This window comes from Thioalkalivibrio sp. ALE10 (assembly GCF_000381385.1).
Lineage (GTDB): Bacteria > Pseudomonadota > Gammaproteobacteria > Ectothiorhodospirales > Ectothiorhodospiraceae > Thioalkalivibrio.
In genome coordinates this window covers 1-113,854 of the sequence record NZ_KB906454.1, presented here as the reverse complement: position 1 = coordinate 113,854, position 113,854 = coordinate 1, and the positions used below count along the sequence as shown (strand labels likewise).

Sequence of the window (113,854 nt, the reverse complement as noted above, 5' to 3'; positions counted from 1 at the left end):
CGCCCACCAGCATCAGCGGTGCGACCTCGCCGGCGGCCCGCGCCACCGCGAGGATCAGGCCGGTCATCATGGCCGGCGCGGACAGCGGCACGATCAGACGCCACAGGGTCTCGGCCTTGGTGGCGCCCAGCGACAGGGAACCGTGGCGTACGCTGCTGCCGATCCGCGTCAGGCCCTCCTCGGTAGAGACGATCACCACCGGCAGGGTCAGCAGGGCGAGCGTCAGCGATGCCCAGATGATCGCCGGCGAGCCGAACGTGGGCGAGGGCAGGGCATCCTGGAAGAAGATCTGGTCGATGTTGCCGCCGATCAGGTACACGAAGAAGCCCAGGCCGAACACCCCGAACACGATCGACGGTACCCCGGCCAGGTTGTTCACCGAGATGCGGATGATGCGCACCAGCGGGCCCTGTTTCGCGTATTCGCGCAGGTAGATCGCGGCGAGCACGCCGAACGGGGTCACCACGATCGACATCAGGATCACCATCAGCACGGTGCCGAAGATCGCCGGCAGGATGCCGCCCTCGGTATTCGCCTCGCGCGGGAAGCCGGTCATGAAGTCCCAGAAGCTGCCGACGTAGTGGCGCAGCTTGGCGGCCGTGCTCATGTCGTTCGGCCACCAGGCGTTCACGATCTGCGACAGTGCGATGGTGGTGCGCTGGCCATCGGCGGTCTCCAGCACGATGGCGTAGCGGGCGACTTCTTCGCGCAGGGCGTTGCGTTCGGATTCCAGCTCGGCGTATTGGGCGTCCAGGGCCGCCTGTTCCTCGTCGAGTTCCTGGTGGCGCTGCGCGCGTTGTTCCTCCGTCAGCGAGGTATCCCGCTCGAGGCCGCGACGGTCGAGCCGCACCCGTTCCATCTGATGGTTGACCTGACCGATCTCGACCCGCTCGATGCGTTCGAGCTGCTGCACCAGATCGCGGGTCTCCCGGATGCGTTGTTCGAAGGCGGTGCGTGCCGCTTCGCCTTCGGCCACGGTCTCGCCGTCCTCGCGGTATTCCCGGATGAAGCCGAAGAAGTCACCCCATTGCAGGCGTTCCAGCACCACGGCGTCGCGCGGGGTGCGGCGTTCGGACATCGCGTCTTCGAGATACCACCGGAAGTCGCGTGAATCCAGGTCGCGGTTGCCGCGCTTGATCAGGTGGCGCACGACAATTTCCTGACCCTCCGGCACCTGAAAGCCGGCTTCCCGCGCGGCCTGGGCGGTCATGGTCTCCGAACGTGCGAGCTCGCCCATCACGCCCCGGGGCTCACTGTCAGCCGCGGGCTGGTATTCGAACTCGATGACCTCGGACGGCCAGAAGAACGACAGGCCATTCACCGCGATCATGGTGATCAGCCCGAAGACCATCACCAGGGAGGCGGCGATTGCCCCGGCATTCAGCCAGATCCACGGGGTGCCGGACTGGAACCAGTGTTTCATCGTTGTTCCTTACAGGGTGCTGTATTTGTTCCGCAGGCGCTGGCGCACGATCTCGGCGATGGTGTTCACCGTGAAGGTGAGGGCGAACAGGACCAGCGCGGCCAGGAACAGGATGCGGTAATGGGTGCCGCCCACCGCGGTCTCGGGCATCTCCACCGCGATGTTCGCGGAGAGCGTGCGCATGCCCTCGAAGATGTTGAAGTTGACCACCGGCGAGTTGCCGGTCGCCATCAGCACGATCATGGTCTCGCCGACGGCGCGGCCGAAGCCGATCATCACCGCCGAGAAGATCCCCGGGCTGGCGGTCAGCAGCACCACGCGCACCACCGTCTGCCAGGGGGTGGCGCCCAGTGCGAGCGAGCCCTGGGTCAGGTGCTTGGGCACGTTGAATACCGCATCCTCGGAGATCGAGTAGATGGTCGGGATTACCGCGAAACCCATCGCGATGCCGATCACCAGGGCGTTACGCTGGTCGTAGGTGTAGCCGGCGTCGGTCAGCCACTGGCGGGCATCCCCGTTGAACATCCAGATTTCCAGATGCGGGCTGATGAACACCGCGAACCAGCCCACCAGCAGGATCACCGGGATCAGGATCGCGGCTTCCCAGCCTGCGGGGATCGCACGGCGTACGCCCTCCGGCAGGACCCGCGTCCAGACGAAGGCCATCACCAGCATGGCCAGCGGGAGCAGGATCAGGATGCTGGCTACCGCGGGCAGATTGGCCTCGATGAACGGGGCCAGCCACAGGCCCGCCAGAAAGCCCAGGATGACGGTCGGCAGGGCCTCCATCAGTTCGATGCTGGGCTTGGTCAGGCTGCGCATGCGGCTCGACATGAAATATGCGCTGTAGATCGCCCCCATGATGGCCAGCGGGGTGGCGAACAGCATGGCGTAGAAGGCGGCCTTGACCGTGCCGAGGGTCAGCGGCACCAGCGAGAACTTGGGTTCGAATTCGTCGGTGGCGGATGACGACTGCCACACGTAGTCGCCGCCGGAACGGCCCTCGTACCAGACCTTTTGCCACAGCACGTGGAAGGAGACTTCCGGGTGCGGGTTGGACAGGTCGTTCACGAACCAGGTCTCGGCATCGTCGATCGCGATCAGCATCCGATTGCGCGGGTCGATGTACGCGCGGTAGAGGGGACGGTCGCTGATCGTCTGCTGGAGCAGGGTGCGCTGCGAGGTCGGGTAATGGACCGCCAGGGCGCCGGAGGCGTCGGTGGTGGCGAACCCCTTGCGGATGTATTCCGGCTGGGTGTTGGTGACCGCATCGGCATGTTGCGGGAAGTCGCGGACGCGGGTGATGCGGTTCACGTTGTCTTCGTCGCGCACCAGCATGTACTGGGCGACCGAGCCATCCGAGCCCCCGACCACGACGGAAACCGTCCCCAGGATGTATTCCAGCGAGGTGACCCTGGCATCGTCCCCGCGCACCACGCGCTTGCTGTCAACGAGCCGGGCGTTGCGCGGGGTGCTGATGTCGAAGAAATGCAGCCGGCCCCGGTCGTCGCCCACCATCAGGTTGCGCCCGGTGATGTCGACCAGGATGCGGGTTGGCGTCGCGCCCTCGGGCAGGGAGGGCAGGTCGTGGGCCGAACGGGTGACCTCGGTCTCGCCGGTCATCATCGAGGTGCGTTCCTCGAAGTTGACCAGCCGCAGCTCGCCGTCCTCGGTGGCTGCGGCCACCCGCACGCCGCTGGAACCTCGCTGGATGCCGACCACGTCGATGGCCCGGCCCTCGGAATCCACGTCCAGCAGCGCCGAATCCTCGTCTCCCAGGGGGTACACCAGGCCCGGATCGTATTCGCGACCCTGCGGCGTGAAGCGTTCGTTGTATTCGTATTCGATGGCCAGCACCTGGCCGTTGTCCAGGCCGGCCGCAACCAGGCGCGTGCGCGGTTCGGCCATGCTGAAACTGGTGACTTGTACGTCATCCGGTATCGGCAGCGGCTGTTCGCGTACCACCTCGCCGCTGTACGGGCGGAAGAAGACCGCCCGACGGTCTTCGGTCAGACGCACGGCCATTTCGCGATGCCGGTTCACCGCCAGGTGGATGGTCCCGGTGTCGGCCCCGCCGGGCGCATCGTAGGCCGCGCGTTCCTCCAGCGAGGCGCCCTGGAACATCGGCAGGGTTTCGCTCAGGAGGTAGACGAACATCAGGGTCAGGGCGCCGATCACGGCCAGACCGAAGAATCCGATCAGGTAGCGGGCCGAGGTGTCCTTGGCGCGGCGCCAGCGCTGGAAGCGGTCGAGAGTGGTGTTCGCGATGGTGCCGGGCATTCGGTTCCCCTGAAATATCGACGGGCGCGTGACGGTCATTGGCAGGGATCCTAAGGGCGGGTTGTGACAGTCCGATGACACTGCGGTGACAGGCATTTGAACGCGCAGCGGCTCGTGCTCAGGGGCATAAACGAAAAAGGCCCGGACATTGTCCGGGCCCTGATGCCTCCCCATTGCGGGAGGTGCACCGGTTATTCGAGGCCGAGGGCCTCGCGCTGGCGCTTGGCGACCGTCTCGGGCAGCGGGACGAAGCCGTCACGCACGACCACCTCCTGTCCTTCCTGCGACAGCACCATCTTCAGGAACTCGGCCTGGCGCGGGGCGAGGCCGTCTTCCGGGTGGTTGTTGACCGCGACGTAGAGGAAGCGCGACAGGGGGTAGTCGCCGGAAGCGGCGTTCTCGGCAGTCGGCTCGTACAGGGCATCCTCGCTCTCGCCGAGGGCGATGGCGCGGACACCGGAGGTGTTGTAGCCGATGCCGGAGTAGCCGATGCCGTTGAGGGACTCGGCGACACCCTGGACGACCGAGGCGGAACCCGGCTGTTCGTTCACGGCATTCTTGAAGTCACCGTCGCACAGGGCGTGCTGGCGGAAGTACCCGTAGGTGCCGGAGACCGCGTTACGCCCGTAGATGGTGATGTCGCGGTTGGCCCAGGAGCCTTCCAGGCCGAGCTGGCCCCAGCGGTTGATGTCCTCGGCACCGCCGCAGCGGCGGGTGGACGAGAACGCCGCGTCCACCTGTTCGATCGACATCCCCTCGATCGGATTGTCGCGGTTCACGAACACGGCGATGGAGTCGATGGCCACCGGCACCAGGGTCATCTCGTAGCCGTGCCGCTCTTCGAACGAGGCCTGCTCGCTGTCGCGCGGCTGGCGGGACATCGGGCCGAAGTCGGCGGTGCCCTCGGTCAGGGCGGGCGGGGCGGTGGAGGTGCCGGCACCCTGGATCTGGATGTTCACGTTGGGGTAGAAGTCCTGGAACTCCTCGGCCCACAGCGCCATCAGGTTGTTCAGGGTGTCCGAGCCTTCGCTGGACAGGTTGCCGGAGATGCCGCTGACGGTCTGGTAGGCCGGCAGGTCCGGGTCAACATCGGCCATCGCCGGTGTGACGGCAAGGGCGGCGGCCGCGGCGGCGGCCAGAACGGTACGCTTGAACAGCATGGGTCACTCCCTCGTGCTTGCTTGACGGTGCGTCGGACCGGTGGGTCCTTGATGCCGGATTATCGGGAGCCATGCTTGCAGTTTGGTGACGGCAACGTGACAGAAGCATGACAGGGGGCTGTAACGGGATTGTCATCGGCGCTCCATACAGTGCACCCATGAAAGCTGATCGTCCCCTTCGCGTCTGGCCCCTGGCCGCCCGTGTCCTGGTTCGTCCGGGACCGGTGCTGCGCTCGCTCGCCGCTCACGGTCCGCTGCCTTCGTGGCAGGCCGTGTTCCTGCGTTTCTCTCTGCCCCTGGTGCTCACCAGCGTCATCCTCAGTCAATGGCTTTACGGGCTGATGCCACCCGCGCTGCCCCCGGAGTCCGTTCCGGATCCGGTGGGGTTCGGCGTCTACAGCGTGCTGGCCATGACGGTGGGGGTCGCGGGGCTGACCCTGTCGGCTCACTATCTGGTGGAGCTGTTCCAGGGGCCGGCGGGTCCCGAGCGGGCCGCCATGGCCGTGACCCTGGGGCTGGTCCCGGCATGGCTGGGCAACGTGGTCGCGGCGTTCCCCTGGCCCTGGGGCAACGGCCTCGCGCTGGCCCTGATCCTGTACAGCCTTGCGCTGCTGTATGTGGCTCTGCGTGAACTGCTGGGACTGAAACGCGGCAACCGGATCGGCCTGTGGGCGGCCACGCTGTTCTCCGGGGCGTTCATCACGCTGGTCTTTGGCTGGGCGTTGATGGACCTGATTCCCGGGGCCGCCCCGGAACTGCGTCTCGGCACGACCTGGTTGATCTGAATTCAATTTTCGCAGCGCCGCACCGTATGCGGCGGGAAATGGCAACTGAAGCGGCTGCCGACGCCGAGTTCGCTGTCGATCTGCAGCTGTCCCTGGTGGCGCAGCAGCACATGCTTGACGATGGCCAGACCCAGGCCGGTGCCGCCGCGATCCTGGCTGCGGGCATCGTCCACGCGGTAAAAACGCTCGGTCAGCCTCTCCAGATGGTGGCTGGCGATGCCGGGACCGTTGTCGTCCACGGCGAGAGTGGCGCCGCCGTCGTCGGTTGCGGACCAGCTCAGGGTGACCCGGGTGCCTGCCGGGGTGTACTTGATCGCATTGAACAGCAGGTTGGCGAAGGCCGATCGCAACTCGGTCTCGGTGCCGAGGATCTCCAGATCGGGCTCGGCATCCAGTGCCAGGTGGTGGCCGCGGTCGCCGGACAGCAGTTCGGCCTCGTCGATCAGGCTGCGCAGCATCTTGGTCGGGTTGAACCAGGTCTGCTCGCCCTGTTCCGAGCCGGTCTCCAGGCGCGAGAGCATCAGCAGGTCGTCCACCAGCAGTTTCATGCGCTCCGACTGTTCGCGCAGCAGGCGTACCGAGTCCATCAGTTCCGGCTGGTCGACCAGTTCGTCCTCGAGGGTTTCGGCCACGCCGTAGAGCACGGTCAGCGGGGTGCGCAGTTCATGGGACACGTTGGCGATGAAATCCCGGCGCATCACCTCCAGACGGTGCAGGTGCGTGGTGTCGCGCGCCAGCAGCAGGTACTGGTGCTCGCCGTAGGGCACCAGACGAATCTCCAGCCGCCGGTTCGCATCCAGCGGCGACGGCATGTTGAGGCTCTCCTGCGGCGGACTGGCGGGGTCCATGAAACGCAGGAAATCCGGATGGCGCACCAGGTGGGTAATGCGGCGGCCCTCGTCGGCCGGCCATTCCAGATCCAGCAGGCGCGCGGCGGTGGGGTTCGCCCATTCGATCCGGTGCTCGGGGTTGAGGACCACCACCGCGTCGGGAAGGGCGCTGGCCGAGTCGCGGTAGCGTTCCAGCGTGCGCCGCAGGCCGGCCACCCGGCGCAGTCGCCGCTGGCGGCGCTGGTGCAGGTTGGTGAAGATCTCGCCCCATATGCCGCGGGCATCCGGGGGCTCGCTGCGGCCGCCGCGACGGGCCCAGTTTTCCAGGCGGTAGAGCTGCAGGAGGTTCCAGCCCAGCGCGGCGGTCAGCAGGCCCGTCGCGGTGATCCACGGGTAGCCGAGGGCCCACCCGGTGCCGAGAATGATCAGGCCGGCGAGCAGGTTGCGGGCAATAACCCGTGGCCAGGGGTTGAAGGGGGGCTGCAAGGGGCGGGTCCGGTCAGGGCTGGTCGGAGAAACGGTAACCGGAGCCCCGCACTGTCTGCACCAGGTCGTCGTGTCCGGTTTCGGCCAGGGCCTTGCGCAGGCGACGGATATGCACATCCACGGTGCGTTCCTCCACGTAGACGTTGGTGCCCCAGACCTTGTCCAGCAGCTGCTCGCGGGTGAAGACCCGGTCGGGGTGGGTCATGAAGAAATGCAGCAGATTGTATTCGGTGGGGCCCAGACTGACCGGTTGCCCGTTGCCGCTGACCCGGTGCGAGACCGGATCGAGCGCCAGACCGCGGACCTCCACCGGCTCCTCCGAGCTGGTGGGCGTGGTGCGCCGGAGCACGGCCTTGATCCGCGCCACCAGCTCGCGCGGCGAAAACGGTTTGACGATGTAGTCATCGGCGCCGACGTCCAGCCCGCGGACGCGGTCTTCCTCCTCGCCGCGCGCGGTCAGCATGATCACCGGAATGTCCTTGGTGACGGGGCTGGCCTTGAGTTCCCGGGCCCAGTCGAGCCCGCTGATGTCCGGCAGCATCCAGTCCAGCAGGACCAGATCGGGCGGGTCCTGGAGCAGGTCGGTGCGCGCGCTGCGGACGTCGCCTGCCTCGCGCAGATCGTAGCCGGCCCGGTTGAGGGGCAGGCGGAGCATCTCGCGAATGGCGAGGTCATCCTCCACAAGCAGGATCGAAACAGCCATGTCGGCCTCCGGTTGCGTGATGACCGCATTGCATAACAGGCGTGTTACAGACGTGTGAACACGGCATCATGCGACGGGAATCCTGCTCGCCGTCATTGGCGCCCGTCCTCGCCGTGAGTGGCGGTGATGCGCGCGCGCATGCGGCGCAGGGCATACCACACCCCGCCGACCACCACCGGGACGGTGGCACCGATGGCGATGTTGACCGGGATCGGGAGCGTGCCGGCTTCGTCCATCCCGCGCAGGAAATAGGCCAGCAGGCTGGTCAGATAATAGGAGATCACCACCACCGACAGTCCTTCGACGGTCTCCTGCAGGCGCAGCTGCAGATGGGCGCGCCGGTTCATGGAGCGCAGCAGGTCGCGGTTCTGGTTTTCCACGGCGACGTCCACCCGGGTGCGCAGCATGGAGGTGGTCCGGTGAATCCGGGTCGCGAGGTTGTTGAGCCGTTCGTCCTGCGAGCGGCAGGTGCGCATGGCCGGGTCCAGACGGCGGCCGAGGTATTCGCACAGGGTCTGCAGACCCGGGATACGCACCGGGCGCAGTTCCTCGGCGCGCTTGTCCACCATGGAGGCATAGGCGCGTGCGGCGTGGAAGCGGGTCGCCGTGTGGCTGCCCATGCGCTCGACATCGGCGGCCAGATCGGACAGCGCGGCCAGCAGCCGCTGTTCGCGGTCGGTGCCGCCGAAGCGATCGGAGATGCCGGCCATCTCGTCGTTGATGTCGTTGAGGCGGCCCTCCAGTTCGTTGAGCTCGGGCATCAGCTCGCGGGCCAGCGGCAGGGCGAGCAGGGCCATGAGGCGATAGGTCTCCAGCTCGAGCACGCGCTGCACCAGGCGCCCGGCCTGACGGGGTGACAGGTCCACGTCGCGGACCAGGAAACGCTCGAAGCCGTCCTCGCGCACCCGGAAATCGGTGAACACCCGGCCGTCGCCGCCGGACACGCCGTTGCCGGCGAACGAGTAGGGCGCGAACAGCTCGCCCAGGTCCTGCATGCTGCGCACCGGGGCCTCGCGCGGCTCCAGCTCCAGGTGGATGGCGGCAATGGTCTCTCCCGGCAGGCCGGTCAGCCAGTCGATGGGCACCCGATGGATGGCGGGATGGGTAAACGGTTCCTGGCGGGGTTCGTTCACCACGAAGAACGCCCAGGTGGAGAATTCGTTGTGGCGTTCCCAGCGCAGGCGGAACTCGTCCAGGTCCACGGCCACGAAGTTCTCGCCGTTCAGCGGGGGCTCGATTCCGTACCGCCGGCACAGGTCGGCCACACATTCGCGTTCCCGGTCGATGGCTTCGCGCGGGCTCAGCAGGGTCAGCCAGGACACCCGCGCCGGCGGCTCCAGCGGTTCGTAAAAACGGGTATGGACCTCTTCCTGGATGGACTCGCGCAGGGGGTGGTTGCCGGGCAGCAGCGGGTTGGTTTGCATGTCAGTAGCCGGGTGATGGTTCGGAGTCGGGATCGGGTCGGGGTGGACGTTCAGCTACCGCGTCCCCGTCGGCGCGGCCGCAGACTGTGCCACAGGACCACCGCCATATCGCGCGCGCCCAGGCGGGGGCGGGCGAAGGCATCGTTCTCCTGGCGCAGGCGCCAGAGCACGCGCGCGCCGCCATTGACGATGGCACGGATCTCGAGACCGAGCCGCCCGCGCAGGGTTCCGCCCAGGGGGGCGCCGGCGCGCAGCAGGCGGTCGGCGCGGGCGTACTGGAACTGCATCAGGTTCTGCAGGGGCAGGGTGTTGAGCCGCTCGCGCAGCATCACCTCGGTCACGCCGTAGCGGGCCATCTCGTCCTGCGGGAGATAGATGCGGTCGTTCTCGCGGATGTCCTGGTGCAGGTCCTGATAGAAGTTGATCAGCTGGAGCGCGGTGCAGATGGCATCTGACTGGCCCAGCATGGCGTCGTCGGGGTCGCCCTGCAGGTGCAGGATCAGCCGGCCGACGGGGTTGGCCGAACGCCGGCAGTATTCCATGACCTCGCCGATGTCCGCATAGCGGGTCTTTTCCAGGTCCTGGATGAACGCGTCCGCGAGGTCGACGAAGGGTTCAACGGGCAGGTCGAAGCGCTTCTTCGCATCCGCGAGCGCGATCCATTCGGGGGTGCTCTCCGCGGCCGGGTCGTCCAGCGCGCGGACGTGCTCCTGCATCGCCTGCAGATCGGCGCGGCGGGCCTCGACCGGGCGCGAATCCTCGTCGGCGAGGTCGTCGGCGTCGCGCGCATAGCAGTAGATCGCGGCCACCGGGTCGCGCAGCTTGCGTGGCAGCAGGCGCGAGGCGACGGGAAAGTTCTCGTAGTGCGACCGGGCACGCTGGCGGCAATGCCGATAGGCAGCGGCGATGTCGGGGCGGGCCATGTCAGCTCCAGTCGGGGGTCTTGGTGCACCCATTATGCCGGTTTTGTCCTGTGTGGGAGGCCGGCCCTCCGGCCGATCGGACGGGCGGCGGGCGATCGTCGAGGGGCTCGGCTCCTGCAAGGCGGGGCCCGTGACTCAGCCGGCTGCGCGGGTGAACGTCTCGCGCCAGCCCCAGAAGTCGCCGGGCTGGTGCAGGACACCGTCGGCGCCCCAGCCATCGGGATCCTGACCGGCATCGATATAGCCCCAGGCGGCGATGAGAGTGCTCATGCCGGCGGCACGGCCGGCGGCGATGTCGCGCTCGGCATCGCCCCAGTAGCAGTGGCGCGCGGGCTCGAGCCCGGTCTGGCGGGCGGCCAGCCACATGGGATCGGGGTCCGGCTTGCGCCGATTGAGGCTGTCGCCGCAGACGATCGCGCTCATGCGCGGGGCGAGGCCCAGGGCCTCCAGCAGCGGTTCGGTCAGCCACGCGGGCTTGTTGGTGACCACGCCCCAGTGCCAGCCGCGCGCCTCGATCTCGTTCAGCAGGACATCCATGCCGGGGAACAGCCCGGTCGCGATGCACAGGTCGCGCGCATAGATCTCCAGATAGCGCTTCTTCAGGGCCTCGGTCCGGTCTTCCGGCGCGTCGGGGAAGGCCAGGGTGACCAGGGCATGCGAGCCGTGTGATACATGGTTGCGCACGGCATCGAAGGGCAGGGGCGCGCGGTCGTTCTCGGCCAGCAGCCGGTTGAGCGCGGCGTGCATGTCGGGTGCGGTGTCGAGGAGGGTCCCGTCCAGATCGAACAGGACCGCGCCCGGTTCGTGGCTCATGCGCGAGCGGCCATCAGGTAGTTGACGTCGGTGTTCGGAGTCAGACGGTAGCGCCCGGACAGCGGCGACCAGGTGAGCCCGGTCAGATCGGCCACCCCCACCTGATGCCGGCGCAGCTGCGCGGCCAGTTCCGAGGGCCGGATGAAACGACCGTACTCGTGGGTGCCGGCCGGCAGCAGGCGCATCAGGTATTCGGCGCCCACGATGGCCTCGGCAAACGCGCGCGGCGTGCGGTTGATGGTGGAGAGGAAGATCCAGCCGCCGGGCCGGACCAGCCGGCACAGGGCGTCGATCACGTTCTCCGGGTCCGGCACGTGTTCCAGCATTTCCAGGCAGGTCACCACGTCGTATTCGCCCGGGTGTTTTTCCGCGTGCTCCTCGGCCGTTACGTGCAGGTAGCGCACGGAAACACCGCTGTCGTGGGCGTGCTCGCGCGCGACTTCCAGGTGTTCGGCTCCGGCGTCCAGTCCGGTGACCTCGGCGCCGCGCACGGCCATCGCTTCGGACAGGATCCCGGCGCCACAGCCGACATCCAGCACCTTCTTGCCGGCCAGGTCGGCGTGGCCGTCGATCCATTCCAGGCGCAGGGGGTTGATCGCGTGGAGGGTGGCGAAGGCCCCGTTGGGGTCCCACCATTCGTGCGCGCGATCCGTGAATTTGTGGATCTCGGCCGGATCGACGTTGGAGTGCGTCTGGGTCATGGGCAGTTCAGCTCTCGCAGGCTTGCAGGGTCTCGGCCACGCGGCCCTGCCACCGAACGGCGCTGGCGTGGATGGCCTCAAGGTCCAGCGTAAGCAGTTCGCGGTCGGCGAGCAACGCCCGGCCGTCGACCCACACGTCGCGCACGGCCTCGCGGGTGGCGGCATAGACGATGCGTGCGTGCGGATCGTGTTCGGGCTGCAGCTCCGGGGAGGTCAGGTCGAGGCTGATCAGATCGGCGCGCTTGCCCGCTTCCAGCGAGCCGATCTCGTGGTCCAGCCCCAGGGCGCGAGCGCTGCCCAGGGTCGCCATCTCCAGCACACGCTCGGCCGGCAGCGCGGCCGCATCGCCGCTCACGCCCTTGGCCAGCAGGGCCGCGGTGCGCATCTCGCCGATCATGTCGAGGTCGTTGTTGGAGGCGGTCCCGTCGGTGCCCAGCGCGAGGTTGATCCCGGCCTCGTCCAGGCGCGCCACCGGGCAGAAGCCGGACGCCAGCTTGAGGTTGGATTCCGGACAGTGCGTGATCGACACCGGCCGGTTCTCCAGCAGGGCCAGGTCTTCGTCGCTGACCTGGGTCATGTGCACCGCCATGAACGGCTGGTCCAGCAGGCCCAGGCGAGCGAGGCGGGCCAGCGGGCGTTCACCGCCATTGCTCACCGCCTCTTCCACCTCGCCGGCGGTCTCGTGCACGTGGGTGTGCACCGGCACGCCCAGCTCGCGGGCGCGCTCGCCCACCCGCTGCATGCTCTCGTCGCCCACGGTGTAGGGCGCGTGGGGGGCGACGGTGAAGCGGATGCGGGAGTGATCGCCCCAGGTGTCCACGACCTCGCGCCCGCGCTGGAAGTATTCGTCCGGGGTCTGCGCCCAGGGGGTGGGGAAATCGAACACCGTCAGGCCCATCACCCCGCGGATCCCGCTGGCATCCACCGCGGCGGCCGCGTCCCCCACGAACAGATACATGTCGGAGAAGCAGGTGGTGCCGCCGCGCAGCATCTCCGCGGCAGCCAGACGGGTGCCGTCGTAGACGAACTCCGGCGAAAGCAGCCGGCCTTCCACCGGCCATACGTAGCGCTTCAGCCACTCCATCAGCGGCTGGTCGCTGCCGATGCCGCGCAACAGAGTCATCCCGGCGTGGGTGTGGGCGTTCACCAGCCCCGGCATCAGGGCGTGCCCCTCGCGATGTTCGTGGCGGGCCTCGGGATGCTCGGCGAGGGCCTGCTCGCGTGGCTTGACGGTCAGGATGGCACCGTCGCGAATGACTACCGCATGGTCTTCCAGGACGGCCCCCCGTGGAACCACGGGCAGCACCCAGGAGGCGCTCAGGATCAGCGTGGCTGCTTCGGACATCGGTACTCCGAGGTGACGGTTTGAAGATCGGGTTTCGGAATCCGCGCATGGTAAGCAAACGCGGACCAATGTACACGTTCGCGGCCCGGCCGACGGACCGCTCCGATACCCGGAAAGGATGGGGCCGGAACTGTGGAACATGCCCGCACCGAGCTGTATCCTTGCGGCCTTCAGAGATCGCCAAACCCGGGTGCAGTTGCCAATGATCGCAGCAGGAAGCTGGAAAACCGCGGTGCCTCTCGTGGTCGCCGTCGCCCTGTCGGGCTGCGGGTTCGCGCCGGGTGGTTTCATTCAGGAGCGCGCCGAGAGCGAACCACTGCACGACATGGTGGAGGTGAAGCCGATCACCCGCGGTCTGGTTCGTCAGGAGGCCGAGGATCCCGTCCAGCCGGATCTGGAACAGGCACGCGAGGAGCTCGAGGCGGATGACACGCGGTACGACTACCGGATCGGTCGCGGCGACGTGCTCAGCATCATCGTTTATGACCATCCCGAACTGACGATCCCGGCCGGTTCGGAACGCTCGGCGGCCGAATCCGGCAATACGGTGCATTCCGACGGGACCATCTTCTATCCGTTCGTCGGACGCGTGGAGGTCGAGGGCCGAACGGTAGCCGAAGTGCGGGACATCCTTGCGGAAGAGCTCGCCGCGGTCATCAATGATCCGCAGGTAGAAGTGCTGGTGGCGGATTACCGCTCGCAGCAGGTGCACGTGACCGGCGAGGTGCGTGAACCGGGGCGCCAGCCGGTGACCAACGTTCCGCTGACGGTGCTGGACGCGATCAATGATGCCGGTGGCCTGACCGAGGAGGCGAACTGGCACAACGTACGTCTGACACGCGATGGTGAAGAAGTGCCACTGTCGATGTACGCGATGCTGAGCGAGGGCGATCTGTCCGAGAACCGCGTGCTCCGGGATGGCGACGTGCTGCACGTGCCGGACACGACCGACCAGAAGGCGTATGTGCTGGGCGAGGTGGGCGAACCGCGCAGTATCCCGATGGGACGCGGACGGATCTCGCTGACCGACGCACTTACCGATTCCGGTGGCTTCAACGAGGCGACGGCGGATGCCAGCGGCATCTTTGTGGTCCGTCAGGCGCCGCCGGACAGTGACCTGCTGGCGACGGTTTACCAGCTGGATGCCCGGGATGCCACGGCGCTGGTGCTGGGGACGGAGTTCGAGCTCGAACCCATGGATATCGTCTATGTGACGACGACTCCCCTGGGGCGCTGGAACCGTGTGATCAATCAGTTGCTTCCGACTGTTAACGCTGTTTATCGTGCCTCCCGGGCCACGCGCGACGTGCGCGAGCTGCGCGACGACTTCTGAGCGGGCAGGGTGGAACGGATGTTTGAACGGATCCTGGTGGTATGTACGGGCAACATCTGTCGCAGTCCGGTGGCCGAGGCGATGCTGCGCCGGCATGCCCCGGAGCGCAACATTGGTTCGGCCGGTCTCGGCGCGCTGGTAGGCGAGGGTGTCGCGCCGCAGGCCCGGGCACTGGCGGAGGCCGATGGCCTGGACGTGTCCGGTCACCAGGCCCGGCAACTGACCACCGGCATGCTCGAGCAATCCGATCTGGTGCTGGTGATGAGTGACGGGCAGCGTCAGGCGATCGGCCGCAACCACCCCCGTGCCCTGGGCAAGACCATGCGTTTCGGTCACTGGCTGGATGACGGCCACGGGCGCGATATCCCCGATCCCTATGGCAAGAGCGACGAGGCATTTCGGGAAGTGCACGCGCTGCTGACCGAAGCCGCACAGAGCTGGGCGGAGCGACTGGGCTGATCTCCCGGCCGCGCCACGACAGGAACAGGTAACCGATGACGCAGACCCCCGCTTCCCCGCCGCCGGCGGATGACGAGATCGACCTTGGCCGGCTGTTCGGACTGCTGCTCGATCACAAGTGGTGGATCGTCGGCATTACGTTCCTGTTCATGCTGGGCGGTGGGGCGTATGCGACCCTCTCGACGCCGGTTTACCAGGCGGATGCGCTGGTCCAGGTGGAGGATACCGGCGGTGTCAGTGCGCCACTGAACGACATGCGCGAGATGCTGGGGCGCGAGCCGCGTGCGTCGGCGGAGCTGGAGATCCTGCGTTCGCGCATGGTGCTGGGTCAGGCGGTGGATCGCGAGCGCCTGGACCTGATCGTGCGTCCGGTGCGCCTGCCGGTGATCGGAGATTTTCTGGTCCGCCAGGACTGGGACCGGAGCCGGGCCGCCATGTTGGGCGGAGTCGCCGAGCGCTATGCGTGGTCCGGAGAATCGCTGACGGTGGGCGACCTGCGGGTCACGCCCGCGATGGAGGGGGAAACCCTGACACTGCAGGTCACCGGCGAGGATCGGTTCCGCCTGGCCCACGACGATCGGGTCCTGGGAGAAGGCCGAACCGGGGAGGAGGCGAGCTTCCTCGACGGGCAGGTCATCCTGTTTGTGGAGGACATCTCGGCCGGGGCCGGGGCCCGCTTCGAACTCCAGCGCCGCGCTCGGCTGGCCGCGATACGCGATCTGCGCAACCGTTTCCAGGCCACGGAACAGGGCAATGAGAGTGGCGTCTTCAGCCTGACGTTCACCCACACCGATTCGGAACAGGCTCGCGGCGCCCTGAACGCGATCAGTGACATCTATCGCCGACAGAACGTCGAACGTCAGGCCGCGGAGGCGGAACAGAGCCTGGAGTTCCTGGAAGAGCAGGTGCCCCAGGTACGGGCACGGCTGCGGGAAGCGGAAGACGCCCTGAACGAGTATCAGGTGGAGCAGGAAAGCGTCGACATGTCGATGGAGACGCAGGCGGTCCTCGACCGGCTGGTGGACCTGGAGCGCCAGATCACCGAGCTGGAATTCGAGGAGGCGGAGATCTCCCGTCGGTACACGCAGAACCATCCGACCTACGTCACCCTGCTGGAAAAGCGCGAGCAACTGGAGAACGAACGTCGGGAGCTGCAGCAGGAGATCGGGGGCCTGCCGGAGACCCAGCAGCAAGTACTCCGCCTGCAACGCGATGTCGAAGTGAACCAGGAAGTCTATGTCCAGCTGCTCAACCGCATGCAGGAGATGGACATCACGCGAGCCAGCACGGTGGGGAATGTCCGCATCCTGGACGATGCCGCAGTTCTGCCGTCACCGGTGGAGCCACAGCGCGGGCTGATCGTGGCGCTGGCCACGGTCCTCGGCGGCATGCTTTCGGTGGCGCTGGTGCTGCTGCGCGGGATGCTCAACCGGGGCGTTGAATCACAGGAGCAGATCGAGGAACTGGATCTACCGGTCTATGCGACCGTACCGCTGTCGGACGTGCAGCAGAAACTCGTCAAGCGGCTGCGGCGGCGGCGTGATCTGAAAAGCGGGCGTCGACGCGGGGCCACCGGGGAAGAAGGGGTCGTAACGGGGGTGCTGGCCTCGTATTCCCCGACGGACGGGGCCATTGAGGCGCTGCGTGGTCTGCGCAGCAGCCTGCATTTCGCGATGCTCGAGGCGGCGGACAATCGGCTGGTGATCACGGGTCCCAGCCCGGGTGTTGGCAAGAGTTTCATCTCGGTGAACCTGGCGGCGGTGTGTGCCCAGGCGGGCCAGAAGGTCCTGGTGGTCGACGCCGACATGCGCAAGGGACACGTCCACCATGCATTCGGCGAGGCCAGCGCGGGCGGGCTGTCCGATCTGTTGTCGGAGAAGCTGACGCCGGGAGAAGCCATCCGTCAGACCGATATCGAGGGCCTGGACTACATGGCCCGGGGGTCGGCGCCCCCGAATCCCGCCGAGCTGCTGATGAACGAGCGTTTTACCCGGTTCCTCGACCAGGCGAGCGAGCAGTACGACCTGGTGCTGATCGATACGCCGCCGATCCTCGCGGTGACGGATGCCTCCGTGGTGGCGCGCCACTGCTCGACCACCCTCATGGTGGTGCGTTTCCAGCTCAATCCGCCGCGCGAGATCGAGGCGGCCCGGCGTCGTCTGGAGAGTGCGGGGGTGGAAACGCGGGGCGCGATCCTGAACTCCATGGAAGCCACCGCCACTGCCAGTTACGGCTACGGTTACTACCACTACTCGTACAAGTAGCGGAACTCCCGGTTCACCCGGCGGGACGGTATTCGGGAACGATCTCCCGCAGACGTGCGCGGGTCGCCGCGGCATCCATCGCCTGGTCGGCGCGTTCCAGAGCCTCCAGCGCCTCGTTCAGGGCATCGGCGAGTGCCCGGTCTTCGCGGGCCTGCATGATGCGGGGGTGTCGCGTGCTCTCCACGTTGTCGCCAATGAGCAGTTCTTCGTAGAGCTTTTCGCCCGGGCGCAGCCCGGTGAACTGGATCGCCACGCCGTCGGGCGGGTCGCCGTTGTCGTCCCGGACCTGGCGGCCGTGCAGGCGGATCATGCGTCGGGCGAGATCCTGGATTCGTACGGGCTCGCCCATGTCCAGAACAAAGACCTCACCGCCGCCGGCCATGGTGCCGGCCTGGATCACCAGCTCGGCGGCCTCCGGGATGGACATGAAGTAGCGCGTGATCTCGGGGTGGGTCACCGTGACGGGGCCGCCCTCCCGGATCTGGCGATGGAACAGGGGCACGACGGAACCAGATGATCCGAGGACGTTGCCAAAGCGCACCATGGAAAACACGGTAGCCGGGGTGCCGGCTGCCCGGTCCTGCAGGATCATTTCCGCCAGCCGCTTGCTCGCGCCCATGACGTTGGTGGGGCGCACGGCCTTGTCGGTACTGATGAGGATGAATCGTTCCACGCCGGCCGCTATCGCGGCGTCGGCCAGCACCCGCGTTCCGAGGACATTGTTGCGCACTCCCTCGACGGCATTCTCCTCGACGATGGGTACGTGCTTGTAGGCGGCCGCATGGTAAAGGGTCTGGATTCGGTGGCGGGCGAGGACGGATTCCACCCGCCGGGGCAGGGTGACCGACCCCAGAACGGCGTGGATCGGGCAGTCCACGCCGAGCTCGTCGCGCAGGGCCTGCATTTCCTGTTCGATACGGTAGAGCGCGAATTCGTTGCGTTCGAACAGGACGAGTTCGGCCGGTCCCTGGCGGAGGATGCGCCGGCACAGCTCCGAGCCGATGGAGCCGCCGGCACCGGTGACCATTACGCGGCGATCCACAATGCTGCATTGCAGCAGGTCCGGCTGAGGCGGCACCGGGTCGCGTCCCAGGAGATCCGCCACGTCGATATCTTCGAGCTGGTCCAGGCGGGCCTGGCCGGAGACGACGGCCTCCATGGAGGGTACCGACTGCACGTGCAGGGGATAGGGTTCCAGGCGCTCCAGGATGGCCTTGCGCGCCGAGCGCGAGGCCGAAGGAACGGCCAGCAGGATGCGCCGGATGCCGTACTGGTGCATCAGCGTGCCGATCAGCCGCGGGGGGTGGACCCGAACGCCGTTGATCGCCTGCCCCTGCAGGGCCGGGTTGTCGTCGATGAAGGCGACGATGCGGAACTGCCCGGTGGTACCGAGGCCGGCCGCGAGCTGCATCCCGGCGGCACCGGCGCCATAGACCAGTACGGGTTCCGCGTGGCGGCGCAGTTCGTTCACGTTCTGGTACCAGCTGCGCACGAGAAAACGGCTGCCGCCCACGTAGATGAAGGCCAGGAGGGCGAAGGCCACCGGGACCAGGCGAGGGAAGTCGTCCAGCCGCCCAATCGCCGCAGCCGCCCAGAGGAATCCGGCGAGCAGGACGACCCCGGTGGCCACGGACCATACCGCGCGGGTGCCCATGAAACGAACCACGGCACGGTAGAGGCCCAGCCGGGCGAAGATGAACACACCGACCACCGGCAGCAGGGGAAACAGCCACCAGGCATTGATCAGGGCTTCGGGCAGGGGTTCGGCCAGCCGGAGGGCGAAGGCCGTCCACAGGGCGAGCGGGAGCATGACCACATCGGCCGCGACCATCAGCCAGCGCTTGGTTCGGCGCGGCAGGTTGACGAGGGAGCCCAGCCAGCGGGTGCGGTGGTCGCCCGGTTGATCCTTGGGGTTGCCCATTCTTCCCTGGTCCCGGCGCGGGGTGCGCGCCTTACGCGGAGCCGATGTAAAAAAAGGGCCGCGAGGGCCCTTTTTTGCCGAATTCCGGCGTTGCCCCCTCTGCGGGCGCCGGAATACCCCCTGAAATCTGGCGGAGAGGGAGGGATTACTCGCCACGCTGTGGCTCGCCCTCCGGGCCATCGCCTGCGGCGATGTTCGGGTGCCGCGGTGCGGCACCCGTCGAACCCGGTTTGCTCGATTCCTCGGGTTCGAAATCCCTCGTCCGACCGGGATTTACATGGAACCAGGGGCCCGGTTGCCCCTGGTTCAAGAATCTGGCGGAGAGGGAGGGATTCGAACCCTCGATACGGGGTTACCGTATACACACTTTCCAGGCGTGCGCCTTCGACCGCTCGGCCACCTCTCCGTAAGCTGCGAAAGGTTAAACGACATCGGCGCCTTGTGCAATCGACGAAACCGCGCGCTCCCGAAGGGAGGCCCCCGCCGGAGTGTGCCGGCATTACTCGTTGATCTGCATCACGAACTCGCCATGTGTGGACGCTACACTTGAGCTGTCCGCTTTCTGCGGTGGTGGTCGCCGGCAGGGTCTCTGCCCCGGGCCGGGCACCGTTGAGTGGTGTATGTCGCGTGTTGGCCCCTTCAGGACGAAGGGGCCTTTTTTGTGTCCCCTTCCTGTGTGGGCGTTTTGCGACGCAGGCGGCGTTCCGCGTCACGCTGTAGCTATGGTCGGTGTCCGGACGGAATAACGGATGTCGGGCCGACGTCTTTTGGTTCACCAGGGCGTCTGTCGGCGCGATCCGGCAGACGGCTTTCTTCATTCAGGTCCTAACACTCAGGAGTGGTATATGAACCTCACGCGGAGGGAATTCCTCGAAGTCATGGTGGCCGCCAGCGCGGCCGGCCTCGCCACCAATGCCTGGGCGGGCGAGAGCATCGACTGGCAGCGCGCGCCGTCGGATTTCTACGACATTTCTCCGTTCGGGAACGTGTCTCTGCTGCACTACACCGACTGCCACGCGCAGCTGCGCCCGGTCTATTTCCGTGAGCCGGACGTGAACATTGGCGTGGGGGACATGCAGGGCAAGCCGCCGGTGCTGGCCGGCGAGGCGCTGCTTGACCACTTCGGGGTCGAAAAGGGCACACCCGAGGCCCATGCGCTGACCTTCCTCGATTTCGCCGAGGCGGCCGAGAAATACGGTCGGGTCGGCGGCTTCTCGCATCTGTCGACGCTGGTGAAGCGCCTGCGTGCGGACCGGCCGAACTCCCTCCTGCTGGACGGTGGCGACACCTGGCAGGGTTCGGCGACCTCGCTGTGGACTGGCGGGCAGGACATGGTCGACGCGCAGAAGCTGCTGGGCGTGGACGTGATGACCGGTCACTGGGAGTTCACCTTCGGTGACGAGCGCGTCAAGGAAGTCATCGAGAACGACTTCAAGCCCAACGGCATCGACTTCGTCGCGCAGAACGTCGAGGATCGCGACTGGGGTGACCGGATCTTCGAGCCCTACACCATCCGCGAGATGAACGGCGTCCCGGTGGCCGTGATCGGGCAGGCCTTCCCGTATACCTCGGTGGCCAATCCGGATTACATGTTCCCGGAATGGTCGTTCGGCATCCGTGACGACAAGATGCAGCAGATGATCGACGAGGTGCGTCAGAAGGGCGCGAAGGTCGTGGCGATCCTGTCGCACAACGGCATGGTGACGGACATCGAAATGGCCCGCCGGCTGCGTGACGTCGACGTGATCATGGGCGGCCACACTCACGACGCGATCCCGGGTGCGCTGGAGATCGAGAACGCCGCGGGCGAGCGCACGCTGGTGACCAACGCCGGTTCCAACGGCAAGTTCCTGGGTGTGCTGGACCTGGATGTGAACGACAGCGGCATCAAGGACTACCGCTTCAAGATGCTGCCGGTGTTCGCCAACATGCTGGACGCGGATCCGGAGATGGAGGCGCACATCGAAGAGGTGCGCAAGCCGTTCGAGGACCAGCTGCGGGAAGAACTGGCGGTGACCGACGACGTCCTCTACCGCCGCGGCAACTTCAACGGTACCTTCGACGAGGTCATCGTCCAGGCGATGATGGAAGAGATGGACGCCGAAGTCGCGCTGTCGCCGGGTTTCCGCTGGGGCGTGAGCGTGCTGCCGGGCCAGCCGATTACTTTCGAAGAGCTGATGACCCAGACCGCAACGACGTACTCCGAGACCACGCGCAACGAGATGACCGGCGCGGATCTCAAGCACGCGATGGAAGACGTGGCCAACTCGATCTTCAACGAAGATCCGTATCGTCATCGAGGCGGCGACATGGTGCGCACCGGCGGTATCCGCTACACCATTGACCCGCACAAGCCGATGGGCGAGCGCATCACCGACATGGAGATCAATGGCGAACCCATGGATCCGGAGCGGCGCTATGTGGTGGCAGGCTGGGCCGACGTGCATCAGCCGCATGACACGCCCCCGGTCTGGGAAGTGGTGGGTAACTGGCTGCGCAACCAGGATACGGTCAACGTGGGCGAGCCCTACCTGCCGAAGCTGAAGAACGTGGAGGGTGATCCCGGCCTGGCTCGCTAAGGCCGCCAGTTGCTCCGGATCCTTGTGATCCGGAGCCGGATCGTGAAGGGCCGTCCCGCGAGGGGCGGCCCTTTTTGTTGCCCCCGAGAGGCCCCGAGTGAAGGAGGGATCCCGGAAAGGCTCCCGGGGTGGTTTCTCGGGGTACCCTTGATGGGAGCGTGCTTGCACGCGAACAACGCGGGGTGTTGATTGGCGCCGCGATTCGCGGCCGGGGCCGCTCCACAGGGCGCCGCAGGCGCGCGGAATTACTTGGGGAGGATCATGGAAGAACTGCTTTTTTATTGCCGGGCAGGATTCGAAAAGGACCTGGCCGGCGAGCTGGCCGCGGAAGCCGCGCGCGAAGGCCTGGCCGTCTATCCACGGTTCGTTGAAGGGACGGCCTTCGTCCGCTTGTTATCGGCCGATGGCGATCCGGCACCGCTGCGCGACGCCTTTCCCCTGGATGAGCGGATCTTCGCGCGCCAGCGCCTCCCGGCGCTGCATCCGCTGGAGGGCCTGTCACGCAAAGACCGGGTGAGCCCGGTCGTGGAACGGATTCGCGCGAGTGGCTGGTCGTTCGAGGCCATCTGGCACGAGACACCGGATACCAACGAGGGCAAGGAGCTTCGACGCCTGGGAAAGGCACTGGAGCGCCCGCTGGATTCGGCACTGCGCAAGGCCGGCGCGCTGCGCGGGCAGGGCGAGGCGCAGGGTCGTCGTCTGCATTGTTTCTGGACGGCCGGCGACCGTGTGCAGCTGGGTCTGGCCGCGCCGGAGAGCAGCAGCGACCGTCCGGGGGGCATCCTGCGGCTGAAGGCCCCGCGCGCAGCGCCCAGCCGTTCCGCACTGAAACTCGAGGAAGCCTGGTTCCACTTCCTGACTCCCGAGGAGCGCGAACAGCGACTGGCGGAGGGCATGACGGCGGTGGATCTGGGGGCGGCGCCGGGGGGCTGGACCTGGCAGCTGGTGCGGCACGGCCTGCATGTCCAGGCCGTGGATAACGGGCCGATGGATGCCGACCTGATGGCCGGGGGCCAGGTGGAGCATATCCGCGAGGATGCGTTCACCTGGATGCCCCCGCGTCCGGTGCACTGGCTGGTGTGCGACATCGTGGACCGGCCGGGACGGGTGAGCGAGCGAATCGGGGACTGGCTGGAGGCGGGCTGGGCCGAAGAGGCGATCTTCAACCTCAAGCTGCCGATGAAAAAGCGCTACGAGACCGTGCGCGAATGTCTTGATCGACTGGAGGGCCGGCTGGTCGGGTACGGATTTCGCCTGCGCGCGCGCCAGCTGTATCACGATCGCGAGGAAATCACCGTGCACGCCCGTCCGGCGCGCGGCGCGGCCGGCTGGTGAAAAACGGGCTATTCGCCCTGCACGGTCACCGTGAGCCGCCGGTCATGGCCGGCATAACGGTGTTCCCACAGGAAAATGCCCTGCCAGGTGCCCAGCGCGGGCCGCCCGCCGGTCACGGGTACGGTCAGGTCATTGTGGGTCAGCATGGCCCGGGCATGGGCGGCCATGTCGTCGTCGCCTTCCATGTCGTGGCGGTAGGCGGGGTCGCCGTCCGGCGCCAGCCGGGCCAGGATCGTTTCCAGATCGCGCCGGACGTCCGGGTCGGCGTTCTCGGTGATCAGCAGCGAGGCACTGGTGTGGTGCTGGAAGACGTGGCAGGTGCCGGTGGTGATGCCCGAGCGATGGATGATGTCGCGCACGGCATCGGTGACGGCGATGCTGCCGCGGCCCCGCGTGGTGATCGTCAGATCTTCCTGGTAAACGCTCATAAGCAACAAAAAAGGCGCCCTCAGGCGCCTGATTTTCTTCAGAATGTGGTGGAGGCGGCGGGAATCGAACCCGCGTCCGCAGGCCCTCCGCCCTCGGCTCTACATGCTTATCCTGTCTTTGCGTTTAACCAGCCGCTACCCGACAGGCAGGGAAGACGTCTGGCGATCCCGGTTCAGTTTTAACGGATCCGCGCCGGGCACGCTTCACCGCGAGCTTGTGAGAGTCGACGCCCGATACTGGACGCACAAGCACGGCTCCAGTCGGACGGCACCCTACCGGGTTTTAAGCGGCGAGTGCGTAGTTGTCGTCGTTGGCAACTATTTTTTTGCAGTGATTTTTACGAGGCTCACTACATCCTCGGCATGCACCTCAGGTTTCGCGACCCGCGTCGAATCCAGGTCGCCCCCTTTGCAACTACTGGGACAGGGTACCGCAGTCGGAGTTCCCGTGCACCTCCGACATTCTCCCGGAGGTGGCGGTGCTCCGGTACAATGCGCGGCTCGAAACAGGTCCAACCACGGCACACCGGGTGAAGATGATGCGGGTTTTTGAAGGCGGCACGGCGGTTTCCTCCTTTCGACTGCGGACGCTGGAAACGGCGGTGGAGGAGCGCACCGGGGTGCCGGTCCGTCTGGCGGCGCGTCATCTGTATTTCGTGCAGTTGCACCGCCGGCTCCATGCGGGCGAGGAGAAGCGTCTGGCTGCGCTGCTGGACGAAGGCGAGGCCTGGTCCGCTCCGGCATTCGAGCCGGTGCGCGAACCCGTGGTGATCCCGCGCCCGGGCACCATCAGCGCCTGGTCATCCAAGGCCACCGAGATTGCCCGTCATGCGGGGCTGGAATCCGCCGTGGAGCGGATCGAACGGGGTACCCACTGGTACGTGGGTGGTGAGCTTCCGCAGGGGCTGAACCTTGTGGACATGGCTGCGCCGCTGTTCGACCGCATGACCGAGGCGGTCATCGAGGATCCCGCGGACGCGGGCGCCCTGTTCCGCGCGGAGACGCCGCGTTCGCTGCAACGGGTGGGCCTGGAGCCGGATGCCCGGAGCGCGCTGGCGCGCGCCAACGGGGAGCTGGGGCTGGCGCTGTCGGAAGAGGAGATCGATTACCTGGCCGAAGGCTATCGAGCGCTGGGGCGGGCCCCGACCGATGCCGAGCTGATGATGTTCGCACAGGCGAACTCCGAACACTGCCGGCACAAGATCTTCAACGCCCGCTGGGTGGTGGATGGCGAGGAGCAGGACCGTACGCTGTTCGGGATGATCCGCGAGACCCATCGGCTCCATCCGGACGGGGTGCTGTCCGCCTACAGCGACAATGCCTCGGTGATCGAAGGCCACCGGGGGGTGCGGCTGATGCCCGGGCCCGATGGCGAGTACCGTCGCGAGGACCTGGATCTTCCGGTGCTGATGAAGGTGGAAACCCACAACCATCCGACCGCGATCTCGCCGTGGCCGGGGGCGGCCACCGGCTCCGGTGGCGAGATCCGGGACGAGGGCGCCACCGGGCGTGGATCGAAGCCCAAGGCCGGGCTGACCGGTTTCACCGTGTCCAACCTGCGCATTCCGGCGCATCCGCAGCCCTGGGAGCGGGATTTCGGACGGCCCGATCGGATCGAGAGCGCGCTGAACATCATGCTGGAGGGGCCGATCGGCGCCGCGGCCTTCAACAACGAATTCGGACGACCGGCGCTGTGCGGGTATTTCCGCACGCTGGAGTCCGCGTTGCCGCAACCGGACGGTGGAGAGGTCCTGTACGGTTACCACAAGCCCGTGATGCTGGCCGGCGGCGTGGGATCGATGCGCGCCGAGCACGTGCACAAGGGCGAGGTGCCCGCACAGACGCCGATCGTGGTGCTGGGCGGTCCCGCCATGCTGATCGGACTGGGCGGTGGGGCCGCGTCGTCGATGGCCAGCGGCTCGAGCAGCGAGGCCCTGGATTATGCCTCGGTGCAGCGTGGCAACCCCGAGATCCAGCGGCGCTGCCAGGAGGTGATCGATCGCTGCACCGCGCTGGGCCAGGGCAACCCCATCCGTTCCATCCACGACGTCGGGGCCGGCGGACTGTCCAATGCGATCCCGGAGATCCTGGATGATGCCGGGCGCGGCGGGCACATGGAACTGCGCGAAGTGCCCACCGCCGAGCCGGGCCTGTCGCCGATGGAGCTGTGGTGCAACGAGGCGCAGGAGCGCTACGTGCTGGCGGTGGACGCCGCGGCCCTGGAGACCTTCCGCGCGATCTGCGAGCGCGAGCGCGCGCCGTTCGCGGTGGTCGGGCAGGCGACCGATGACGGCCACCTGCGAGTGGATGACCGGCTGTTCAACGAGCCGGCGGTGGACATGCCGATGGGCATGCTGCTGGGCGCCACACCGAAGATGACGCGCGAGGACGCGCGCCGGGCCGCGCCGGTCACGACGCTGGAGACGGCCGGCACGGATCTGGCCGAGGCGCTGGAGCGAGTGCTCAATCTGCCGGCGGTGGCCGCCAAGCACTTCCTGATCAGCATCGGTGACCGTTCGGTGGGCGGCCTGGTGGCGCGGGATCCCATGGTCGGCCCCTGGCAGGTGCCGGTGGCGGACTGCGCCGTGACGCTGACCGACTTCGACGGGTATACCGGCGAGGCCATGGCCATGGGTGAACGTTCGCCGGTGGCGATCCTCTCCGGGCCGGCCTCCGGACGCATGGCGATCGGCGAGGTGGTGACCAACCTGGCCGCCGCGGACATCGATGGCACCCGGGCGATTCGCCTGTCGGCGAACTGGATGGCCGCTGCGGGGGTGCCGGGCGAGGAGGCCGGCCTGTTCGATACCGTCCGGGCGGTCGCCGAGGATCTGTGCCCGCAGCTCGGCATCAGCATCCCGGTAGGCAAGGATTCGCTGTCGATGCGCACGGTCTGGCAGGACGCCGACGGTCACGAGCGCCACATGCATGCGCCGGTGACCCTGGTGGTGTCGGGTTTTGCCCCGGTGGCGGATGCGCGCCGGACCCTGACCCCGGAGCCGGATGCCCGCGAGGGGGGCAGCCTGTGGTTCGTCGATCTGGCAGCCGGCCAGATGCGTCTGGGCGGCTCGGCCCTGGCGCAGACGGCGGGCGGCATCGGTGAAGTGCCCCCGGATGTTGAAGATCCGGCGGCGTTGCGCGCATTCGTGGACGCGGTCGGCCACCTGCGCCGCGAGGGGCTGCTGTGTGCCTACCACGACCGCTCGGACGGAGGCCTGATCACGACCCTGCTGGAGATGGGCTTTGCCGGGCGTCTCGGCCTGGACATCGACGTGCCGGCGGGGATGGACCCGGCTGCCTGGCTGTTCAACGAGGAACTGGGGGCGGTCCTGCAGGTGCGGGCCGGGGCGGAGGAGGCCCTGCGCGAGACGATGCAACAGGCCGGTCTCGGCGCGCATCTGCACGAGGTGGCCCGTCTGCGCAGAGACGAGACGGTCACGGTCGCGCAGGCCGGGCGGAACCTGCTGGAGTCGACGCGCGCAGGGCTCCAGCGCCAGTGGCAGGCGACCACCCGACACATGCAGCGGTTGCGCGACAATCCCGAATGCGCCGACGAGGAATACGCACGCATCGACGCCGATGACGGACTTACCGAACGCCTGCATTTCGATCCGTCGGAAGATATCGCGGCGCCGTTCATCGCCAGCGGGGCGCGGCCACGCGTGGCGATCCTGCGCGAGCAGGGGATCAACGGTCAGCTCGAGATGGCGGCGGCCTTCGAGCGCGCCGGTTTCCAGCCGGTGGACGTGCACATGACGGACCTGCTCGAGGGCCGGCGGGATCTGGCCGACATGCAGGGCCTGGCGGCCTGCGGCGGGTTTTCCTACGGTGACGTGCTGGGCGCCGGCGGGGGCTGGGCCCGCACGATTCTCAATCACGAAGGGCTGCGCACGCAGTTTGCGTCCTTTTTCGAGCGCAACGATACCTTCAGTCTCGGCGTGTGCAATGGCTGCCAGATGCTGTCGCGGCTGGCGCCGCTGATCCCGGGGGCCGGGCACTGGCCCCGCTTCGTGCGCAATCGTTCGGAACAGTTCGAGGCGCGCCTGTCGCTGGTACGGGTGGAGCCGGGGCCGTCGGTGCTGCTGGACGGGATGGGGGGCTCGGTGCTGCCGGTGGTGGTGTCGCACGGAGAAGGGCGCGTGGAATATCCCGGCGAGGCCCCGGTGTACGATCAGGCGGCGCTGCGCTACGTGGAGGCCGACGACTCCCCGGCCGAGGCCTACCCGGCCAACCCCAACGGTTCGCCGCGCGGGGCGACCGCCTTTACCAGCGAGGATGGCCGCGCGACCATCATGATGCCGCATCCCGAACGGGTGTTCCGCACCGTGCAGCACAGCTGGCACCCCGCGGAGTGGGGCGAGGACGGTCCGTGGATGCGTCTGTTCCGCAACGCCCGGGCATTCGTTGGCTGACCGACGGCCGCACAGGGGGAAATAATGAGCGAACAGGACTGGAGCGACTGGCTGGGGGAGACCCTGACAGTGAACACATCGCTGGCGGTGGGTCCGACCAGCCGTCCGCTCACCCACGGCGAACTGGCCGAGCGTCTGGTGGACGGTATCGAACTGTTCGAGGCCGGCGGTGGACGCAACCACGCGGCCCACGGGTCGGCGGACGAGACTACCCAGGAACTGCAGCGGCTGGAACGCAAGCTGGACCTGCTGGTGCATCTGCTGGCCGAATCGCTGGAGCCCGAACGCCCGTCGGTCCGGCCGGTCGTCATCAGCCGTGGCGGGATCGTGCTGCCGGAGGGCACGCTGCCCGAAGATGCCGATCGTCTGGCGTTGTATTTGAGCGACTTTCTGCCTCAGCCCCTGGTGCTGGGTGTCGAACCCCCGACACGTCGTAACGAGGCCCAGTTGATCCGCTGGACCCCGCATGATGACCGCATGCACGACGCCCTGGGGCGGTGGATTTTCCGTCTGCATCGACGCGACGTCGCGGAGAAACGACAGAAAGTTGACGGGGGCGGGTGATCGCTATAATACTGTGATCGGCTTCACGTATGAGGCCACTCATACCCTGACCGGAGCCCTCACGGCATGGCGACACCCGAGGAAGACGACACCGGCCTTCACATCGCCCTGGGTGGCGAGCCCGATGCCGCCCGCGACACGCGGGCCGTTCTGGCCTCCATGGGGTGCGAGGCCGAGACGCGCATCGACGCGAACGGACTCACCGATGGCCCTCGCGAACCTGCCGCCATCTGGTTGTGCGGCCCGGCATCCACGGTCGCGGCCCAGGCGGATGCCGCACCCGACAGCCTGCCAGTGGTGGCCCAGCCGACCGACGGCGGCAAGGTTGAGCACCAGGCCGTGGACTGGGTGGTGGAACACCCGGTGTCGGTTTCCCGGGTGACCCAGATCCTGCAGTGGTTGCGGTTCGGCGGTCAGCGCGTGCATGACGACGTACCCGGGCTGGTCGGTCGGTCACCATCCGACCATGGTCGGGGTCAAGCGGCTGGTGGCGCAGGTTGCGCGAACCGATGCCACCGCGCTTATCCTGGGCGAGACCGGTTCCGGCAAGGAGGTGGTCGCCCGGGCCATCCATGATGCCTCGGATCGCGCCGACAAGCCGTTCGTCGCGGTCAACTGCGGCGCGATTCCCCCGGATCTGCTGGAAAGCGAGCTTTTCGGTCACGAGAAGGGTGCGTTCACCGGGGCCTTCACCGCGCGCACCGGACGCTTCGAGCTGGCGCAGGACGGCACGCTGTTCCTCGACGAAATCGGGGACATGCCCCTGCCCATGCAGGTCAAGCTGCTGCGGGTGCTGCAGGAACGGGTGTTCGAACGCGTGGGCTCGAACAAGTCGATCACCACCCACGCGCGCATCATTGCGGCGACCCATCGCAACCTCGACGAAGCCGTGGCGGAGGGGAATTTCCGTCAGGACCTGTTCTTCCGCCTCAACGTCTTCCCCATTGAACTGCCGCCGTTGCGCGAACGCGCCAGTGACATTCCGCAGCTGATCACGGCGCTGGAGGAGCGGCTGCGCGAACAGGGGGGCAGCCCCGCGCACCTGACGCCGGCGGTGGTGGCTCACCTGGAACGTCTGGACTGGACCGGCAACATCCGCGAACTGGGCAATCTGCTGGAACAGCTGTCCATCATGTACCCCGATCTGCCGGTGGACCTGGGGCAGCTGCCGCCGCGCGTGCGTCCGGAAGGGGTGGAGGATCGCAGCGGTGCGGCGGCCGAACCGGGCGGGGCATCGGCCGGGTCGTCGGCATCGGCCACCGGCCCGAACATGCCGGGACCGGATGGCCTGCCACCGGAAGGCGTCGATCTGCGCGATTATCTCAACGACCTGGAACGCTCGATGATCGAAGCGGCGCTGGCCGATACCGGTCATGTGGTGGCGCGGGCCGCGCGGCGGCTCGGCATGCGGCGGACGACGCTGGTTGAGCGCATGCGCAAGTTCGGGCTGGGACGGGATTCTGACGGCTGAGCCTCCGTGGCAAGGCCTTGCCGCTGTCGAGATCCCGACGAAAACCGGCAACCTTGTTTTCAGGTCCCTGAATAAAAGGGATTTATTCATAGTGGCACACTAACTGCTTGAGGCAGTCCGAATCCCATCGACAGGACTGCACCGATGCCTCGAGCGACCCTTCTTCTGGTCAATGCCGACGCCGCCCTGCGTGAACGCGTGGTGCAGGTGCTGGCCACCATCCCGCGGGTTCGCCTCCAGGACTGCAGCGAAGGGGAGCTCGAACGCTCTCTGGAAGCGCAGCGCCCCGAGGTCGTCCTGGTCGCCCATCCCGCGACCGCCGCGCTGCGTGACCGGATCCCGGCACGGTTGCCGGTCGCGGTGATCAGTCCGGATGCGACCCATGACAACGAGATCGCCGCCATGCGCGCCGGCGTGGATGCCCATTTCGGCCTCCCGGACATGGCGGCGCCGCTGGCGCAGTGGCTGCGCGATCAGCTCCCCGGCCCCGGCCCCGGCACCCGGGCCCGGATCCCGGAAATGGTGGCGCACAGCGAGCGCATGCGTTCGCTGGATGCCTTTGCCGAACGGATCGCGCAAACCGCTGCGACGGTCTTCATTACGGGCGAGTCGGGGGTCGGCAAGGAGGTGCTGGCGCGGCAGATCCATGCGCGCTCGGCCCGTGCGCAGGGGCCGTTCGAGGCGATCAACTGCGCCGCTCTGCCCGAGGCCATGCTGGAGGCCCTGCTGTTCGGGCACGCGAAGGGGGCCTTTACCGGCGCGATCGAGGCGCGGCCGGGCAAGTTCGTACAGGCGGACGGTGGCACGCTGCTGCTGGATGAGGTGACGGAAATCCCCGTGCATCTGCAGCCCAAGCTGCTGCGTGTGCTGCAGGAACGGGAAGTGGAACCGCTGGGCGGCCGGCGCACCCGTCCGGTCGACGTGCGGGTGATCGCAACCTCCAATCGTGATTTGCGCGAGGCGGTGGCCGAGGGGGTGCTCCGCGAGGACCTGTATTACCGCCTGAGCGTGTTCCCGGTGCGGATCCCGCCGCTGCGCGAGCGGCCGGAGGACATTCCGTCGCTGGCGCGGGCGCTGCTGACCCGTGCCAGCCAGGGCCGGCTCGTGGAACTGGCACCGGAGGCCGAATCGCGGCTGATGGGGCATGACTGGCCCGGGAATGCCCGCGAGCTGGCCAACGTGATGGAGCGGGCGGCCACCCTGGCCGGCGAGCGCAGCGACGGGCGGGTCACCGCCGAGTCCATCTGGCTGGATGCCGACATGCTGGAGCATGGCGAAGGTGTCAGTGCGGCTGGCGCTCCTTCCGTTCCGGCGGCTTCGGATGACGACATCCCGTCGGCCCCTCTGCTGGAACAGACCCTGCAGACCCAGGAAAGCCGGGTGATCCTCAACGTGCTGCGAGAAGCGGGAGGGCGCCGCAAGGAGGCCGCGGAACGGCTGGGAATCAGCCCGCGCACCCTGCGCTACAAGCTCGCCCGACTGCGCGAATCGGGCATCCATGTCCCCCGCACCGGAGTGGTCTGAGAACTGGCCCGGCATTTGCTTGGGATTGGGTTCAGCGGGGGCGAGGCACCGTCGTCCCGTGTGGAAGCCGGAGGTAACGCATGAGTGAAATGCAGATCCAGAACGTGTTGCAGCAGATGCGGCAGCTCTCGGAAAGCGGGAGCGTCGAGGCTCCTGCGTCCGGAGGCGGAACCGGTCAGGCCGGCGGCGCCGACTTCCAGAACGTCCTGCGTGACTCGCTGCGCGACGTGAACGAGGTGCAGCAGGAAGCGACCGATCTGCAGACCCGTTTTGAACTGGGTGATGAAAACGTGTCCCTGCCGCAGGTGATGGTAGCGATGAACAAGTCCAGCCTGGCGTTCGAGGCCACCAATCAGGTGCGCAACCGCCTGCTGGATGCCTATCAGGAAATCATGCGGATGCAGGTGTAGGCCTGTAATCCCTCCGGAGAGACGTGATCATGGCCGCAGCACAGCAAAGTCTGCCCGCCGTCGTCAGCGGCGGCATCAAGGATTTCGGCACCATGCCGGCTGGCCGACAGCTGGCCCTGATCGGCATGCTGGCCGGCGCGCTGGCCGTGATCGCGGGGATCGTTTTCTGGGCGACGAGTCCCACCTTCGTCCCGCTGTATTCGTCGCTCGAGCAGGACGAGGCCGCGGAGGTGGTGACCGCGCTGGACGGGGCCGGCATCCGCTACCGCATTGATACGAATACCGGTCAGATCAAGGTGCCGCGCGGCGATGTGGGTGAAGCCCGCCTGCATCTGGCCGGTGAAGGGCTGCCGCGCTCCGGGGATGTCGGCTTCGAGCTCCTGCAGGAGGACACCGGGATCGGCACCAGCCGGATGATGGAAAGCGCGCGCCATCGCCGGGCGATGGAAGGCGAGCTGGGCCGTACCGTCTCCTCGCTGGACGCGGTCGAGCGTGCCCGCGTGCACATCGCCGAAGGACAGGATTCGGTCTTCGTGCGTGAACGCACGCCGGCGACCGCCTCGGTCACCGTGCACCTGCACGGGGGCCGCTCCCTGAGCGAATCGCAGGTCCGGGCCATCGTCCACATGGTGGCCTCCAGTACCTCGGACCTGTCGCCCGAAAACGTGACCGTGGTCGACCAGCAGGGCCGGTTGCTGACCGAGGACGGGATGGAAGAGGGCGGCATACGCAGCAGTGGCGACCGTCTGTCGTTCCAGGGTCAGGTGGAGCGCCGTTATGCCGAGGCGATCCGGGACCTGCTGTCGCCGCTCGTGGGCGGCGACCGCGTGCGGGTCCAGGTATCGGCGGACATCGATTTTTCGGAAATCGAACGTACCGAAGAACTCTACGACCCCGACACCATCGCGCTGCGCTCGGAGCAGATCTCCGAGGATATCCGCGGGGACGCGGGCGAAGGACCGATGGGCGTGCCGGGCGCGCTGACCAATCAGCCGCCTGCCGGGGGTGCCGTGGGCGAAGAAGAAGGCGAAGGTGCCGAGAACGCGGAGAACGGGGCGACCGGTGAACGTTCGGGCTCGGCGACGCGCAATTACGAAGTCGACCGGCGCATCGCTCACATCCGCGAAATGCCCGGCGGCGTCGAGCGTTTGTCGACCGCCGTGGTGGTCGATTTCCGCGAGGAAGTGGGCGAGGATGGAGAGGTCCAGCGCGTCGCACGAGACGCCGAGGAGATCGAGCGTCTGGAGAACCTGGTCCGCCAGGCAGTGGGCTTCAGCGAGCAGCGCGGGGATTCGATCAACGTGGTCAGTGCTCCGTTCGAGGCGCCGGTGGAAGAAGAAATCGTCGAGGAAGAACGCCCGTTCTGGACGCAGGCCTGGTTCATGGAGCTGGCCAGGCTCATCGGGGCGCTGCTGCTGGCCCTGATCATCCTGCTGACCGTGATCCGTCCGGCCCTGAAACATCTGATGAGCGGTGCAACCGCGCGCCCGGCACAGCAGCCGCAGGCGGAATCGGACGAGAATCTGGCTCTGACCGACCAGAGCGGGGAATCCGCGGCCGGTGGTGGCGGTCCCAGCGGTGAGGGCTCTGCGGTGGCTTCGCTGACCGGGCCGGAAGAGGATCAGCAGGAAATGGACCTCGAAGCCGTGCGGGGCATGGTGAAGGAAGATCCCAAGCGTGTGGCGCAGGTAATGAAGACCTGGTTGAACGAAGATGGCCGATAGCAAGAAGTCCAAACTGGATGGCGCGGAACGCGCGGCCGTGTTCATGATGAGCCTCGGCGAGGATTCCGCCGCCGAGGTCATGCGCCACATGGGACCGAAGGAAGTCCAGAAGATCGGGGCGGCCATGGCCAACATGGAGCGCATCTCGCGTTCCGACGTGAACGCGGTGCTGGAGGACTTCTCCGGACATGTGCGCGAGCAGACCGCCCTGGGTATCGGTGCCGACGATTACGTGCGCAGCGTGTTGCAGAACGCGCTGGGCGAGGACAAGGCCGAAGGCCTGATCGATCGCATCCTGCTGGGACGCAATTCCAAGGGCATCGATGCGCTGAAGTGGCTGGACCCGCGCGCGATCGCCGACATGCTGCGCAACGAGCACCCGCAGATCGTGGCGATCGTGATGTCGCATCTGGATGCCGACCAGGCCGCCGAGACCCTGAGCTACCTGCCCAAGCGGGTGCAGTCCGACGTGGTGATGCGCATCGCGACCCTGGACGGGGTCCAGCCCTCCGCGCTGCAGGAGCTGGATGACATCCTCGACCGTCAGCTTTCCGGCAACAACACGGCCAAGACCTCGATGGTCGGCGGGGTCAAGACCGCCGCGGACATCATGAACCTGATGGACGGGTCGCGCGAGGCGGAGATCATGGATACGGTCAGCGAGATGGACCAGGACCTGGCCGGGCGTATCGAAGAGCTGATGTTCGTCTTCGACAATCTGATCGACGTCGACGACCGCGGGATCCAGACCCTGCTGCGGGAGGTGTCCACCGAATCCCTAGTGCTGGCGATGAAGGGTGCCGACGACGACCTGAAGGACAAGATCTTCAGCAACATGTCCAAGCGCGCCGCCGAAATGCTGCGCGAGGACCTGGAGGCCAAGGGTCCGGTGCGGGTCTCCGAGGTCGAAGGGGCGCAGAAGGAGATCCTGCAGGTCGCTCGCCGCCTGGCGGAGAACGGTGAGATCGTGCTCGGCGGCAAGGGCGGGGAGCAGATGCTGTGAGCGTGCACGACGCCGGGTCCGCCAGTGCGGCCTCCCTGTGGGAGCCGCCGGAGTTCGACGAGAACGGCAACGAGCCGGAACAGCGGCGCCTGCCCACCGCCGCCGAGATCGAGGCGATCGAGGAAGAGGCGCGCCAGAACGGTTTCGAGCGGGGCTACGCCGAGGGCCATGAACTGGGCAAACAGGAGGCCGAAAAGGCGGCGCGGGCGCGCGAGGAAAAGAAGCTGCGCGAGGCCGTGGCGGCCCTGGAGTCGGTGGGCCAGGGCCTCAGTGATCCACTCGCCGAGGCTGCCGATGCCCTGGAACCGGAACTGCTGTCGTTGGTGACCGCGCTGGCGCGCCAGGTGATCCGGGTGGAGCTGCAGACCCGACCGGAGATCATCCGCGAGGTGCTGGACGAGGCGATGCGGCAGTTGCCGGGGCGCAACCGCAGCGTGCGGGTGCATCTGCATCCCGAGGATCAGGCCCTGGTGGAGCAATGGGGGTCCGCGCAGGCGGGCGAGATCACCTGGATCCCGGACCCGGAACTGGCGCGCGGAGGCTGTCGGGTCGAGGCGGGTGCGTCCGAAGTGGATGCCAGTCTGGAGCGTCGCCTGCGGCAGGCCGTGGAGGCCATCTGGGACGGCCACGCGAGCGTGCCGGACACGGATCCGGAGCCGCGCGAGCCGGTCACGACGTCGGCGCATGACGGGGCGGGTACGGAGAAGCGAAAGGAACCCGGGGACGATGCGTCGACCCGTGATGAGGAGGATCCGGCATGACCGCCAGTATTCGCGATGCCCATACACGTCAGCGAGACGGGCTCACCGCGGGCCTGCGCGAACGCCTGGAGCAGTCGCGCGGGCGGGTCGAACGGGTGGCGGCCCCGCAGTCGCAGGGGATCCTGTCGCGCGTGACCGGTCTGACCCTCGAGGCCGAGGGCCTGCGCCTGCCGCTGGGCGGCCGCGCCCTGATCCATGGCGAACGCGGCGAAACCGTGCCCGCCGAGGTCGTCGGATTCCAGAACGACCGGACGTTCCTGATGCCGGAGGAGGCGGCCGCCGGGCTGGTGCCCGGGGCCCGCATCGAGCCGGTGGACACCCAGCGTTCGATCCCGGTGGGCAATGGCCTGCTGGGGCGGGTGATCGACGCCCGTGGCGAGCCTCTGGACGGCCTCGGGCCGATCCGCACGCATGATCGTGCCACGCTCAACGGACAGCCGATCAACCCGCTGTCGCGCGCCCCGGTGCGCGAGCCTCTGGACACCGGCGTACGCGCGATCAACGCCCTGCTGTCGGTCGGGCGCGGCCAGCGGCTGGGCCTGTTCGCCGGTTCCGGCGTGGGCAAGAGCGTGCTGCTGGGGATGATGACCCGCCACACCAGCGCCGACGTGATCGTGGTCGGGCTGATCGGTGAACGCGGGCGCGAGGTCAACGATTTCATCCACGAGATCCTCGACGAGGAATCCCGCCGGCGTACGGTGGTGGTGGCGGTGCCGGCGGATCAGTCGCCGCTGCTGCGCCAGCACGGGGCCTGGGTGGCGACCACGGTGGCGGAACAGTTCCGCGATCAGGGGCTGAACGTGCTGCTGCTGATGGACTCGCTGACCCGCTTCGCCCAGGGCGCGCGCGAGATCGCGATGGCCATCGGCGAGCCGCCGGCCTCCAAGGGCTATGCGGCCTCGGTGTTCGCGCGCCTGCCGCAGCTGGTGGAGCGTGCCGGCAATGGCGACGTGGGCGGGGGCTCGATCACCGGATTCTATACGGTGCTGGCCGAGGGAGATGATCCGAACGATCCGATCGTGGACGCCGCGCGGGCGATCCTTGACGGGCATGTGGTGCTCTCGCGCGAGATCGCCGAGACCGGTCGCTACCCGGCCATCGATGTCGGTGCATCGATCTCGCGCGTGATGAGTGCGCTGACGACGCCCGAACACGAGAAAGCGGCACGGCGGTTCCGTGATCTGGCCGCCACCTATCAGCGCAACCGTGACCTGATCTCGGTGGGGGCCTACCGCAAGGGTGCCGATCCACACCTCGACCAGGCCGTGGCGATGCATGACCGGCTGGAGCAGTTCCTGGCGCAGGGCACGACCGAGGCGGTGGATTTTGCCACCGCGCGGGATCAGCTGATCGCACTCACCGGGGGCGGGGCATGAATCCGCAGCGCATCGAACGGCTGTTGCGTATCCGCCAGATCGGCGAGACCGAGGCGACTCGCGAACTGGGCGAACGCATCGCTCAGCTGAACGCCGCCGAGGCCCAGCGCGAGCAGCTGGAAACCTTCCAGCAGGAATACCTGGCGGCCTCCATGCCGCAGGACCCCAACACCCTCAAGTGGCTGGCCGGCATGCGGCAGAAGCTGCGCGAGGCGCTGGAACAGCAGGCCCTGCGCATCCAGGCGGCCGAAAGCCAGGTGGAGACGGCGCGCGAACAATGGCTGGAACACCATCGCGACTGCATGTCGCTGGAAAAGCTGCTGGAACGCACGCGAGCCGAAGACCAGCGTCATCAGGCCCGGCGGCAGCAGGTGGAACAGGACATGTGGGCGACCCGCCAGGCCTTCGCACGGGAACCGGAATCCGGCGAACGCACGGTGAACTGGCAGGAATCTTGAAAGGTATGGATACGCAGACCCCGCAGGGGCAGACGCGCGCGGTGCGCGCAACAGGCGAGGACGGGACATGATCGCAGCACAGGCATCGGGACAGGGGCTGGGAGCGCTGGCACAGCTGCTCGACGGCGGCGAGGGCATGGATCGGCTCAAGGAATTGAAAGACAAGGGAAAAGGCGGGGAAGACGGTTTCCTGAAGGCACTCCGCCCGCAGCTGGAAGCGATGCTGGGCGCGCTCGGGGTGGATGATTCCGAGCTGGCCGAGCTGGATCTGGAAGGACTGATCCAGCGGTTCCAGGATCTCCTGCAAGGGCAGGATCTGACCGCTGTGGACGGCATGCAATTGCCGCCCGGCTGGCTGACCGGCGAGGAAGGTGACGGAGAGATCGACGACCGCGAGCTGCGCAGTCTGCTGGAAGACGGGCCCGGGTCCGGAGCGGCGGGCGACGGCATCCCGGTTTCCCTGATGCGCCTGTTCCTGCAGGCCGGTCCGGAAGGGCAGAACCCGGGGTCGCGGCTGCAGGAACTGGCTCCCGGGGCGCTGACCGGCGGTGGCTCGCGTGAAGGGACCACCGAGGTCCTGGCCCAGTGGCTGACGCAGGCCTCGGAATCGGCGCGCAGCGGCCGTGAGAATGCCCAGGCACTGGCCCAGCCGGCAGCCCAGGCCTCCGATGCCGAGGGTGCGCGGGGCGGCGGGATGCGGCTGGATCTGACCCGCCTGCTGCAGACTTCGGGCGATCGCCAGCTTGCGGAGCAGATCCAGATGATGGCGCAGGCCCGCGGCGGGCGCACCGAGATGAAACTGCATCCGCCTCAGCTGGGGGTCCTGGATGTGCGGGTCAGCATGGAGGGGGACCGTGCCAGTGTACAGTTCTTCAGTACCAACCCCGTGACCCGTGAGGTGCTGGAAGCGGCAATGCCGCGCCTGCGTGACAGTCTCGCCGACAGCGGGCTCGAACTTGCCGATGCCTCGGTTTCGGATGAACCGCCGGACGATTCCGCGGATACCGAGATGGCCGGCGACGGTTACGGGAGCGGGGATGAACCCGGCGTCGCCACGGGTGCGGAGGGCGAAGAGAGCGACGACGAAGAAGGTCCCGTCGCCCCCGGCAGCACCCTTTCCTTCCTCAACCGGCGGGTGGACCTGTTTGCCTGAGGTCCGTTCCGGCAGGCCGGCCGCCAGAATCTCGACTTCTCCATCGATGGAGCGTCCGGTTCGTTGACGCATACGCCGGGCGCTCGATCCTCCGGATAACGCACCACACCCCCTCAGATGGATTCAACTCCCTGTTTATAAAACAGTAATGATTCATGGCACCGCGCTTGCTTGGGTTCCGGCAGCGAATCCACGCAATGCGGGTGTGTCATGGCGGAGAAGGAAGTCGAACTGGAGAACAAGGGGGGCGGCGGCAGGAAATGGATGATCATCATCCTCCTGGTCGTTGCGGTTCTGCTCGCCGGCGGCGGGGGCGCGGCCGCCTGGTACCTGCTGTCGCAGGACGCTGACGAAACGGCGGAAGATCTGCCGCCCGAGCGCCACTATTCGTCGCTCGATCCCATGACGGTGAACATCGATGCCCCGGGAAGCGTGCAGTTCCTGCGCGTGCAGATCGGTCTGGTGTCCACCGACCCGGCGGTGCTGGAAGCCGTGGAGGATCACCTGCCCGTAGTCCGCAACGACATCCTCGGCATCCTCTCGGATCAGGAATATACCGAGCTGAACACGCGGGAAGGCAAGGAAGCGCTGGCGGAGGAGCTGACGGCCACTGTCCGTGCGATCCTGGAGTCGCGCGAAGCGCCCTCCGATCTGGAGCGCGTGGTGTTCACCGAACTGGTCATGCAGTAAGGCCGCGTCATGGCACAGCAAACCGACATCCTGAGCCAGGACGAGATCGACGCGCTGCTGCACGGCGTCGATTCCGGCGACGTCGAGACCGAGGAGGAAGAGTTTCCCCACGACGGTCAGGCGCGCGAGTTCAATTTCGCCACCCAGGATCGCATCGTGCGCGGGCGCATGCCCACGCTCGAGATGATCAACGAGCGTTTTGCGCGGCATCTGCGCGTGCGGCTGTTCAACATGCTGCGGCGTTCGGCCGAGATCTCGGTCAGCGGCACCCGGCTGACCAAGTTTTCCGAGTACATGCACTCCCTGTTCGTGCCCACCAGCCTGAACCTGGTACGCGCGCATCCGCTGCATGGCACCGGACTGTTCGTGTTCGACCCCAAGCTGGTGTTCATCCTGGTGGACAACTTCTTCGGCGGCGACGGGCGCTTCTATACCCGCATCGAGGGCCGTGACTTCACCCCGATGGAGATGCGGGTGGTGCACAGCATCCTCGAGGGCGCGTTCGAGGACATGACCAAGGCCTGGGAGCCGGTCATGGACATCGACTTCGAGTTTCTCAACTCCGAGGTCAACCCCCAGTTCGCGAACATCGTGAGCCCCACCGAGATCGTTGTGATCAACGAATTCCACATCGAGCTGGATGGGGGCGGCGGCAATCTCCACGTGACCCTGCCCTATTCGATGATCGAACCGATCCGCGAGCAGCTGGATACCGGTATCCAGTCGGATCGCTCCGATGTCGATCAGCGCTGGATGAACGCCCTGCGGGAAGAGGTTCAGGACGCGGACGTGGAGATCTCCTCGGTGCTCACCGAGGCGGAGGTCACCGTGCAGGAGCTGCTGGACATCAAGCCGGGCGACATCATTCCGGTGGACATCCCCGAAGAAGTCACTCTGAAGGTCGAGGACATCCCGCTGCTGCGCGGCAAGTTCGGGGTTTCGAATGGCCAGAACGCGATCAAGATCGCCGGTCGCGTACAACGATAGGCAAGAGGACAGGACGATGGCAGACGACGACAAGCGTCCGGATCAGAAAACCGAACAGGGCGACGGCGAGGAGTCGGTGGATCAGGATGCCCTGGCCGATGAATGGGCTGCGGCCCTGGCGGAGCAGGATGACAGCTCCGGGGGCGAGGCGGAGGACCCCGACGCGCTGCTGGCCCAGGCGCAGTCCAATTCGCACGAGAGCGATGCGGCCAACGCCGCCTCCACTGGCACCGGCGGCCGCAGCAAGGCGGCTGCCGGGGGCGAGCGGGAACGCAAGCACAAGCCGGATCCGAATGCGCAGCCGCTGGAACCGGATGAACTCACCGATTCCGGGGGCGGCGAAGAAGAAGACGTGAATCTGGACATGGTGCTGGACGTGCCGGTGACCATCTCCATGGAGATCGGCCGCACCCGCATCCCGATTCGTAATCTGCTCCAGCTCAACCAGGGTTCGGTGGTGGAACTGGAACGCCTGGCCGGGGAGCCGCTGGACGTGCTGGTCAACGGGACCCTGATCGCGCACGGCGAGGTCGTGGTGGTGAACGAGAAATTCGGGATCCGCCTGACCGACGTGATCAGCCCCAGCGAACGCATCCGGAAGCTGAAATAGTCATGTGCTCGCGTGTTCTTTCCGGATCGCTCTGGCTGCTGGCGCTGCTGCCGGCCGGCGCCCTGGCCGACGAGGACGGCGGCGCAATGAACGCCGCGGCCTACCTGACGCAGCTGATTGGCGGGCTGATGATCGTGATCGTGGCGATCGTGGTGCTGGCCTGGGTGCTCCGGCGCACCCAGGGGAGCGTGGGCCACGGTCGGCAGATGATCGATGTCCAGTCGGTCCGCTCGGTGGGTGCCCGTGAACGGCTGATGCTGGTTCGCGTGGGTGATGAACAGGTGCTGATCGGCGTGGCGCCCTCGGGGATCCGGACGCTGCACACCATGGAGACGCCGGTCGAGGTGCCCGCCGGCGGCGAAGGCCCCGATTTTTCCGGCGTGCTCAAACGCGCGGTACGTTCGCGCCGCGCCGGCGGGGGAGGTCAGGAGTCGTGAGTCTGCGGAGCTATTTCCCCTGGCTGCTGCTGGGGCTGTGGCTGCTGCCCGGCCTGGCCGGCGCTCAGGTGGGGCAGGGCATCGAGGCGGTGACCATCACCACGGACGAGGACGGCGGGGAGACCTGGTCGGTGACCCTGCAGATCCTCGTGCTGATGACGCTGCTGACCCTGCTGCCGGCGGCCCTGATCATGATGACTGCCTTCACCCGGATCCTGATCGTGCTGGCGATCCTGCGCCAGGGCCTGGGCACGTCCCAGACACCGTCCAACCAGATCCTGATCGGGCTGGCGTTCTTTCTCACGCTGTTCGTGATGGCGCCGGTGTTCGAAGAGATCCACGAGGTGGCGGTGGAGCCCTACCTGGCCGAGGAGATCGGCACCGAAGAGGCCCTGGAAACGGGTATCCAGCCGCTGCGGGGTTTCATGCTGGAGCAGACCCGCGAAAGCGATCTGCGCATGTTCGCGGAGATCAACGGCATCGACGGCTTCGAGGATCCGGACGACATCCCGCTGTCGCTGCTGGTGCCGTCGTTCGTGACCAGTGAGCTGAAGACGGCGTTCCAGATCGGCTTCCTGATCCTGATCCCGTTCCTGATCATCGATCTGGTGGTGGCCTCGGTGCTGATGTCGATGGGCATGGTGATGCTGTCGCCGCTGATCATCTCGCTGCCGTTCAAGGTGATGCTGTTCGTGCTGGTGGACGGCTGGGCCCTGCTGATGAACACGCTGGCAACCAGCTTTTTTGTTTAGGAGAGGCGGATGACACCCGAAACGGTCGTGGATATCGGGCGCGAGACGCTGATGGTGGTGGTCCTGCTGGCGGCGCCGCCGCTGCTGACGGCGCTGGCCGTGGGCCTGGCGATCGGCATGCTGCAGGCGGCGACCCAGATCCAGGAAATGACCCTGTCGTTCATTCCCAAGCTGCTGGCGATGTTCGCCGCGCTGCTGATCAGCGGACACTGGATGCTGTCGCTGGTGATCGAGTTCACCGAGCGCCTGTACGAGAACGCGCCGGGGATGGTGGGCTAGGGGGCCTCGTGGAGATCAGCACCGACCAGATGCTGGTGTGGGTGGCCGCCGTGATGTGGCCACTGGCCCGGATTGGCGCGATGCTGGTGGTCATGCCGATCTTCGGCGGCGACCAGCTGAACGCGCGCATGCGCATGGGCCTGGCGCTGGTGCTGGCGGTGGTGGTGGCGATGCAGGAGCCCGCCCTGCCCGAGGTGGACCCGATCAGCCTCGAAGGGGCGATCGTGACCCTGCATCAGGTCCTGATCGGCCTGACCATGGGTTTCATCCTGCAGCTGGTGTTCTCCGCAATGACGCAGGCGGGGGAGGTAGTGGCCCTGTCGATGGGGCTGGGCTTCGCCTCGGTCATGGATCCGGCGCAGGGCGTTCAGGTACCGGTGATCTCCACGGTTTTCGTGACCATGGCGACCCTGATCTTTCTCGCCCTGAACGGCCATCTGATCCTGTTCGAAATGCTGCTGGCGAGCTTCGAGACCATGCCGGTTGCGCCGTCCGGACTGGATGCGGAGGCCTTCATGCAGGTGGCGCTGTTCGGCCAGACGATGTTTGCCGGGGCGGTGCTGGTGGCGCTGCCCGCAGTCGCCTCGCTGCTGGTGGTGAACATCTCCATGGGAGTGATCACGCGGGCCTCCCCTCAGCTCAACATCTTCGCCGTCGGGTTCCCGATGATGATCCTGATGGGCTTCGTCCTCCTGCTGCTGATCCTGCCCGGGCTGCCCGAGCGCGTGGGCGAGCTGGCCATGGAAGGTTTCGGACTGATGCAGGTCCTGCTGGGGTTCTGACATGGCCGAGAACGAGAACGGACAGGAAAAAACCGAAGAGCCGACCGAGAAACGGCTCCGTGAGGCGCGCGAGAAGGGCCAGGTCCCGCGCTCGCGGGAGCTGTCGACCTTTCTGGTGCTGATCACCGCCGGTATCTTCATGCTGTTTTTCGGCCCGACCCTGGGCGGACAGCTGGCCAACCAGACCCGGGCCCGTCTGGACTTCGAGCCGGAGCTGGCCCATGACCCGGATCTGTTGCTGCCCTATCTGGCGGATCAGATCTTCCAGACGCTGATGGCGCTGCTGCCGCTGTTCGGGATCCTGATGGTGGCGGCCGTGATGGCGCCCATCCTGATCGGCGGCGCCAATTTCTCCTGGCAGGCGGCGGCGCCCAAGGCGTCGAAGCTGAACCCGATCAAGGGCCTGCAGCGGATCTTTTCCTGGCAGGGGCTGATGGAGTTCGGCAAGACCCTCGCCAAGTTCACGCTGGTTGGCACGGTCGCGATGCTGACCCTGTGGACCTTCTCCGACCGTCTCCTGGGACTGGGCTACGAGCCACTGCACCAGGGCGTGTCGCATGCGGCCCAGATCGCGCTCGGCACCTTCATCGCGGTGTCGGCGGCGCTGATCATCGTCGCGGCGATCGACGCGCCGTTCCAGATGTGGAATCACCAGAAGCAGCTGCGGATGACGCGGCAGGAGCTCAAGGACGAGTACAAGGAGACCGACGGCAAGCCCGAGGTCAAGCAGAAGATCCGCCAGCAACAGCAGGAAATGGCCCAGCGCCGGATGATGGAAGAGGTGCCGAAGGCCGACGTGGTGATCACCAACCCCACGCACTATGCCGTGGCGATCGTCTACGAGGCCTCGAAGATGTCGGCGCCGAAGGTGGTGGCCAAGGGCGTCGACGAGGTCGCGGCGAATATCCGCGAGATCGCCGACGAGCACGACATCATTCGGGTCGAGGCACCGAAGGTGGCGCGCGCACTGTATTACACCACCGACCTGGACCGCGAGATTCCCGACGGCCTGTTCGTGGCCGTGGCGCGCATCCTCGCCTACGTGTATCAGCTCAAGCGGGCCGACCAGGGCGTGGACATGCCGGACGACCTGCCGGTGCCGGACGAATATCTCGATCCCCATCAGGGACGCCACGGCCGGCGCCGGGAGGATGACGCATGAGCTTCCTCGATCGCCTGAGCGGCATGGGCCGCTGGGGGCTGGGCGCCCCGCTGCTGCTGATCGCGATGCTGTCGATGATGGTGCTGCCGCTGCCGCCGGTGGCGCTGGACGTGCTGTTCACCTTCAACATCGCGCTGTCGCTGGTGGTGATCATGGTCGCGGTGTACACCCCGCGGCCGCTGGAATTCGCGGTGTTTCCCACGGTACTGCTGGTGGCCACGCTCCTGCGTCTGGCGCTGAACATCGCCTCCACCCGGGTGATCCTGCTGGAAGGGCACACCGGGACGGACGCGGCCGGGCAGGTCATCCAGGCCTTCGGCGATTTCGTGGTCGGCGGCAACTACGCGGTTGGCCTGGTGGTGTTCGCGATCCTGATCATCATCAACTTCGTGGTGGTGACCAAGGGGGCGGGGCGCGTGTCGGAGGTCAGCGCCCGCTTTACCCTGGATTCGATGCCGGGCAAGCAGATGGCGATCGACGCCGACCTCAATGCCGGGCTTCTGACTCAGGAAGAGGCGCGCCGGCGGCGTGACGAGATCGCCCAGGAGGCCGATTTCTACGGTTCCATGGACGGGGCCTCGAAGTTCGTGCGCGGCGACGCCATCGCCGGGATCCTGATCCTGTTCGTGAACATCATCGGCGGACTGACCATCGGCGCCCTGCAGCACGGGATGTCGATCGGCGATGCCGCCACCAACTATGTGTTGCTGACCATTGGCGACGGGCTGGTCGCGCAGATCCCGTCGCTGGTGCTGTCCTCGGCCACGGCCATCATCGTGACGCGGGTGTCCACCACTCAGGACATGGGCCAGCAGGTGGTCGGGCAGATGTTCTCCAACCCGCGCGTGATGTACGTGGTCGGCGGGGTGATCGCATCGCTGGGCATGGTGCCGGGGATGCCCAATGCGGTGTTCCTCGGCCTGGCCTCGCTGGCCGCCGGGGGTGGCTATCTGATGTCGCGCCAGCGTCGCGAGGAGGCGGCCGAGGTGGAGCGTCTGCCGGAGGCCGAGCAGGAACCCTCGCCGGAGAACCGCGAGCTGTCCTGGGAAGACGTGCCGCCGGTGGACTTGGTGTCGCTGGAGGTCGGCTACCGCCTGATCCCGCTGGTGGACCGGACCCAGGACGGGCAGCTGATGGGGCGGATCAAGGGCGTGCGCCGCAAGCTGTCGCAGGAGCTGGGCTTCCTGCTGCAGCCGGTGCATATCCGCGACAACCTCGAACTGAGTCCGAACACCTACCGCATCTCTCTGCTGGGCGTCACCGTCGCCGAGGCGGAGGTGTTCCCGGACAAGGAGCTGGCGATCAATCCGGGCGAGGTCTTCGGCGAGGTGCCGGGCACGCCGACCAAGGATCCGACGTTCAACCTGGATGCCCTGTGGATCGACCCCGAGAACCGCGAACAGGCGCAGGGGGCCGGCTACACCGTGGTGGACGTCTCCACGGTGATCGCCACCCATCTGTCGCAGGTGTTCCGCGAGAACGCCCACCGGCTGATCGGCCACGAGGAGGCCCAGCACCTGCTGGACCAGCTGGCGCAGCGTTCGCCCAAGCTGGTGGAAAACCTGGTGCCGAAGACGCTGTCGCTGAGCGTGATCCTGAAGGTGCTGCAGAACCTGCTGGCCGAACAGGTCTCCATCCGCGATCTGCGCACGATCGCCGAAACCCTGGCAGAGGAGGGTGCCAAGAGTCAGGATCCCGGCACTTTGACCGCCGCAGTGCGGGTCGCGCTGTCGCGCTCCATCGTCCAGGACCTGGTGGGACCGGAGGAGGAGCTGCCCCTGATCGCCCTCGACCCCTCGTTGGAACAGCTTTTGCATAAGTCTCTGCAGGGCAGCAATGGCGACACCGTCGGACTGGAGCCGGGCCTGGCCGAACGCCTGCAACGATCGGTGGGCGAGGCCGCCCAGCGTCAGGAGGCGGCGGGACAGCCGGCGGTGCTGGTGGTGGCCCCGGAAATCCGCTCCTGGATCGCCGGATGGCTGCGGGGCGCGGTGCGCAACCTGACCGTGCTCGCGTTCACCGAGATCCCGGACAACCGGCGGATCCGGGTGGTGGCCACGGTGGGACAGGATGAAGCAGACAAGAAGTCGGCGTGATGTGCGAACGGGCATGGCCTGAAGCACCAGTCAACGATCGGCGGGAGAGCGAACGATGAATGTCAGACGATACCGGGCACGGGACATGCGCGACGCGATGCGCCAGGTCCGCGAGGAGCAGGGCGAGGACGCCGTGATCCTGTCCAGCCGCCGGGTCGACGGCTGGCTGGAGGTGGTCGCCGCCCTCGATGGCGGCGAGGCGCCCGCCGGAACGGCGGAGGGTGACGGCCGGGGTGCCCCGCGGCAGGACGACGCCGGCAGCGGGGCACGCCCCGCCCGGGGATCGATGCGCCAGGGCGTGCGCGATGAACCGGCGCCACGTACTGAGCAGCCCCGCGCACCGGAGCCCGCGGCGGCTTCCACCGGCGGGGGGGCGGGTGCCGCGTCCCGGCAGCGGCCGGCCCCGCAATGGCCCACCGACCCCGAGGTGTCCGCGATGCGTCAGGAACTGCGGGATCTGCGCAGCCTGCTGACGCGGCAGTACGAAGAGAACGAGCAGGCCCGCTGGGCGGCGCGGCATCCACTGGCGGCCGAATGCAAGGCGCGGCTGATGGATCTGGGCTTCCGCGAGCCGCTGGCGCGCAGCCTGGCCGGCAGCATCCTCGACGATCATACCTCGGAGGAGGCATGGGAGCGCCTGCGGGCGCGCCTGTCGGGCGCCATCGTGACCGCGCGCGCCTCGATCCTCGACGAGGGCGGGGTACTCGCGCTGGAGGGACCGACCGGGGTCGGCAAGACCACCACCATTGCGCGGATTGCACTGCGCCAGATCCGCCGCATGGGGCCGGATTCGGTCACCCTGGTCACCATGGACGCCCAGCGCATCGGCGCGACGCGGCAGTTGCAGGCCTTCGGCCAGATGGCGGGCACCGCGGTGCGTGTGGTGGAGACGGAGGCCGAGCTGCGCGAGATGGCGCGGCGCTCGGCGGGCAGCGGGCACCTGATCCTGGTGGATACCGCCGGACAGTCGCCGCGTACCGCCCCGCGCGAACCCCTGCTGACGGACATGCCTGCCGACGTGCGCGCGGAGACCTGGCTGGTGATCGCGGCCACCACCCAGGGCATGGCCCTGCGGCGGGTGCTGGAGGCATTCGCCCCCACGGAACCCTCGGCCCTTGTGCTGACCAAGCTGGACGAGGCGGAACAGCTGGGGGAGGTGCTTTCGGTGCTGCTGGACCAGCCGCTGGGTGTCGCGTTCATGAGCGACGGCCAGCGCATCGCCGAGGATTTCCATCGCGTGGATACCGGACATCTGACCCGCCTGGCGCTGCAGGAGGAACCCGAACACGGGGCGGCCGATGCCTGGGTCGACGAGGCGATGCAGGCCTGGCGGCGGCGCCAGGCGACGGAACGCGAGGCCCGGCGGCCGCGATCCGCGGACGAGCCGGCCGCGGGCGAGGAGCCCGCCCCGCTGGAAATGATTCAACCGGTGCTGAAGGGACGTCATGTCACACAACACTAAGCCCCTGAAGGTGGTCGCGGTGGCCTCGGGCAAGGGCGGGGTCGGCAAGACCAATGTCTCGGTCAACCTGTCGGTCGGACTGGCCCGTCTGGGACGCGAGGTCATGCTGTTCGATGCGGACCTGGGGCTCGCGAACGTCGATGTGCTGCTGGGCCTGCGTCCGCAGCGGACGCTGCACGACCTGGTGACCGGGGACGTCGAGGATCTGGAGGACGTGATCATCGAGGGCCCGGAGGGAATCCGTGTGGTGCCTTCCGCGTCCGGGATCGCGACCATGGCCAACCTGAGCCGGCCGGAACATCACGGCCTGATCCAGGCCTTCAGCATGTATACGCGACCGCTGGACGTGCTGGTGGTGGATACCGCCGCCGGGTTGCAGGAGTCGGTGACCAGTTTCTGTCAGGCCGTGCAGGAGACCCTGGTGGTGGTCACCGACGAGCCGGCATCGATGACCGACGCCTATGCACTGATCAAGGTCCTGCATCGGGATCATGGCGTGAACCGGTTCCGCGTGGTCGCAAACATGGTGCAGGGCCGTGCCGGGGCGGAACGCGTGATGCAGAAGCTGCAGGCGGTTTGTTCCACCTATCTGCCGGAGGTCATACTGGATCTGGTGGGCGTGATTCCGCTGGATGATGCCCTGCGCCAGGCGGTGCAGAAACGGGCGCCGGTGGTGCAGCAGTCTCCGGGCAGCCCGGCGGGACGGGCGTTCCTCGAGCTCGCGCGCAAGGTCGACGGCTGGCCGGTGGCCCGCGGCGCCAGCGGGGGGGTTGGATTCTTCGTCGAGAGGATGCTGCAAAGCGCATGAACACGCCAAAGAACAGACTTTCGGGATACGCCCGGGCGGGGACCGGGGGACCGGATCAGCTGGTCGCGGACCACGTCGAGCTGGTGAATCGGATCGCCCATCACCTGATGGCTCGGCTGCCGGCCTCGGTGCAGGTGGATGACCTGGTGCAGGCAGGCATGGTTGGGCTGATCGAGGCCGCGCGGCAGTTCGAAGGCGGCCAGGGGGCGACCTTCGCCACCTACGCCGGGATCCGCATCCGCGGGGCGATGATCGACGAGCTGCGTCGCAGCGACTGGACGCCGCGCTCGGTGCACCGCAACAGCCGGCGGATCTCCGAGGCGATGCAGACGGTGGAGGCCCGCGAGGGCCGCGCCGCTCGCGCCCCGGAGATCGCCGAGGAGCTGGGCGTCCCGGTGGAAACCTACTACCAGATGCTGGATGATCACGCCGGTGCCCATCTGTTCGCGCTGGACGAGGTGGGCGGCCCGGAGGGCGAGGCGGATCGCGTGCTGGAAGGGCAGGAGCAGTCCCCGTCGCGGCGCATCGAGGCCGGGGAGTTCCGCGAGGAACTGGCCGGCGCACTGGGCGATCTGCCCGAGCGTGAACGACTGGTGCTCAACCTGTACTACACCGAAGAACTCAACCTGCGCGAGATCGGTGCCGTGCTGGACGTGACCGAATCGCGCGTCAGCCAGATCCGCAGCCAGGCGGTGCACCGTCTGCGGGCGCGTCTGGGCTCGTGGCTCGAAGACGTCGAGTCCCTGCAGATATTCTAAGGTTCAAACACATTCCCGGAGCGAACTGTGGACAAGGGTATGAAAATCCTGATCGTGGACGACTTCTCCACGATGCGGCGCATCATCAAGAATCTCCTGCGGGATCTTGGCTTCAACAACACCATGGAGGCCGACGACGGGAGCACGGCCCTGCCGATGCTGCAGAACGGCGACTTCGATTTTCTGATCACCGACTGGAACATGCCCAACATGCCGGGCATCGACCTCCTGCGCGAGGTACGCAAGGACGAGCGGCTGAAATCGTTGCCGGTGCTGATGGTCACGGCCGAAGCCAAGCGCGATCAGATCGTGGAGGCGGCAGAGGCCGGCGTGAACGGTTACATTGTGAAGCCCTTCACGGCCGAGACGCTCAAGGAGAAGATCGAAAAGATCTTCGAACGTATTGAAGCTCAAGGCTGAATACCGCGACCGGCTGACACGGCAAGAGAGACCCGATGACCGAACAAGAGAATGCCTCCGGGGAAGACCGGCTCGCGCTGGCGCGGGAGCTGGTGGGCGCTCTGGAAGGCGGTGACGAGGAGGCTTCGCGCCGCCTGATCCAGGAGCTCGCGCGGCCTTATGAACGCGAACTGTTCGACGAACTGGGCAAGCTGACCCGCGAACTGCACGAGGCACTGGAGAGCTTCCGGGGCGATTCGCGTCTGGTCGAGCTGGCGCAGGACGAGATTCCGGATGCGCGCGAGCGTCTGAGTTACGTGGTGACCCAGACCGAACAGGCCACGCACGAAACCCTGAATGCAGTGGAATCGTCCCTGCCGATTGCCGAGGCATTCGCCGGGCGTGCCGCGGAACTCACCGAAAAATGGACCCGGTTCCGCAACCGCGAACTGTCGGTGGAGGAATTCCGCGAGTTCGCGCGCGAACTCGATGCATTTTTCGAACAGACCGGCAAGGACACCGAGGAACTGCGCCGGTTGCTGTCACAGGTCCTGATGGCACAGAGCTACCAGGATCTCACCGGGCAGGTGATCCGGCGGGTCATCCGTCTGGTCACGGATCTGGAGGAAAACCTGGTCTCGCTGATCCGCCTGTCTTCCGGGCGCCTGGAGAAGGATGCCCGGGCGGCGGCCGAACAGGCCCCGGAGGCGGAACAAACCGCGCGCGAGGAGGACCGCCGCGGGCATGGACCCGCGGTGCCCCACACTCAAGATTCCGGCACGGATGTCGTTCAAGGACAGGACGAGGTGGACGATCTGCTGTCGAGCCTGGGGTTCTAGGGTCCGTCCCGGGATCCCCTTGCACCGGCAGCCATCTGCCGACGATTCGAGTCACCGGAACGGAGAGACCGCATGGCCATCGACCCCAACGACGAAATCCTCCAGGACTTCCTGATCGAGGCGGGGGAGCTGCTGGAAGGCCTGAACGAACAGCTGATCGACCTGGAACAGCATCCGGACGATACCGATCTGCTGAATGCGGTCTTCCGCAGTTTCCATACCATCAAGGGCGGGGCCGGTTTTCTCGGGCTCGACCCGCTGGTGACGGTTTGCCACAACGCCGAAGACGTCTTCAACCTGTTGCGCAATCACGAGCGCCAGGTGGACGGCCAGCTCATGGACACCATGCTGCGGGTGCTGGACACCCTCAACGTGATGTTCGGCGAGCTGCGCGACGGCCAGGAGCCGACGCCGGCGCCCGAAGATCTGGTCGACACCCTGCGACGCATGGCCCGCAACGAAACGGTCCCCGTCGGCGGCGGGGACGAAGCCGCCCCGGTCGCGGAAGAAACGCCGCACGCGGCTCCGGCCGGGGAGGCAGCGCCGGCGACGGCCGACGACTGGCCGTCGGAGGCGCTGGAGGAAGCGGCCGAGTCGCCGTCCGCGCCGGAGCCGGCAGCGGATGACGCGCCGGGCGATGACGAAGTCCGCGTGGGTGCCGGGGACGAGATCACCGACGACGAGTTCGAGGCCCTTCTGGACAGCCTGCACGGAGACCAGCCACCGAAACCGGTGGATCCGGGCACGGCAGCGGAGTCGGCCCCGGAGGTCGCGGCTGCGGATGGCGGTGACACGGGTGGGGGCGAGGACGAGATCACCGACGATGAGTTCGAGAGCCTGCTTGACGAACTGCAGGCGAAAGGCGCTGGTCCACCGACAGCCCCGGCCGAACCGGCCGAGCCGGGCCCGTCCGCCGCCGCGGCGGGCGGGACCGGAGATGCGGACACCGGGCCCGCCGCAGAACCGGCGGCAGCCTCGCCCGGGGACATGGCCGGGAAGGAAAAGGAACAGAAAGCGGAAAGTTCCGGTCCTGCGCCCGCCTCCGGCGGTGCGCGCGGCGGCGCTTCCGGCGGTGGCGGCGCCGGCGGGAGTACCGGGGGCGGCGGCCAGGGCGGCGGTGGACACCAGGGCGAAACCTCGGTGCGCGTGGATACCGAGCGGCTCGACGAGATCATGAACCTTGTGGGCGAGCTCGTGCTGGTGCGCAACCGGCTCAGCATGCTGCGCTCCGAGCACGTGGACGATGAACTGGGCAAGGCGATCAGTTCGCTGGCGCTGGTGACCTCGGATCTCCAGGCGTCGGTGATGAAGACCCGCATGCAGCCGGTGAAGAAGGTCTTCAATCGCTTTCCGCGCGTGATTCGTGATCTGTCGCGTAACCTGGGCAAGGAAATCGATCTGGAGATCTTTGGCGAGGAGACCGACCTCGACAAGAACCTGGTCGAGGCCCTGTCGGACCCGATGGTGCATCTGGTACGCAATGCGGTGGACCACGGGATCGAGATGCCCGACGAGCGCGAGGCGGCCGGCAAGCCGCGACGCGGCACGGTGGTCCTCGGGGCCGCCCAGGAGGGCGACCATATCGCCCTGATCATCAAGGACGACGGACGCGGCATGGATCCGGAGGCCCTGCGCCGCAAGGCGGTGGAAAAGGAGCTGATGGAGCCCGCGATGGCCGAGCGCATGACCGACCGCGAGGCCTTCAACGTGATCTTCATGGCCGGCTTTTCGACCAAGGCCGAGATCTCGGATGTCTCCGGCCGGGGCGTGGGCATGGACGTGGTCAAGACCAGCCTGAACCAGCTCAACGGCACCGTGGAGATCGATTCGGAGGTGGGCGTCGGCACCACGCTGCGGGTAAAGCTGCCGCTGACCCTGGCGATCCTGCCGGCGCTGATGGTGATCCTGGGCGAACGGCGTTTCGCGATCCCGCTGGCGGCGGTTTCCGAGATCCTCGACCTGGACCTCACCCAGACCCATTACGTGGACGAGCAGGAAGTCATCGTGGTGCGCAACCAGACCCTGCCGATCCATTATCTGTCGCGCTGGGCGAAGCCCGGCGTGGAACCACAACCCCGCGAGAACGCCCATGTGGTCGTGGTCCATGCGGCCGACCGCAAGGTCGGCCTGGTAGTGGATGGTCTGGTGGGGCAGGAAGAGGTTGTCATCAAGCCCCTGGGCCAGAATCTTCAGGGGGTCAAGGGCCTGGCGGGGGCGACCATTACCGGCGATGGTGGCATTGCACTCATTCTGGATGTCTCGGACCTGGTCACCCTGCTGGTGAATCAGGTACCGGGCAGCGGGCGCGCGCGCCGGGCCGCCCGACGAGCTGAGGGCTGAGGATGCCGGTCAAGGTTCTGGTGGTGGATGATTCCGGGTTTTTCCGACGCCGGATTGCGGAGATCCTGAACGCGGATATCGGGATCGAGGTCGTGGGTACGGCCGAGGATGGCCAGAAGGCGGTCGACGCCGTGAAGGAACTGGACCCGGATGTCGTGACCATGGACATCGAGATGCCGGTGATGGACGGCATCACGGCGGTCCGCAAGATCATGGCGGACCATCCGCGACCGATCCTGATGTTCTCCAGCCTGACCACCGAGGGTGCCCAGGCGACCCTGGACGCGCTGGAGGCCGGGGCGGTTGACTTTCTGCCCAAACGCTTCTCCGACATGGCCGGGGACGAAGACAGTGCCCGTGCCCTGCTGCGCCGGCGGGTCCGCAGTCTGGCGCGCAGCCGCGCGCGTTCCTCCAGTGCGCCGGGAGGGGACCGGCCGAAAACCGAGGCACCCGTGTCGGAACGCCGGCAGGCTGCGGACCGCAAGGCGAGCGAAACCGCGCGCGAGACGCCCAAGCCGCCGGTGGCCCGTCCGCCGGCACCGCTCAGTTCCCTGCGCGCGGTGCTGATCGGGACCTCCACCGGGGGGCCGGTGGCGTTGCAGGAGGTGCTCAAGCACCTGCCGGCGAACTTCCCGCTCCCGGTGGTGCTGGTCCAGCACATGCCGGCAAGCTTCACCCCGGCGTTTGCCGAGCGGCTGGACGCGATCTGCCCGATCCGCATCAAGCAGGCGGTGGACGGCGACTTCCTGCGCCCGGGCACGGCTCTGCTGGCCCCCGGTGGCCAGCAGCTGACGCTGGAACGCGGTTCCCAGACCCGCGTGCGGGTGACCGAGAGTCCGGCGGGCACCATCTACAAGCCGAGCGTGGACGCGGCCTTCGAATCGGCCGTCGATGCGCTGCGCGGCCAGGTCCTGGCCATCATCCTGACCGGCATGGGGGCGGACGGCCGCGAGGGCGTGCGCGCGCTGAAGGGTTGCGGGGCCCAGGTGTGGTCGCAGGATGCGGCGACCTCGGTGGTGTACGGCATGCCGGCGGCGGTCGCAGAGGCCGGATTGACGGACCACGTGTATCCGTTGCCGGAGATTGGACCGGCCCTGGTCAAGGGGTTCTGCTGACATGGATATCCTGAGCCTCATCGGGATTCTCCTGGGGCTCGTTGCGGTGCTGGGCGGAAGCATCGCCAAGGGAAGCGGGATCGGCGCGCTGTGGAATGCCGCGGCGTTCATCATCGTGGTGCTGGGCACCCTCGGCGCGACCCTGGTGCAGGCGCGTCTGGGGGTCTTCACGCACGGCATGAAGATGCTGCCGTGGGTCTTTCGTCCGCCGGCGATCGACAACGCGGCGATGATTCGGCGCGTGGTGGACTGGTCGAACATCGCCCGCAAGGAAGGACTACTCGGACTGGAGAGCGTGGCCGAAGAGGAACGCGACCCGTTCGCCCGCAAGGGGCTGCAGCTGCTGGTGGACGGAACCGAGCCGCAGGTGATCCGGCAGATCCTGGAATCCGACGTGGACAACCGCGAGGCCTTCGATCTGCAGGGCGCCAAAGTCTTCGAGAGCATGGGGGTGTATGCGCCCACACTGGGCATCGTGGGCGCGGTCATGGGGCTGATGGCGGTGATGCAGAACCTGACCGATCCGGATCGTCTGGGCGCCGGGATCGCGGCCGCGTTCGTGGCCACGGTCTACGGGATCGCTTCGGCGAATCTGCTGTTCCTGCCGGTGGCCAACAAGCTGAAGGCACTGGTGCAGGAGCGCTCCCGTCACCAGGAGATGCTGATGGAGGGTCTGATCGCGATCGCGGAGGGGGAGAACCCCCGCAATATCGAGAGCAAGCTCGGCGGCTACGTGCACGGGTAGGACGAACATGGCCCGGCGCAAACGTCAGGAGGAGGAAGCCAACCACGAAGCCTGGGCGATCCCCTACGGCGACCTCGTGACGCTGCTGCTCGCGTTTTTCGTGGTGATGTATGCGATCTCCTCGGTCGACGAGGGCAAGTACCGGGTGCTGTCCGATTCGCTGGTGGAAGCCTTCGGGACCCCGGGGCAGCTGGAGCCGATCCAGGTCGGCGATCCCGGCGTGGTCGCACCACCGTCGGACGCGGACGTACCGCGTACGCTGGCACCCATCGACATCCGGCCGGGGCTGCTGGACGACGGCCCGCAAGCGCTGGACCGGGCGGCCTCGGGTCTGTTCGAGGAGCGCGGTGACGAAGACCTGCAGGGCCTGCTGGACGAGATCGCCGAGGTGGCCGCCGAGATCGAATCGGCGATGGCACCGATGATCGAGGACGGGCAGGTGGACGTGACGCGGGACACCTACTGGCTGGAGATCGAGATCACCAGCCAGTTGCTGTTCCCCAGCGGCGAGGCCACCCTGAACCCGGATGCGGAGCCCGTGCTGGAAGATATCGCGGGGGTGCTGGCGCCGCGCGCGGCGCGCATTCACGTCGAGGGGCATACCGATAATGTGCCGATCACCACGGAGGTCTATCCTTCCAACTGGGAACTGTCCGCCGCGCGGGCGGCCACAGTGGTCAGGATGTTCGAACAGCAGGGCATGGACCCGGCCGACATGGTGGCGCTGGGGCACGGGGAACACCGACCCGTGGCCGACAACGAGACCGCGGCCGGGCGGGCGGAAAACCGCCGGGTGGCGATCGTGGTGCTGCCCGGGGCCCCCCCGCGCGAGGACGGACAACGGGAACCGGAACAGCTGCGTGCGGTGCCGTCGCCGTAGCCACGAGAGGACGTCGCATGAAGATCTGGGCAGTAGCCAACCAGAAGGGCGGGGTGGGCAAGACCACAACGACGGTGACCCTGGGCGGATTGCTGTCCGGTCCGGACCAGCGTGTGCTGCTGGTGGACATGGACCCGCACGGCTCGCTCACCGCGTATTTCGGACACGACCCCGAGACCGCGACGCGCGGCGTGTACGAACTGTTCAATCAGGCGGTGGAAGGGGAGCGTCCGGACCCGGCCGGGCTAATACGCGAGACGCCGTTCCCGGGACTGGATCTGCTGACCGCGAGTACCGCGCTGGCAACCCTGGACCGTCAGCTCGGTACGCGGGGCGGCATGGGGCTGGTGCTCCGCCATGCGCTGGAGGGCGTGCAGGACGACTACGACTATGTCCTGATGGACTGTCCGCCGATGCTGGGCGTGCTGATGGTCAACGCCCTGGCGGCCTGCGACGAACTGCTGGTCCCGGTACAGACGGAATTCCTCGCCCTGAAGGGGCTGGAGCGCATGATCAACACCCTGACGATGGTCCAGAAATCGCGCAAGGCACAACTGAACTACCGCATCATCCCGACCCTGTTCGACCGGCGAACCCGCGCGGCACACGAAGCGCTTGCCGAGTTGCGGCGGCAGTACGGCGACGAGGTCTGGTCCGGGGTGATTCCGGTGGATACCAAGTTCCGTGATGCCTCCAGCGCAGGACAGCCGCTTTGCTTCATGATCCCGGATGCCCGCGGCGTGCTGGCCTATGCCGACCTGCTGGAAACCATCGGCGGACGGCTGCCACGGACCCACGGGGAGAGGAGACAGGCGAAATGAGCCGTCACCGGCAACAGAACGGGCCGCTGCTCGCCGAGCCACAGGCCCTCGAGGACTACTTCGGCGACCTGCTGGACGCGCCGGAGCCGGCCCCCGCCGAGCAGAAGGAGGAACGGTCCGCGCAGGATTCGCGTACACCGGTGGCCGAGGCACCGGCCGGCCCGCGCAGCCTGATGCGCGACGACATCCTGGAGCCGGTGGACAGCCCGGTGGAGGTTCCGGCGAGCGAACCGGCGCCGGTTGCCGGCCCCGCCGCGCCGCCGGAATCTCCCGCGGGTCCGACGTATCCCCGGCCGGAAAAGCCGTTTTCGGCCCTGGTCATCGAAGCCGGGCCACTGACCCTGCTGGCTCCCCTGGTGGACCTCGGAGGCGTGACACCGCTGGATCAGCTGAACATCCGCCCGACGCCGGCGCATTCTCCGTGGTATCTGGGCATCGCGGACAGCAAGCAGGGCCGGGTGCAGTTGATCGACCTCGCCGCCATCGTGACGCCGTCGGACCGGGAGTACGAACCGGACACCGCGCGTCAGGTGGTCTTTCTCGCGAACTCGCGCTTTGCGCTGGCCTGCCGGGCGATTCACGGGACCCGCACGATCGATCCCGAACAGCTTCGCTGGCGCAGCGAACGGCGCCGGCTGCCGTGGCTCGCGGGCGTGGATCGCGAGAAGATGGCGACCCTGCTGGACCTGACGGCATTGCACGGCAGTCTCGAGGCCGGGGACTGGGAGTCCGGCCAGGGGTGAACCACCGGCCGGACCAGGTGGCCTTCAAGCCGCCCGGACGTCGGCCGTTACATTGAAAAAGAATCCATGTTGCGTGTCCGTCCCGCCGGACACGACCGCTCCAAGAGGATGAGCATGAGCGCACAAGACGTTGAATCCATGGCCAAGGCCGATACCGCTCCGTACGTGACCTTCAGCCTGGCCGACGAGACCTACGCCATCGACGTGCTCCAGGTCCAGGAGGTGCTGAAGGTGTCGGACATCGCGCCGGTACCCGGCGTACCGGATTACATCCTCGGCATCATCAACCTGCGCGGCAACGTGGTCACGGTGATTGATGCGCGTCGGCGCATGGGGCTGGAAGACCGCGAGCCGGACGATGCCTCGCGCATCGTGATCATCGACGTGGACGACCAGAACGTGGGCATCCTGGTGGATTCGGTGTCCGAGGTGGTGCGGATTTCGCCCGACAGCGTGGAGGCGGCGCCGGAGGTCGGCAACGACGAAAGCAGCCGTTTCATCCAGGGCGTAACCAGTACCGAAGCGGGTCTGACCATCCTGGTCGACCTGAACAAGCTCCTCTCCGACGAGGAGTGGGCGCAGCTGCGGGAGCTGTAGCCCGGCGCCGGATTCGCCCGGTCGGGCGGGACGGCGCACCGATGCACGGGCCGACCGTGCGGGAGGTGAAAAAATGGTGGACGAGCTCCAGCACGACCGTTCCGTACGGCCGCTTTACCCGGTCCTCAGGCCACCTCGCGACGTGCGTCCGGTGCACACCAGCGTGGCCGGCCACGCCCTCAGCGACGACCATGATCGCGACCCGATCCTGCGCCCCGGGATCCCCCCGGCCCAGCAAAAACCGCCACGCCTGGCCGAACGCGAACGGCGCCGGGGCGGGCGGATCGCCGAATACGCCTGATTGCCGTCGCATCGCATCTCCGGACTGGCCTCGGACCGTGACTTCACGCGACAATCGGGCCAGCCAACGGGGAGCACGGGTTGATGGGAGAGAATCTACTGGTCTGGCTTGCGGCGGGGATCGCGCTGCTGGCCACCATCGTGGCGGGATTCGCCGTTGCGCTGGTGCTGCTGCTGCGGCGGCAGCTCACGGCTCTGCGGCAGGACTACCAGCGCCAGGCGACCTCCCTGATGGCCCTGCAGGGGGCGATGAAGGTCCTGTCCGAAGGGGTGATCAATCACGGTCAGGCGCAGGCTTCGGTACAGCGGGCGCTGGAACGCCTGCACGACCAGCACACCGAGCTGCGCGCGCGTGACCCGGATCAGGGCTCGTACGAGAAGGCCATTCAGCTGGTCCGCGAGGGTTATCCGCGCGAGGAAGTCCGCCGGCTCTGCAGCCTGACCGCCGCGGAACTGGACCTGATCTACAGCCTGCACGGTGCCGGGAGTGCGCGTGACGACGACTGACGGGGGCTGATGACGGGGGCTGATCAGGATCGTCCGAGGTCCTCCGGGGTGATCCCCGCCAGCAGGAACACGAAGGCCAGTACCTCCGCCACGGCCACATAAAGCTCCTCGGGGATCTCCTCGCCCAGCGGGACCTGGGCCAGGGCCTCGGTCAGGGCGGCGTCCTGATGCAGCGGGATATCGTTTTCCTCGGCGATCCGGAGGATCTCCTCCGCGGTCACTCCGGCGCCCGAAGCTGTGATGCGCGGTGCCTGCCGGCGATCCCACTCCAGGGCGACCGCCCGGTCATGCCCCGGCGCCCCCGTGGCCCCGCCCGTTCGCCTGTCGCGGCCACGAGTCATGCGCGTTCGTCCAGCATGCCGTGCACCCGGTCCGGCCGGGCCTGCGGATCGGTATCCACGTCGCCCTGACGCACCGCAAGACTCGCCGGTTCCAGGTCGCGCGCGGCGAGGTTGTCGCGCAGGGACCCCTGGCCGGCCTGCAGGCGTTCCACGGTCTCCGCACGTTCGGCGGTAAAATGTATGTGCAGTTGTCCGGCCCGTGAATGCAGCACGATGAGGGTCGGGCCCAGGGCCGGCAGATCGAGGGTCAGGCGACAGCGCCAGTCCCCTTCGGTGGCCCCGTCGTGTTCGCCGGCGTGTTTTTCGATCTCGCCATGCAGGCCCTGTATACCCTGCGGGGTCCGAAATGGCAGTTCGAACAACCAGCGCTGAGGATCCGCTCCGTCGCTGGCGGCCTGCAGCTGGAGACTGGCGAGGCGGGCCAGCATGCCCTCCAGCAGCGGGCCCGTCCCGCCCGCGGGGGCCGACCCGGCACTGACGCCCGGGCCGGTGCCGGGCATCTGCCGCAGGGCGTCGGCCGCCCGCAGCAGCCGGGCCTTGAGGTCGCCCGACACGTTCGGGCCCGCGCTGCCCGGTGTACCGGACTGGGCCAGCATGGACTCCAGCCACACCCCGGAGGCACGCGTCGCCTGCTGCAGGCCTTCGGGGCGGGTCAGGCCGGAGACGTCGGGGAGACCGCGCACCAGGGCGTCGATGCGCATCGAGGCCGTGTCGGAGCGGGCGTCCGCGGGCGTTGCGGCGGCGGAGAGGGCCTGCAGCGTTGGTGCCAGGGCGCGCGCCGCGGGCAGGGTCCGGCGCAACAAGGCCGCCAGGCGATCCATCTCCGCCGGCGACCCGGTCCCGACGCCCGGTGAACCCGCGGACGGCAGGAGCCGCACTTCCAGCGAGGGCGAGCTGCGCGTGACCTCGGCCATCAGGCGCTGGCCGCTTTCGGCGCGGGCAGCCAGCGCCTCGGACATCGCGCCGGCCAGCCGAGCGACCATCACGCCGGGGCGATCGCCGCTGCCACCGCTACCACCCCCGGTTGCGGGCAGCTGCAGCCGGACGTTGCCGTCCGCCAGGCGCTCGATCATGCGGACCTCCATCCGCTGTCCAACGGCGGCCAGCGGATCGCGGACCCCGCCGGCACGCGCACCGTCCGCGGAGGCGGGGAGGGGTAGCAGAGGACGCGATCCGGTGAAATCGCCCATGGGGAACGCTCTTCTCGCTGGAATGCCGGATCAGCATGGCACAAAGCCCGGCTCGGGCGGAATCTCGGGCACGAGCATGCCTGCTTGTCACAAGGGCCGCGGCCGGGCAGGCTCCCGCCGCGTCGAGTCATTTATTCATCAACAGAGGAAACAACATGTCCAAGCTGCGTGTACTCATGGTCTGCATGGGTAACATCTGTCGTTCGCCGATGGCACATGGCGTACTCGAACAGCGCCTGCGCGAGCGCGGGCTGGAGAACGCGATCGAAGTCGATTCGGCCGGGACCCATGGCTATCACATCGGCTCCGGGCCGGATCCCCGGGCGCGCGATGAAGCCCGGGGCCGCGGCTACGACATCAGCCACCTGCGCGCGCGCCAGCTGGAACGCGAAGACTTCGATGAATTCGACTACATCCTGGTAATGGACGAGGCGAACGAGCGGATTGCTCGCCAGTTGCAGGGCAAGGATACGCGCGCCCGCCTGCAACGCTTCCCCGAGTACGCCGTGAACCGGCCCGAAACCGAGGTCCCGGACCCGTATTACGGTGGAGGGGAGGGTTTCGTCCATGTGATGGACCTGGTCGAGGCGGCCGCGGACGGCCTGCTCGAGCACTTCGAACGCGAGCACGGCATCCGGCCGGGGAAGGGATCCACCGGCTGACCGGGAATCCCGCCGCCACAGGGGCGGGCCTGCGGGGGCGGGATTCATGGAACCGGGCCTCAGTCCTTCTTGGATCCGGAACCGTCTGCGTCCGTCTCGCCGCCGGTGTCCGCGGGCTCACTGTCCGCGGGCTTGCTGTCCCCGGCGTCCGCCGCCGGGCCGGCGTCGGAGGCTTCGCTCGCGGGTGCGCTCTTGCGGGACCGGGTCGAGCTCGTGCGGCGACGGCGGCTGGACGGGGCCGTGCTGGACTCCGGGGATCCGTCGGATGATCCGGTTTCGGGCGCGGATGCGGTAGCCGCTTCGCTGGCGGGCTCCGTCACCGGCTCCGCGCTGCCCTCGTCACTCGTATTGCCCTCCGCCTTTTGCGCGGCCCGCGAGCGTCCGCGGCTCCCGGAGGAACGCCGCCGACGGCTGCTGCTTCCACTCGCGTCTTCGCCGGTGTCATCGCTGGCCGCCTCCGGAGCCTGTTCCGCCTGTGCCTCGGCCGGGGCCTGGTTATCTGCGTCCCCTTCGCTGGCGGCGGGTTCCTTCTTTTTCGCCGGTTTGCGGGTGCGGGGCTTGCGACCGCCGGATGCCGGTGCCGCCTCGCTGTCTTCCTGCGAGGGGCTCGCCTCCGGTGCTTCGGCGTCGGAGCGGACCGGGGTCGGGGCCCGCGATCCGGATTCGCTGTTGTCGGTCGTGGGCTCGCCGGAGTCGGTGCCGCCGGAATCGGTGGCGCTGGCGTCCTGGTCGTCACGGGTCTCCTGGCTGTCAGCTGCCGCGTCGGCGCTGCGGGAACGGCCACCACGACGCCGGCCACCACGGCGGGAACGCCGGCTGCGCGTCCGCCCCTTGCCGTCATCCCCGCTGTCCTCGCCGCTACCGGAGGTCTCCGGCGCACGATCCGCGGCTTCCTGTGTGGTGGCCTCTACGGGCGTATCTGCGCTGGTTTCGGCCGTCTTCGGGCCTTCATTCGCGCCTTCAGGGGCGGTCTTGTCGTCGCTTTTGTCTTCACCCTTGCGGGACTTGTCGGCGCCGCCGGCCTTGCCGGAACGCCCGCCGCCGGCGGACTTGCCCTTGCCTTCGCCGGGTTCGCCGGTCCTCTCCTTGCGCGGCTTGTCATCACCTTCGGGCTTGCCGCCGTTCCGGCCGCCACCCTTGCCGGTGCGCGTTTCCTCCCCGGACTTGTCGGGTTTGTCGGACTTGCGGGACTTGTCACCCTTGCCGCCGCGGGAACGGCGGCTGCCATTGCCACCGCTGTCGCCGCTCCTGTCGCCGGACTTGCGGTCGCGATCCGGCCCGCGCTCGCCACCCTTGCCACGGCGCCGGCCACGCGCTTCGCCCTCTGCCGGCGTGTCCGATTCGGCCGGCGTGCCGGCAGTGCTGGCCGGGGGACGGCTGTTGGGGAACAGCGCGGACCAGATGCGTCCGAAGAATCCGGGCTGGGCCACCGGTTCCGGCGGCGGCCCGGCCGGAGCGGAGGAACCCGCACCGGTCGGCGGCGCGGCCGGGGACTCCGGCGGTGGTGCGGATACCCTGACGCCCTGAACCAGCGGTTTTTCCGGCTTCTGCCGGCGCTCCTGATGCGGGTCCGGGTCTTCCTCCACGATTTCCACCAGCTGGTGGCTGCTGCGATCGCTGACCACTTCCTCGCGTTCGTCACCGCGCACGCGCTGCACGGTGAAATGCGGGGTAAAGAACTGCGGGTTGGGGATGATGCTGATCTCGACCCCGTGACGCTCTTCGATCTCGCCGATGGCCTGGCGCTTCTCGTTGAGCAGGAAGGTGCCCACATCCACCGGGACCTGGGCCAGGACCAGGCCCGTACGGTCCTTCATGCCTTCTTCCTCCATCAGGCGGAGGATGGACAGCGCCATGGATTCCACGCTGCGGATCTGGCCGTGGCCGTGGCAGCGCGGGCAGGTGATCTGGCTGGATTCGCCCAGCGAGGAGCGCAGCCGCTGGCGCGACATTTCCAGCAGCCCGAAGCGGCTGATGCGGCCGACCTGAACGCGCGCGCGATCCATCTCCAGCGCCTCGCGCAGGCGGTTCTCGACCTCGCGCTGATGCTTGTTGGCGCTCATGTCGATGAAGTCGATGACGATCAGGCCGCCAAGGTCGCGGATCCGCAGCTGCCGCGCGACTTCCTCTGCCGCTTCCAGGTTGGTATGGAAGGCCGTCTCCTCGATGTCGCCGCCCTTGGTCGAGCGCGCCGAGTTGACGTCGATGGAGATCAGCGCCTCGGTGTGGTCGATCACCAGGGCGCCGCCGGAGGGCAGCTGCACCTCGCGGTCAAACGCACTCTCGATCTGGCTTTCGATCTGGTAGCGGTTGAACAGCGGGACCGGGTCGGTGTAGTGCTTCAGCTTGCGCAGGCTGTTGGGCATGACCATGCGCACGAACTCGTCGGCCTGTTCGTAGATGGTGTCATCGTCGATGATCACCTCGCCGACATCGGTGCGCATGTGATCGCGCAGGGCACGGATGATGACGTTGCTTTCCTGGTGGATCAGGGCAGGGGCCCGGGCCTTTTTCGAGGCCTCGGTCACCGCCGACCACAGCGCGGTCATGTAATCGAGGTCCCACTGGAGCTCTTCGGTGCTGCGGCCGACACCGGCGGTGCGGGCAATCAGGCCCATCTCTTCGGGGATGTTCAGGCCCGACAGGGCCTCGCGCAGTTCGGCCCGGTCCTCGCCCTCGATCCGGCGCGACACGCCGCCGGCCTTCGGGTTGTTGGGCATCAGGACCAGGTAGCGCCCGGCCAGGCTGATGAAGGTCGTGAGCGCTGCACCCTTGGTGCCACGCTCTTCCTTTTCGACCTGGACCAGGATTTCCAGGCCTTCCTTCAGGAACTCGCGGACGGGCTTGTCGCTGTCGGCTGGTGCTCCCACCGCCGAGTGGGCGATTTCCTTGAACGGCAGGAAGCCGTGGCGGTCAGCCCCGAAGTTGACGAAGGCTGCTTCGAGGCTGGGCTCGACGCGGGTGATCTTCGCCTTGTAGATGTTGGCTTTCTTGCGCTCGCGCGAGGGAAGTTCGATGTCGAGGTCGTACAGCCGCTGGCCGTCGACCATGGCGACGCGCAGCTCTTCCGGCTGCGTTGCGTTGATCAGGATGCGTTTCATGCGATGGACTCGTTGGGGCGTCCCGCTGCTCCCCGACAGGGCCGGTCGGGCGGGCGGTGACCGTGCGGCACGGATGCTGTGCTGAAAGAGTGCGCGCAGGGGCGGCGCGTAGCGTGAGCCAGCGCGCCAGCCAGGTGTTCACCAGCAGCCACGGGATCAGCCGTCCTTCTGGACAGCGACCGGGGAAGCAGGACTGGGTTAAAAGAAATAGTGTCACGCGTTCGCTCTTGGCGAGGGCCGTCCGGCCCCGGCGCCTGAGGCGCGGGCCGGAGCGGTGGATGATTCGTGGCGGCGTACGCCCGAAACGGGGTACCGCCAGCGGGCAATGTAGGATACAAGGCCCTGCCGCGGCAAGTTTTTTGCTACTTTATGGCGACGCACGGCAGGACCCGTTCTGTCCCCCGGGTGACGATCGCCGCGGCGTCGGCAGGCGCGGCGCGCATGGCCGCGGGGAGGGGACTGCGGTAGCATTCCGCGCATGAAATCCCGATCTTCCGACGCAGGCGCTTCCGGCCCCCGCGAGCTGGTGGTGGGCGAGCGCGCCGACGGCCAGCGTCTCGACAATTTCCTGTTGCGCGAACTCAGGGGAGTGCCGCGGAGTCTGCTCTACCGGCTGATCCGCAAGGGGGCCATCCGCGTGGACGGCCGGCGAGCCAGCGCGCGCCAGCGCCTCGCCACGGGCTCGAAGGTCCGCGTGCCGGACCTCGAGCGTCCGCAGGAGACCGGCACCCCGGATGTTCCTCCGAAGGTGCTGGAACGCCTGCGCGGGGCGATCCTGTTCGAGGACGACGATTACCTGGTGCTGGACAAGCCCTCGGGTCTGGCGGTGCACGGGGGCAGCGGTCTGCCCTTCGGGATCATCGAGGCGATGCGGGTGTTGCGGCCGGATGCGTCGCTGGAACTGGGTCACCGCCTGGACCGCGAGACCTCCGGGTGTCTGGTGCTTGCCAAGGGGCGCGAGCCGCTGCAGGCCCTGCACGAAGCCCTGCGTGACGGGCGCGTGGACAAGCGTTACCTGGCGTTGCTGGTTGGCCGCTGGAAAGATGACCAGCCCATCCATTGCGATGCCCCGCTGAGCGCGGATCGCGGCGACGACGGGCGCCGTCGCATGTCCGCGGCGGGCGACACCGGCGGACGCCAGCGCGCGGCGAACAGCGTGTTCGTGCCGCTAGAAGCCCATGGCGCCTTTCAGCTGGCCGACGTCCGCATCGGCACCGGACGGACTCACCAGATCCGGGTGCATGGCCGCGAGATCGGTCATCCGGTCGCGGGCGATCATGAATACGGCCTGCCGGATGCCAATCGCAGGCTGCGTCAGCTGGGCCTCGAACGCCTGTTCCTGCATGCCCAGGCGTTGCGCTTCGAGGACGGAAGGGGCGAGGAGCGGATCTTTTCCGCTCCCTTGCCGGACGAACTGCAGCAGGTGCTGGAAAATCTGGACACGGCGGACGCGACGACATGACGGCAACGGGCAAGGATACGCAGGTGGCATTGCTTCCGCCCGACACCGGGGAACTCCGCCTGGTGGTCTTCGACTGGGACGGGACGCTGATGGACTCGCCGCGGCGCATCATCCATTGCCTGCGCCGCGCGGCCCGCGAGCACGGTCTTCCCGAGCGCGAGGAAAGCGCGCTGCGTGGCATCATCGGGCTGGGGGTGCAGGCGGCGGTACGTCAGCTCCACCCCGAACTGGACGACGCCGGGATACAGGCGTTCGCCGCGAGCTACCGCCAGTGCTACCTGGAGGCCACGGATGCCCCGGACGAGCCGCTTTACCCCGGCGTGGAGGCGCTGCTGGAGGACCTGGACCGGCGCGAGATCCTGCTGGCGGTAGCCACGAGCAAATCCCGCGCCGGGCTCGACCGGACGCTGGCGGCCAGTGGACTGGGCCCCCGCTTCGTGGCCACCGTGACCAGTGACGAGCAGCCGTCCAAGCCCGCCCCCGCGATGCTGGAGGACCTGTTGCGGCGTACGGGGGTCGCCCGCGAGCGGGCGCTGATGGTGGGCGACAGCATCTACGATCTGCAGATGGCGCGGGCGGCCGGGGTACGGGCGGTGGGGATCACCCACGGGGCCCATTCGGATGCGCGCCTCGCCGCCGAGGAACCGGCGGCGCTGGTGCCGGACATTCCCGCGCTGCACCGCCGACTGATGGAACCGTGACGGAACGCGGATCAGTGTTTCCCTGGAAGAGGACGAACGAGATGGGATGGTCGAAAGACGACAAGCCGGGCTGGGAACGTGAAACCCTGGAGAACCTGGTCCAGGCGCAGGTCATCGAACAGCGCCGCGCGCGCCGCTGGGGCATCTTTTTCAAGATCCTGCTGTTCGCCTATCTGTTCGCCCTGCTGATCCTGGTGCGGGGCGACGGCTTCGACAGCTGGTTCGAAACCGACAGGAAACCCGGGGAACACGTGGCCGTGGTGGACGTGGACGGCATGATCGCGGCCTCGGCCCGCGCCAATGCGGAGGACCTTACCCGGACGCTCCAACGGGCGTTCGAGGATGACGGCACGCAGGCGGTGATGCTGCGCATCAACTCCGGTGGCGGCAGTCCGGTCCAGGCCGGGATCATCCACGACGAACTGCTGCGCCTGAAGGAGGAACACGAAGACATCCCCCTGTACGCGGTGATCGGCGACATCGGGGCTTCGGGCGCGTATTACATCGCGGTAGCGGCGGACGAGATCTACGCCGACCGCGCCAGCCTGGTGGGCTCCATCGGCGTGCGTCTGGACAGCTTTGGCGTGGTGGACCTGATCGACAACATCGGTGTCGAGCGCCGGCTGTTCACCGCGGGCGAGAACAAGGCCTTCCTCGACCCGTTCCTGCCGCTGGAGCCGGACCATGTGGATCACATGGAAGGCCTGATCACGGATGTCCATCAGCAGTTCATCGATGTGGTCCGTGCCGGACGCGGCGAACGTCTGGACGAGGACGCCGATATTTTCAACGGCCTCACCTGGACCGGCGAACGGTCCGTGGAGCTCGGGCTGACCGACGGTCTCGGCAATCCGCGCAGCGTGGCTCGCGACGTCATCGGTATCGAGGAGATGGTGGAATTCCGTCCGCGCCGCACGCCCATCCAGCTGTTCCTGGAGGACCTGGGCACGGTGGTGATGCAGCAGGTGCTGAATCTGGAATCCACGCCTCAGTGGCGATGAGCCGGTGAGCCGGAACCCGGCAGGGGCTGGGCCGCCCCGCGGACTCCATGTCCGGTGGGCGCGCGCCTCAGTCGCTGGTGTCGATGCGCGTGACGCGCGCGATCATGCCGACGACCGGGTGATCAAGATAGAACAGGTCGTCGCCCGAATTCATCCGCTGATGGCCCCGGACGGCAATGGCGCCATTGCCGGCGGTCGCGTCATGGAAGATCAGGTCGGTCTCCAGATGCAGGAAACGACCGACCCAGACCCGCAAACGGCCTTCGAGTTCGTGACGTTCCTCTGCCGGTTCCTGCAGGATCGGCGAGGCCGGACCGCGATCGTCGTACAGCGGCGTGCGGCGCTCGAGCGGGCGCCCCTCACGTACCGTCAGCCACGGCGTGGAGGCATGGTCCCGGCCGCGCTGGTCCCAGGCGAGGGTGGCTATCAGGCGGCTGTCGCGATCGTCCTCGATGCGCCGGACCACATGGCCAAGGTCGAAGCCCCGGCGCGAATGCCGGTAGGTCCCTTCGCCGATCGGGCCGGATCCCGGCGATGGCTGCAACGCGGCCCCCGTGGTTTCCAGTAACCGGCGGCCTTCTTCGGTCAGGTGCTGGAAGATCACCAGCTCGATGCGGTACTCACGCCCGACCTGGGCCAGCGCCGGGCCGGCGGGCGCCAGCCAGGGCAGGGCCACCAGCGTGCCCAGCAGCCGGCGCCGACCGGGGCTGTGCGGACCGGACCGGACGTCGGTCGTCGGGGACTCGCGATGTTTGCGTGACATTCAGGCCGCCTCCTGGTTGCGGCTGATGGTGTTCAACAGGCGGTGAACCGCCTCGGTTCGGGCTTCCAGCGTCTCCATGCTGCCATGGAAGTGGAAGGCCTTCTGTCCGTCCAGACGATACCCCTGCGGGTCCGACTGCACCAGTTCCACCAGGGCCCCGATGTCCAGATCGGGATCCGTTCCAAAGACCAGGCGACCGCCGGCCGGCCCCATCTCCAGCTTGCGGATGCCCAGCGGCGTCAGGCGCAAACGCAGGCGTGCCGCCGCGAACAGGGTGCGCGCCGGATCCGGCAGCAGGCCGAAGCGGTCGACCAGCTCCACTTCCAGATCACGCAGGGCGTCCTCGGAATCGGCGTTGCTGATCCGCTTGTACAGGATCAGCCGGGTATGCACGTCGGGGACGTATTCGTCCGGGAGCAGCGCCGGCATTCCCAGCTCGACCTCGGTCCCGGTTGGCTCGGGAGCCTCCAGCTCGGGCATCTTGCCGGAGCGCAGCGCGCTCACCGCGCGGTTGAGCAGGTCGTTGTACATGTTGAAGCCGACCTCGGTGATCTGCCCGCTCTGCTCGTCACCCAGCAGCTCGCCGGCACCGCGGATCTCCAGGTCGTGTGAAGCGAGGGTAAAGCCGACTCCCAGGTCTTCCAGCGAGGCGATCGCCTCGAGGCGCTTCTTCGCGTCCGCGCTGAGGCTCTTCCACGGCGGGGTCAGGAGATAGGCGTAGGCGCGGTGATGCGAGCGGCCGACGCGCCCGCGCAGCTGGTGCATCTGCGCCAGACCCAGCTTGTCGGCGCGGTTCATCACGATGGTGTTGGCAGTGGGCACGTCGATCCCGGTCTCGATGATGGTGGAGCAGACCAGGATGTTGTAGCGACGGTGATAGAAATCGAGCATCACCTGTTCCAGCTCGCTCTCGCGCATCTGGCCATGCGCCACGCCGACCCGCGCCCCGGGCAGCAGTTCACGCACCTGCGCGGCGGTCTTGTCGATGGTGTTGACCTCGTTGTGCACGAAGTACACCTGTCCGCCGCGCCGGATCTCGCGCAGGCAGGCCTCCTGGATGACCGCGTCGTTCCATTCGTTGACGAAGGTCTTCACCGCCAGACGCTCGCGCGGCGGGGTGGTGATGACCGACAGGTCACGCAGCCCGGCCAACGCCATGTTGAGCGTGCGCGGTATCGGGGTGGCGGTCATGGTCAGCATGTCCACCTGAGCGCGCAGCTTCTTCAGGGCCTCCTTGTGGCGCACGCCGAAGCGCTGCTCCTCATCGACGATCACCAGCCCGAGATTGTCGATCTTCAGGTCCTTCTGCAGCAGCTTGTGAGTGCCGATGACGATGTCGACCTTCCCTTCGCGCAGGCCCTCGAGCACGGTTTCCTGCTGTTTGGCCGAGCGGAACCGCGACAGCGATTCGATCTGCACCGGCCAGTCGGCGAAGCGGTCGATGAAGTTCTGGTGGTGCTGCTGCGCGAGCAGGGTAGTGGGCACCAGAACCACCACCTGCTTGTGGTTCTGCACCGCGACGAAGGCGGCGCGCATCGCCACTTCGGTCTTGCCGAAGCCCACGTCGCCGCAGATCACCCGGTCCATCGGCTGATCCGCGGCCATGTCGGACAGCACGGCATCGATCGCCTGCTGCTGGTCGAGGGTCTCCTCGAACGGGAAGCCGGCGGCGAAGGCGTGATATTCGGGGGTCTCGGTCTCGAACACCGTGCCCTGCGTTGCGGCCCGGCGGGCATGGATATCCAGCAGCTCCGCGGCCACGTCGCGGGCCTTCTCCGCGGCCTTGCGCCGGGCCTTGCTCCACTGCTCGCTGCCGAGGCGGTGCAGCGGAGCGTGTTCGGCATCGGCCCCGGCGTAACGGCTGATCAGATGCAGCGAGGAAACCGGCACGTACAGCCGCGCCCCATCGGCATACTCGAGGGTGAGGAATTCGGAGGGCTGGCCGTTGATCTCCATGGTCTGCAGGCCCAGATAACGGCCCACGCCCTGTTCCTCGTGCACCACCGGGGCGCCAATGGTCAGATCGGAGAGGTTCTGGATCACCGCCTCCGCGTCGCGGGTCGGGCGCGCCCGCCGCCGGGTCTGGCGTGCGCGCTCGCCCATCAGGGCGGATTCGGGGACGACGATGCGGTCATCCGGCAGCCGGAATCCTGCCGCCAGTGTACCGACGGTCACGTGCAGCCCCGGTTCGCTCGCGAGGAAGTCCTCCCAGCCAGCCACCGCATGATGGTCCAGGCCGTGATCCCGCAGCAGGGTCAGCAGGGCCTCGCGGCGTCCGGCGGACTCGGTGGTCACCAGCACACGCGGGCCTCCGGAGAGCACGTCCTGCAGCCGCCGCGCCGGGTCGTCGCGGGCGGGTTCCAGGGCCATGTCGGGGTGATCCTCGCACTGGAATCTCACCTCGCGCCCGCGCCCGGCGGGCAGGGGAGCGGGGTTGGCTCCCAGGGCGAGCCCGGACGTGTCCCCCAGTGCTCCGGCCAGCGCCTCGGGGTTGAGATACAGCTCGTCCGGAGGGAGCAGGGGCCGGTCCACCTGATGACGCAGCTGGTCATAGCGCTGGAAGACCTCGTCGGCGAACTGTCCGGCCGCGGTGGCGATGTCGCCCACCTGCACCACGCGGGCCTGCGGGCAGTAGTCGAACACCGTATCCAGCGCTTCGAAGAACAGCGGCAGATAGGATTCGATGCCCGGCGGCACAAGTCCTTCCGAGATGTCGCGATAGATCGGGTGGCTGCCGGGATCACCTTCGAAACGGGTGCGGTAGCGGCTACGAAATTCCCGGATCGCCTCTTCATGCAGCGGAAATTCGTGGCTGGGCAGGATCTCGAGGCGCTCGGTGGTCTCGGTGGAGCGCTGGGATTCCGGGTCGAAATGACGCAGCGAGTCGATCTCGTCGTCGAGGAACTCGATGCGCACGGGCTGCTCCGCGCCCATCGGGAACAGATCCAGGATCTCCCCGCGCACCGCGAATTCGCCGTGGCTGATCACCTGCTGTACCGGGTTGTAGCCCGCCTGAACCAGGTCCTCGCGCAGCTGCATGCGGTCGAGACGCTGACCCTTGTGCAGCGCGATGCCCTGTTCCGCCAGCCACTGGCGCGGGGGCAGGCGCTGCATCAGGGTGGCGACCGGCATCAGGATGATCCCGCGTTCGAGTCCGGGCAGGCGGTACAGGGTGCGCAGCCGCTCGGAGATGATGTCCTCGTGGGGCGAGAACACGTCGAACGGCAGGGTCTCCCAGTCGGGCAGGCGCAGCAGGGGGATGTCCTGCCCGGCGGTGAAGAACGACCACTCTTCCTCCCACTGGTCCGCGGCCTCGTTGGATTCCGTGATCACCAGCAGCGGGTGCGGGAAATCCGCGGCGGCCCGCGCCAGTGCCAGCGTGCTGGCGCTCGCTCCCAGGCCGGTCCAGGTCTCGAACCCGGAGCGGGGAAGGCGGCCGGGATTCAGGGGGTTGCGCAGTTCTTCGGACATGCGGTGTGAAGCTTCCGGAATGGCGGACGCGGCATTATACGGATTCCGCGCTTACGATTCCGGGTCGATGTAGCGCTTCAGGATGGGATCGTAGGCGTCGATGCGCCGGTCCCGCAGGAACGGCCACATGCGCCGGACAGTGTCCACACGGGCGATGTCCAGGGTAAACGCCAGGACCTCGGGCGCCTGCTCGCCGGCGCGGGCGAGAAATTCGCCCTGCGGGCCGGCCACAAAGCTGCTGCCCCAGAAATGGGCGCCGGCAGACGCGCCCGAAGGGTCGCGTTCGTGCCCGGTGCGATTGCACGCGACGAGCGGCAGACCGTTGGCCACCGCGTGCCCGCGCTGAACCGTGATCCAGGCCTCGCGCTGGCGTTCGCGTTCGTCCGGGGTATCCTCCGGATCCCAGCCAATGGCCGTGGGGTAGATCAGTACCTCGGCCCCGGACAGGGCCATGATCCGGGCCGCTTCGGGGTACCACTGGTCCCAGCAGACGAGCACGCCCAGCCGGCCGACGGAAGTATCGATCGGCCTGAAGCCGGTATCGCCGGGGGCGAAGTAGAACTTCTCGTAATAGCCCGGATCGTCGGGGATGTGCATCTTGCGGTACGTGCCCACCAGGCGCCCGTCGCTTTCCAGCACCACCGCGGTGTTGTGGTAGAGGCCGGGTGCGCGGCGCTCGAACAGCGACCCCACCAGCACCACGCCGTGGCGCCGGGCGATCTCGCCGAGGCGGCGGGTGGAGGGGCCGGGGATCGGCTCGGCGCGATCAAAGGTCGCGGCGTCCTCGGTCTGGCAGAAGTAGGGGCCGGTGTGCAGCTCGGCCAGCACGACCAGCCGTGCGCCACCGGCCGCGGCCTCCGCCACCGCGTCCTCGGTGGCCTGAAGGTTGGCGTCGACGCTGCCGGCATCACGGTGCTGGACCAGTGCGGCCGGCAGGGGCGCCCGGCGTTCGGGACGGGGGGCGGCGGTCATGCGCTGGCGGCTTCGTCTTCCTCCGGGATGCCGAGGGCGCCCCGCGGATAATGCATGGTCAGACAGTGCAGGCTGCCACCCTGACGCAGTACCGCACGGGCGTCCAGCAGCAGGATGTCCCGTCCGGGAAAGGCCTCGGCCAGACGCTCGCGGGCCACGGCATCGGCCGGATCATCGTGCGCCGGCACCAGCACCGCGCCGTTGAGCAGAACGAAATTGGCGTAGGTGGCCGGCAGGCGCCGGCCGGCATGCTCCAGAGGCCGCGGCCAGGGCAGGGGGATCAGGTGGTAGGGCTCGCCCGAGGCCTGATGCAGTGCCTCGAGTTGTCGCTCCATCGCCGCCAGTTCCGCGTAGTGCGGGTCTTCGGGGTCGTCGCAGTGCTGGTAAGCGATGGTGTCCGGGGCGCAGAAGCGCGCCAGGGTGTCGATGTGGCCATCGGTGTCATCGCCTTCCAGATGGCCGTGCTCCAGCCAGAGGATCCGCCGGGCGCCCAGGTGCTGGCGCAACGCGGCCTCGATGGTTGCATCGTCGAGCTCCGGATTGCGACCGGCGTGGCGCAGGCAGGAGCGGGTCACCAGCAGGGTGCCCTGACCGTCACTCTCGATGCTGCCCCCCTCCAGCACCAGGGGGACATCTTCCACCGGGCTGGTGCCGAAGACCCCCTGCGCGGCGAGCGCGGCGGTGATCGCATCGTCCCGGTCGGCCGGATATTTGCCGCCCCAGCCATTGAAGGTGAAGTCCAGCAGATGTGGCCGGCCCTGGTGATACACCGTGATCGGGCCGTGATCGCGCGCCCAGGTGTCGTTGGAATCGGCGAGCGCGAACCACAGACGGTCGCTGCGGATACCGGCTTCCACCAGCAGCCCGGAAAACGACTCGATATGTTCGGGATCGCGGGCCACGATCAGGACCGGTTCGTACTGGCTGATGGTGGCCGCAAGTCGGGCGAACACCGGCTCGACCTCCTCCAGGCTGTCGGCCCAGTCGCTGTCCGCATGCGGCCAGGTCAGCTGAATACCCGCATGCGGCTCCCATTCCGCCGGCAGCCGGCGGATATTTTCGTGTCCGGTTTCCAAGGCGGCGTCAGTCGTCGTTGCCGTGCACGATGGTGTGGATCACCCAGCGATCCTCGAACACCACCGAAAAACTGTCGTAGTCCCAGCGGGTGATCGGTGGCTCGCCCACGGTCGGGTGCCGGGTTGCCGGCTCGCCGTAACGGCCGCGTACCGTTTCCTTGGTCTGCCCGCGAGTTGGCACGCTCTCGCGTTCCTTGATGGTGAACGAACCGTCCTCGAGCCGCAGGATGTCGGCCTGGGCGGTTCCGGCAAGCCCCGCGCCGCCGGCGAGAAGGAGGGCGACAAGCACTCCGGACGCACGGTGGATCGGGGATCGGGAGGCAACGCGTTTCCCTGGCATGGCCATGTCTCCGTCTGGATGTGGGTCCCGGGGTCGGACCGGGCTGGCTCGCACTTATAGTAGGGGAATACGGGATTTTGTGCATCCGCGCCTTGCCCCGGAAAACCCGGGGTGCCCTGCGCGAGCGTGTACATCGATCATTGTTTCCTCGGGGGATGGGCGGACGTTCGCAGTTCTGGCATTCTTGCCGAATGTTCCGACCCCTGTCCGTTGCGATCGGCCTGCGCTACACGCGCGCCAAACGTCGCAATCACTTTATTTCGTTCATCTCCGTGGTCTCGATCCTTGGCCTGATCCTGGGCGTGATGGCGCTGATCACGGTGCTGTCGGTGATGAACGGCTTCGAGAAGGAGCTGCGCGAGCGGATCCTCGGCATGGCGTCGCACGCCACACTGGAGGAGAGCCGACGGGCCCTGGCGGACTGGGAAAGCGTGAAGGAGCGCGTGCTCGCCGCCGACGAACGCGTGCAGGCCGCGGCCCCCTACGTCCAGCGCGAGGCCATGCTGAGTGCACGCAACCGGATTTCCGGCGGCATGATCCGGGGTGTGGATCCGGCACTGGAGCTGGAAGTGGCGCCGATCGGCGAGCACATGGAGGAGGGGGCGCTGGAACAGCTCGAAGGCGGCGCCTACCGCATCATCCTGGGCCGCGAGCTGGCCGCGGAACTGCAGGTGCGGGTGGGTGAATCGCTGATCCTGATGGCCCCGCAGGCGAGCGTGTCTCCCGCCGGGGTGATGCCGCGCATGCGGCGCTTCGAGGTGGTCGGGCTGTTCGAGGTCGGCATGTATGAATACGACCGGGGTACGGCCTTCATCCATCTGGACGACGCCCGCGCGGTGTTCCGCACCGGCGAGGACGTATCCGGGCTGCGCCTGCGCGTGGACGACATGATGCAGGCGGGCCGGATCGCTCAGGACCTGACGCGCGAACTCAACGGCGCCTATTTCATCTCCGACTGGACCCGGCAGCATGCGAATCTGTTCCGGGCGATCCAGATCGAGAAGATGGTGATGTTCATCATCCTGTCGCTGATCGTCGCCGTGGCGGCCTTCAACATCGTGTCCACGCTGATCATGCTGGTCACCGACAAACAGGGCGATATCGCGATCCTGCGCACCCTCGGGATGCCACCCTCCGGCATCATGGCGGTATTCGTGGTTCAGGGGATGGTGATCGGTCTGTTCGGGATCCTTCTGGGGACGGCGGCGGGTGTTGCGCTGGCGCTCAACATCGACGTGGTCGTGCCGTTCATCGAGCAGGTGACCGGGGTCGAATTCCTGTCCGCCGATGTCTATTACATCAGCGATCTGCCATCGGAACTGGATCCGGCGGATGTGCTGCGCGTGGGCGGGGTGGCGTTCCTGCTGACCGTGCTGGCGACCCTGTTCCCGGCCTGGCGCGCGGCACGGACTCAGCCGGCGGAGGCGCTGCGCCATGACTGATCACGACGTGCATGCAACGGTGCTGGAGGCGCGGGGTCTGGAGCGCCGCTTTCGCGACGGCAAGTTGGACGTGACCGTGCTCGGCGGGGTGGATTTCGCCCTGGAGCCCGGCGCGCTGGTGGCAATCATCGGCGCCTCCGGCAGCGGCAAGAGCACGCTCCTGCATCTGCTCGGCGGCCTGGACCGTCCGACCGCCGGCGAAGTCCGGCTGCTGGGCACGCCCTGGTCCGGGATGAGCGAGGCCCGTCGCGGGCGCCTGCGCAACCGCCATCTGGGCTTCGTGTACCAGTTCCACCATCTCCTGCCCGAGCTGACGGCGGCGGAAAATGTCGCCATGCCGCTGCTGATCCGCCGAACCTCGGGGCCGCAGGCACGTCGCGAGGCGCTGCACTGGCTGGAACAGGTGGACCTGGGTGATCGTGCGGAGCACAAGCCCGCGGAGCTTTCCGGTGGCGAGCGGCAGCGCGTCGCCATTGCCCGGGCGCTGGTGACACGACCCTCGGCGATCCTCGCGGACGAGCCCACCGGCAATCTCGACCAGGAACGGGCACAGCACGTGTTCGCGCTGCTGCGGGAAATGAACCGCGCCACGGGCACGGCGCTGGCCCTGGTGACCCACGACACCACGCTGGCCGCGCAGATGGACCGTTCGGTTCACCTGGTCAAGGGACACCTGCAGGGCAACGGCGACTGAGCACGGCGGTACGCCGGGTCAATGCGGGCGCGAATGGTCGTCGCCGTCGGAACGAGTGCCGGAAGCCCGGGAGTCCGCTTCCGGTTCGGCGGCCTTCGTCTCGCGTGATTCCCGCGGGGCTTCCGGATCCACCGGGGTGCGGGAGAAGACCTCGCGCAGCTCGGCCTCGCGCTCGCGCCGCTGGCGTGCGAGATAGCGCCGATGGCGCACGCGCTGGATCACGTTCAGGCGCCAGAGACCTCGCACCAGCAGATAGCCGGCCAGGCCTGCCACCGCGCCCAGTACCAGTGACCCGGTCGTCAACGGCTTCCATACCGTCAGCATCTCGGTGGCGAACCATTCCCAGGTGATCTCGGTGCTGAATTCGCGCCGTTCTTCGCCCAGGAGCTTGCGGCCCACGGTATAGGCCGTATACAACATTGGGGGCATGGTCACCGGGTTGGAAATCCACACCAGGATGACCGAGATGGGCAGGTTGACCCGGGCCAGAATGGCGATCGCACCCGCGATCAGCATCTGCATCGGGAGTGGCAGGAAGGCCACGAACAGCCCCACGGCAAAAGCACCGGCCACGGAGCGGCGGTTGAGATGCCACAGATCCGGCGAGCGCAGGCGGGGCCCCAGCGGGGCCAGCGCACGGTGTCCCCGCAGGCGGTCCATGCCGGGGAACAGCTTCTTGATGATGTGTCGGGCCATGGTCTCGGGTTCGACTCCTGCCGGCCTTGCGCGTCACCGCCTGGGGCAGGTGGACCCTACCCCGTGGATGCCCCGCGGACAATGCCGGGGCGGACATGATTCCCTTCGCCGCGGGTTTTGTGGCCGTTCTGTGGCTGGTGCACCAGCTGCCGGCCCTGCCGCCACCGTGGATCTTCGTGGCGCTCGCCACCACTCTGGTCGCTTCCATGATAACGCGCCGTCCGGTGGCACTGTCCGCGGTCCTGGCGGGGAGCCTCGCGGGGCTGCTGCTGGGAACCGTTCATGCCACGACCTGGCTGGACCGGGTGGTGACGCAGGTCGAACCGGAGTCCACGCTGAGTGGCCGGGTCGTGGACCTGCCGCGCCACGGCGAACGGAGCTCGCGATTCCATCTGGCGACGCATGGCGACCCACCGCGCCGGCTGGAGGTCTCGGTCTACCCCCCGCGGGCGGATGTCGGGGCCGGGGACGTGCTGCGCCTGAAGGGGCGCCTCTATCCACCGCAGGGCCGTGCCAATCGTGCCGGCTTCGACCGTGAGGCGTGGTTCTATCGCTCAGGCCTCCATGGTCGCCTGAACGTCTCGGCCGCTGACCTGCGTCATGCGGTCGATGACACGGCCCCGGGGGCCCTGCGCGGAGCCCTGCACCGACAGCGCGCCACGCTCCGGGGCCGCCTGCAGGCCGCCGCTCCGGAACTGCGCCACCCGGGACTGGTGCAGGCGCTGGTGATCGGCGAGCGCAGCGGCATGACGGATGCCGAATGGACCGCCTTCCTGCAGACCGGCACCAATCACCTGATGGCGATCTCGGGGTTGCACGTGGGCCTGGTGGCGGGGTTCTCAGCCCTGCTGGCCACGCTGCTCTGGCGTCATGTGGCCGGCGTACGGGAACGCTGGCCCCGCCGCGTGCTGGCGGCCACCGCGGCGGCCCTGGCCGCGCTGGGATATGCGGCGCTGGCGGGTTTCAGCATCCCCACCCAGCGCGCTCTGCTGATGCTGCTGGCGGTGCTGGCTGCGTTGCTGCTGGGGCGGGGCGGAGCCCCGTGGCGGGCGCTGGTGCTGGCAGCGCTCATCATCCTGATCCGTGACCCGCCCGGCGTACTGGCGCCGGGCTTCTGGTTCTCGTTTGGTGCCGTGGCGGTGATCCTCGGCCTGCTTCAGGGGCGCCGCGCTCGCCCCGGGCTGCGCGAAGCCATGGCGATCCAGGTGCTGCTGGCGCTCGCCATGCTGCCGCTGGCGCTGGCATGGTTCCAGCTGGGATCGTGGATCGCGCCGCTGGCCAACATCGTTGCCGTCCCGTTGATCTCCTTTGTGGTGCTCCCGGCACTGCTGACAGGGGCCGGACTGGCCATGCTGTGGCCGCCCCTGGGCGGCCCGCCGTTGTGGCTCGGCGATGCGGTGCTGGGGCTGCTGGTAACGCTGCTGCAGGCCCTGGCCGACCTGCCGGCCGCGGTGGCCGAACGGGGCGTTCCGCTGGCGGCGGCCCTGCTCGCCGGCCTGGCGGTAATTCTTCTGCTCCTGCCCGGACGTCGCCGGATGGCCCCCTGGGTGCTGCTGGCGGCCCTGCCGCTGGGCTTGCCCCTGCGCCCGGACCTGTCCCACGGCGAGCTGCGGGCGGAATTGCTGGATACCGGGCACGAGGCGGTGGTGTTGCTGGAGACCCGCAACCACGTGGTGGTCTACGGGCCGGGGCGTGCCCGCGACGTGGAATCGGCCTTGCTGCCTGCGCTGCGGGCACGCCAGCGAAACCGGGTCGACCGGGTCATCGTGGCCGACGGGCTGCTTGACGACAGCGGGTCGCGCGCCGCCGCACTGCAGGCCCTGACCGCGGCCGTGGAGGTCGAGCGGGTGCTGCACCGTGACGAGCGACACCCCCGACGGATCGGCGAGTCCGGTCCGGTCTATCGGGCCTGCCGGGCCGGGCAGCAGTGGCAACGGGACGGGGTAGTGTTTCGCGTCCTGCACCCACCGCCCGGCTGGGACGCCTCGCGCGCCGCCAGTTGCGTGCTGCGAATCGAGACCGCCGGCGGCGCAGTGTTGCTGACCGGCGGGTTGCGCGGACTCGGTGCGGCGGTGCTGGGCCACGAAACGCCCGACGAGGACCTGCAGGCACGCCTGCTGGTGACCGCCGAACCCGCGATGGCCATCGACAACGGGGAGGGGCTGGCCGGGGTGCGGGCACCCACCCGCTGGCTGGCGGGCACGATGCCCGACGGTCCCGACAGGCCTGGCCCCGTCGACCTGCGTGCCACGGCCACGGACGGGGCCCTGCGCCTGCGGGCCGGAACCGCCTGGGAGGCGGGCGCGGGCTGGCGGAACGAACGTCGCCGGTTCTGGCAACGGCCGCACCCCTGAACGACCGAGGCAATCCATGTCACTCCAAGCCAGGGAAACCCTGATCAATGTACACGCTCGCGTTGGCACCCCGGGTTTTCCGAGACAAGGCGTGGCGCGCAGCCGGTAGTGGTTCTACCGGCAAGTGCCGCAACGCAGGATCGGGGAACCCGGGGTGCCAACCCCGAAGGGGCTCGGCCGCTTTTGAGCGCGCACGGCGTTGCGGCTCCCTTGTGCAGAATGACTGCACGGCGGTCACCGCGCCTTGTTCGCACGCAAAAGCGACTCGAGCGCGAGTGTGTACATTGATCAGAGTTTCCCTAGACTGGGCGGATGAATGATTTTGCTTCCGATACGATTCGCCCCGTCCGCTTTGCCGACGACCGTCTTTGGCTGCTGGATCAGCGCCGTCTGCCCGCGGAGGAAACCTTCCTGGCTCTGGATGATGCCCCGGCGGTGGCGGACGCGATCCGCGAGATGGTGGTGCGCGGGGCACCGGCGATCGGCATCACCGCGGCGTTCGGGGTGGTGCTGGCCTGTCATCGGGCGCTGCAGGCCTCGGACTGGCGCGAGCGCGTGGGCGCCGACATCGCGACCCTGCGGGGGGCACGACCCACCGCCGTGAACCTGTTCTGGGCGCTGGACCGGATGCAGGCGGTGGTCGCGGCCGCCGGAAGCGCCCGGGCCGCGCTGACCGCGACGCGCGAGGAAGCCATGGCGATGCTGGAAGCCGACATCGCCGGCAACCGCGAGCTCGGGGCCCATGGCGCCGCGCTGATCGAACCGGGCCGCGCCGTGCTGACCCATTGCAACACCGGTTCCCTGGCGACCGGGGGCTACGGCACCGCGCTGGGAGTGATTCGGGCCGCCTGGGACCACGGGCGCATCACCGGGGTCTACGCCGACGAGACCCGTCCCTGGATGCAGGGCAGCCGGCTTACGGCCTGGGAGCTGGTGCATGACGGGATTCCGGTGACCCTGCTGTGCGAAGGCGCCGCGGCGCGGCTGCTGCAGAGCGGCGAGGTCGGCTGCGTGGTGGTGGGCGCGGATCGCATTGCGGCCAATGGCGACACCGCCAACAAGATCGGTACGTACGGGCTGGCATTGCTGGCGCGAGCGCACGGCGTGCGTTTCATGGTCGCCGCTCCGGTCGCCACCATCGATTATGCAACCCCCGCCGGCGATGCCATCCCGATCGAACAGCGCGATGCCGGTGAAGTACTGACGCTCGCGGGCCAGCCCCTGGCAGCCGCCGGGGCCGCCGCCTACAACCCGGCATTCGATGTCACTCCCGCCGGGCTGATCGACGCCATCGTGACCGAGCGGGGAGTGCTCGAGAACCCCGACGCCGAACGCCTGGCGGCCTGGCGGCCGGACCCCGGAGATACCCCCGAACCGCGGGGCGTTCACGAGGGAACCTGACCGCCCCGGCAGGGCGCCTCCGGCGGGGGAATATGGTATGATCGCGGGCTTGTTCTAACGGACGGCGTGACCCATCGATGGCTGAATTCGCCAAGGAAATCTTCCCGGTCAATCTCGAAGACGAGATGCAGCAGTCCTACCTCGATTACGCGATGAGCGTGATCGTGGGACGCGCACTCCCCGACGTGCGCGACGGCCTCAAGCCCGTCCATCGTCGTGTGCTCTACGCCATGCGCGAACTGGGCAACGACTGGAACAAGCCGTACAAGAAATCGGCCCGCGTGGTCGGTGACGTGATCGGTAAATACCACCCGCACGGCGACTCGGCCGTATACGACGCCATCGTCCGCATGGCGCAGTCGTTCTCGATGCGCTACATGCTGGCCGACGGACAGGGCAACTTCGGCTCGATCGACGGCGATTCGCCGGCCGCGATGCGCTATACCGAAGTGCGGATGGCGCGCATCGCCACCGAGCTGCTGGCCGACATCGACAAGGAAACGGTCGATTTCGTCGACAACTACGACGGTTCCGAACAGGAGCCCTCGGTCCTGCCCGCGAAGTTCCCCAACCTGCTGGTGAACGGCTCCTCCGGGATCGCCGTGGGCATGGCGACCAACATCCCGCCGCACAACCTGCGCGAGGTCATCCATGCCTGCGTGGCGCTGATCGACCACCCCGAGATCGATGTCGACGGCCTGATGGAATACCTGCCGGGCCCGGATTTCCCCACCGCCGGGATCATCAACGGCGTCGAGGGGATCCGCGAGGCCTACCGCACCGGGCGCGGTCGGGCGGTGATCCGTGCGCGTTCGCACGTGGAGCCGCTGGAAGGCGGGCAGCGCGAGGCCATCGTGGTCACCGAGCTGCCGTACCAGGTGAACAAGGCGCGCCTGACCGAGAAGATCGCCGAGCTGGTCAAGGAAAAGCGCATCGAGGGCATCTCCGAGCTGCGCGACGAGTCCGACAAGGACGGCATGCGCCTGGTCATCGAACTCAAGCGCGGCGAGATGAGCGAGGTGGTGCTCAACCACCTGTACATGCACACCCAGATGCAGAACGTGTTCGGCATCAACCTGGTGGCGCTGGTCGACGGCCAGCCGAAGGTGCTGGACCTGCGCCAGATCCTCGAGGCGTTCCTGCGCCACCGCCGCGAGGTAGTGACCCGCCGGACCATCTTTGATCTGCGCAAGGCACGCGATCGGGCCCATGTACTGGAAGGGCTGGCGATCGCGCTGGCCAACATCGACCCGGTGATCGAACTGATCCGCAACGCGCCCAATCCGGCCGAAGCGAAAGCCGGCCTGCTGGCGCGCAGCTGGCCGCCGGGCATGGTGGAAGGGATGCTCGACCGCGCCGGGGCCGCGGCCTCGCGCCCGGAAGACCTGCAAGCCGAATTCGGCATGGGCGAGGACGGCTACCGCCTGTCCGAGACCCAGGCCCAGGCGATCCTCGACCTGCGCCTGCACCGCCTGACCGGTCTGGAACAGGACAAGATCGTCGACGAATATCGCCAGCTGCTGGATACCATCGAGGACCTGCTGGACATTCTCGGCTCGCCCGAACGCCTGCAGCAGGAGATACGGGGCGAGCTTCTGGGCGTGGCCGAGCGCTTCGGCGACGACCGCATGAGCGAGATCCGCGAGCAGCAGGCCAACCTGACGCTGGAGGATCTGATCGGCGAGGAGGACGTGGTCGTCACGCTGTCGCACGCCGGTTACGTGAAGTACCAGCCGGTGGCGGACTACCGCGCACAGCGGCGGGGCGGACGCGGCAAGGCGGCGGCCAGCTTCAAGGAAGAGGACTTCATCGACCGCCTGCTGGTGGCCAACACCCACGATACGGTGCTGTGTTTCTCCAGCCGCGGCCGGGTGTACTGGCTGAAGGTCTACGAGCTGCCACAGGGCTCGCGCGCATCCAGGGGCAAGCCCATCGTCAATCTGTTGCCTCTCGAATCCGACGAGCGCATCAATGCGATCCTCCCGGTGCGCAGCTACGATCCGGATCATTACGTGTTCATGGTCACCGCCCAGGGCACGGTCAAGAAGACGCCGCTGACGGACTTCTCGCGGCGGCGCGCCAGCGGCATCATCGCCGTGGATCTGCGCGAGGGCGACCACCTGGTGGACGTGTCGCTGACCGACGGCAGCCAGGACGTGATGCTGGTGACCACCGCGGGCAAGGCGGTGCGCTTCTCCGAGACCGACGTGCGCGCCATGGGTCGCACGGCCTGCGGGGTGCGCGGCGTGCGCATGGACGACGACCAGCGGGTGATCGCACTGCTCAACGTGGACGAAGGCGCGGCGCTGTTTGCCACCGAGAACGGCTACGGCAAGCGCACCCGCTTCGACGAGTTCCCGGTTCACCGACGCGGCGGCCAGGGCGTGATCGCGATCCAGACCGAAGGGCGCAACGGCCCTCTGGTAGGGGCCGCCCGGGTGCAGGAAGACGACGAGGCGATGCTGATCACCAATGGCGGCACGCTAGTACGCATGCCGGTGGAAGAGATTCCGCTGATCGGCCGCAACACCCAGGGCGTACGCCTGATCCGTCTGGATTCCGGCGAACAGCTGGTGGAACTGGCACGGGTGGCGCGCTTCGCCGGCGACGAGGACGACACTGACGCGGAAGCCGACACGGAGAATCAACAGTCGGCCGCCCCGGAAACGCACGAGGACGAGCCGCAGGGCGGCCGCGAACCCAGCGAAAAGGGAGATGAAGAATGAGCCGAATCTGGAACTTCAGCGCCGGCCCCGCGGCCCTGCCGCAGGCGGTGCTGGAACGGGCACGCGACGAGATGCTGGACTTCCACGGTACCGGGATGTCGGTGATGGAGATGAGTCATCGCGGCAAACCCTTCATGGAAGTCGCTGAAAAGGCGGAAGCCGATCTGCGCAAGCTGATGGGCATCCCCGACGACTACGCGGTGCTGTTCCTGCAGGGCGGGGCCACCGGCCAGTTCTCCGCGATCCCGATGAACCTGCAGACCGGCGGCCAGCCGATGGACTACATCGACACCGGCGCCTGGTCCGGAAAGGCCATCAAGGAAGCGCAGAAGGTCGGCCCGGTGAACATCGTCGCCAGTTCCCAGGCCGAGGGCTATGCGTCCATCCCCGAGCGTTCGACCTGGAAACTCGATCCGAACGCCGCCTACGTGCACTACACGCCGAACGAGACCATCGGCGGGGTGGAATTCCACGAGGTGCCCGACGTGGGCGACAAGCCGCTGGTGGCGGACATGTCCTCCACCATCCTGTCGCGTCCGATCGATGTCTCGAAGTTCGGCGTGATCTACGCCGGCGCCCAGAAGAACATCGGTCCGGCCGGCGTGACCGTGGTGATCGTGCGCAAGGACCTGCTGGAACGCGAGAAGGGCCAGGTACCCGCCGTCCTGGACTGGAAGCTGCAGGCCGACAACGACTCCATGTACAACACCCCGCCGACCTTCGGCTGGTATTTCGCCGGCCTGGTCTTCGAATGGCTGCTGGAACAGGGCGGGCTGGAAAAGATGGCCGAGATCAACCAGCGCAAGGCAGACAAGCTCTATCGTTTCATCGACAACTCGGCGTTCTATCGCAACCCGGTGGAGCCGAGTGCGCGTTCGTGGATGAACGTGCCGTTCATCCTCGCCGACGACAGCCTCGACGGTCCGTTCCTGAAGGAAGCCGACGCGGCCGGTCTGTCCTCGCTGAAGGGCCACCGCTCGGTGGGCGGCATGCGCGCGAGCATCTACAACGCAGTGCCTGAAGAGGCCGTCGACGCCCTGATCGAATTCATGGCGGATTTCGAGGAACGCCACGCCTGAAAAGGAGGTCGTGATGTACCGCGTCAAGACCTACAACAACATTGCGCTGCGGGGGCTGGAACGCTTCCCGCGCGAAACTTACGAAGTCGCCTCCGGTCTGGAAGACCCGGATGCGATCATGCTGCGCTCGCATGACCTGCACGGGGAGACCATCCCGGATTCGGTGCTGGCCGTGGGGCGCGCCGGCAGCGGGGTGAACAACATCCCCGTGCAGGATCTCACCGAGCGCGGCGTCGCGGTCTTCAATGCCCCCGGGGCCAACGCCAACGCGGTCAAGGAGCTGGTGATCGCGGGGCTGCTGCTGGGGGCACGCAACCTGGTCCCCGCGGCGGGTTACGTGCAGTCGCTGGACCCGGACGACTCGAGCTTCACCGAGGCGGTGGAACACGGGAAGAAGCGCTTCAGCGGCTTCGAACTGCCGGGGCGGCGGCTGGCCGTGCTCGGCCTGGGCGCGATCGGGGTCAAGGTGGCGAACGCCGCCCGGTCCATGGGGATGGAGGTCGTGGGCTTCGACCCCAAGATCACCGTGGAGAGCGCCTGGCAGATGGCATCGGACATCGAGCGCGCGCGTTCGGTGGATGCGGCGCTGGAAGGGGCGGATGCGGTCACGGTTCACGTACCCCTGACCGAAAACACGCAGAACCTGGTCAATGCCGAGCGCATCCGTTCGATGAACCCCGGCGCGATGGTGCTGAACATGGCCCGCGACGGGATCGTCGACGACGCCGCGGCCGGCGAGGCCCTCAACGAGGGCCACCTGCACGCCTACGTGACCGATTTCCCGGTCCCCGGCCTGCTGGATCACCCGCGGGTGATCACGCTGCCGCACCTGGGCGCGTCGACCACCGAGTCGGAAGAGAACTGCGCGGTGATGATCGCCGATCAGCTGCGTGACTATCTCGAGAACGGCAACGTCGTCAATTCGGTGAACCTGCCGACCCTGGTGCTGGAGCGCAAGGGGCAGGCGCGCATCGCAGTGGTCAACCGCAACCTGCCGGACCGTGTGGCGCAGATCTCGCATGTCATCGGTGAATCCGACATCAATATCCTGCATCTGATGAATGACTCGCGCGGGGACATCGCCTACACCATGCTGGACGTGGACGGACATCCCAGTCCGAGCACGCTGGATGCGCTATATGGCATCGACGGTGTACTGCGGGCGCGGGTGCTCTAGGTCGTGAGCGAAGGGGAGTCTCTCGCGTCGCTGCGCGCGCGGATCGATGCGATCGACGGCGAGTTGCTGGCCCTGCTCAGCGAGCGGGCCCGCTGCGCGGAATCGGTCGCGCGGGTCAAGCGCGACAACGGCGAGGAGCCGGTGTTCTACCGGCCGGAACGCGAAGCCGAGATCCTGCGTCGGGTGCGGGAGGAAAATCCGGGGCCGCTGGCGGATGACGTGATCGTCCGGCTGTTCCGGGAGATCATGTCCGAATGTCTGGCCCTGGAACACCCACTCACGGTGGCTTATCTGGGGCCGGAGGGGACCTTCACCCACCTGGCCGCGCGCAAGCATTTCGGCCATGCGGTCACGACCACGCCGCTGGCGTCCATCGACGCCGTGTTCGGCGCGGTGGAAACCGGGCGGGCGCAGTTCGGCGTGGTTCCGATCGAGAACAGTTCCGAGGGCGTGGTCACGCATACGGTGGACTGCTTCATGGACTCGTCGCTGCAGATCTGCGGCGAGGTCGTGACGCCGATCCACCATCACCTGCTGTCGCAGAGTGCCGATCTCGGCGAGGTCCGCCAGGTACTGGCCCATGCCCAGGCTCTGGCGCAGTGCCGTGAGTGGCTGGATACCTGGCTGCCACACGCCGAGCGTCATGCGGTGGCCAGCAACGCCCGCGCGGCGGAACTGGCGGCCGGGGATGGGTCCGCGGCGGCGATTGCGTCGCGCGTGGCGGCGGAGCACTACGGGGTTCCGGTGCAGGTGGAGCACGTGGAGGACCGCGCCGACAACACCACCCGGTTCCTGATCATCGGCACGGCCACCACCCGTCCCAGCGGCGCGGACCGTACGTCGATCATGCTGAGCACGGCCAACCGGCCGGGCTCGCTGTATGCGTTGCTGAAGCCGATCGCCGAGGCCGGCATCAGCCTCACGCGCATCGAATCCCGTCCCTCGCGCTGTGCGCAGTGGACCTACGTGTTCTTCCTCGACCTGCTGGGACACCAGGAGGACCCGGAAATCGCCGGGTGCCTGGAACAGCTGAAGGAGACCGCCGACACGGTGAAGATCCTGGGCAGCTACCCCCGGGCCGCAACCTGAGAGGCATCCATGGCAACGAATCCTTCCGAATCCGCAGCCCCCGGGCCGGGTCCGGCCACCCGGGCCGTGTCCGGCGTGCAGGGACTGCAGCCGTATCAGCCGGGCAAGCCGGTGTCCGAGCTGGAACGCGAGCTGGGCATCAGCGAGGCGGTCAAGCTCGCCTCCAACGAAAACCCGCTGGGCCCGTCGCCGCGCGCCGTGGAGGCGGCCCGGGGCGTGCTGGGCGAAGCTCATGTCTACCCCGACGGCAATGCGTTCGAGCTGAAGGCGGCGCTGGCCGCGCGTCATGGGGTGGACCCGGCGCAGATCACCCTGGGCAACGGCTCCAACGAAGTGCTGGAGCTGATCGCGCGGACCTGGCTGGCGCCGGGGCGGGCGTCGGTGTTTTCCGCCCACGCCTTCGCGGTGTACCCGCTGGTGACGCAGGCCACCGGGGCCGAGGCGCGCGTGGTCCCGGCCGTGTCGGCGGACGATGCCCGCCAGCCGTTCGGGCACGATCTGGATGCGATGCGCGCCCGGGTGGATGACGATGCCGCGGTGGTGTTCGTGGCGAACCCGAACAACCCGACCGGTACCTGGGTGGATGCGCAGGCGCTGGAGGCCTTCGTGGCGGCGATGCCGCCGCAGACGGTGGTCGTGATCGACGAGGCGTATGCCGAATACGTGGAAGAAGACGGCTATCCGGACGCCACACGCTGGCTGGATCGCTATCCCAACGTGGTCGTCACCCGGACCTTTTCCAAGATCCAGGGTCTGGCGGGGCTGCGCCTGGGCTATGCCGTGAGTTCGGCGCCGGTGGCCGACATGCTCAACCGCGTGCGTCAGCCGTTCAACGTGAACGCGGTGGCTCAGGCGGCCGGTCTGGCCGCGCTCGAGGACAGCGACCACATCCGGCACTCGGTGGCGGTCAACCGGGAAGGCCTGGTGCAGCTGGATCGCGAACTCCGGGCCATGGGCCTGCGGGTCATCCCTTCGGTCGGCAATTTCATTACCTTTGACACCGGCACCGACGTCAACGCGGTACATGACCGCCTGCAGCGGCGTGGGGTCATTGCCCGGCCGGTGGAAAACTACGGGCTGCCCCGGCATCTGCGCGTCACGGTCTCGACCGCGGAGGATAACGAACGATTCCTGGCCGCCCTGCGCGAGGCCCTTGCATGATCGACCGGCTGGTCATTTTCGGAGTCGGCCTGATCGGCGGTTCGCTGGCGCTGGCGCTGCGCGAGGCCGGGGAGGTGGGGACGGTCGTGGGCTGTTCGCGCAATCCGGACAATCTGCGCGAGGCCGAACGCCTGGGTGTGATCGACGAATGGACCACCGATCCGGTCGATGCTGCCCGGGGGGCCGACATGGGCGTGCTGGCCGTACCGCTGGGGGCCATGGAAGGGCTGGCGGCATCGCTCGCCGGGGTCTGGCCGGAGGATGCGCCGCTGACCGACGTGGGCAGCAGCAAACAGGCGGTGCTGGAGGCCCTGGCGCGGGGGTTCGGCGAGGTTCCGCGGCAGTTCGTCCCCGGGCATCCGATCGCCGGCACCGAGCAGAGCGGGGTGGCGGCCGCCTTTCCCGAACTGTTCCGCGAACGGCTGGTGATCCTGACGCCGGCCGACGCCACCAGCGTAATGGCGACCAACCGCGTGACTGCGATGTGGCAGACCGCCGGCGCGCGGGTCGAATTCATGACGCCGGCGCATCACGATCACGTGCTGGCAGCCACCAGCCACCTCCCGCACGTGCTGGCCTTTACCCTGGTGGCGTCGCTGTCGAAGATGAGCGACCGCGACGAGATCTTCCATTATGCGGCGGGCGGTTTCCGCGACTTCACCCGCATTGCCTCCAGCGATCCGGTCGTCTGGCGCGACATCTGTCTTGCCAACGGGCCCTCCATCCTGGAGGTGATCGAACGTTACCAGGCCGATCTCGAATCCCTGCGGCAGGCGATTGAGCAGGGCGACGGGCAGCGCCTGGAGCAGGAATTCACTCACGCCAAGACCACGCGGGATCGTTTCTGTGATCCCGCCCGAGCTCAACTGGATACCTGAACCGATGGATACCCTGACCGTTCAACCCGGCGGCGTCCTCAGCGGGACCCTGCGGGTCGCCGGCGACAAGTCGATTTCGCATCGGTCGATCATGCTGGGGGCGCTGGCCGAAGGCACCACCCACGTGACCGGCTTCCTCGAAGGGGAAGACTGCCTCGCCACCCTGGAAGCATTTCGCGCGATGGGTGTCCCCATCCGCCGCGAAGGGCCGGGCGAGGTCATCATCGAGGGGGTCGGGATGCACGGCCTGCGTGCCCCCGAGGGTCCGCTGGACATGGGCAATTCGGGTACCGCCATGCGACTTTTGTGCGGTGTACTCGCCGGGCAGGCGTTCGACAGCGAGCTCACCGGCGACACCTCCCTGTCGCGTCGGCCCATGCGCCGGGTCACCGAGCCACTGGCGCGCATGGGCGCGCAGATCGACACCGCCGAAGGCGGCACCCCGCCGTTGCGGGTGCGGGGCGGAAAGTCGCTGCAGGGCACGCAATACGCCCTCGAGGTCGCTTCGGCCCAGGTCAAGTCCGCACTGCTCCTCGCCGGCCTGTGGGCCGAGGGCCGCACCTGCGTGACCGAGCCCGCGCCAACCCGCGATCATACCGAACGCATGCTGGAAGGCTTCGGCATCGAAGTGGAACGCGACGGGGCCACGGCTTGCGTGGCCGGCGGCGGGCGCCTGCGCGGTGGCGACGTGGACGTGCCCGCGGACATCTCGTCGGCCGCCTTTTTCATGGTCGGGGCGTCGATCGCGCCGGGTTCCCACGTGATCCTCCGCCACGTCGGGGTCAATCCGACCCGTACCGGTGTGATCGAGATCCTCCGCCGCATGGGCGCCGATATTCGTCTGCTGGATCTGCGCGAGGTCAGCGGCGAGCCGGTGGCCGACATCGAGGTGCTGTCGCACGAGCTGCGCGGGATCGAGATCCCGGAGGATCAGGTGCCGCTGGCCATCGATGAATTCCCGGCCATCTTCATCGCCGCCGCCTGTGCGCACGGCGAGACCGTGCTGACCGGCGCCGAAGAATTGCGCGTCAAGGAAAGCGACCGCATCCAGGTGATGGCCGACGGCCTCGCGGCCCTCGGCGTCGACTGCGAGGTTCGGCCGGACGGCATCCGCATTCAGGGGGGCGACGGCTTCCACGGTGGCAAGATCCAGAGCCACGGAGATCACCGCATCGCCATGGCCTTCGCCATGGCCGCACTGCGCGCCGACGCGCCCGTCACCATTCACGATTGCCGCAACGTCGCGACGTCGTTCCCCGACTTCGCCGACCTGGCGCGGCAGACCGGACTGCATCTGGAGGCCCGATGACACCGGTACTGACCATCGACGGTCCCGGCGGCGCAGGCAAGGGTACCGTCTGCATGCGCATCGCGGCGGCCATGGGCTGGCACCTGCTCGACAGCGGCGCCCTGTACCGCCTGGTGGGCCTGGCCGCACGCCGGCAGGGTGTGGAGCCGGACGACGCGGCGGCCGTCCCGGCTCTGGCTCAGGCGCTGGACGTGCGCTTTGAAATCGACCGCGATGCCACACGGGTCACGACCCTGCTGGAAGGCGACCCCGTGGACGAGGAGCTGCGCACCGAGCAGGCAGGCAACGACGCCTCGCGTGCAGCAGCCATTCCCGCCGTCCGCGAGGCACTGCTGCAACGCCAGCGCGATTTCGCGGTGCCGCCGGGCCTGGTCGCCGACGGGCGCGACATGGGGACCATCGTGTTCCCGGACGCGGATCTGAAGATCTTTCTCGATGCGAGTGCCGAGGAACGTGCGCGGCGTCGCCAACTGCAGTTGCTGGAACAAGGACTTAGTGCTAGCCTTGAAGATCTTCGGGAAGAGATGGAAGAACGCGACCGTCGCGACCGCAAACGCAGCGTGGCGCCGCTCAAGCCGGCCGAGGATGCCTGGGTCCTGGATACCACGGATCTGGACATCGTCGCCGTGGTCGATCTCATCCTGGAGCGCCTGCGGGACGTACTCCCGGAAGACCGCCCCCCTGCCGACGAAACCCCGGGCAGCGGGATCGACAACACTTGAAACCGGTTTCAGGAAGTTTCTGTAACCGCATTTAATTTAACAGGTTTTTAAATCCATGAGTGAAAGTTTCGCGCAACTGCTCGAAGAGAGCATGGCCTACACCCAGATGCAGCCGGGTGCCATCCTCAGTGCCACCGTCATTGAGGTGAACCCGGAAGTCGTCGTGGTGAACGCGGGCCTGAAGTCCGAGGGAGTCATCCCCACCGAGCAGTTCATGAACGACGAAGGGGAACTCGAAGTCGCCGTGGGCGATGTCGTGGAAGTTGCCCTGGAAACCCCGGAAGACGGCTTCGGCGAGACCCGCATGTCTCGCGAGAAGGCCAAGCGTGCCAAGGCCTGGGATCGCCTCGAACGGGCGATGGAAGACGAGGAATACGTCACCGGCAAGATCTCCGGCAAGGTCAAGGGCGGCTACACCGTCGAACTGGGCGACATCCGTGCATTCCTGCCGGGTTCACTCGTGGATGTCCGTCCGGTGCGCGATACCGCGTATCTGGAAGGCAAGGAGCTGGAGTTCAAGCTCATCAAGCTGGATCGCCGTCGCAACAACGTGGTCGTGTCGCGTCGCGCCGTGGTCGAGCAGGAATACAGCGCCGAGCGCGAGGAACTGCTCAAGAACCTGCAGGAAGGTGCGCAGGTCAAGGGTATCGTCAAGAACCTCACCGACTACGGTGCGTTCCTGGATCTGGGCGGCATCGACGGCCTGCTCCACATCACCGACATGGCCTGGAAGCGCGTCAAGCATCCGTCCGATGTCGTTGAAATCGGCCAGGAAGTCGAAGTCAAGGTGCTCAAGTTCGACCGCGAGCGCATGCGTGTCTCGCTGGGCCTGAAGCAGCTGGGCGAGGATCCGTGGGAGAACATCACCCGGCGTTACCCGACCGGCACCCGCATCTTCGGCAAGGTCACCAACATCACCGACTACGGCTGCTTCGTCGAAATCGAAGACGGCGTGGAAGGCCTGGTGCACGTTTCCGAAATGGACTGGACCAACAAGAACGTGAACCCGGGCAAGGTCGTGGCCATCGGCGACGAGGTCGAGGTGATGATCCTGGACCTGGACGAAGAGCGCCGCCGTATCTCGCTGGGCATGAAGCAGTGCCAGTCCAACCCGTGGGACGACTTCGCCGCCAACCACAACCGTGGCGAGAAGGTCCGTGGCCAGATCAAGTCGATCACCGATTTCGGCGTGTTCGTTGGCCTGGAAGGCGGCATCGACGGCCTGATCCACCTGTCGGATCTGTCCTGGAGCGAGTCGGGCGAAGAGGCCATCCGCAACTTCAAGAAGGGTGACGAGGTCGAGGCCGTGGTCCTGTCCGTGGATCCGGAGCGCGAGCGCATCTCCCTGGGCCTGAAGCAGCTGGACCGCGACCCGTTCGCCAATTTCGTGGCGGAACACAGCAAGGGCAGCATCGTGAAGGGTACGGTCAAGGAAGTGGACGCCAAGGCCGCGGTGATCGAGCTGGCCGACGGCATCGACGGGATCCTGCGCGCTGCCGACATCTCGCAGGACCGTGTGGAAGACGCGCGCACCGTGCTCAACGTCGGCGACGAGGTCGAGGCCAAGTTCATGGGTGTAGACAAGAAGACCCGTGCAATCAGCCTGTCCATCAAGGCGAAGGATCGTGCCGAGGAGGCCGAAGCCGTGTCCGAATACGGGCAGGGCGGCGGCGCCACCACCTCGCTGGGCGACCTGCTGAAGGAACAGATGGGCAAGAACGACTAAGCCCCGTTCCACCGCCCGCATCCGCGTCGTAACCGCGGGTGCGGGCCTTTTTTTGTCTTTCCTCCCCCTTTGCTGCGAGTGCCAGATGACCAAATCGGAATTGATCGACAATCTTGCCCGCAAATCACCGCACCTTCCGCCACGCGACGTCGAACTGAGCGTCAAGGCCCTGCTGGAGCGGATGAGTCAGGCACTGGCCAGTGGCGAGCGGGTGGAAATTCGCGGATTCGGCAGCTTTGCGCTGCATTTCCGGCCCCCGCGCATGGGGCGGAATCCCAAGACCGGTGAGGGCGTGGCCCTGCCCGGCAAATATGTCCCTCACTTCAAGCCCGGCAAGGAATTGCGGGAACGCGTCAATGCCGGCGCGCAAAAGGACCAGTAGGCGGATACGACGAATGGCCGAGCACGGAAAGTCCCGGCTGCGGCACTGGGTCGCATTCGTGGCCCTGATCCTGATCTCCTCCGGCATCGGGATCCTGGTGGTGTTCAACGAGGGCGCCGCCACCCTCCATCTCCCCGGTCTCACCCTCGAGGCCCCCTTGATCGTGCTCCTGGGCCTGAGCGCCCTGGCGGGTGTACTGATTGCATCCCTGATCTTCTGGCTCAGGCTGCGGCGTCTGCAACGCAAGATCGACCGGCTACGGGATGAGAACCGTGCGCTGCGGGTCGAGGTAGAACAGCTGCGGACCGCGCCGATGCGGGATTTCTACTGAACCGGAATGATTGAGGACTGGTTCTGGCTGCTGTTGCCGGTTGCCGCCGCCAGTGGCTGGTGGGCCGCGCGCCGAGGGGTTCCCGAGGAGGAAGAAACCCGCGATCCCGCGCTGGACCGCTATCTCCAGGGCGTACGATACCTGCTGGACGATCGTACCGACGACGCCCTGCAGACCTTCATCGAGATGGTCGAGGTCGACCATGAAACCTTTGAAACCCATGTGATCCTGGGGCGCCTGTTCCGGCGGCGGGGCGAGGTGGACCGCGCGATCCGCATTCACCAGAACCTGGTGGCGCGCCCGGCGCTGACCGATGCCCAGCGGGCACAGGCGCTGTGCGAACTGGGCCAGGACTTCCTGCTGGCGGGGGTGCTCGATCGGGCCGAGGGGGTGTTCCGCGAATTGATGAATTCGCCGAACCAGGCCTCCGAGGCACTGGAAGGCCTGCGGCACGTGTACGAGACGCAGCGCGAGTGGGACAAGGCGATCGAGGTCGGCAACCGGCTGCGCGCCGAGGGCTCGCCACAGGAACCCCTGCGGGTTGCGCATTACCATTGCGAACTGGCGAGCGAGGCGCTGGAACGCAATGACCTGGCCGAGGCCTCCGAGCGGGCAGGCCAGGCCGAAGCCCTGGTACCGGGTCTGTCGCGGGCCCTGCTGCTGAAATCGGAAATCGCCGAACGCGAGGGACGCATTCGCGAGGCCATCGATTACGGCAGTGATGCAGTGGCCCGCACGCCGCGGCTGGCACCGTTGCTGGTCCCGCGGCTGGAGCAGCTGCATCAGGCCCTGCCGGGCGAGCATCGTCTGGCGGCGCTGGAACAAGTACTGACCGACCTCGCCGAGACCCGCGGCGTGACCATGGCGCGGATCGCGCTGATGCGGCTGTATCGACGGACCGGACGCATGGACCGGGCGCTGCACGAGCTGGGGGTCATCCTGGCCCAGCGCCCGGTACCCACCTCGGGGCTGCTGGAGGCGGTGCGCTGGATGAAGGTGCTGCCCGCGGTGCAGAGCTACGTAAGCGAGTTTACGGCCTTCGAGAAGGCGTTGTCGGACCAGCTGCGCAGTCAGCACCTGTATCAATGCACCAACTGCGGCTACCAGGGCCGCGGCCATGTCTGGCAATGCCCCAGCTGCCGGCGCTGGGACACCCTGCGGGGGCTGGATTTCGATATCGATCAGAACACTGAAGACGCCGAAGCGGCGCTGATTCGCGAGGAGAACCACTGAATGGACCCGGTAACGGAAACCCCGAACCTCCAGGAGCCGCGGCTGATCGTCGCCCTGGACTTCGCCTCCGGCGACGAGGCGCTGGGCTTTGCCCGCGGCCTGGACCCGCACCAGTGTGCGCTGAAGGTGGGTTTCGAGCTGTTCGTGGTCGCCGGACCGGACCTGGTCGAACGCCTGCACGCGCTCGGCTTCCGGGTTTTCCTGGACCTCAAGTTTCACGACATCCCCAACACGGTTGCCGCCGCCTGTCGCGCGGCGGCCCGCATGGATGTGTGGCTGGTGAACCTGCACGCTTCCGGCGGCCTGGCGATGATGCGGGCGGCCCGTGACGCGGTCCGCGAGGTCAATGAACGGACGGCCCTGCTGGCCGTAACGGTGCTGACCTCCAGTGACCGGGCGACCCTGGAGGAGACCGGCGTGCACGACACCCCGGATGGCCAGGTCATGCGCCTGGGGCGCCTGGCGGTGGAGCAGGCGGGGCTGGACGGGCTGGTCTGTTCAGCACGCGAAGCGGCGATGCTGCGCGAGGAGCTGGGGGCGGCACCCAGGCTGGTGACGCCCGGGATTCGCCTGGAAACGGCCGGGGACGACGACCAGAAACGGGTAATGACGCCGGAACGGGCCCTGGAGGCCGGCGCCAGTGCCATTGTGGTGGGCCGGCCGATCACCCGTGCGCAGGATCCCGCCGCGGCGATGCGGACGATCGCGGGACGCATGCAGGGGGTTTCCCCGACGCAGTGATCGGGCTAGGATCCATGGTGAGCGCACGGGAGATGGCGCTCGCCACCATTGAAAAAACAAGGAGGTTCACCATGACCCGTACTGTATCCATGTTCCGTTCCGCCCGGGTGTTGCTGCCCGCCATGGCGCTGGGGCTGAGCCTCGGCTCGGCGGTCACTGCCGGCGAACAGGTGCCCGTCAACGTCAATTCGGCACCGCTGGAGGAGCTGGTCACCCTGAGCAATGTCGGTGAGGTCACGGCGCGTGCCATCCTCGAACATCGGGAAGAACACGGGGATTTCGAATCCGTGCAGGCCCTGACCGAGGTGTCCGGCATTGGCGAACGGACGGTGGAAATGAATCTGGATCGGATTGAACTGGAATAGGGAGAGCGGCCGGGGCATGACCGCCATTGTGCGGCCATGCCCCGCAGCCCGGAGGGCACATGACCGAAAAGAGCAAACGAATCCGTACCGCGGTCTTTCCCGTGGCCGGCATGGGGACGCGCTTTCTGCCGGCGACCAAGGCCAACCCCAAGGAAATGCTCCCGGTAGTGGACAAGCCACTGATCCAGTATGCCGCCGAAGAGGCCGTCGCGGCGGGGATCGACACCCTGGTGTTCGTCACCGGACGCAACAAGCGCGCCATCCCCGATCATTTCGACAAGGCCTACGAGCTGGAGAACGAGCTGGAGGAGCGGGGCAAGACCGAGCTCCTCGAACGCATCCGCAACATCGTCCCATCGAACGTCACCTGCGTGTACCTGCGCCAGGCCGAAGCCCTGGGGCTGGGGCATGCGGTCGCCTGTGCGCGCCCCGTGGTGCGGGAGGAACCGTTCGCCGTGATCCTCGCGGATGACCTGATCGAGGCCGTGGATGGCGGGGCCACCGCACAGATGGTGGAGCAGTACAACGGCCATGGCTGCAGCGTGCTGGGGGTAGAAGAGGTGCCCGAAGACCGAACCCATCAGTACGGCATCATCGATCCGGAACGCACCGGTCCCCGCAGCTGGGACGTGAAGGGCATCGTGGAAAAGCCCGATCCGGCCTTTGCACCGTCGAACGTAGCCGTGGTCGGGCGCTATGTGCTGACGCCGCGGATCTTCGATCTGCTGGAACGGCAGGAACCCGGGGCCGGCGGCGAGATCCAGCTGACCGATGCCATCGATCGCCTGCGCGAGGAGGAACGCGTGACGGCCTGGGAGTTCTCCGGGCGGCGTTTCGACTGCGGCAGCAAGCTGGGCTATCTCGAGGCCACGGTCGAGTTCGCCCTCGACCACCCCGAACTCAAGGACGATTTCCGCGAATACCTGCGCACGCGGACGGACAGCTGACGCGTCCGGGCCCGGCGCTCACCACCAAAGCCGCCGATGCCGGGGCCGAACCGGCAACCGCCCGCGCCAGTACTGGATCATCAGCAGCCCCACCACCATGCCGCCCAGATGCGCGAAATGGGCGATCCCCGACATGGTCCCGGATACCCCCAGATAGAGCTCGAGGATGCCGTAACCGATCACGAAGTACTTGGCCTTGATCGGAATCGGCAGGAAGATCAGGAACAGGCGCTGGTTGGGGAACATCATCCCGAATGCCAGCAGCACCCCGAACACCCCGCCGGAGGCCCCCACGGTGGGGTAGATGGCATCACCGTTGCCCCCTGCAGTGACCACCAGCTGCACCAGACCGGCCCCGATCACACAGATCAGAAAATAGGTCGCGAACATGCGCGAACCCCATGAATTCTCGACCTGAACGCCCAGCATCCATACCACGAACATGTTGACGAACAGGTGCAGCGGCCCGCCATGCAGGAAGCCATAGGTCACCAGCTGCCAGAGCTGGAAATCCGGCACGCGCATCATCGAGCCGTCCTGCATGATGGTGGACGGGGTGCCGATCGGCCACAGGGCGAAATGGGCCATCAGCCAGTTGCCCAGCGCGGGCATGGCCAGGAACAGCAGGACGTTGGTGACCAGCAGGAAACCGATCACCGGAGGCATCATGCTGAAGCGCGGCGAGCGCGGATCAGGATGGGTCATGCGGAGGGTGCGCCGGTCCGGCTCAGAAGTCGTCGGTCACGGCGCCGCGGCTGGCCGAGCCCACCGTGCGCGCGTATTTGGCAAGCACGCCGCGGGCCACCGGGGGCTCCGGGGCATGCCAGGCCGCCCGCCGACGTTCCAGTTCCTCGGAGGCAATCTCGAGATCCAGCTGGTTGTGGTCGGCATCGATCACGATCGTGTCACCTTCTTTCACCAGGGCAATCGGGCCACCCGCGGCCGCCTCGGGCGCGACATGACCCACGACCATGCCGTAGGTGCCACCGGAGAATCGCCCGTCAGTGACGAGGCCCACCGCATCTCCCAGACCGGCACCGATCAGCGCCGCGGTGGGGGCCAGCATCTCGCGCATCCCGGGCCCGCCGCGCGGACCTTCATAACGAATGACGATCACGTCCCCTTCGCGGATCGATCCGGCGAGAATCGCATCCAGGCAGGCCTCCTCGGAGTCGAAGACGCGGGCGGGTCCGCGAATACTGCGCCGCTTGAGGCCGGTCACCTTGGCCACGCCCCCCTCGGGGGCCAGACTGCCCTTGAGGATCGCCAGGTGGCCCTGTGGATAGAGCGGGTCGGCCGGGGTGCGAACCATGTCTGCGGCCTCCGCCGGCGGGGCGGCGGGCGCATCGCGAAGGGTTTCCGCCAGGGTCTCGCCGGTGATCGTCAGGCACTCCCCGTGCAGGAGGCCGGCGTCCAGCAGCAGGCGCATCACCAGCGGGGTGCCGCCGGCCTGATGGAAGGCCGTGGTCACGTAACGCCCGGAGGGCTTGAGATCGCACAGGACCGGGGTGCGGCGGCGAATCCGTTCGACATCGTCCAGATCCAGGGGCACCTCGGCGGCATGCGCGATCGCCAGCAGGTGCAGCACCGCGTTGGTGGATCCGCCCAGGGCCATGACCACCGCGAGGGCATTCTCGAAGGCCGGCCGGGTGAGGATGTCGCGCGGCTTGCGATCGGCATGGATCGCCTCCAGCAGGACCTCGCCGGAGCGCGCCGCGGACTCGCCTTTTTCCGGATCCTCGGCGGCCTGGGTCGAGGATCCCGGCAGGCTCATCCCCAGCGCCTCAAAGGCTGAGGACATGGTATTCGCGGTGTACATGCCCCCGCAGGAACCCGCGCCGGGACAGGCGTTGCGCTCCACCCCCTGCAGGTCCTCGTCGGACAGCCGACCGGCGCCGTGCTGTCCCACGGCCTCGAAGGCACTGACAATGGTCAGTTCCTGGCCCTTGTAATGGCCGGGCTTGATGGTGCCGCCATAGACGAAGATGGCCGGCACGTTGAGGCGGGCGAGCGCGATCATCGCCCCGGGCATGTTCTTGTCACATCCCCCGGTGGCCAGCACCCCGTCCATGCTCTGCCCGTTGACCACGGTTTCGATCGCGTCGGCGATCACCTCGCGCGAGACCAGCGAGTATTTCATCCCCGGTGTGCCCATGGAGATGCCGTCGGAGATGGTGATGGTGCCGAAGGTCTGGGGCATGCCGCCGGCCTGACGCACCGCTCGTTCCGCGCGTTCGGCAAGCGCGCCGATCCCCGTGTTGCAGGGGGTAATCGTACTGTGCGCGTTGGCGATCCCGACGATGGGACGCTGGAAGTCGTCGTCTCCGAACCCGACGGCGCGCAGCATGGCGCGATTGGGTGTGCGGCGTGGCCCTTCGGTGACCACGCGCGAGCGGCGGTTGTCCTGGCTCATGGTGTCCTCAGTGTGTCCGGGTCTGGTTTTCGCGACTGTAACGCCCGTTCATGAAACGGTCGAAGAACTTGCCCAGGTCCGGGTGATCGATCTGTTCGCCCGAGGTGTCGCTTTCCAGATGACGCTCGGCCACATAGGTGCTGTGGGTGTAGCCATCCACCAGCACGTGGTACCACGGCTGGTCCTTGGGCGGCCGGCTCTTCGCGACCGTCTCGTACCATTCGTCCGAGCCGTTGTAGACCGGGTCGACATCCACGATGACGCCGCGGTAATCATACTTGAGGTGATGGACGATCTCGCCCACCGAAAAACGGGTGCCGCTGGCCATGGTGCAATCTCTCTGCTCGCAGGGGTGAAAACGAAAGAATAGACCGGGCGAGCCCGGGGCGCGTCACGCCGTCTCAGGGTTCGTCCGGTTCCTGTCCGGATCCGCTCGGGGTCGCCTCCCGCCGCGGGCCGTACTGCTTGAAGGCCTCCCGCACGCGCTGCATTTCCGCGGCATCCAGCAGGGCGGGGCCACCGATGGACAGGCTCAGCACGTACTGTTGCGCCAGCAGTTCGACCTCCTCGGTGAGCCATAGCGCGCGTGCGAGGTCCGGGCCGGTGGCGATCATCCCGTGATTCGCCAGCAGACAGGCGTAGCGGTCCTCCAGTGCGGCAAGCGCATGTCGCGAGAGTTCCGGTGTCCCGAAGGTGGCATACGGGGCACAGCGGATGGAATCGCCGCCGGCGGCCGCGATCATGTAATGCAGCGGCGGGATGTCGCGCTGCTGGATCGCGACCACGCTGGCGTAGACCGAATGCACGTGCACCACTGCATGGATGTCTTCGCGTTGCTGCAGGATCGCGCGGTGGAAGTGCCATTCGCTGGAAGGCTTCTGGTGCGCCGGCCAGTGTCCGTCGGCATCCATGTACACCAGATCCTCCGGCGCCAGGTCCTCGTAGGCCACGCCGGAAGGGGTGATCAGCAGGCCGTCGCCACAGCGGACGCTGACATTGCCCGAGGTCCCCTGATTGAGTCCGCGCCGGTTGGTCTCCAGCGCCGTGTCGATCACCGCCTCGCGCAACTGTTGCTCGTTCATGCGCCTGCCTTCGTCCGGAATCGTCCCGCGCATTCTGCCTGACGGCCGCGCTCGGGGCATCCGGCCGCAAGGGTTCCGGGGAGTTCGTCCCGGACAAGCACCCGTCCGTTCGCGGCCATGGCCGCTCCCACACCTGCTCCCGCATCTGCAGGAGCCTGCTTGCAGGCGAACAGCGCCGGAGTCGCCGAAAAGGCCAGCGCGAGCGCCAGCAGCAGGATCATGGTGGTGGCCACGCGCCCGATGACCGGCCAGCGATGGAGCTGGCGTTCCGTCAGGGTCCACCAGTGGGCCAGCCGGGCCATGCCGGGCAGGGTGCGCGGGGCGCTTCGGTCGGGTTCGGGGGGCCGCGCCGCGACCCGGCCGATCCCGGGCCATCGGGATCGCTGCCACCATGCCCCGCCTGCCAGGATCCCGGCGAGCAACAGCGGCCAGACGCCGTCCCCGATGGCCGATGCAGTGAGGGCGTATTCGCGCAGGGAGGTATCCGCTAACCACCAGGGCAACAGCAGCCCCGCAACGAGGGTCAGCAACCAGGGTGTCATGCCCCTGATGCCAACGGCGGCGCCGGTCGTCGGCTTCAAGTCGGACTCCGGGGTGTCGCTGGCCGTGTGCCGCAGGAAATGCAGCATCAGCAGGGCGGTGGCGGTGCCGGTCAGCCCCGCCAGCCAGCCGGGCATTCCGTTTGTAAGGGCGGCCTTGGCCAGGGCGCCGCCGGAGAGCGGGGCGGCCGCGAGCGCGGCCCCGGCCAGCGCCAGACCGAGCAGTATCGTCCTCCGGGTGAAGCGATCCGCCGCCGTCGCCAGCAGCCCGGTCCCGAGGAACAGCGCCCCCTTGGCCAGGCCGTGATGAGCGAGCATCACCGCCAGGCCCGCCCAGACCGCCGCCGGTGGCGCTCCCGGCGACGTCCCGGCCGCGCCCATGCCGAGCAGGGCGACCACCAGGCCCATCTGACTGACGCTGGACCAGGCGAGGATGGTCTTGGGTTCGGACTGGCGCAGACCCGCGGCCACGGCATAAAGGGTGCCCGTGAGGCCCAGCGCGGTCAGGATCAGGTCGCCGTGCCCGGGGATCTCAAGACCGCCTTCCAGCAGTCGCCATGCCCCCAGGGCGCCGACCTTGATCATTACCCCGCTCAGCACCGCGCTGGCCGGCACCGGGGCCACCGCGTGGGCCCGGGGCAGCCAGGCATGCAGCCCCGGCGCGCCGAGCTTCAGGCCGAAGCCGATCGCGAACAGCAGGGCGGCGGCCGGTTCCATCTCCGCACCCAGCCCGGCGAGATCCGGCGAATGGCCAGGACCGGCGAGCATGGTGGTCCAGGCCACCGCCGTGAACAGCGCGACCTCGCCGATCAGCATCAGTCCGAGGTAGAGCCGCCCGGCCCTCAGGGCGGTCGCGGACCCGGCGTGGGTGACCAGACCGTAGGCCGCGAAGGTCATCAGCGCGAAGCCGGCATAAAAGGTGAGCAGATCCGCCGCCAGCACCAGCAGCAGGTAGCCGGCCAGGGTCAGCAGCCAGAACACGGCAAACCGCAGCGGGTGTGTCAGCGGGTGTCGATGGGCGTACGCCCCGGCGAGCAGCCACAACAGGGCGCCGGGCAACAGAAAGGCGCGGGCCGTGCCATCCAGCGCCAGACGGGCCTGATCCAGCAGCCCGGGCAGCACGATCCCGGCATCGGGGTCGGGGCCTGCCAGGGCCAGCAAGAGCGCCGGCAGGGCCGCCAGCGGCAGCAGGATGGTGGCCCGGCGACGCAGGGCGGGGAGCGCGAGCGCGGTCAGGGCCAGCCATGGCGCCAGCACGGCCAGCAGCAGTGCGAGCTGCGTGGCGTTCATCCGGCCAGCCCCCCGGCCGCAAAGGCCGAGCGCAGCGCCGTGGCGAACAGGCCGCTTGCGATCGCCGCCAGGGCCAGCAGCAATGCGGCCCGGGGCATGGCGAGCGGAATGGGCAGCGGTGGCCCCTGCGCGGGCGCCGCGGCCGCGTCATCGCTTCCCAACCGCAACGGATCCCGCAGGATGCGCCACAGGTATCCGGCGGTGATGAACGTCCCGAGCACGATCACCGCCGCCCAGGGCCAGGCGCGCGCGGCCAGCGCCGACTCCAGCAGCCACCACTTGGCGACGAAGCCTCCGCTTGGCGGCAGACCCACCAGACTCGCCGCCGCCAGCGCGATCGCGATCCAGGCCAGCAGGCTGCCACCGGCCATGGGCGGGCCGATGCGGCGCAGATGGTCGCTGCCCCATTGCCACGCCAGGCAGCCCGCCGCCAGGAACAGGCTGCCCTTGGCCAGGCCGTGGGCCAGCAACAGCATCAGCATGCCCGCATGGGCCTGGCCGGGCAGGGCCCCGGCGGCCGCCAGCGGGAACACCAGCAGGCCGAAGCCCAGCTGCGAGACGGTCGAATACGCGATCACCATCTTCAGGTGGCGCTGGAGCATGGCCAGCACACCGCCCCAGATGACCGCCGCCGCCCCCAGCAGGCCCAGCAGCTGTGCCGGCAGCCCCGGAAGCATCCCGCCAAACGGGCCGAACCACAGACGCACCAGCAGATAGAACGCCGCGGTCACCACCACAGCGGAAAGCACCGCACTGACCGCCGCATGGGCCCGGCCATGGGCCGGGGGCAGCCAGAAGTGCAGCGGGAAGATCGCCCCCTTCAGCAACAGACCCAGAGTGATCATCACCGCGGCCGCCAGGGTGACGGGTTCCTCCGCGGCCCGGCCGGTCAGCAGGGCGATGTCCAGTGCGCCGTACTGGCCGTAGAGCAGAGCGACACCCAGAAGATACAGCGTGGAACCCAGCAGCGTTGCGAGGAAGTAGCGCCATGCCGCGGCCAGCGCCGGCCCGCCGGCGGCGGCGATCAGCGCCACCGCGGCGAGGGCCACCATCTCCAGGATCACGTAGAGATTGAACAGATCGGCAGACAGGAACAAGGCATTGAGCCCGCCCCACAGGAACAGCCACAACGGCCAGAAATAACGTCTCTGGCGACTGTCCGGCACCAGACGGCGCTCGGCAAGGCGATAGATCGCCGCGGCCAGCGCGACCATAGTGGTCAGAACAAGCAGGGTCAGGGCGAGGGCATCGATCTGCCAGCCGATTCCCAATGGCGCGGCCCAGCCCCCCAGATCCTGGCGCCAGGGGCCGGTGCGCAGGTTTTCGAGGACCAGAACGGCCAGTACCGGCAACAGCAGCAGCCCGGTCCCCAGCGTCGCCATGCGGCCCCGGCGCGGATGTGCGAACGCGACGGCCGCGGCCATCAGCGGCAGCCCCACCACCACGGCCGTGGCCAGCGTGGTGTTCACGGGTTGCGCGAGTCCCGGTCGTGGCCACTCACCGGCCCGCCACGGCGCTCCAGCAGGCGGACCATCAGCCCCAGTGCCACCGCCGTGGTCGACACCGTCACCACGATGCCCGTCAGCACCATGGCGTGGGGCACGGGGTCCAGCACCTCGGCGGCATGCGCCAGCGCCACCAGGAGCAGGAAGACCGCGGTGGTCAGGACATTCAGCGCGAGGATCTTGCGCATCAGCTGCGCACAGACGAACAGCCCGTGCAGGCCGATGATCAGCAGCGCGACGGCCAGCAGCAGATACAGGATCATGCCGGCCTCCGGGTGTCCCAGTCGGCCGGGGGTTCACCGCCCAGATACAGCGCAAACAGCAGCAGCGCGATCGACAGCCCCGCGGCCAGCTCCAGCAGCAGGATCAGCGGCCCGGCCAGCTCGACCGGGTACTCGAAGAACCCGTGACCCCCGACCATCACCGCGAAGGCCACCCCCAGCATCGCGGTCATCCCCAGCGCGAGCGCCCAGCGCCACGGGCCGTAGACATCACCCGACAGCCAGGGGCGGGCGCCGGCCAGCAGCATCAGCACGCCACCGGCGCCCATCACCGCACCTGCCGGGAAGGCACCCCCGGGCGCATGACTGCCGCGCCACAGCAGATAGGCCGAAACCAGCACGAAGGCCGGGAACAGCACGCGGCCCAGAGCGGGCAGGGCGGGCGACACCAGTTCGGGCGAAGAAGGCCAGGGAGTAGGACCCAGCGACCACAGCACGACCACGCCCAGCAGCAGAATGGCAATCTCCAGCAGGGTGTCGAAGGCGCGAAAATTGAGCAGGACCGCGGTGACCGAGTTTTCCACCCCGGAGCGCCCGAGTTCCGCGGCCACCGGTTCGCCCAGTCCCGGGGCCGGGAGCAGCCACGCCGCCCCGCCCAGACCGGCCAGCAACAACAGGCCTATCGGCAGCCAGAACGCCCGGTCGCGCCCGCGCAGACACACATCCGACGCGCGCCCCGACTCCCAGTCCAGCCGCCCCAGCGCGGACAGCAGTAGCGCACCGGTAATGCCAGCGCCGATCGCCGCCTCGGCCAGAGCGATGTCCGGCGCCTCCAGACGCACCCACGCCAGCGCCATCAGCAGCCCGAACACCATGAAACTGACCACCGCGCGGAACAGTCCAGCCGCGTGGATCGCCTGCCAGGCGGTCCACAGCAGGGCCGTGGCCAGAACCCCGTCGAATGCCAGACCCAGGGCGCCCATTCACAGCCCCCACGGGCGGATTCCACGGCGCAGGGCGGCGCGCGCGATCAGGCCCGCCCCCACCGCCGTGGCGACCAGCATCAGCAGCCACACCAGCAGCAGTTTCAGGGTCACTGCAAGACTCCCCGAATATACCCCCAGCCCCAGGCAGATCATGCCCAGGCCGATGTTGTCGGCCTTGGGCTGGGCATGCAGGCGGGTATACACATCCGGGAAACGCAGCAGCCCCAGCGTGCCCAGCAGCAGGAACAGCACACCGCCCACCGTCAGGATTCCCCCGATCACGCCCGTCAGGCTCACGGCCGGTCCCCCCCGTCGCTGGAACGGGCGCGGCCGGACCAGGCTCGGTTCACGAACGTGACCACCGCCAGCGCCGACAGCAGCGCGAACACCAGCGCCAGATCCACCAGGGCCTCGCGCTGCGTCAGCACCGCCATCAGCAGCGCGATGGCAATGGCCGAGGTCGCGAACATCTCCGCGGCCAGCATGCGGTCGGCGGCCGTTGGCCCGCGCAGCACCCGCATCAGCCCCACCACGATGTTGAGCATCAGCAGGATCACCAGGAACGGGAACAGATCAGTCATTGGGCGATTCCGGCTGAAACATGTTCATCACATGCCCCTCCAGACGCTCCAGGGTGTCCTGAGTACGGCCGGGACGGGCCAGCACGTGCAGCGTAATCGCCTGTTCCGAGATGCGCACGCACAGGGTCCCGGGCATCAGATTGACCAGATTGGCGAACATCAGGCGCGGGGTCCCCGCCGGCAGCGCCCAGGGATAATCCAGCAGGGCCGGTTCCAGCGGGCAACGCGGATGCACCGCGCGCCAGGCCACATCCAGCGCGCTGCGCAGCGAAAAGAACAGAAACACCGGCACGAAGGTGATAATCCCGCGGATACGCCAGCCACCCGTCCATCCCGGCGCGAAGGGATTGAACCACGCTGCCGCCAGGATCGCCGGCAGGCCCCACCACCAGGCGCCCGGGTCGCCTTCGGTCAGGATCCACCAGATCCCGGCGTAGGCCGCCACGCGCAGCATGCGACCCGACCAGCGCGTCCGGGCCACACCCGCGCGGTTTCCCCGCAGTTCGCCGCCGGATCCGTCCATGCTTCATCCCCGCACCACAGTCGCCAGTGCCCGACAGTTTCCCCCACCCGGGCCGCATCGTGCCAGCGGGCGGAGACCATCATGCCCTGGTGGCCCGGTCGTGGCGGGGTGGAATCGGGGTCGATATCGTGGTGCTCGGGCGGATGCAGGGCGTGGGGTTCGCGCTGCGGGACAAGACCAGCGAGTCAACCTGGAATTGACCCATTGGAACCACACCAACGCCGATACCCTTCGTCCCCGCTACGGCGGTTTTTTTGGGCTCGGAACATCGTCCGTGTCCGCGATGGCGTTGGTAACCCGCAGAGCGACCGTTGGTACACGCTCCTGTACACGACTCGCGAAGTGGTACAAATCCGGGTACACAAACGAAAAAGGCCAACCCGAAGGCTGGCCTGAGTCGTTATTTTATCTGGCTCCCCGGGACGGGCTCGAACCGCCGACCTAGTGATTAACAGTCACCCGCTCTACCGACTGAGCTACCGGGGAATTGGCCGCGTATCGTATAGCCCGATCCGGGGTCCGTCAAGCGTTTCGGGAGGCGAACTCGCGCAGGCGTTCCAGTGCCTTGTCCAGCATCTCCAGGCTGGTGGCGAAGGACACGCGCAGATGCCCCGGGGCGCCGAACGCGCTGCCCGGAACCAGGGCCACGCCGGCCTCGTCCAGCAGCCGCTCGCCCAGAGCTACGTCGCTGTCGACCCCGGCACGTTCCATCAGGCCGGTGACCCGCGGGAAGCAGTAGAAGGTACCGTCGGGCATGCGGCATTCGATGCCGTCGATGGCGTTGAGGCCGCCCACCACGTGCCGCGCGCGCTGGGCGAACGCCGAGCACATCTGGCGTACGCAGGTCTGGTCGCCGTTGAGGGCGGCTTCGGCGGCCGCCTGGGCGATGGAGGTCGGGTTGGAGGTGCTCTGCGACTGGATCTTCTTCATCGCGCCGATCAGGTCGGCCGGCCCCCCGGCGTAGCCGATGCGCCAGCCGGTCATGGCGTAGGCCTTGGACACTCCGTTGAGCACTACGCTGCGTTCGACGAGATCCGGCGCGGCATTGACGATGTTGACGAACTCGGTCTCGCCGAAGCGGATGTGTTCGTACATGTCGTCGGTGGCGATGACGATCTGCGGATGGCGCCGCAGGACCTCGGCCAGAGCCTCCAGTTCACCGCGTGAGTAGGCCGCGCCGGTGGGGTTGGAGGGGCTGTTGAGGAAGATCAGCCGGGTGCGTTCGCTGATGGCCTCTTCGAGGGCCTCGGGGCGGAGCTTGAAGCCCTGTTCCTGCGAGGCGCTCACGATGACGGGCCGTGCGCCGGCCAGCATCGCGATGTCGGGGTAGGAGACCCAGTAGGGGGCCGGCACGATCACTTCGTCACCCGGATTGAGCAGGGCCTGGCACAGGTTGAAGATGCTCTGCTTGCCGCCGGAGGAGACCAGGATTTGCCCGGGAGTGAACGTGAGCTCGTTATCACGTTCAAACTTGCGGATGATGGCGTCCTTCAGACCGGCCGTGCCGTCGACCGCGGTGTACTTGGTCTCACCGCGGGCAAGCGCATCAATCGCCGCCTGCTTGATATGCTCCGGCGTATCGAAGTCCGGCTCGCCGGCCCCCAGCCCCACGATGTCGCGGCCTTCGGCACGCAGCCGGGCGGCCAGGGCCGTCACGGCCAGGGTGGGGGAGGGCTGGATGCTCTGCACGCGGTCGGATAGCTGGATTTCCAAGGGACTGCCTCGATGTGGATGGGGTCGAGCAGGCGGAGTGGCCGGCCGGCTCGCGGCCCGAAATGATACTGAAATCAGACGCGGAGGATAAGCGGTTGGCGGAACATGAAGACGGAACGTTCCGGGTGGTGTCGAAATACCAGCCGGCGGGGGACCAGCCCCAGGCCATTCGCGAACTGACCCGGGGCATCGAGGACGGCCTGGCGCACCAGGTCCTGCTGGGTGTGACGGGTTCGGGCAAGACCTTCACCATCGCCAACGTGGTGGAGAACCTGCAGCGCCCGACGATCGTGCTGGCGCCCAACAAAACACTGGCCGCGCAGCTCTACGGCGAGTTCAAGGAGTTCTTCCCCAATAACGCGGTGGAGTATTTCGTTTCGTATTACGACTACTACCAGCCGGAGGCCTATGTCCCGTCCTCGGATACGTATATCGAGAAGGACGCGTCGATCAACGACCATATCGAGCAGATGCGCCTTTCGGCCACGCGTGCACTGCTGGAGCGGCGCGATGCGATCATCGTCGCTTCGGTCTCGGCGATCTACGGTCTGGGCGATCCGCGCAAGTATCTGTCGATGGTGCTGCACCTCAAGCGGGGCGAGCGCATCGACCAGCGCGATCTGCTGCGCCGCCTGGCGGAGCTGCAGTACACCCGCAACGATACCGAGCTGCGCCGCGCGACCTACCGGGTGCGCGGCGAGGTGATCGACATCCATCCGGCGGAATCCGAGCGGGAGGCCGTGCGCGTCGAGCTGTTCGACGACGAGATCGAGCGGCTGTCGTATTTCGACCCGCTGACCGGCGAGGTGCTGAACACGGTGCCGCGCCTGACGATCTATCCCAAGACCCACTACGTGACCCCGCGCGAGACCCTGCTGGAGGCGGTGGACCAGATCCGCGACGAGCTGAAGGAACGGCTGGACTTCCTGCGCCAGGAGAACCGCCTGGTGGAGGCGCAGCGGCTGGAGCAGCGCACCCAGTTCGATCTGGAGATGATCCTGGAGATCGGCTACTGCAACGGGATTGAAAACTACTCGCGCTATCTTTCCGGACGTGCGCCGGGCGAACCACCGCCGACGTTTTTCGACTACCTGCCGGAGGATGCGTTGCTGGTGATCGACGAATCCCACGTGTCCGTGCCGCAGGTGGGTGGGATGTTCAAGGGCGACCGTTCGCGCAAGGAGACCCTGGTGGAGTACGGCTTCCGTCTGCCGTCGGCGCTGGACAACCGCCCGCTGCGCTTCGAGGAATTCGAGAAGCTGATGCCGCAGACCATCCACGTCTCGGCCACGCCGGGGCCGTACGAGCGCGAACATGCCGGCGCCATCATCGACCAGGTGGTGCGGCCCACCGGGCTGCTGGACCCGGAACTGGAGGTGCGTCCGGTGGCTTCCCAGGTGGACGACTGCCTGTCCGAGATCCGCGACCGGGTGGAGCGCGACGAACGGACCCTGATCACCACGCTGACCAAGCGCATGGCCGAGGACCTGACCGACTACCTGTCGGAGCACGGCGTGCGGGTGCGCTACCTGCACTCGGACATCGACACGGTCGAGCGCATGGAGATCATCCGCGACCTGCGTCTGGGCGAATTCGACGTGCTGGTGGGGATCAACCTGCTGCGCGAGGGCCTGGACATGCCCGAGGTCTCGCTGGTGGCGATCTTCGACGCCGACAAGGAGGGCTTCCTGCGTTCCGACCGCTCGCTGATCCAGACGATCGGCCGCGCGGCGCGCAACGTGCGCGGCAAGGCCATCCTGTACGCGGACACCATCACCGGCTCGATGCGCCGCGCGATCGACGAGACCGAACGTCGCCGCGCCCGCCAGATCGAGCACAACGAGGCCCACGGGATCACCCCCGAGGGCATCCACAAAAGCGTGGCGGACATCCTCGAGGCCGGGCAGGCCGCGCCCGGCACCCGGCGCAAGTCCGGTGAGCGCAAGGGCGCGGACAAGAAGGTGGCCGAGGAGGCCGCCGACTACGTCGACGCGCCACAGAATGCGGCGCGCGAGATCGAGCGCCTGGAACAGGAGATGTTCCAGAAGGCGCGCGACCTGGAATTCGAGGAGGCGGCGCGTCTGCGCGACCGTATCGAGAAGCTCAAGGCGCTCGCCTTTCTGCCCGAGGCTTCGCTATCCTGACGCGCCTCTGACACCCGTCTGACAAGGGACTGCCCCCTTCATGCGCTACCAGCCCGATCCCCGTCCGCCCGGTCCGGTCATGCTCGACGTGTCCGGCCCCGAACTGAAGGCGGAAGACCGCGAACGCCTGCAGCACCCCGCGACCGGCGGGGTGATCCTGTTCGACCGCAACGTACACGGCCCGGAACAGGTCGAAGCCCTGACCGCAGACATGCGCCGCCTGCGCCCGGAACTGCTGATCGCGGTGGACCAGGAAGGAGGGCGGGTGCAGCGTCTGCGCGAGGGCTTCACCCGCTTCCCGCCGATGCGCAGTCTCGGCCACCTGCACGATCAGGTGCCGGCGCGGGCACGCGAGCTGGCGCGCGGGGCGGGCGAGCTGCTGGCGCTGGAGCTGCAGGCGGTGGGGATCGACTTCAGTTTCGCGCCGGTCCTCGACCGCGATCTCGAGATCAGCGAGGTGATTGGCGATCGGGCGTTCCATCATGATCCCGCGGTGATCGCCGATCTGGGGCTTGCGTTCGTGCGCGGCCTGACGGTGGCCGGCATGGCCTCGGTGGGCAAGCACTTTCCCGGACACGGGGCAGTGGCGGCCGACTCGCATGTCGCGGTGCCGGAGGACCCGCGCCCGCTGGCCGAGATCGAGGCCAGCGACATCGAGGCGTTCCGGCCGCTGGCCGGCCACCTTGAGGGCATGATGCCGGCCCACGTGGTGTACCTCGAGGTCGACGCCCGCCCGGCCGGATTCTCGCGCATCTGGCTGCAGGACATCCTGCGCGGCCGGATCGGTTTTCAGGGCGCGATCTTTTCCGACGACCTGGCCATGGCCGGTGCCGAACAGATGGGTTCGCCCGCGGAGCGGGCCGACGCGGCACTGGAGGCCGGCTGCGACATGATCCTGATCTGCAATCGGCCGGAGCAGGCGGACGTCATCCTCGATCACCTCGCCGACCACCGCCAGGACGCCGATACCCGGGCTCGCCTCCGGCGCATGCACGCACGCGCGGTGGCGGACGATGTGCAACATCGCACGGCATTGCAGGCCCAGTTGCACGCCTGGCTGAAGGCGGGCAGTGGCGGGGCATGCCCCCCTTCGCGACCTTGTGCCGCAAGCACCGTTGGCGCCGCGCTTCCGACCCGCCTATAATGCGCCACCGGTTCGACACTGAGCTGCTAATAATATAGTTAACCAATCCCACAATGATGGAGAATCGTCATGGCCGATAAGCTCATGATCGTCATGGTCAACACCGACCCGAACAATCCGTCCGAACTCGGCGCCCCGTTTTTCCAGGCGACCGTGGCCGCCGCCATGGAATACGACGTCGAAGTCGTGATGACCGGCCGGGCCGGTGAACTGGCCAAGAAGGGCGTGGCGGAAAACCTGTTCGTGCAGGAAGGCAGCAGCAAGAGCGTCTACGACTTCATCAAGGATGCCCACGAAGCCGGCGTCGTGATGAAGGTCTGCACCCCGACGCTGGACCTGTGGGGCAACGACCTGATCGACGAAGTGGACGAGACCGTGGGCGGTGCCTACGTGATCTCCGAGGCGATGGACGACGACACCGTCACCTTCACCTACTGAGGCGAAGCGACGGAATCCGTCGAACGACCGGCCGGCCCCTGTGCCGGCCGGTTCTGTTTCGGGGCGGGGCATTCGCCGCGCCGCCAGGCCGGGCTCACAGCCCCGGCCCCAGATGAACCCCGGGGGCCCGCATGAATCCCGAACAGGCACGAGCCACGCTGCGCGACGCCGACTGCCTCTACAGCCGCGACGCGGTGGAAACCGCCATTGACCGCCTGGCCGAACGCACCGCAAGAGAACTGGCGGACGAGAATCCGCTGGTGCTGGGCGTGATGAACGGCGGGGTCGTGCTGCTGGGCGGCCTGCTCACACGCTGGTCCTTCCCGATGCAGGTGGACTACCTGCACGCCACCCGCTATCGCGGGGCCACCCGCGGCGAAGAACAACTGCACTGGCTGTCCCTCCCGCACCAGTCCATGCAGGGACGCACCGTCGTCATCGTCGACGACATCCTCGACGGCGGCATCACCCTGGCCGGTATCCAGAGCTTCTGCCAGGAGCAGGGCGCCCGTCGCGTGGTGACCATCGTGCTGGTGGACAAGGCCAACCCCGAGCGCGACCCCTCGATCACCGTCGACCATGCCGCACTGGAAGCACCGAACCGGTATCTGTTCGGTTACGGCATGGATTATCAGGATTACCTGCGCAACGCGCCCGGCATCTTTGCCGTGGCCGATCACTGAAGGACGCGTGCCATGACCGCACCCCGACTGGCCATCATTGGCGGCACCGGACTGACCCGACTGAAGGACCTGGAGATCACCCACCGCCGGGTCATGCATACGCCGTACGGCGAACCCTCCGGACCCCTGGTGTTCGGGCGGCTGAACGGCATCGAAACGGTCTTTCTCCCGCGCCACGGGGCGCGACACACCATCCCGCCGCACCAGGTGAACTATCGCGCCAACATCTGGGCGCTGCATAACACGGGCGTGGAGACGGCGATCGCGGTGGCCGCGGTCGGCGGCATCAGCGAGTGCATGCAGCCCGGGCGACTCGCGATTCCGGACCAGATCATCGATTACACCTGGTCGCGTGCGAACACTTATTTCGAAGGTGGCCATCTCGATGAAGTGACCCACGTGGACATGACCTGGCCGTACTGTCCCGAAGTGCGCCGGAGGCTCCTGGAGGCGGCCCGTGAACTGGACCTGCAAATCTGCGAGCAGGGGACCTATGGCGCCACCCAGGGTCCGCGCCTGGAAACCGCCGCGGAGATCGATCGCATGGAGCGCGACGGCTGCGACCTGGTGGGCATGACCGGCATGCCGGAAACGGCCCTGGCGCGGGAGCTGGGCCTGAGCTATGCAGCGTGTGCGGTGATTGCCAACCGTGCCGCAGGGCGCAGCGGCGGCGAGATCACGATGGACGAAATCGGCCGTAATCTGGAAACCGGCATGGAGCAGGTCAAGCAGCTCCTGGCCCGGGTCATTGCAACCCTGAAGTGAGTGGAAGTGAGTGAAGGAGAGGCCTGCAATCCAGGGCCTTTCCAGGTCCATTACCTAATTTAACATAATATCCATTATGCGACGTCGTGGATCATCTCCCATCGTCAGCGTATCCGGATATTCATCGTGCTGTTGGGTCCCTGGCTGCGTGAGCGTGTCACGTTGCCGTTCTTCTTCAGCATGATCTCGAGCACCCCGTTGCCGTGGGTCTGGACCACTCGGCAGTCGACGGAATCGCCCTTGAATTCAATGGTCAGCGGGACTTCGCCCTCGAACTCCATCTGATGCAGCTCGCCGTCTTCCATGACCGCGCACTCGATGGAATATCCGGTGCCTTCCGGACCCTGCGCACTCAGCGCGATCCGGGTATCGGTTGTTGTGCCCATGGCACTGACGCCCCCAGTTATCAGCAACGTTGCGGCCGCCAATCCGGCCTTCCACCCGCCAGCGCCTCCATTCCGCGGGACCCGTAACACCCGGCATCGATTCATGAACCACCACCCCTTGCGGGAAGGAAAAATCCGACCCCGAGAAACCGGGGCCGGACAAGTCCGTTCTTCGATCAGTTCTGGAAGACGTTGGCCATGTTACCGCCACCCGCCTGGTTGACCGTCGACACGTTGCTATGACCGACCTGCTGAACGGTCGCGTGGTTGCTGGCAATGCTGCCCCAGCCGCCCAGCGTCTGGGTCACGTAGGAGCGATGGCCAAAGCCGGTCTGCTTCACGTTGGCCCGGTCGTTGTAGCCGGTCTGTTCGATATCGGAGAAATTCTTGGTTCCGTTCTGCGACACCTTGGCCCGGTTACCCAAGCCGCTCTGGTAGGTGTCCGCACGGTTCCATTCTCCGTGCTGGGAGATGTCCGACTGATTGGAACGACCGGACTGCTCGACGTTGGCCTTGTTGCGGTAGCCACGCTGAGTCACTTCCGAATGGTTCTTCTGGCCGGACTGCGAGACATCGGCGCGGTTATAGTTGCCACGCTGATCCACTTCGGAAGACAGACGGTAACCGTCCTGTTCGACGTCCGCACGGTTCTTGACACCCTCCTGACGGACATCGCTGGAGTTGCGGATACCGGTCTGCTCCTGGGTGGCACGGTTGCCCCAGCCTTTCTGGAAGGCGCTGGCACTGTTCTTCATGCCTTCCTGGTCAATGTCGGACATGTTGGAATATCCGATCTGAGAAACGTCGGCATTGTTGAACATGCCCGCCTGGTCAATCGTGGAATCGTTGTTGGCCGCCATGGCGGAACCGGAAAACAGAGCGCCCATCGCGATCGCAATCATGGAATATTTGAGTTTCATAATGACTACCCCCTGAGGGTTGAGTTAGGAACACGCAGTTGAGTCATCGGGTCCCCCATCACTGGGAGGAATTCCCTGAAGGTGGAAGCGTTTCTTTCCGCCTTCACCCTGGATTCTGCACGCCCCTATAACCCCCGGGAATCAGCCGGATGGATGATTGTCGAGGTGAACTTTTTAGTACTTTCTTCATGCACCTGAATCAAAAAAGCGGACCCCCGTAAGAGGCCCGCCCTGCTCTCGATCCAACCTTCTTTTACCCGACCCTTCTTTTACATTATGGGAACCTGGTGCGAGCGGTAAGCCTGGAACACGGGGTGTTCCACATCCGCCGGATCGTCAACATTCCACAGCCCCTTGTCCACGCCCTGAGTAATCAGATGGAGGACCGCGGACTCGATGGCCGACATCACAGCCAGCTGTACCGGCTCGTTGCGGGTATACCCGATTTCGGCGTCCAGCAATCGGCGAAAATCAATGAAACGGAAAACCCCGGCACGGATCTCCTGAGAGTAGATTGTCTTGCTGGCATTGACATTCAGGAGGACACGCTATCTGTCAACGTAGATGACGCCTGATTGGGTTCAGGGTTCTTTAACAATTCGCCGCCGTCTCCGGGTTCAGGGTCACCGATTCTGGGAGGCCGAAGTCCCGGATGGCACCGGGCCAGCGTTCCGGATGAGCGTCATGGGCTCGCTCGTACGTGGCTCTGCGGTTCGCCAGGATCCGGGTGGCCTCGCCGCTGTGACGCTGGGCGGGTGTGACGTAGTTCAGCGCGCTGTGGCGGTGCTGCTCGTTGTACCAGTGCACGAAGGCGAGCATCCATTCGCGGGC

Annotated in this window: 103 protein-coding genes, 2 tRNA genes, 1 other RNA gene and 2 pseudogenes (1 of these 108 cut by a window edge); 68 read left to right on the top strand and 40 right to left on the bottom strand. The window is 67.4% G+C overall.

Annotated features, from left to right (window positions below; translation table 11 throughout):
• From pstA to F788_RS0109830, 3 genes are all read right to left on the bottom strand, one after another.
• Positions 1–1,423 carry the 5' portion of a phosphate ABC transporter permease PstA gene (gene pstA, locus F788_RS0109840; protein WP_019590046.1) on the bottom strand. It extends 245 nt beyond the left edge of the window, so the window shows 1,423 of its 1,668 coding nt (coding positions 1–1,423); it begins with the start codon at positions 1,421–1,423; the stop codon falls past the left edge of the window.
• A 9-nt stretch (positions 1,424–1,432) separates the two neighbouring features.
• Positions 1,433–3,703 (bottom strand): ABC transporter permease subunit, encoded by a 2,271-nt coding sequence (locus F788_RS0109835; protein WP_019590045.1) that lies wholly within the window; start codon positions 3,701–3,703, stop codon positions 1,433–1,435.
• A gap of 191 nt (positions 3,704–3,894) precedes the next feature.
• Positions 3,895–4,863 (bottom strand): PstS family phosphate ABC transporter substrate-binding protein, encoded by a 969-nt coding sequence (locus tag F788_RS0109830; RefSeq protein ID WP_019590044.1) that lies wholly within the window; start codon positions 4,861–4,863, stop codon positions 3,895–3,897.
• A 158-nt stretch (positions 4,864–5,021) separates the two neighbouring features.
• Between F788_RS0109830 and F788_RS0109825 the strand changes: the two genes are divergently transcribed.
• Positions 5,022–5,648, top strand: coding sequence for a YIP1 family protein (locus tag F788_RS0109825; protein ID WP_018869554.1), 627 nt, complete (start codon positions 5,022–5,024; stop codon positions 5,646–5,648).
• Between the two features lie 2 nt (positions 5,649–5,650).
• Here F788_RS0109825 and phoR read toward each other — a convergent pair whose 3' ends face one another.
• From phoR to F788_RS0109790, 7 genes are all read right to left on the bottom strand, one after another.
• Positions 5,651–6,964, bottom strand: coding sequence for a phosphate regulon sensor histidine kinase PhoR (phoR, locus tag F788_RS0109820; protein ID WP_019590043.1), 1,314 nt, complete (start codon positions 6,962–6,964; stop codon positions 5,651–5,653).
• Between the two features lie 13 nt (positions 6,965–6,977).
• On the bottom strand, positions 6,978–7,667 hold the full coding sequence (gene phoB, locus F788_RS0109815) for a phosphate regulon transcriptional regulator PhoB (protein ID WP_018869552.1): 690 nt from the start codon (positions 7,665–7,667) through the stop codon (positions 6,978–6,980).
• A gap of 92 nt (positions 7,668–7,759) precedes the next feature.
• Positions 7,760–9,091 (bottom strand): DUF3422 family protein, encoded by a 1,332-nt coding sequence (locus tag F788_RS0109810; RefSeq protein WP_019590042.1) that lies wholly within the window; start codon positions 9,089–9,091, stop codon positions 7,760–7,762.
• A 50-nt stretch (positions 9,092–9,141) separates the two neighbouring features.
• The gene (hpnC, locus tag F788_RS0109805) at positions 9,142–10,014 is read right to left on the bottom strand and encodes a squalene synthase HpnC (RefSeq protein ID WP_019590041.1); all 873 of its coding nucleotides are present in this window, start codon (positions 10,012–10,014) and stop codon (positions 9,142–9,144) included.
• 135 nt (positions 10,015–10,149) lie between these two features.
• Positions 10,150–10,827, bottom strand: coding sequence for a phosphoglycolate phosphatase (gene gph, locus F788_RS0109800; RefSeq protein WP_019590040.1), 678 nt, complete (start codon positions 10,825–10,827; stop codon positions 10,150–10,152).
• Positions 10,824–11,528 carry a bifunctional 2-polyprenyl-6-hydroxyphenol methylase/3-demethylubiquinol 3-O-methyltransferase UbiG gene (gene ubiG, locus F788_RS0109795; RefSeq protein WP_019590039.1) on the bottom strand — a complete coding sequence of 235 codons (705 nt, stop codon included), beginning with the start codon at positions 11,526–11,528 and terminating at the stop codon, positions 10,824–10,826. Before ubiG ends, gph begins: the two co-directional genes overlap by 4 nt.
• A 7-nt stretch (positions 11,529–11,535) precedes the next feature.
• Complete coding sequence (locus F788_RS0109790) at positions 11,536–12,873, bottom strand: TRZ/ATZ family hydrolase (protein ID WP_019590038.1); 1,338 nt, start codon at positions 12,871–12,873, stop codon at positions 11,536–11,538.
• Positions 12,874–13,075: 202 nt separating this feature from the next.
• Here F788_RS0109790 and F788_RS0109785 point away from each other — a divergent pair, with 202 nt between their 5' ends.
• The 3 genes from F788_RS0109785 to F788_RS0109775 are packed head-to-tail and all read left to right on the top strand — an operon-like array spanning position 13,076 to position 16,929.
• Positions 13,076–14,206: a polysaccharide export protein gene (locus F788_RS0109785; protein ID WP_038036657.1), complete on the top strand. Its 1,131-nt coding sequence runs from the start codon at positions 13,076–13,078 to the stop codon at positions 14,204–14,206.
• 18 nt (positions 14,207–14,224) lie between these two features.
• Positions 14,225–14,665 carry a low molecular weight protein-tyrosine-phosphatase gene (locus F788_RS0109780; RefSeq protein ID WP_019590036.1) on the top strand — a complete coding sequence of 147 codons (441 nt, stop codon included), beginning with the start codon at positions 14,225–14,227 and terminating at the stop codon, positions 14,663–14,665.
• Positions 14,666–14,700: 35 nt separating this feature from the next.
• Entirely contained in the window at positions 14,701–16,929 is a 2,229-nt protein-coding gene (locus F788_RS0109775; protein ID WP_019590035.1) for a polysaccharide biosynthesis tyrosine autokinase, read from the top strand.
• Between the two features lie 13 nt (positions 16,930–16,942).
• Here the strand turns inward: F788_RS0109775 and F788_RS0109770 are convergent, their stop codons facing one another.
• Entirely contained in the window at positions 16,943–18,850 is a 1,908-nt protein-coding gene (locus tag F788_RS0109770) for a nucleoside-diphosphate sugar epimerase/dehydratase (protein ID WP_019590034.1), read from the bottom strand.
• 315 nt (positions 18,851–19,165) lie between these two features.
• Positions 19,166–19,256 (bottom strand) — tRNA-Ser (locus F788_RS0109765).
• 439 nt (positions 19,257–19,695) lie between these two features.
• Here F788_RS0109765 and soxB point away from each other — a divergent pair.
• Positions 19,696–21,429 carry a thiosulfohydrolase SoxB gene (soxB, locus tag F788_RS0109760; protein ID WP_018869542.1) on the top strand — a complete coding sequence of 578 codons (1,734 nt, stop codon included), beginning with the start codon at positions 19,696–19,698 and terminating at the stop codon, positions 21,427–21,429.
• Positions 21,430–21,690: 261 nt separating this feature from the next.
• A complete protein-coding gene (gene rlmM, locus F788_RS0109755; protein ID WP_019590033.1) occupies positions 21,691–22,764 on the top strand; it encodes a 23S rRNA (cytidine(2498)-2'-O)-methyltransferase RlmM in 1,074 nt (357 codons plus the stop codon).
• An 8-nt stretch (positions 22,765–22,772) separates the two neighbouring features.
• On the opposite strand, the gene F788_RS0109750 is transcribed toward rlmM, so the two are convergent.
• Both F788_RS0109750 and ssrA read right to left on the bottom strand, forming a co-directional pair.
• Positions 22,773–23,192, bottom strand: a complete 420-nt coding sequence (locus F788_RS0109750; protein ID WP_019590032.1) for a secondary thiamine-phosphate synthase enzyme YjbQ — start codon at positions 23,190–23,192, stop codon at positions 22,773–22,775.
• 46 nt (positions 23,193–23,238) lie between these two features.
• Positions 23,239–23,600: a transfer-messenger RNA gene (gene ssrA, locus F788_RS13745) on the bottom strand.
• A 131-nt stretch (positions 23,601–23,731) separates the two neighbouring features.
• Between ssrA and purL the strand changes: the two genes are divergently transcribed.
• The 34 genes and pseudogenes from purL to F788_RS0109580 all read left to right on the top strand — a co-directional run bounded on the left by purL (position 23,732) and on the right by F788_RS0109580 (position 58,157).
• Positions 23,732–27,604, top strand: a complete 3,873-nt coding sequence (gene purL / locus F788_RS0109745; RefSeq protein ID WP_026332758.1) for a phosphoribosylformylglycinamidine synthase — start codon at positions 23,732–23,734, stop codon at positions 27,602–27,604.
• A 24-nt stretch (positions 27,605–27,628) separates the two neighbouring features.
• Positions 27,629–28,168 carry a PilZ domain-containing protein gene (locus F788_RS0109740; RefSeq protein ID WP_019590030.1) on the top strand — a complete coding sequence of 180 codons (540 nt, stop codon included), beginning with the start codon at positions 27,629–27,631 and terminating at the stop codon, positions 28,166–28,168.
• 66 nt (positions 28,169–28,234) lie between these two features.
• A pseudogene (locus tag F788_RS13400) lies at positions 28,235–29,639 on the top strand (sigma-54 interaction domain-containing protein).
• A gap of 144 nt (positions 29,640–29,783) precedes the next feature.
• Positions 29,784–31,163: a sigma-54-dependent Fis family transcriptional regulator gene (locus F788_RS0109730; RefSeq protein ID WP_019590028.1), complete on the top strand. Its 1,380-nt coding sequence runs from the start codon at positions 29,784–29,786 to the stop codon at positions 31,161–31,163.
• 80 nt (positions 31,164–31,243) lie between these two features.
• A complete protein-coding gene (fliE, locus tag F788_RS0109725) occupies positions 31,244–31,573 on the top strand; it encodes a flagellar hook-basal body complex protein FliE (RefSeq protein WP_019590027.1) in 330 nt (109 codons plus the stop codon).
• 29 nt (positions 31,574–31,602) lie between these two features.
• Complete coding sequence (gene fliF, locus F788_RS0109720; protein WP_019590026.1) at positions 31,603–33,297, top strand: flagellar basal-body MS-ring/collar protein FliF; 1,695 nt, start codon at positions 31,603–31,605, stop codon at positions 33,295–33,297.
• On the top strand, positions 33,287–34,300 hold the full coding sequence (fliG, locus tag F788_RS0109715; protein WP_018869490.1) for a flagellar motor switch protein FliG: 1,014 nt from the start codon (positions 33,287–33,289) through the stop codon (positions 34,298–34,300). The genes fliF and fliG overlap by 11 nt, the downstream gene beginning before the upstream one ends.
• Positions 34,297–35,061 (top strand): FliH/SctL family protein, encoded by a 765-nt coding sequence (locus F788_RS0109710; protein WP_019590025.1) that lies wholly within the window; start codon positions 34,297–34,299, stop codon positions 35,059–35,061. The genes fliG and F788_RS0109710 overlap by 4 nt, the downstream gene beginning before the upstream one ends.
• Positions 35,058–36,437, top strand: coding sequence for a FliI/YscN family ATPase (locus F788_RS0109705; RefSeq protein WP_019590024.1), 1,380 nt, complete (start codon positions 35,058–35,060; stop codon positions 36,435–36,437). Before F788_RS0109710 ends, F788_RS0109705 begins: the two co-directional genes overlap by 4 nt.
• Entirely contained in the window at positions 36,434–36,895 is a 462-nt protein-coding gene (gene fliJ, locus F788_RS0109700; RefSeq protein ID WP_018945937.1) for a flagellar export protein FliJ, read from the top strand. The genes F788_RS0109705 and fliJ overlap by 4 nt, the downstream gene beginning before the upstream one ends.
• A 67-nt stretch (positions 36,896–36,962) precedes the next feature.
• Positions 36,963–38,048 (top strand): flagellar hook-length control protein FliK, encoded by a 1,086-nt coding sequence (locus tag F788_RS0109695; protein WP_019590023.1) that lies wholly within the window; start codon positions 36,963–36,965, stop codon positions 38,046–38,048.
• Between the two features lie 210 nt (positions 38,049–38,258).
• Positions 38,259–38,738, top strand: a complete 480-nt coding sequence (fliL, locus tag F788_RS0109690; RefSeq protein ID WP_019590022.1) for a flagellar basal body-associated protein FliL — start codon at positions 38,259–38,261, stop codon at positions 38,736–38,738.
• A gap of 9 nt (positions 38,739–38,747) precedes the next feature.
• Positions 38,748–39,725: a flagellar motor switch protein FliM gene (fliM, locus tag F788_RS0109685; protein WP_019590021.1), complete on the top strand. Its 978-nt coding sequence runs from the start codon at positions 38,748–38,750 to the stop codon at positions 39,723–39,725.
• 16 nt (positions 39,726–39,741) lie between these two features.
• On the top strand, positions 39,742–40,335 hold the full coding sequence (fliN, locus tag F788_RS0109680; protein ID WP_019590020.1) for a flagellar motor switch protein FliN: 594 nt from the start codon (positions 39,742–39,744) through the stop codon (positions 40,333–40,335).
• Between the two features lie 2 nt (positions 40,336–40,337).
• Positions 40,338–40,772, top strand: coding sequence for a flagellar biosynthetic protein FliO (fliO, locus tag F788_RS0109675; protein WP_019022108.1), 435 nt, complete (start codon positions 40,338–40,340; stop codon positions 40,770–40,772).
• A complete protein-coding gene (gene fliP, locus F788_RS0109670; RefSeq protein ID WP_018869481.1) occupies positions 40,769–41,524 on the top strand; it encodes a flagellar type III secretion system pore protein FliP in 756 nt (251 codons plus the stop codon). Before fliO ends, fliP begins: the two co-directional genes overlap by 4 nt.
• A gap of 9 nt (positions 41,525–41,533) precedes the next feature.
• Complete coding sequence (gene fliQ / locus F788_RS0109665; protein ID WP_018869480.1) at positions 41,534–41,803, top strand: flagellar biosynthesis protein FliQ; 270 nt, start codon at positions 41,534–41,536, stop codon at positions 41,801–41,803.
• A 29-nt stretch (positions 41,804–41,832) separates the two neighbouring features.
• Positions 41,833–42,585: a flagellar biosynthetic protein FliR gene (fliR, locus tag F788_RS0109660; RefSeq protein WP_369772470.1), complete on the top strand. Its 753-nt coding sequence runs from the start codon at positions 41,833–41,835 to the stop codon at positions 42,583–42,585.
• A gap of 1 nt (position 42,586) precedes the next feature.
• Positions 42,587–43,747 (top strand): flagellar biosynthesis protein FlhB, encoded by a 1,161-nt coding sequence (gene flhB, locus F788_RS0109655; protein WP_019590018.1) that lies wholly within the window; start codon positions 42,587–42,589, stop codon positions 43,745–43,747.
• Entirely contained in the window at positions 43,744–45,843 is a 2,100-nt protein-coding gene (flhA, locus tag F788_RS0109650; RefSeq protein WP_019590017.1) for a flagellar biosynthesis protein FlhA, read from the top strand. Before flhB ends, flhA begins: the two co-directional genes overlap by 4 nt.
• A 55-nt stretch (positions 45,844–45,898) precedes the next feature.
• The gene (gene flhF, locus F788_RS0109645; protein ID WP_081622833.1) at positions 45,899–47,305 is read left to right on the top strand and encodes a flagellar biosynthesis protein FlhF; all 1,407 of its coding nucleotides are present in this window, start codon (positions 45,899–45,901) and stop codon (positions 47,303–47,305) included.
• Complete coding sequence (locus F788_RS0109640) at positions 47,289–48,113, top strand: MinD/ParA family protein (RefSeq protein ID WP_019570004.1); 825 nt, start codon at positions 47,289–47,291, stop codon at positions 48,111–48,113. Before flhF ends, F788_RS0109640 begins: the two co-directional genes overlap by 17 nt.
• Entirely contained in the window at positions 48,110–48,871 is a 762-nt protein-coding gene (locus tag F788_RS0109635; protein ID WP_018945948.1) for an RNA polymerase sigma factor FliA, read from the top strand. The genes F788_RS0109640 and F788_RS0109635 overlap by 4 nt, the downstream gene beginning before the upstream one ends.
• A 39-nt stretch (positions 48,872–48,910) precedes the next feature.
• Complete coding sequence (locus tag F788_RS0109630) at positions 48,911–49,291, top strand: chemotaxis response regulator CheY (protein ID WP_018945949.1); 381 nt, start codon at positions 48,911–48,913, stop codon at positions 49,289–49,291.
• A gap of 35 nt (positions 49,292–49,326) precedes the next feature.
• Complete coding sequence (locus F788_RS0109625; RefSeq protein ID WP_019590015.1) at positions 49,327–50,109, top strand: protein phosphatase CheZ; 783 nt, start codon at positions 49,327–49,329, stop codon at positions 50,107–50,109.
• A 72-nt stretch (positions 50,110–50,181) separates the two neighbouring features.
• Positions 50,182–52,449, top strand: coding sequence for a chemotaxis protein CheA (locus tag F788_RS0109620; protein ID WP_019590014.1), 2,268 nt, complete (start codon positions 50,182–50,184; stop codon positions 52,447–52,449).
• A gap of 2 nt (positions 52,450–52,451) precedes the next feature.
• On the top strand, positions 52,452–53,564 hold the full coding sequence (locus F788_RS0109615; RefSeq protein WP_018869470.1) for a chemotaxis response regulator protein-glutamate methylesterase: 1,113 nt from the start codon (positions 52,452–52,454) through the stop codon (positions 53,562–53,564).
• 1 nt (position 53,565) lies between these two features.
• Positions 53,566–54,309 (top strand): flagellar motor protein, encoded by a 744-nt coding sequence (locus F788_RS0109610; RefSeq protein WP_019590013.1) that lies wholly within the window; start codon positions 53,566–53,568, stop codon positions 54,307–54,309.
• Between the two features lie 7 nt (positions 54,310–54,316).
• Positions 54,317–55,189, top strand: a complete 873-nt coding sequence (gene motD, locus F788_RS0109605) for a flagellar motor protein MotD (protein ID WP_019590012.1) — start codon at positions 54,317–54,319, stop codon at positions 55,187–55,189.
• 17 nt (positions 55,190–55,206) lie between these two features.
• Positions 55,207–56,010: a ParA family protein gene (locus tag F788_RS0109600; protein WP_018869467.1), complete on the top strand. Its 804-nt coding sequence runs from the start codon at positions 55,207–55,209 to the stop codon at positions 56,008–56,010.
• Positions 56,007–56,753, top strand: a complete 747-nt coding sequence (locus F788_RS0109595) for a chemotaxis protein CheW (RefSeq protein ID WP_018869466.1) — start codon at positions 56,007–56,009, stop codon at positions 56,751–56,753. Before F788_RS0109600 ends, F788_RS0109595 begins: the two co-directional genes overlap by 4 nt.
• A gap of 138 nt (positions 56,754–56,891) precedes the next feature.
• A complete protein-coding gene (locus F788_RS0109590; RefSeq protein ID WP_018869465.1) occupies positions 56,892–57,350 on the top strand; it encodes a chemotaxis protein CheW in 459 nt (152 codons plus the stop codon).
• Between the two features lie 73 nt (positions 57,351–57,423).
• Positions 57,424–57,651, top strand: coding sequence for a hypothetical protein (locus F788_RS0109585; RefSeq protein WP_019590011.1), 228 nt, complete (start codon positions 57,424–57,426; stop codon positions 57,649–57,651).
• 83 nt (positions 57,652–57,734) lie between these two features.
• Positions 57,735–58,157: a DUF2802 domain-containing protein gene (locus F788_RS0109580; RefSeq protein ID WP_018869463.1), complete on the top strand. Its 423-nt coding sequence runs from the start codon at positions 57,735–57,737 to the stop codon at positions 58,155–58,157.
• A 23-nt stretch (positions 58,158–58,180) separates the two neighbouring features.
• Here the strand turns inward: F788_RS0109580 and F788_RS0109575 are convergent, their stop codons facing one another.
• Together F788_RS0109575 and F788_RS0109570 are read right to left on the bottom strand one after the other, a co-directional pair.
• Positions 58,181–58,498 (bottom strand): EscU/YscU/HrcU family type III secretion system export apparatus switch protein, encoded by a 318-nt coding sequence (locus F788_RS0109575; RefSeq protein WP_026300852.1) that lies wholly within the window; start codon positions 58,496–58,498, stop codon positions 58,181–58,183.
• A complete protein-coding gene (locus F788_RS0109570; RefSeq protein WP_019590010.1) occupies positions 58,495–59,688 on the bottom strand; it encodes a flagellar hook-length control protein FliK in 1,194 nt (397 codons plus the stop codon). Before F788_RS0109570 ends, F788_RS0109575 begins: the two co-directional genes overlap by 4 nt.
• 155 nt (positions 59,689–59,843) lie before the next feature.
• Between F788_RS0109570 and F788_RS0109565 the strand changes: the two genes are divergently transcribed.
• The gene (locus F788_RS0109565; protein WP_019569998.1) at positions 59,844–60,350 is read left to right on the top strand and encodes a low molecular weight protein-tyrosine-phosphatase; all 507 of its coding nucleotides are present in this window, start codon (positions 59,844–59,846) and stop codon (positions 60,348–60,350) included.
• A 59-nt stretch (positions 60,351–60,409) separates the two neighbouring features.
• On the opposite strand, the gene F788_RS0109560 is transcribed toward F788_RS0109565, so the two are convergent.
• A complete protein-coding gene (locus F788_RS0109560; protein ID WP_019590009.1) occupies positions 60,410–63,451 on the bottom strand; it encodes an Rne/Rng family ribonuclease in 3,042 nt (1,013 codons plus the stop codon).
• 478 nt (positions 63,452–63,929) lie between these two features.
• On the opposite strand from F788_RS0109560, the gene F788_RS0109555 reads away from it, so the two are divergent.
• From F788_RS0109555 to F788_RS0109545, 3 genes are read left to right on the top strand one after another with little or no spacing between them, the layout of a single operon-like run.
• Complete coding sequence (locus tag F788_RS0109555; protein ID WP_019590008.1) at positions 63,930–64,913, top strand: RluA family pseudouridine synthase; 984 nt, start codon at positions 63,930–63,932, stop codon at positions 64,911–64,913.
• Entirely contained in the window at positions 64,910–65,614 is a 705-nt protein-coding gene (locus F788_RS0109550) for an HAD family hydrolase (RefSeq protein ID WP_018869457.1), read from the top strand. The genes F788_RS0109555 and F788_RS0109550 overlap by 4 nt, the downstream gene beginning before the upstream one ends.
• A 41-nt stretch (positions 65,615–65,655) precedes the next feature.
• Positions 65,656–66,615, top strand: a complete 960-nt coding sequence (locus F788_RS0109545) for a S49 family peptidase (RefSeq protein ID WP_019590007.1) — start codon at positions 65,656–65,658, stop codon at positions 66,613–66,615.
• A 67-nt stretch (positions 66,616–66,682) separates the two neighbouring features.
• Here F788_RS0109545 and F788_RS0109540 read toward each other — a convergent pair whose 3' ends face one another.
• The 5 genes from F788_RS0109540 to F788_RS0109520 are packed head-to-tail and all read right to left on the bottom strand — an operon-like array spanning position 66,683 to position 73,186.
• Positions 66,683–67,378: a CsiV family protein gene (locus F788_RS0109540; RefSeq protein ID WP_019590006.1), complete on the bottom strand. Its 696-nt coding sequence runs from the start codon at positions 67,376–67,378 to the stop codon at positions 66,683–66,685.
• Positions 67,379–70,849, bottom strand: a complete 3,471-nt coding sequence (gene mfd, locus F788_RS0109535) for a transcription-repair coupling factor (protein ID WP_019590005.1) — start codon at positions 70,847–70,849, stop codon at positions 67,379–67,381.
• A 51-nt stretch (positions 70,850–70,900) separates the two neighbouring features.
• Complete coding sequence (locus F788_RS0109530) at positions 70,901–71,821, bottom strand: carbon-nitrogen hydrolase (RefSeq protein ID WP_019590004.1); 921 nt, start codon at positions 71,819–71,821, stop codon at positions 70,901–70,903.
• Positions 71,818–72,897 (bottom strand): agmatine/peptidylarginine deiminase, encoded by a 1,080-nt coding sequence (locus F788_RS0109525; RefSeq protein WP_019590003.1) that lies wholly within the window; start codon positions 72,895–72,897, stop codon positions 71,818–71,820. Before F788_RS0109525 ends, F788_RS0109530 begins: the two co-directional genes overlap by 4 nt.
• 7 nt (positions 72,898–72,904) lie before the next feature.
• The gene (locus tag F788_RS0109520; RefSeq protein ID WP_018869451.1) at positions 72,905–73,186 is read right to left on the bottom strand and encodes a hypothetical protein; all 282 of its coding nucleotides are present in this window, start codon (positions 73,184–73,186) and stop codon (positions 72,905–72,907) included.
• Positions 73,187–73,428: 242 nt separating this feature from the next.
• On the opposite strand from F788_RS0109520, the gene F788_RS0109515 reads away from it, so the two are divergent.
• On the top strand, positions 73,429–74,679 hold the full coding sequence (locus tag F788_RS0109515; RefSeq protein WP_019022089.1) for a lipoprotein-releasing ABC transporter permease subunit: 1,251 nt from the start codon (positions 73,429–73,431) through the stop codon (positions 74,677–74,679).
• Positions 74,672–75,373, top strand: coding sequence for an ABC transporter ATP-binding protein (locus tag F788_RS0109510; RefSeq protein ID WP_019590002.1), 702 nt, complete (start codon positions 74,672–74,674; stop codon positions 75,371–75,373). Before F788_RS0109515 ends, F788_RS0109510 begins: the two co-directional genes overlap by 8 nt.
• Positions 75,374–75,391: 18 nt before the next feature.
• Here the strand turns inward: F788_RS0109510 and F788_RS0109505 are convergent, their stop codons facing one another.
• Positions 75,392–76,069: a DUF2062 domain-containing protein gene (locus F788_RS0109505; protein WP_018869448.1), complete on the bottom strand. Its 678-nt coding sequence runs from the start codon at positions 76,067–76,069 to the stop codon at positions 75,392–75,394.
• Positions 76,070–76,164: 95 nt separating this feature from the next.
• On the opposite strand from F788_RS0109505, the gene F788_RS0109500 reads away from it, so the two are divergent.
• The 17 genes and pseudogenes from F788_RS0109500 to galU all read left to right on the top strand — a co-directional run bounded on the left by F788_RS0109500 (position 76,165) and on the right by galU (position 95,690).
• A complete protein-coding gene (locus F788_RS0109500) occupies positions 76,165–78,423 on the top strand; it encodes a ComEC/Rec2 family competence protein (protein WP_019590001.1) in 2,259 nt (752 codons plus the stop codon).
• A 312-nt stretch (positions 78,424–78,735) separates the two neighbouring features.
• Positions 78,736–79,824 (top strand): S-methyl-5-thioribose-1-phosphate isomerase, encoded by a 1,089-nt coding sequence (gene mtnA / locus F788_RS0109495; RefSeq protein WP_019590000.1) that lies wholly within the window; start codon positions 78,736–78,738, stop codon positions 79,822–79,824.
• 77 nt (positions 79,825–79,901) lie between these two features.
• A pseudogene (gene gyrA / locus F788_RS0109490) lies at positions 79,902–82,425 on the top strand (DNA gyrase subunit A); the annotation flags it as partial.
• 121 nt (positions 82,426–82,546) lie between these two features.
• Complete coding sequence (gene serC / locus F788_RS0109485) at positions 82,547–83,629, top strand: 3-phosphoserine/phosphohydroxythreonine transaminase (RefSeq protein WP_019589998.1); 1,083 nt, start codon at positions 82,547–82,549, stop codon at positions 83,627–83,629.
• Positions 83,630–83,642: 13 nt separating this feature from the next.
• Positions 83,643–84,806: a phosphoglycerate dehydrogenase gene (locus F788_RS0109480; RefSeq protein ID WP_019589997.1), complete on the top strand. Its 1,164-nt coding sequence runs from the start codon at positions 83,643–83,645 to the stop codon at positions 84,804–84,806.
• Positions 84,807–84,809: 3 nt separating this feature from the next.
• Positions 84,810–85,895 (top strand): prephenate dehydratase, encoded by a 1,086-nt coding sequence (pheA, locus tag F788_RS0109475; RefSeq protein WP_019589996.1) that lies wholly within the window; start codon positions 84,810–84,812, stop codon positions 85,893–85,895.
• Positions 85,896–85,904: 9 nt separating this feature from the next.
• Positions 85,905–87,056 (top strand): histidinol-phosphate transaminase, encoded by a 1,152-nt coding sequence (hisC, locus tag F788_RS0109470; RefSeq protein WP_019589995.1) that lies wholly within the window; start codon positions 85,905–85,907, stop codon positions 87,054–87,056.
• The gene (locus tag F788_RS0109465; RefSeq protein ID WP_019589994.1) at positions 87,053–87,934 is read left to right on the top strand and encodes a prephenate dehydrogenase/arogenate dehydrogenase family protein; all 882 of its coding nucleotides are present in this window, start codon (positions 87,053–87,055) and stop codon (positions 87,932–87,934) included. Before hisC ends, F788_RS0109465 begins: the two co-directional genes overlap by 4 nt.
• A gap of 4 nt (positions 87,935–87,938) precedes the next feature.
• Complete coding sequence (aroA, locus tag F788_RS0109460) at positions 87,939–89,243, top strand: 3-phosphoshikimate 1-carboxyvinyltransferase (protein WP_019589993.1); 1,305 nt, start codon at positions 87,939–87,941, stop codon at positions 89,241–89,243.
• Entirely contained in the window at positions 89,240–89,965 is a 726-nt protein-coding gene (gene cmk, locus F788_RS0109455; protein WP_019589992.1) for a (d)CMP kinase, read from the top strand. The genes aroA and cmk overlap by 4 nt, the downstream gene beginning before the upstream one ends.
• Positions 89,966–90,020: 55 nt before the next feature.
• The gene (gene rpsA, locus F788_RS0109450) at positions 90,021–91,691 is read left to right on the top strand and encodes a 30S ribosomal protein S1 (protein ID WP_018869437.1); all 1,671 of its coding nucleotides are present in this window, start codon (positions 90,021–90,023) and stop codon (positions 91,689–91,691) included.
• An 85-nt stretch (positions 91,692–91,776) separates the two neighbouring features.
• Positions 91,777–92,073 carry an integration host factor subunit beta gene (locus F788_RS0109445; RefSeq protein ID WP_019022077.1) on the top strand — a complete coding sequence of 99 codons (297 nt, stop codon included), beginning with the start codon at positions 91,777–91,779 and terminating at the stop codon, positions 92,071–92,073.
• 13 nt (positions 92,074–92,086) lie between these two features.
• Positions 92,087–92,404: a lipopolysaccharide assembly LapA domain-containing protein gene (locus F788_RS0109440; RefSeq protein WP_019022076.1), complete on the top strand. Its 318-nt coding sequence runs from the start codon at positions 92,087–92,089 to the stop codon at positions 92,402–92,404.
• A gap of 6 nt (positions 92,405–92,410) precedes the next feature.
• Complete coding sequence (locus tag F788_RS0109435; protein WP_019022075.1) at positions 92,411–93,637, top strand: tetratricopeptide repeat protein; 1,227 nt, start codon at positions 92,411–92,413, stop codon at positions 93,635–93,637.
• Positions 93,638–94,378: an orotidine-5'-phosphate decarboxylase gene (gene pyrF, locus F788_RS0109430; RefSeq protein ID WP_019022074.1), complete on the top strand. Its 741-nt coding sequence runs from the start codon at positions 93,638–93,640 to the stop codon at positions 94,376–94,378. It begins immediately after the preceding gene.
• A 122-nt stretch (positions 94,379–94,500) separates the two neighbouring features.
• Positions 94,501–94,743 (top strand): helix-hairpin-helix domain-containing protein, encoded by a 243-nt coding sequence (locus F788_RS0109425; protein WP_051075378.1) that lies wholly within the window; start codon positions 94,501–94,503, stop codon positions 94,741–94,743.
• Between the two features lie 59 nt (positions 94,744–94,802).
• Entirely contained in the window at positions 94,803–95,690 is an 888-nt protein-coding gene (gene galU / locus F788_RS0109420) for a UTP--glucose-1-phosphate uridylyltransferase GalU (protein ID WP_019022072.1), read from the top strand.
• 18 nt (positions 95,691–95,708) lie between these two features.
• Here galU and F788_RS0109415 read toward each other — a convergent pair whose 3' ends face one another.
• From F788_RS0109415 to F788_RS0109355, 13 genes are all read right to left on the bottom strand, one after another.
• Positions 95,709–96,395 (bottom strand): rhomboid family intramembrane serine protease, encoded by a 687-nt coding sequence (locus tag F788_RS0109415; protein WP_018869430.1) that lies wholly within the window; start codon positions 96,393–96,395, stop codon positions 95,709–95,711.
• A gap of 22 nt (positions 96,396–96,417) precedes the next feature.
• Entirely contained in the window at positions 96,418–98,103 is a 1,686-nt protein-coding gene (ilvD, locus tag F788_RS0109410; RefSeq protein WP_019022071.1) for a dihydroxy-acid dehydratase, read from the bottom strand.
• A 7-nt stretch (positions 98,104–98,110) separates the two neighbouring features.
• Positions 98,111–98,431, bottom strand: a complete 321-nt coding sequence (hspQ, locus tag F788_RS0109405) for a heat shock protein HspQ (protein ID WP_018869428.1) — start codon at positions 98,429–98,431, stop codon at positions 98,111–98,113.
• A gap of 73 nt (positions 98,432–98,504) precedes the next feature.
• A complete protein-coding gene (locus tag F788_RS0109400) occupies positions 98,505–99,185 on the bottom strand; it encodes a class II aldolase/adducin family protein (protein ID WP_019589991.1) in 681 nt (226 codons plus the stop codon).
• Positions 99,182–101,014 carry a complex I subunit 5 family protein gene (locus tag F788_RS0109395; protein ID WP_019589990.1) on the bottom strand — a complete coding sequence of 611 codons (1,833 nt, stop codon included), beginning with the start codon at positions 101,012–101,014 and terminating at the stop codon, positions 99,182–99,184. Before F788_RS0109395 ends, F788_RS0109400 begins: the two co-directional genes overlap by 4 nt.
• The gene (locus F788_RS0109390; RefSeq protein ID WP_019022068.1) at positions 101,011–102,483 is read right to left on the bottom strand and encodes a complex I subunit 5 family protein; all 1,473 of its coding nucleotides are present in this window, start codon (positions 102,481–102,483) and stop codon (positions 101,011–101,013) included. Before F788_RS0109390 ends, F788_RS0109395 begins: the two co-directional genes overlap by 4 nt.
• The gene (locus F788_RS0109385; protein WP_019022067.1) at positions 102,480–102,782 is read right to left on the bottom strand and encodes an NADH-quinone oxidoreductase subunit K; all 303 of its coding nucleotides are present in this window, start codon (positions 102,780–102,782) and stop codon (positions 102,480–102,482) included. Before F788_RS0109385 ends, F788_RS0109390 begins: the two co-directional genes overlap by 4 nt.
• Positions 102,779–103,723, bottom strand: a complete 945-nt coding sequence (locus F788_RS0109380; RefSeq protein ID WP_019022066.1) for a hydrogenase subunit MbhD domain-containing protein — start codon at positions 103,721–103,723, stop codon at positions 102,779–102,781. The genes F788_RS0109385 and F788_RS0109380 overlap by 4 nt, the downstream gene beginning before the upstream one ends.
• Positions 103,724–104,023: a monovalent cation/H(+) antiporter subunit G gene (gene mnhG, locus F788_RS0109375; protein ID WP_019022065.1), complete on the bottom strand. Its 300-nt coding sequence runs from the start codon at positions 104,021–104,023 to the stop codon at positions 103,724–103,726.
• The gene (locus F788_RS0109370; protein ID WP_019022064.1) at positions 104,020–104,307 is read right to left on the bottom strand and encodes a monovalent cation/H+ antiporter complex subunit F; all 288 of its coding nucleotides are present in this window, start codon (positions 104,305–104,307) and stop codon (positions 104,020–104,022) included. The genes mnhG and F788_RS0109370 overlap by 4 nt, the downstream gene beginning before the upstream one ends.
• Positions 104,300–104,830, bottom strand: coding sequence for a Na+/H+ antiporter subunit E (locus F788_RS0109365; RefSeq protein WP_019022063.1), 531 nt, complete (start codon positions 104,828–104,830; stop codon positions 104,300–104,302). Before F788_RS0109365 ends, F788_RS0109370 begins: the two co-directional genes overlap by 8 nt.
• Before the next feature lie 410 nt (positions 104,831–105,240).
• A tRNA-Asn gene (locus F788_RS0109360) sits at positions 105,241–105,316 on the bottom strand.
• Between the two features lie 36 nt (positions 105,317–105,352).
• Positions 105,353–106,543 carry a pyridoxal phosphate-dependent aminotransferase gene (locus tag F788_RS0109355; RefSeq protein ID WP_019022061.1) on the bottom strand — a complete coding sequence of 397 codons (1,191 nt, stop codon included), beginning with the start codon at positions 106,541–106,543 and terminating at the stop codon, positions 105,353–105,355.
• A gap of 62 nt (positions 106,544–106,605) precedes the next feature.
• Between F788_RS0109355 and uvrB the strand changes: the two genes are divergently transcribed.
• From uvrB to F788_RS0109330, 5 genes are all read left to right on the top strand, one after another.
• Positions 106,606–108,687, top strand: a complete 2,082-nt coding sequence (uvrB, locus tag F788_RS0109350) for an excinuclease ABC subunit UvrB (protein WP_051080620.1) — start codon at positions 106,606–106,608, stop codon at positions 108,685–108,687.
• Positions 108,688–108,727: 40 nt separating this feature from the next.
• Complete coding sequence (gene nagZ, locus F788_RS0109345; RefSeq protein WP_019022059.1) at positions 108,728–109,831, top strand: beta-N-acetylhexosaminidase; 1,104 nt, start codon at positions 108,728–108,730, stop codon at positions 109,829–109,831.
• Between the two features lie 69 nt (positions 109,832–109,900).
• Complete coding sequence (locus F788_RS0109340; protein ID WP_018869416.1) at positions 109,901–110,269, top strand: DsrE/DsrF/DrsH-like family protein; 369 nt, start codon at positions 109,901–109,903, stop codon at positions 110,267–110,269.
• A gap of 131 nt (positions 110,270–110,400) precedes the next feature.
• On the top strand, positions 110,401–110,952 hold the full coding sequence (locus tag F788_RS0109335) for a hypoxanthine-guanine phosphoribosyltransferase (RefSeq protein ID WP_018869415.1): 552 nt from the start codon (positions 110,401–110,403) through the stop codon (positions 110,950–110,952).
• 12 nt (positions 110,953–110,964) lie between these two features.
• Entirely contained in the window at positions 110,965–111,717 is a 753-nt protein-coding gene (locus F788_RS0109330; RefSeq protein WP_019022058.1) for an S-methyl-5'-thioinosine phosphorylase, read from the top strand.
• A 104-nt stretch (positions 111,718–111,821) separates the two neighbouring features.
• On the opposite strand, the gene F788_RS0109325 is transcribed toward F788_RS0109330, so the two are convergent.
• From F788_RS0109325 to F788_RS13390, 4 genes are all read right to left on the bottom strand, one after another.
• Positions 111,822–112,103 (bottom strand): hypothetical protein, encoded by a 282-nt coding sequence (locus tag F788_RS0109325; RefSeq protein WP_018869413.1) that lies wholly within the window; start codon positions 112,101–112,103, stop codon positions 111,822–111,824.
• Between the two features lie 176 nt (positions 112,104–112,279).
• A complete protein-coding gene (locus F788_RS0109320) occupies positions 112,280–113,023 on the bottom strand; it encodes a hypothetical protein (RefSeq protein ID WP_019592898.1) in 744 nt (247 codons plus the stop codon).
• A 269-nt stretch (positions 113,024–113,292) separates the two neighbouring features.
• Entirely contained in the window at positions 113,293–113,523 is a 231-nt protein-coding gene (locus tag F788_RS13395; protein ID WP_231372050.1) for a CsgG/HfaB family protein, read from the bottom strand.
• A gap of 91 nt (positions 113,524–113,614) precedes the next feature.
• A partial coding sequence (locus F788_RS13390) for an integrase core domain-containing protein (protein WP_019589984.1) occupies positions 113,615–113,854 on the bottom strand: 240 nt, incomplete at its 5' end.

Excerpts from the sequence above, each read along its gene's own strand:
- F788_RS0109835 (WP_019590045.1), bottom strand. The coding sequence starts at position 3,703 with ATGCCCGGCACCATCGCGAACACCACTCTCGACCGCTTCCAGCGCTGG.
- F788_RS0109830 (WP_019590044.1), bottom strand. The coding sequence starts at position 4,863 with ATGCTGTTCAAGCGTACCGTTCTGGCCGCCGCCGCGGCCGCCGCCCTT.
- F788_RS0109825 (WP_018869554.1), top strand. The coding sequence starts at position 5,022 with ATGAAAGCTGATCGTCCCCTTCGCGTCTGGCCCCTGGCCGCCCGTGTC.
- phoB (WP_018869552.1), bottom strand. The coding sequence starts at position 7,667 with ATGGCTGTTTCGATCCTGCTTGTGGAGGATGACCTCGCCATTCGCGAG.
- F788_RS0109810 (WP_019590042.1), bottom strand. The coding sequence starts at position 9,091 with ATGCAAACCAACCCGCTGCTGCCCGGCAACCACCCCCTGCGCGAGTCC.
- hpnC (WP_019590041.1), bottom strand. The coding sequence starts at position 10,014 with ATGGCCCGCCCCGACATCGCCGCTGCCTATCGGCATTGCCGCCAGCGT.
- gph (WP_019590040.1), bottom strand. The coding sequence starts at position 10,827 with ATGAGCCACGAACCGGGCGCGGTCCTGTTCGATCTGGACGGGACCCTC.
- ubiG (WP_019590039.1), bottom strand. The coding sequence starts at position 11,528 with ATGACCCAGACGCACTCCAACGTCGATCCGGCCGAGATCCACAAATTC.
- F788_RS0109790 (WP_019590038.1), bottom strand. The coding sequence starts at position 12,873 with ATGTCCGAAGCAGCCACGCTGATCCTGAGCGCCTCCTGGGTGCTGCCC.
- F788_RS0109785 (WP_038036657.1), top strand. The coding sequence starts at position 13,076 with ATGATCGCAGCAGGAAGCTGGAAAACCGCGGTGCCTCTCGTGGTCGCC.
- F788_RS0109780 (WP_019590036.1), top strand. The coding sequence starts at position 14,225 with ATGTTTGAACGGATCCTGGTGGTATGTACGGGCAACATCTGTCGCAGT.
- F788_RS0109775 (WP_019590035.1), top strand. The coding sequence starts at position 14,701 with ATGACGCAGACCCCCGCTTCCCCGCCGCCGGCGGATGACGAGATCGAC.
- F788_RS0109770 (WP_019590034.1), bottom strand. The coding sequence starts at position 18,850 with ATGGGCAACCCCAAGGATCAACCGGGCGACCACCGCACCCGCTGGCTG.
- soxB (WP_018869542.1), top strand. The coding sequence starts at position 19,696 with ATGAACCTCACGCGGAGGGAATTCCTCGAAGTCATGGTGGCCGCCAGC.
- rlmM (WP_019590033.1), top strand. The coding sequence starts at position 21,691 with ATGGAAGAACTGCTTTTTTATTGCCGGGCAGGATTCGAAAAGGACCTG.
- F788_RS0109750 (WP_019590032.1), bottom strand. The coding sequence starts at position 23,192 with ATGAGCGTTTACCAGGAAGATCTGACGATCACCACGCGGGGCCGCGGC.
- purL (WP_026332758.1), top strand. The coding sequence starts at position 23,732 with ATGCGGGTTTTTGAAGGCGGCACGGCGGTTTCCTCCTTTCGACTGCGG.
- F788_RS0109740 (WP_019590030.1), top strand. The coding sequence starts at position 27,629 with ATGAGCGAACAGGACTGGAGCGACTGGCTGGGGGAGACCCTGACAGTG.
- F788_RS0109730 (WP_019590028.1), top strand. The coding sequence starts at position 29,784 with ATGCCTCGAGCGACCCTTCTTCTGGTCAATGCCGACGCCGCCCTGCGT.
- fliE (WP_019590027.1), top strand. The coding sequence starts at position 31,244 with ATGAGTGAAATGCAGATCCAGAACGTGTTGCAGCAGATGCGGCAGCTC.
- fliF (WP_019590026.1), top strand. The coding sequence starts at position 31,603 with ATGGCCGCAGCACAGCAAAGTCTGCCCGCCGTCGTCAGCGGCGGCATC.
- fliG (WP_018869490.1), top strand. The coding sequence starts at position 33,287 with ATGGCCGATAGCAAGAAGTCCAAACTGGATGGCGCGGAACGCGCGGCC.
- F788_RS0109705 (WP_019590024.1), top strand. The coding sequence starts at position 35,058 with ATGACCGCCAGTATTCGCGATGCCCATACACGTCAGCGAGACGGGCTC.
- fliJ (WP_018945937.1), top strand. The coding sequence starts at position 36,434 with ATGAATCCGCAGCGCATCGAACGGCTGTTGCGTATCCGCCAGATCGGC.
- F788_RS0109695 (WP_019590023.1), top strand. The coding sequence starts at position 36,963 with ATGATCGCAGCACAGGCATCGGGACAGGGGCTGGGAGCGCTGGCACAG.
- fliL (WP_019590022.1), top strand. The coding sequence starts at position 38,259 with ATGGCGGAGAAGGAAGTCGAACTGGAGAACAAGGGGGGCGGCGGCAGG.
- fliM (WP_019590021.1), top strand. The coding sequence starts at position 38,748 with ATGGCACAGCAAACCGACATCCTGAGCCAGGACGAGATCGACGCGCTG.
- fliN (WP_019590020.1), top strand. The coding sequence starts at position 39,742 with ATGGCAGACGACGACAAGCGTCCGGATCAGAAAACCGAACAGGGCGAC.
- fliO (WP_019022108.1), top strand. The coding sequence starts at position 40,338 with ATGTGCTCGCGTGTTCTTTCCGGATCGCTCTGGCTGCTGGCGCTGCTG.
- fliQ (WP_018869480.1), top strand. The coding sequence starts at position 41,534 with ATGACACCCGAAACGGTCGTGGATATCGGGCGCGAGACGCTGATGGTG.
- fliR (WP_369772470.1), top strand. The coding sequence starts at position 41,833 with ATGCTGGTGTGGGTGGCCGCCGTGATGTGGCCACTGGCCCGGATTGGC.
- flhB (WP_019590018.1), top strand. The coding sequence starts at position 42,587 with ATGGCCGAGAACGAGAACGGACAGGAAAAAACCGAAGAGCCGACCGAG.
- flhA (WP_019590017.1), top strand. The coding sequence starts at position 43,744 with ATGAGCTTCCTCGATCGCCTGAGCGGCATGGGCCGCTGGGGGCTGGGC.
- flhF (WP_081622833.1), top strand. The coding sequence starts at position 45,899 with ATGAATGTCAGACGATACCGGGCACGGGACATGCGCGACGCGATGCGC.
- F788_RS0109640 (WP_019570004.1), top strand. The coding sequence starts at position 47,289 with ATGTCACACAACACTAAGCCCCTGAAGGTGGTCGCGGTGGCCTCGGGC.
- F788_RS0109635 (WP_018945948.1), top strand. The coding sequence starts at position 48,110 with ATGAACACGCCAAAGAACAGACTTTCGGGATACGCCCGGGCGGGGACC.
- F788_RS0109630 (WP_018945949.1), top strand. The coding sequence starts at position 48,911 with ATGAAAATCCTGATCGTGGACGACTTCTCCACGATGCGGCGCATCATC.
- F788_RS0109625 (WP_019590015.1), top strand. The coding sequence starts at position 49,327 with ATGACCGAACAAGAGAATGCCTCCGGGGAAGACCGGCTCGCGCTGGCG.
- F788_RS0109620 (WP_019590014.1), top strand. The coding sequence starts at position 50,182 with ATGGCCATCGACCCCAACGACGAAATCCTCCAGGACTTCCTGATCGAG.
- F788_RS0109615 (WP_018869470.1), top strand. The coding sequence starts at position 52,452 with ATGCCGGTCAAGGTTCTGGTGGTGGATGATTCCGGGTTTTTCCGACGC.
- F788_RS0109610 (WP_019590013.1), top strand. The coding sequence starts at position 53,566 with ATGGATATCCTGAGCCTCATCGGGATTCTCCTGGGGCTCGTTGCGGTG.
- motD (WP_019590012.1), top strand. The coding sequence starts at position 54,317 with ATGGCCCGGCGCAAACGTCAGGAGGAGGAAGCCAACCACGAAGCCTGG.
- F788_RS0109600 (WP_018869467.1), top strand. The coding sequence starts at position 55,207 with ATGAAGATCTGGGCAGTAGCCAACCAGAAGGGCGGGGTGGGCAAGACC.
- F788_RS0109595 (WP_018869466.1), top strand. The coding sequence starts at position 56,007 with ATGAGCCGTCACCGGCAACAGAACGGGCCGCTGCTCGCCGAGCCACAG.
- F788_RS0109590 (WP_018869465.1), top strand. The coding sequence starts at position 56,892 with ATGGCCAAGGCCGATACCGCTCCGTACGTGACCTTCAGCCTGGCCGAC.
- F788_RS0109585 (WP_019590011.1), top strand. The coding sequence starts at position 57,424 with ATGGTGGACGAGCTCCAGCACGACCGTTCCGTACGGCCGCTTTACCCG.
- F788_RS0109580 (WP_018869463.1), top strand. The coding sequence starts at position 57,735 with ATGGGAGAGAATCTACTGGTCTGGCTTGCGGCGGGGATCGCGCTGCTG.
- F788_RS0109575 (WP_026300852.1), bottom strand. The coding sequence starts at position 58,498 with ATGACTCGTGGCCGCGACAGGCGAACGGGCGGGGCCACGGGGGCGCCG.
- F788_RS0109570 (WP_019590010.1), bottom strand. The coding sequence starts at position 59,688 with ATGGGCGATTTCACCGGATCGCGTCCTCTGCTACCCCTCCCCGCCTCC.
- F788_RS0109565 (WP_019569998.1), top strand. The coding sequence starts at position 59,844 with ATGTCCAAGCTGCGTGTACTCATGGTCTGCATGGGTAACATCTGTCGT.
- F788_RS0109560 (WP_019590009.1), bottom strand. The coding sequence starts at position 63,451 with ATGAAACGCATCCTGATCAACGCAACGCAGCCGGAAGAGCTGCGCGTC.
- F788_RS0109555 (WP_019590008.1), top strand. The coding sequence starts at position 63,930 with ATGAAATCCCGATCTTCCGACGCAGGCGCTTCCGGCCCCCGCGAGCTG.
- F788_RS0109550 (WP_018869457.1), top strand. The coding sequence starts at position 64,910 with ATGACGGCAACGGGCAAGGATACGCAGGTGGCATTGCTTCCGCCCGAC.
- F788_RS0109545 (WP_019590007.1), top strand. The coding sequence starts at position 65,656 with ATGGGATGGTCGAAAGACGACAAGCCGGGCTGGGAACGTGAAACCCTG.
- F788_RS0109540 (WP_019590006.1), bottom strand. The coding sequence starts at position 67,378 with ATGTCACGCAAACATCGCGAGTCCCCGACGACCGACGTCCGGTCCGGT.
- mfd (WP_019590005.1), bottom strand. The coding sequence starts at position 70,849 with ATGTCCGAAGAACTGCGCAACCCCCTGAATCCCGGCCGCCTTCCCCGC.
- F788_RS0109530 (WP_019590004.1), bottom strand. The coding sequence starts at position 71,821 with ATGACCGCCGCCCCCCGTCCCGAACGCCGGGCGCCCCTGCCGGCCGCA.
- F788_RS0109515 (WP_019022089.1), top strand. The coding sequence starts at position 73,429 with ATGTTCCGACCCCTGTCCGTTGCGATCGGCCTGCGCTACACGCGCGCC.
- F788_RS0109510 (WP_019590002.1), top strand. The coding sequence starts at position 74,672 with ATGACTGATCACGACGTGCATGCAACGGTGCTGGAGGCGCGGGGTCTG.
- F788_RS0109505 (WP_018869448.1), bottom strand. The coding sequence starts at position 76,069 with ATGGCCCGACACATCATCAAGAAGCTGTTCCCCGGCATGGACCGCCTG.
- F788_RS0109500 (WP_019590001.1), top strand. The coding sequence starts at position 76,165 with ATGATTCCCTTCGCCGCGGGTTTTGTGGCCGTTCTGTGGCTGGTGCAC.
- mtnA (WP_019590000.1), top strand. The coding sequence starts at position 78,736 with ATGAATGATTTTGCTTCCGATACGATTCGCCCCGTCCGCTTTGCCGAC.
- serC (WP_019589998.1), top strand. The coding sequence starts at position 82,547 with ATGAGCCGAATCTGGAACTTCAGCGCCGGCCCCGCGGCCCTGCCGCAG.
- F788_RS0109480 (WP_019589997.1), top strand. The coding sequence starts at position 83,643 with ATGTACCGCGTCAAGACCTACAACAACATTGCGCTGCGGGGGCTGGAA.
- hisC (WP_019589995.1), top strand. The coding sequence starts at position 85,905 with ATGGCAACGAATCCTTCCGAATCCGCAGCCCCCGGGCCGGGTCCGGCC.
- F788_RS0109465 (WP_019589994.1), top strand. The coding sequence starts at position 87,053 with ATGATCGACCGGCTGGTCATTTTCGGAGTCGGCCTGATCGGCGGTTCG.
- aroA (WP_019589993.1), top strand. The coding sequence starts at position 87,939 with ATGGATACCCTGACCGTTCAACCCGGCGGCGTCCTCAGCGGGACCCTG.
- cmk (WP_019589992.1), top strand. The coding sequence starts at position 89,240 with ATGACACCGGTACTGACCATCGACGGTCCCGGCGGCGCAGGCAAGGGT.
- rpsA (WP_018869437.1), top strand. The coding sequence starts at position 90,021 with ATGAGTGAAAGTTTCGCGCAACTGCTCGAAGAGAGCATGGCCTACACC.
- F788_RS0109445 (WP_019022077.1), top strand. The coding sequence starts at position 91,777 with ATGACCAAATCGGAATTGATCGACAATCTTGCCCGCAAATCACCGCAC.
- F788_RS0109440 (WP_019022076.1), top strand. The coding sequence starts at position 92,087 with ATGGCCGAGCACGGAAAGTCCCGGCTGCGGCACTGGGTCGCATTCGTG.
- F788_RS0109435 (WP_019022075.1), top strand. The coding sequence starts at position 92,411 with ATGATTGAGGACTGGTTCTGGCTGCTGTTGCCGGTTGCCGCCGCCAGT.
- pyrF (WP_019022074.1), top strand. The coding sequence starts at position 93,638 with ATGGACCCGGTAACGGAAACCCCGAACCTCCAGGAGCCGCGGCTGATC.
- F788_RS0109425 (WP_051075378.1), top strand. The coding sequence starts at position 94,501 with ATGGCGCTGGGGCTGAGCCTCGGCTCGGCGGTCACTGCCGGCGAACAG.
- galU (WP_019022072.1), top strand. The coding sequence starts at position 94,803 with ATGACCGAAAAGAGCAAACGAATCCGTACCGCGGTCTTTCCCGTGGCC.
- F788_RS0109415 (WP_018869430.1), bottom strand. The coding sequence starts at position 96,395 with ATGACCCATCCTGATCCGCGCTCGCCGCGCTTCAGCATGATGCCTCCG.
- ilvD (WP_019022071.1), bottom strand. The coding sequence starts at position 98,103 with ATGAGCCAGGACAACCGCCGCTCGCGCGTGGTCACCGAAGGGCCACGC.
- hspQ (WP_018869428.1), bottom strand. The coding sequence starts at position 98,431 with ATGGCCAGCGGCACCCGTTTTTCGGTGGGCGAGATCGTCCATCACCTC.
- F788_RS0109400 (WP_019589991.1), bottom strand. The coding sequence starts at position 99,185 with ATGAACGAGCAACAGTTGCGCGAGGCGGTGATCGACACGGCGCTGGAG.
- F788_RS0109395 (WP_019589990.1), bottom strand. The coding sequence starts at position 101,014 with ATGAACGCCACGCAGCTCGCACTGCTGCTGGCCGTGCTGGCGCCATGG.
- F788_RS0109385 (WP_019022067.1), bottom strand. The coding sequence starts at position 102,782 with ATGATCCTGTATCTGCTGCTGGCCGTCGCGCTGCTGATCATCGGCCTG.
- F788_RS0109380 (WP_019022066.1), bottom strand. The coding sequence starts at position 103,723 with ATGGGCGCCCTGGGTCTGGCATTCGACGGGGTTCTGGCCACGGCCCTG.
- F788_RS0109370 (WP_019022064.1), bottom strand. The coding sequence starts at position 104,307 with ATGACTGATCTGTTCCCGTTCCTGGTGATCCTGCTGATGCTCAACATC.
- F788_RS0109365 (WP_019022063.1), bottom strand. The coding sequence starts at position 104,830 with ATGGACGGATCCGGCGGCGAACTGCGGGGAAACCGCGCGGGTGTGGCC.
- uvrB (WP_051080620.1), top strand. The coding sequence starts at position 106,606 with ATGATACTGAAATCAGACGCGGAGGATAAGCGGTTGGCGGAACATGAA.
- nagZ (WP_019022059.1), top strand. The coding sequence starts at position 108,728 with ATGCGCTACCAGCCCGATCCCCGTCCGCCCGGTCCGGTCATGCTCGAC.
- F788_RS0109340 (WP_018869416.1), top strand. The coding sequence starts at position 109,901 with ATGGCCGATAAGCTCATGATCGTCATGGTCAACACCGACCCGAACAAT.
- F788_RS0109335 (WP_018869415.1), top strand. The coding sequence starts at position 110,401 with ATGAATCCCGAACAGGCACGAGCCACGCTGCGCGACGCCGACTGCCTC.
- F788_RS0109330 (WP_019022058.1), top strand. The coding sequence starts at position 110,965 with ATGACCGCACCCCGACTGGCCATCATTGGCGGCACCGGACTGACCCGA.
- F788_RS0109325 (WP_018869413.1), bottom strand. The coding sequence starts at position 112,103 with ATGGGCACAACAACCGATACCCGGATCGCGCTGAGTGCGCAGGGTCCG.
- F788_RS0109320 (WP_019592898.1), bottom strand. The coding sequence starts at position 113,023 with ATGAAACTCAAATATTCCATGATTGCGATCGCGATGGGCGCTCTGTTT.